Origin of the sequence: Halomonas urumqiensis (genome assembly GCF_003028575.1) — a bacterium.
GTDB lineage: Bacteria > Pseudomonadota > Gammaproteobacteria > Pseudomonadales > Halomonadaceae > Halomonas > Halomonas urumqiensis.
This window is the reverse complement of record NZ_PYUD01000002.1, coordinates 57,019-166,704: the sequence shown is the minus strand read 5'-3', so window position 1 is coordinate 166,704 and position 109,686 is coordinate 57,019. Positions and strand designations below refer to the sequence as shown.

Annotated in this window: 113 protein-coding genes, 1 other RNA gene and 1 pseudogene (2 of these 115 cut by a window edge); 52 read left to right on the top strand and 63 right to left on the bottom strand. The window is 63.9% G+C overall.

Going from position 1 to position 109,686, the window contains the following annotated elements; all coding sequences use genetic code 11:
- The 3 genes from ahpC to C6V82_RS08130 form a co-directional block, all read left to right on the top strand.
- Window positions 1–10, top strand: partial view of an alkyl hydroperoxide reductase subunit C gene (gene ahpC / locus C6V82_RS08140; protein ID WP_102586731.1) — the final stretch only. It extends 554 nt beyond the left edge of the window; 10 of the gene's 564 nt are visible here — the last part of the coding sequence; its start codon lies beyond the left edge, outside the window; its stop codon occupies window positions 8–10.
- 127 nt (window positions 11–137) lie between these two features.
- Window positions 138–1,694 carry an alkyl hydroperoxide reductase subunit F gene (gene ahpF / locus C6V82_RS08135; protein ID WP_102586732.1) on the top strand — a complete coding sequence of 519 codons (1,557 nt, stop codon included), beginning with the start codon at window positions 138–140 and terminating at the stop codon, window positions 1,692–1,694.
- 203 nt (window positions 1,695–1,897) lie between these two features.
- Window positions 1,898–3,604 carry an EAL domain-containing protein gene (locus C6V82_RS08130; RefSeq protein ID WP_102586733.1) on the top strand — a complete coding sequence of 569 codons (1,707 nt, stop codon included), beginning with the start codon at window positions 1,898–1,900 and terminating at the stop codon, window positions 3,602–3,604.
- Between the two features lie 195 nt (window positions 3,605–3,799).
- Here the strand turns inward: C6V82_RS08130 and C6V82_RS08125 are convergent, their stop codons facing one another.
- The 3 genes from C6V82_RS08125 to flgA form a co-directional block, all read right to left on the bottom strand.
- On the bottom strand, window positions 3,800–4,249 hold the full coding sequence (locus C6V82_RS08125; RefSeq protein ID WP_102586734.1) for a flagella synthesis protein FlgN: 450 nt from the start codon (window positions 4,247–4,249) through the stop codon (window positions 3,800–3,802).
- Window positions 4,246–4,533, bottom strand: coding sequence for a flagellar biosynthesis anti-sigma factor FlgM (gene flgM, locus C6V82_RS08120; protein ID WP_102586735.1), 288 nt, complete (start codon window positions 4,531–4,533; stop codon window positions 4,246–4,248). Before flgM ends, C6V82_RS08125 begins: the two co-directional genes overlap by 4 nt.
- Window positions 4,534–4,613: 80 nt before the next feature.
- Complete coding sequence (gene flgA / locus C6V82_RS08115) at window positions 4,614–5,342, bottom strand: flagellar basal body P-ring formation chaperone FlgA (RefSeq protein ID WP_229843133.1); 729 nt, start codon at window positions 5,340–5,342, stop codon at window positions 4,614–4,616.
- A gap of 173 nt (window positions 5,343–5,515) precedes the next feature.
- On the opposite strand from flgA, the gene flgB reads away from it, so the two are divergent.
- From flgB to flgL, 11 genes are all read left to right on the top strand, one after another.
- Window positions 5,516–5,926 carry a flagellar basal body rod protein FlgB gene (flgB, locus tag C6V82_RS08110; RefSeq protein ID WP_102586736.1) on the top strand — a complete coding sequence of 137 codons (411 nt, stop codon included), beginning with the start codon at window positions 5,516–5,518 and terminating at the stop codon, window positions 5,924–5,926.
- Between the two features lie 92 nt (window positions 5,927–6,018).
- Window positions 6,019–6,426 (top strand): flagellar basal body rod protein FlgC, encoded by a 408-nt coding sequence (gene flgC, locus C6V82_RS08105; protein ID WP_102586737.1) that lies wholly within the window; start codon window positions 6,019–6,021, stop codon window positions 6,424–6,426.
- A gap of 4 nt (window positions 6,427–6,430) precedes the next feature.
- Complete coding sequence (locus C6V82_RS08100) at window positions 6,431–7,123, top strand: flagellar hook assembly protein FlgD (RefSeq protein ID WP_102586738.1); 693 nt, start codon at window positions 6,431–6,433, stop codon at window positions 7,121–7,123.
- 13 nt (window positions 7,124–7,136) lie between these two features.
- Window positions 7,137–8,360, top strand: coding sequence for a flagellar hook protein FlgE (gene flgE, locus C6V82_RS08095; RefSeq protein WP_102586739.1), 1,224 nt, complete (start codon window positions 7,137–7,139; stop codon window positions 8,358–8,360).
- A gap of 25 nt (window positions 8,361–8,385) precedes the next feature.
- Window positions 8,386–9,141: a flagellar basal body rod protein FlgF gene (locus C6V82_RS08090; protein WP_102586740.1), complete on the top strand. Its 756-nt coding sequence runs from the start codon at window positions 8,386–8,388 to the stop codon at window positions 9,139–9,141.
- A gap of 23 nt (window positions 9,142–9,164) precedes the next feature.
- Entirely contained in the window at window positions 9,165–9,947 is a 783-nt protein-coding gene (gene flgG, locus C6V82_RS08085) for a flagellar basal-body rod protein FlgG (protein ID WP_102586741.1), read from the top strand.
- A gap of 214 nt (window positions 9,948–10,161) precedes the next feature.
- On the top strand, window positions 10,162–10,833 hold the full coding sequence (locus C6V82_RS08080) for a flagellar basal body L-ring protein FlgH (RefSeq protein WP_229843155.1): 672 nt from the start codon (window positions 10,162–10,164) through the stop codon (window positions 10,831–10,833).
- Between the two features lie 108 nt (window positions 10,834–10,941).
- The gene (locus C6V82_RS08075) at window positions 10,942–11,994 is read left to right on the top strand and encodes a flagellar basal body P-ring protein FlgI (protein ID WP_373297588.1); all 1,053 of its coding nucleotides are present in this window, start codon (window positions 10,942–10,944) and stop codon (window positions 11,992–11,994) included.
- Window positions 11,994–13,169 carry a flagellar assembly peptidoglycan hydrolase FlgJ gene (gene flgJ / locus C6V82_RS08070; protein WP_102586744.1) on the top strand — a complete coding sequence of 392 codons (1,176 nt, stop codon included), beginning with the start codon at window positions 11,994–11,996 and terminating at the stop codon, window positions 13,167–13,169. The genes C6V82_RS08075 and flgJ overlap by 1 nt, the downstream gene beginning before the upstream one ends.
- Before the next feature lie 114 nt (window positions 13,170–13,283).
- A complete protein-coding gene (flgK, locus tag C6V82_RS08065) occupies window positions 13,284–14,915 on the top strand; it encodes a flagellar hook-associated protein FlgK (RefSeq protein ID WP_102586745.1) in 1,632 nt (543 codons plus the stop codon).
- 20 nt (window positions 14,916–14,935) lie between these two features.
- The gene (gene flgL, locus C6V82_RS08060) at window positions 14,936–16,165 is read left to right on the top strand and encodes a flagellar hook-associated protein FlgL (RefSeq protein WP_102586746.1); all 1,230 of its coding nucleotides are present in this window, start codon (window positions 14,936–14,938) and stop codon (window positions 16,163–16,165) included.
- 240 nt (window positions 16,166–16,405) lie between these two features.
- Here the strand turns inward: flgL and fliR are convergent, their stop codons facing one another.
- The 13 genes from fliR to fliF form a co-directional block, all read right to left on the bottom strand.
- On the bottom strand, window positions 16,406–17,203 hold the full coding sequence (gene fliR / locus C6V82_RS08055) for a flagellar biosynthetic protein FliR (protein WP_102586747.1): 798 nt from the start codon (window positions 17,201–17,203) through the stop codon (window positions 16,406–16,408).
- Window positions 17,204–17,213: 10 nt separating this feature from the next.
- Complete coding sequence (gene fliQ / locus C6V82_RS08050; RefSeq protein WP_102586748.1) at window positions 17,214–17,483, bottom strand: flagellar biosynthesis protein FliQ; 270 nt, start codon at window positions 17,481–17,483, stop codon at window positions 17,214–17,216.
- A gap of 40 nt (window positions 17,484–17,523) precedes the next feature.
- Complete coding sequence (gene fliP, locus C6V82_RS08045) at window positions 17,524–18,261, bottom strand: flagellar type III secretion system pore protein FliP (RefSeq protein ID WP_102586749.1); 738 nt, start codon at window positions 18,259–18,261, stop codon at window positions 17,524–17,526.
- 14 nt (window positions 18,262–18,275) lie between these two features.
- Complete coding sequence (gene fliO / locus C6V82_RS08040; protein WP_102586750.1) at window positions 18,276–18,731, bottom strand: flagellar biosynthetic protein FliO; 456 nt, start codon at window positions 18,729–18,731, stop codon at window positions 18,276–18,278.
- Entirely contained in the window at window positions 18,728–19,249 is a 522-nt protein-coding gene (gene fliN / locus C6V82_RS08035) for a flagellar motor switch protein FliN (RefSeq protein WP_102586751.1), read from the bottom strand. The genes fliO and fliN overlap by 4 nt, the downstream gene beginning before the upstream one ends.
- Window positions 19,242–20,288 carry a flagellar motor switch protein FliM gene (fliM, locus tag C6V82_RS08030; protein WP_102586752.1) on the bottom strand — a complete coding sequence of 349 codons (1,047 nt, stop codon included), beginning with the start codon at window positions 20,286–20,288 and terminating at the stop codon, window positions 19,242–19,244. Before fliM ends, fliN begins: the two co-directional genes overlap by 8 nt.
- A 16-nt stretch (window positions 20,289–20,304) precedes the next feature.
- The gene (fliL, locus tag C6V82_RS08025) at window positions 20,305–20,790 is read right to left on the bottom strand and encodes a flagellar basal body-associated protein FliL (protein ID WP_102586753.1); all 486 of its coding nucleotides are present in this window, start codon (window positions 20,788–20,790) and stop codon (window positions 20,305–20,307) included.
- A gap of 214 nt (window positions 20,791–21,004) precedes the next feature.
- Window positions 21,005–22,459, bottom strand: a complete 1,455-nt coding sequence (locus C6V82_RS08020) for a flagellar hook-length control protein FliK (protein WP_102586754.1) — start codon at window positions 22,457–22,459, stop codon at window positions 21,005–21,007.
- A gap of 33 nt (window positions 22,460–22,492) precedes the next feature.
- Entirely contained in the window at window positions 22,493–22,954 is a 462-nt protein-coding gene (fliJ, locus tag C6V82_RS08015) for a flagellar export protein FliJ (protein WP_102586755.1), read from the bottom strand.
- Window positions 22,951–24,402, bottom strand: coding sequence for a flagellar protein export ATPase FliI (fliI, locus tag C6V82_RS08010; RefSeq protein WP_102586756.1), 1,452 nt, complete (start codon window positions 24,400–24,402; stop codon window positions 22,951–22,953). The genes fliJ and fliI overlap by 4 nt, the downstream gene beginning before the upstream one ends.
- Window positions 24,399–25,241 carry a flagellar assembly protein FliH gene (gene fliH / locus C6V82_RS08005; protein ID WP_102586757.1) on the bottom strand — a complete coding sequence of 281 codons (843 nt, stop codon included), beginning with the start codon at window positions 25,239–25,241 and terminating at the stop codon, window positions 24,399–24,401. Before fliH ends, fliI begins: the two co-directional genes overlap by 4 nt.
- On the bottom strand, window positions 25,234–26,238 hold the full coding sequence (gene fliG, locus C6V82_RS08000; protein ID WP_102586758.1) for a flagellar motor switch protein FliG: 1,005 nt from the start codon (window positions 26,236–26,238) through the stop codon (window positions 25,234–25,236). The genes fliH and fliG overlap by 8 nt, the downstream gene beginning before the upstream one ends.
- The gene (gene fliF, locus C6V82_RS07995; RefSeq protein WP_102586943.1) at window positions 26,235–27,974 is read right to left on the bottom strand and encodes a flagellar basal-body MS-ring/collar protein FliF; all 1,740 of its coding nucleotides are present in this window, start codon (window positions 27,972–27,974) and stop codon (window positions 26,235–26,237) included. Before fliF ends, fliG begins: the two co-directional genes overlap by 4 nt.
- Before the next feature lie 331 nt (window positions 27,975–28,305).
- Between fliF and fliE the strand changes: the two genes are divergently transcribed.
- A complete protein-coding gene (fliE, locus tag C6V82_RS07990; RefSeq protein WP_102586759.1) occupies window positions 28,306–28,635 on the top strand; it encodes a flagellar hook-basal body complex protein FliE in 330 nt (109 codons plus the stop codon).
- A gap of 19 nt (window positions 28,636–28,654) precedes the next feature.
- On the opposite strand, the gene C6V82_RS07985 is transcribed toward fliE, so the two are convergent.
- Window positions 28,655–29,023 carry a flagellar protein FlaG gene (locus tag C6V82_RS07985; protein ID WP_102586760.1) on the bottom strand — a complete coding sequence of 123 codons (369 nt, stop codon included), beginning with the start codon at window positions 29,021–29,023 and terminating at the stop codon, window positions 28,655–28,657.
- A gap of 142 nt (window positions 29,024–29,165) precedes the next feature.
- On the bottom strand, window positions 29,166–29,303 hold the full coding sequence (locus C6V82_RS18100) for a hypothetical protein (RefSeq protein WP_180978208.1): 138 nt from the start codon (window positions 29,301–29,303) through the stop codon (window positions 29,166–29,168).
- A gap of 412 nt (window positions 29,304–29,715) precedes the next feature.
- Between C6V82_RS18100 and C6V82_RS07980 the strand changes: the two genes are divergently transcribed.
- Entirely contained in the window at window positions 29,716–31,785 is a 2,070-nt protein-coding gene (locus tag C6V82_RS07980; RefSeq protein ID WP_102586761.1) for a sensor domain-containing diguanylate cyclase, read from the top strand.
- Window positions 31,786–31,799: 14 nt separating this feature from the next.
- On the opposite strand, the gene C6V82_RS07975 is transcribed toward C6V82_RS07980, so the two are convergent.
- Window positions 31,800–32,285 (bottom strand): hypothetical protein, encoded by a 486-nt coding sequence (locus C6V82_RS07975; protein WP_102586762.1) that lies wholly within the window; start codon window positions 32,283–32,285, stop codon window positions 31,800–31,802.
- A gap of 231 nt (window positions 32,286–32,516) precedes the next feature.
- Here C6V82_RS07975 and C6V82_RS07970 point away from each other — a divergent pair, with 231 nt between their 5' ends.
- From C6V82_RS07970 to C6V82_RS07960, 3 genes are all read left to right on the top strand, one after another.
- Window positions 32,517–34,262 carry a putative bifunctional diguanylate cyclase/phosphodiesterase gene (locus C6V82_RS07970; RefSeq protein WP_229843132.1) on the top strand — a complete coding sequence of 582 codons (1,746 nt, stop codon included), beginning with the start codon at window positions 32,517–32,519 and terminating at the stop codon, window positions 34,260–34,262.
- Window positions 34,263–34,371: 109 nt separating this feature from the next.
- Window positions 34,372–35,742, top strand: coding sequence for a flagellar filament capping protein FliD (fliD, locus tag C6V82_RS07965; RefSeq protein ID WP_102586764.1), 1,371 nt, complete (start codon window positions 34,372–34,374; stop codon window positions 35,740–35,742).
- A 260-nt stretch (window positions 35,743–36,002) separates the two neighbouring features.
- Window positions 36,003–36,818 (top strand): flagellin N-terminal helical domain-containing protein, encoded by an 816-nt coding sequence (locus C6V82_RS07960; protein ID WP_102586765.1) that lies wholly within the window; start codon window positions 36,003–36,005, stop codon window positions 36,816–36,818.
- A 78-nt stretch (window positions 36,819–36,896) separates the two neighbouring features.
- Here the strand turns inward: C6V82_RS07960 and ribA are convergent, their stop codons facing one another.
- Entirely contained in the window at window positions 36,897–37,532 is a 636-nt protein-coding gene (gene ribA, locus C6V82_RS07955; RefSeq protein ID WP_102586766.1) for a GTP cyclohydrolase II, read from the bottom strand.
- A 188-nt stretch (window positions 37,533–37,720) separates the two neighbouring features.
- On the opposite strand from ribA, the gene hemE reads away from it, so the two are divergent.
- The 11 genes from hemE to C6V82_RS07900 all read left to right on the top strand — a co-directional run bounded on the left by hemE (window position 37,721) and on the right by C6V82_RS07900 (window position 48,198).
- Window positions 37,721–38,797 carry a uroporphyrinogen decarboxylase gene (hemE, locus tag C6V82_RS07950; RefSeq protein ID WP_102586944.1) on the top strand — a complete coding sequence of 359 codons (1,077 nt, stop codon included), beginning with the start codon at window positions 37,721–37,723 and terminating at the stop codon, window positions 38,795–38,797.
- Between the two features lie 4 nt (window positions 38,798–38,801).
- Window positions 38,802–39,155, top strand: coding sequence for a VanZ family protein (locus C6V82_RS07945; protein WP_102586767.1), 354 nt, complete (start codon window positions 38,802–38,804; stop codon window positions 39,153–39,155).
- Between the two features lie 330 nt (window positions 39,156–39,485).
- Complete coding sequence (locus tag C6V82_RS07940; protein ID WP_102586768.1) at window positions 39,486–40,541, top strand: amino acid ABC transporter substrate-binding protein; 1,056 nt, start codon at window positions 39,486–39,488, stop codon at window positions 40,539–40,541.
- A 106-nt stretch (window positions 40,542–40,647) separates the two neighbouring features.
- Window positions 40,648–41,838 (top strand): amino acid ABC transporter permease, encoded by a 1,191-nt coding sequence (locus C6V82_RS07935; protein ID WP_102586769.1) that lies wholly within the window; start codon window positions 40,648–40,650, stop codon window positions 41,836–41,838.
- Between the two features lie 9 nt (window positions 41,839–41,847).
- Window positions 41,848–42,948 (top strand): amino acid ABC transporter permease, encoded by a 1,101-nt coding sequence (locus C6V82_RS07930; RefSeq protein ID WP_102586770.1) that lies wholly within the window; start codon window positions 41,848–41,850, stop codon window positions 42,946–42,948.
- Between the two features lie 73 nt (window positions 42,949–43,021).
- Complete coding sequence (locus tag C6V82_RS07925) at window positions 43,022–43,750, top strand: amino acid ABC transporter ATP-binding protein (protein ID WP_102586945.1); 729 nt, start codon at window positions 43,022–43,024, stop codon at window positions 43,748–43,750.
- Window positions 43,751–44,079: 329 nt separating this feature from the next.
- Complete coding sequence (gene phnD / locus C6V82_RS07920; RefSeq protein WP_102586771.1) at window positions 44,080–45,081, top strand: phosphate/phosphite/phosphonate ABC transporter substrate-binding protein; 1,002 nt, start codon at window positions 44,080–44,082, stop codon at window positions 45,079–45,081.
- 66 nt (window positions 45,082–45,147) lie between these two features.
- On the top strand, window positions 45,148–46,005 hold the full coding sequence (gene phnC, locus C6V82_RS07915) for a phosphonate ABC transporter ATP-binding protein (RefSeq protein ID WP_102586772.1): 858 nt from the start codon (window positions 45,148–45,150) through the stop codon (window positions 46,003–46,005).
- Window positions 45,992–46,801 (top strand): phosphonate ABC transporter, permease protein PhnE, encoded by an 810-nt coding sequence (gene phnE / locus C6V82_RS07910; protein ID WP_102586773.1) that lies wholly within the window; start codon window positions 45,992–45,994, stop codon window positions 46,799–46,801. Before phnC ends, phnE (C6V82_RS07910) begins: the two co-directional genes overlap by 14 nt.
- On the top strand, window positions 46,795–47,604 hold the full coding sequence (phnE, locus tag C6V82_RS07905) for a phosphonate ABC transporter, permease protein PhnE (RefSeq protein ID WP_102586774.1): 810 nt from the start codon (window positions 46,795–46,797) through the stop codon (window positions 47,602–47,604). Before phnE (C6V82_RS07910) ends, phnE (C6V82_RS07905) begins: the two co-directional genes overlap by 7 nt.
- A 165-nt stretch (window positions 47,605–47,769) precedes the next feature.
- Window positions 47,770–48,198, top strand: a complete 429-nt coding sequence (locus C6V82_RS07900; RefSeq protein ID WP_102586775.1) for a host attachment protein — start codon at window positions 47,770–47,772, stop codon at window positions 48,196–48,198.
- 92 nt (window positions 48,199–48,290) lie between these two features.
- Here C6V82_RS07900 and C6V82_RS07895 read toward each other — a convergent pair whose 3' ends face one another.
- Entirely contained in the window at window positions 48,291–49,217 is a 927-nt protein-coding gene (locus C6V82_RS07895) for a LysR family transcriptional regulator (RefSeq protein ID WP_102586776.1), read from the bottom strand.
- A gap of 181 nt (window positions 49,218–49,398) precedes the next feature.
- Here C6V82_RS07895 and C6V82_RS07890 point away from each other — a divergent pair, with 181 nt between their 5' ends.
- On the top strand, window positions 49,399–50,175 hold the full coding sequence (locus C6V82_RS07890; protein ID WP_102586777.1) for a ferredoxin--NADP reductase: 777 nt from the start codon (window positions 49,399–49,401) through the stop codon (window positions 50,173–50,175).
- Window positions 50,176–50,340: 165 nt separating this feature from the next.
- Here the strand turns inward: C6V82_RS07890 and glnK are convergent, their stop codons facing one another.
- From glnK to C6V82_RS07875, 3 genes are all read right to left on the bottom strand, one after another.
- Window positions 50,341–50,679: a P-II family nitrogen regulator gene (gene glnK / locus C6V82_RS07885; protein ID WP_102586778.1), complete on the bottom strand. Its 339-nt coding sequence runs from the start codon at window positions 50,677–50,679 to the stop codon at window positions 50,341–50,343.
- Between the two features lie 148 nt (window positions 50,680–50,827).
- Complete coding sequence (locus C6V82_RS07880; RefSeq protein WP_102586779.1) at window positions 50,828–52,078, bottom strand: ammonium transporter; 1,251 nt, start codon at window positions 52,076–52,078, stop codon at window positions 50,828–50,830.
- 36 nt (window positions 52,079–52,114) lie between these two features.
- The gene (locus tag C6V82_RS07875) at window positions 52,115–52,453 is read right to left on the bottom strand and encodes a P-II family nitrogen regulator (RefSeq protein WP_102586780.1); all 339 of its coding nucleotides are present in this window, start codon (window positions 52,451–52,453) and stop codon (window positions 52,115–52,117) included.
- Between the two features lie 331 nt (window positions 52,454–52,784).
- On the opposite strand from C6V82_RS07875, the gene C6V82_RS18285 reads away from it, so the two are divergent.
- Both C6V82_RS18285 and C6V82_RS07865 read left to right on the top strand, forming a co-directional pair.
- Complete coding sequence (locus C6V82_RS18285; protein ID WP_229843130.1) at window positions 52,785–53,153, top strand: accessory factor UbiK family protein; 369 nt, start codon at window positions 52,785–52,787, stop codon at window positions 53,151–53,153.
- 180 nt (window positions 53,154–53,333) lie between these two features.
- Window positions 53,334–54,836 carry a YifB family Mg chelatase-like AAA ATPase gene (locus tag C6V82_RS07865; protein ID WP_102586781.1) on the top strand — a complete coding sequence of 501 codons (1,503 nt, stop codon included), beginning with the start codon at window positions 53,334–53,336 and terminating at the stop codon, window positions 54,834–54,836.
- A gap of 37 nt (window positions 54,837–54,873) precedes the next feature.
- Here the strand turns inward: C6V82_RS07865 and C6V82_RS07860 are convergent, their stop codons facing one another.
- Both C6V82_RS07860 and C6V82_RS07855 read right to left on the bottom strand, forming a co-directional pair.
- Entirely contained in the window at window positions 54,874–55,362 is a 489-nt protein-coding gene (locus C6V82_RS07860; protein ID WP_102586782.1) for a hypothetical protein, read from the bottom strand.
- Window positions 55,359–56,375, bottom strand: a complete 1,017-nt coding sequence (locus C6V82_RS07855) for an alpha/beta hydrolase (protein WP_102586783.1) — start codon at window positions 56,373–56,375, stop codon at window positions 55,359–55,361. The genes C6V82_RS07860 and C6V82_RS07855 overlap by 4 nt, the downstream gene beginning before the upstream one ends.
- 277 nt (window positions 56,376–56,652) lie before the next feature.
- Here C6V82_RS07855 and C6V82_RS07850 point away from each other — a divergent pair, with 277 nt between their 5' ends.
- Window positions 56,653–58,839 (top strand): malate synthase G, encoded by a 2,187-nt coding sequence (locus tag C6V82_RS07850; RefSeq protein ID WP_102586784.1) that lies wholly within the window; start codon window positions 56,653–56,655, stop codon window positions 58,837–58,839.
- A gap of 114 nt (window positions 58,840–58,953) precedes the next feature.
- Window positions 58,954–59,367 carry a PaaI family thioesterase gene (locus tag C6V82_RS07845; RefSeq protein ID WP_102586785.1) on the top strand — a complete coding sequence of 138 codons (414 nt, stop codon included), beginning with the start codon at window positions 58,954–58,956 and terminating at the stop codon, window positions 59,365–59,367.
- 88 nt (window positions 59,368–59,455) lie between these two features.
- On the opposite strand, the gene C6V82_RS07840 is transcribed toward C6V82_RS07845, so the two are convergent.
- Complete coding sequence (locus tag C6V82_RS07840; protein WP_102586786.1) at window positions 59,456–59,839, bottom strand: DUF423 domain-containing protein; 384 nt, start codon at window positions 59,837–59,839, stop codon at window positions 59,456–59,458.
- 120 nt (window positions 59,840–59,959) lie between these two features.
- On the opposite strand from C6V82_RS07840, the gene thiS reads away from it, so the two are divergent.
- The 3 genes from thiS to trmB all read left to right on the top strand — a co-directional run bounded on the left by thiS (window position 59,960) and on the right by trmB (window position 61,805).
- Window positions 59,960–60,160 (top strand): sulfur carrier protein ThiS, encoded by a 201-nt coding sequence (gene thiS, locus C6V82_RS07835; RefSeq protein ID WP_102586787.1) that lies wholly within the window; start codon window positions 59,960–59,962, stop codon window positions 60,158–60,160.
- A 25-nt stretch (window positions 60,161–60,185) separates the two neighbouring features.
- Entirely contained in the window at window positions 60,186–60,983 is a 798-nt protein-coding gene (locus tag C6V82_RS07830; RefSeq protein ID WP_102586788.1) for a thiazole synthase, read from the top strand.
- Window positions 60,984–61,058: 75 nt separating this feature from the next.
- The gene (trmB, locus tag C6V82_RS07825; RefSeq protein WP_102586789.1) at window positions 61,059–61,805 is read left to right on the top strand and encodes a tRNA (guanosine(46)-N7)-methyltransferase TrmB; all 747 of its coding nucleotides are present in this window, start codon (window positions 61,059–61,061) and stop codon (window positions 61,803–61,805) included.
- Between the two features lie 356 nt (window positions 61,806–62,161).
- On the opposite strand, the gene C6V82_RS07820 is transcribed toward trmB, so the two are convergent.
- A complete protein-coding gene (locus tag C6V82_RS07820) occupies window positions 62,162–63,076 on the bottom strand; it encodes an AEC family transporter (protein WP_102586790.1) in 915 nt (304 codons plus the stop codon).
- A 195-nt stretch (window positions 63,077–63,271) separates the two neighbouring features.
- Here C6V82_RS07820 and C6V82_RS07815 point away from each other — a divergent pair, with 195 nt between their 5' ends.
- Together C6V82_RS07815 and C6V82_RS07810 are read left to right on the top strand one after the other, a co-directional pair.
- On the top strand, window positions 63,272–63,721 hold the full coding sequence (locus C6V82_RS07815) for a hypothetical protein (RefSeq protein WP_229843129.1): 450 nt from the start codon (window positions 63,272–63,274) through the stop codon (window positions 63,719–63,721).
- Window positions 63,718–64,314, top strand: coding sequence for an SCO family protein (locus tag C6V82_RS07810; RefSeq protein WP_102586791.1), 597 nt, complete (start codon window positions 63,718–63,720; stop codon window positions 64,312–64,314). The genes C6V82_RS07815 and C6V82_RS07810 overlap by 4 nt, the downstream gene beginning before the upstream one ends.
- 18 nt (window positions 64,315–64,332) lie before the next feature.
- Here the strand turns inward: C6V82_RS07810 and C6V82_RS07805 are convergent, their stop codons facing one another.
- The 7 genes from C6V82_RS07805 to C6V82_RS07775 form a co-directional block, all read right to left on the bottom strand.
- Window positions 64,333–65,382 (bottom strand): alpha/beta hydrolase family protein, encoded by a 1,050-nt coding sequence (locus C6V82_RS07805; protein ID WP_102586792.1) that lies wholly within the window; start codon window positions 65,380–65,382, stop codon window positions 64,333–64,335.
- A gap of 9 nt (window positions 65,383–65,391) precedes the next feature.
- Entirely contained in the window at window positions 65,392–66,081 is a 690-nt protein-coding gene (locus C6V82_RS07800; RefSeq protein ID WP_102586793.1) for a BamJ family beta-barrel-assembly machinery protein, read from the bottom strand.
- Between the two features lie 217 nt (window positions 66,082–66,298).
- Window positions 66,299–66,742 (bottom strand): universal stress protein, encoded by a 444-nt coding sequence (locus C6V82_RS07795; protein WP_102586794.1) that lies wholly within the window; start codon window positions 66,740–66,742, stop codon window positions 66,299–66,301.
- A 26-nt stretch (window positions 66,743–66,768) separates the two neighbouring features.
- Window positions 66,769–68,052 (bottom strand): TRAP transporter large permease, encoded by a 1,284-nt coding sequence (locus C6V82_RS07790; protein ID WP_102586795.1) that lies wholly within the window; start codon window positions 68,050–68,052, stop codon window positions 66,769–66,771.
- A 30-nt stretch (window positions 68,053–68,082) separates the two neighbouring features.
- Window positions 68,083–68,661, bottom strand: a complete 579-nt coding sequence (locus C6V82_RS07785) for a TRAP transporter small permease (protein ID WP_102586796.1) — start codon at window positions 68,659–68,661, stop codon at window positions 68,083–68,085.
- A gap of 237 nt (window positions 68,662–68,898) precedes the next feature.
- Entirely contained in the window at window positions 68,899–69,915 is a 1,017-nt protein-coding gene (locus C6V82_RS07780; RefSeq protein WP_102586797.1) for a TRAP transporter substrate-binding protein, read from the bottom strand.
- 90 nt (window positions 69,916–70,005) lie between these two features.
- Window positions 70,006–70,539: a TIGR02444 family protein gene (locus C6V82_RS07775; RefSeq protein WP_102586798.1), complete on the bottom strand. Its 534-nt coding sequence runs from the start codon at window positions 70,537–70,539 to the stop codon at window positions 70,006–70,008.
- 54 nt (window positions 70,540–70,593) lie between these two features.
- On the opposite strand from C6V82_RS07775, the gene C6V82_RS07770 reads away from it, so the two are divergent.
- Window positions 70,594–72,543, top strand: coding sequence for an ATP-binding cassette domain-containing protein (locus tag C6V82_RS07770; protein WP_102586799.1), 1,950 nt, complete (start codon window positions 70,594–70,596; stop codon window positions 72,541–72,543).
- 80 nt (window positions 72,544–72,623) lie between these two features.
- Here the strand turns inward: C6V82_RS07770 and dtd are convergent, their stop codons facing one another.
- The 4 genes from dtd to thiD all read right to left on the bottom strand — a co-directional run bounded on the left by dtd (window position 72,624) and on the right by thiD (window position 75,606).
- Window positions 72,624–73,061, bottom strand: coding sequence for a D-aminoacyl-tRNA deacylase (dtd, locus tag C6V82_RS07765; protein WP_102586800.1), 438 nt, complete (start codon window positions 73,059–73,061; stop codon window positions 72,624–72,626).
- Window positions 73,062–73,141: 80 nt separating this feature from the next.
- Complete coding sequence (locus C6V82_RS07760; RefSeq protein ID WP_229843127.1) at window positions 73,142–73,729, bottom strand: chalcone isomerase family protein; 588 nt, start codon at window positions 73,727–73,729, stop codon at window positions 73,142–73,144.
- A gap of 102 nt (window positions 73,730–73,831) precedes the next feature.
- Window positions 73,832–74,677, bottom strand: a complete 846-nt coding sequence (locus C6V82_RS07755) for a universal stress protein (protein WP_102586801.1) — start codon at window positions 74,675–74,677, stop codon at window positions 73,832–73,834.
- Between the two features lie 98 nt (window positions 74,678–74,775).
- Window positions 74,776–75,606 (bottom strand): bifunctional hydroxymethylpyrimidine kinase/phosphomethylpyrimidine kinase, encoded by an 831-nt coding sequence (thiD, locus tag C6V82_RS07750; protein WP_102586802.1) that lies wholly within the window; start codon window positions 75,604–75,606, stop codon window positions 74,776–74,778.
- Window positions 75,607–75,648: 42 nt separating this feature from the next.
- On the opposite strand from thiD, the gene C6V82_RS07745 reads away from it, so the two are divergent.
- Window positions 75,649–76,080, top strand: coding sequence for a YqaA family protein (locus tag C6V82_RS07745; RefSeq protein WP_102586803.1), 432 nt, complete (start codon window positions 75,649–75,651; stop codon window positions 76,078–76,080).
- Window positions 76,081–76,120: 40 nt separating this feature from the next.
- Here C6V82_RS07745 and C6V82_RS07740 read toward each other — a convergent pair whose 3' ends face one another.
- From C6V82_RS07740 to C6V82_RS07720, 5 genes are all read right to left on the bottom strand, one after another.
- Window positions 76,121–77,536: a TRAP transporter large permease gene (locus C6V82_RS07740; RefSeq protein ID WP_102586804.1), complete on the bottom strand. Its 1,416-nt coding sequence runs from the start codon at window positions 77,534–77,536 to the stop codon at window positions 76,121–76,123.
- The gene (locus C6V82_RS07735; RefSeq protein ID WP_102586805.1) at window positions 77,536–78,084 is read right to left on the bottom strand and encodes a TRAP transporter small permease subunit; all 549 of its coding nucleotides are present in this window, start codon (window positions 78,082–78,084) and stop codon (window positions 77,536–77,538) included. Before C6V82_RS07735 ends, C6V82_RS07740 begins: the two co-directional genes overlap by 1 nt.
- Before the next feature lie 91 nt (window positions 78,085–78,175).
- Entirely contained in the window at window positions 78,176–79,000 is an 825-nt protein-coding gene (locus tag C6V82_RS07730) for an endonuclease/exonuclease/phosphatase family protein (protein WP_102586806.1), read from the bottom strand.
- 1 nt (window position 79,001) lies between these two features.
- Entirely contained in the window at window positions 79,002–79,634 is a 633-nt protein-coding gene (locus C6V82_RS07725) for a thiol:disulfide interchange protein DsbA/DsbL (protein WP_102586807.1), read from the bottom strand.
- Between the two features lie 171 nt (window positions 79,635–79,805).
- Window positions 79,806–80,426, bottom strand: a complete 621-nt coding sequence (locus tag C6V82_RS07720) for a c-type cytochrome (protein ID WP_102586808.1) — start codon at window positions 80,424–80,426, stop codon at window positions 79,806–79,808.
- 250 nt (window positions 80,427–80,676) lie between these two features.
- On the opposite strand from C6V82_RS07720, the gene yihA reads away from it, so the two are divergent.
- Window positions 80,677–81,309 carry a ribosome biogenesis GTP-binding protein YihA/YsxC gene (yihA, locus tag C6V82_RS07715; protein WP_102586809.1) on the top strand — a complete coding sequence of 211 codons (633 nt, stop codon included), beginning with the start codon at window positions 80,677–80,679 and terminating at the stop codon, window positions 81,307–81,309.
- 153 nt (window positions 81,310–81,462) lie between these two features.
- Here yihA and C6V82_RS07710 read toward each other — a convergent pair whose 3' ends face one another.
- The 7 genes and pseudogenes from C6V82_RS07710 to argH form a co-directional block, all read right to left on the bottom strand.
- Window positions 81,463–82,197 carry an HAD family hydrolase gene (locus C6V82_RS07710; RefSeq protein ID WP_102586810.1) on the bottom strand — a complete coding sequence of 245 codons (735 nt, stop codon included), beginning with the start codon at window positions 82,195–82,197 and terminating at the stop codon, window positions 81,463–81,465.
- Window positions 82,194–83,135, bottom strand: coding sequence for a tyrosine recombinase XerC (locus tag C6V82_RS07705; RefSeq protein WP_102586948.1), 942 nt, complete (start codon window positions 83,133–83,135; stop codon window positions 82,194–82,196). Before C6V82_RS07705 ends, C6V82_RS07710 begins: the two co-directional genes overlap by 4 nt.
- The gene (locus C6V82_RS07700) at window positions 83,128–83,850 is read right to left on the bottom strand and encodes a DUF484 family protein (RefSeq protein ID WP_102586811.1); all 723 of its coding nucleotides are present in this window, start codon (window positions 83,848–83,850) and stop codon (window positions 83,128–83,130) included. Before C6V82_RS07700 ends, C6V82_RS07705 begins: the two co-directional genes overlap by 8 nt.
- Window positions 83,851–83,877: 27 nt before the next feature.
- Window positions 83,878–84,711 (bottom strand): diaminopimelate epimerase, encoded by an 834-nt coding sequence (gene dapF / locus C6V82_RS07695; RefSeq protein ID WP_102586812.1) that lies wholly within the window; start codon window positions 84,709–84,711, stop codon window positions 83,878–83,880.
- A complete protein-coding gene (gene lysA, locus C6V82_RS07690; RefSeq protein WP_102586813.1) occupies window positions 84,711–85,991 on the bottom strand; it encodes a diaminopimelate decarboxylase in 1,281 nt (426 codons plus the stop codon). Before lysA ends, dapF begins: the two co-directional genes overlap by 1 nt.
- A gap of 104 nt (window positions 85,992–86,095) precedes the next feature.
- A pseudogene (lptM, locus tag C6V82_RS18280) lies at window positions 86,096–86,212 on the bottom strand (LPS translocon maturation chaperone LptM); the annotation flags it as partial.
- Complete coding sequence (gene argH, locus C6V82_RS07680; protein ID WP_102586814.1) at window positions 86,212–87,633, bottom strand: argininosuccinate lyase; 1,422 nt, start codon at window positions 87,631–87,633, stop codon at window positions 86,212–86,214. The pseudogene lptM and the gene argH, both read right to left, overlap by 1 nt.
- A 312-nt stretch (window positions 87,634–87,945) precedes the next feature.
- Here argH and hemC point away from each other — a divergent pair, with 312 nt between their 5' ends.
- From hemC to C6V82_RS07660, 4 genes are read left to right on the top strand one after another with little or no spacing between them, the layout of a single operon-like run.
- Window positions 87,946–88,887, top strand: coding sequence for a hydroxymethylbilane synthase (gene hemC, locus C6V82_RS07675; RefSeq protein ID WP_102586815.1), 942 nt, complete (start codon window positions 87,946–87,948; stop codon window positions 88,885–88,887).
- Window positions 88,887–89,681, top strand: coding sequence for a uroporphyrinogen-III synthase (locus tag C6V82_RS07670; protein WP_102586816.1), 795 nt, complete (start codon window positions 88,887–88,889; stop codon window positions 89,679–89,681). Before hemC ends, C6V82_RS07670 begins: the two co-directional genes overlap by 1 nt.
- Window positions 89,682–89,687: 6 nt before the next feature.
- Entirely contained in the window at window positions 89,688–91,247 is a 1,560-nt protein-coding gene (locus tag C6V82_RS07665) for a uroporphyrinogen-III C-methyltransferase (protein ID WP_102586817.1), read from the top strand.
- A complete protein-coding gene (locus C6V82_RS07660) occupies window positions 91,244–92,512 on the top strand; it encodes a heme biosynthesis HemY N-terminal domain-containing protein (RefSeq protein WP_102586818.1) in 1,269 nt (422 codons plus the stop codon). Before C6V82_RS07665 ends, C6V82_RS07660 begins: the two co-directional genes overlap by 4 nt.
- Before the next feature lie 197 nt (window positions 92,513–92,709).
- Here C6V82_RS07660 and ybiO read toward each other — a convergent pair whose 3' ends face one another.
- Entirely contained in the window at window positions 92,710–95,034 is a 2,325-nt protein-coding gene (gene ybiO, locus C6V82_RS07655; protein WP_102586819.1) for a mechanosensitive channel protein, read from the bottom strand.
- Window positions 95,035–95,250: 216 nt separating this feature from the next.
- Between ybiO and C6V82_RS07650 the strand changes: the two genes are divergently transcribed.
- Both C6V82_RS07650 and C6V82_RS07645 read left to right on the top strand, forming a co-directional pair.
- Window positions 95,251–95,694 (top strand): fluoride efflux transporter FluC, encoded by a 444-nt coding sequence (locus C6V82_RS07650; protein WP_229843125.1) that lies wholly within the window; start codon window positions 95,251–95,253, stop codon window positions 95,692–95,694.
- Window positions 95,691–96,089 carry a fluoride efflux transporter FluC gene (locus C6V82_RS07645; protein WP_102586821.1) on the top strand — a complete coding sequence of 133 codons (399 nt, stop codon included), beginning with the start codon at window positions 95,691–95,693 and terminating at the stop codon, window positions 96,087–96,089. The genes C6V82_RS07650 and C6V82_RS07645 overlap by 4 nt, the downstream gene beginning before the upstream one ends.
- 32 nt (window positions 96,090–96,121) lie before the next feature.
- Here the strand turns inward: C6V82_RS07645 and pgi are convergent, their stop codons facing one another.
- The 3 genes from pgi to pyk form a co-directional block, all read right to left on the bottom strand.
- Window positions 96,122–97,801: a glucose-6-phosphate isomerase gene (gene pgi, locus C6V82_RS07640; protein ID WP_102586822.1), complete on the bottom strand. Its 1,680-nt coding sequence runs from the start codon at window positions 97,799–97,801 to the stop codon at window positions 96,122–96,124.
- 95 nt (window positions 97,802–97,896) lie between these two features.
- Window positions 97,897–98,376 (bottom strand): methylglyoxal synthase, encoded by a 480-nt coding sequence (locus C6V82_RS07635; RefSeq protein ID WP_102586823.1) that lies wholly within the window; start codon window positions 98,374–98,376, stop codon window positions 97,897–97,899.
- A gap of 47 nt (window positions 98,377–98,423) precedes the next feature.
- The gene (gene pyk, locus C6V82_RS07630; protein ID WP_107164727.1) at window positions 98,424–99,890 is read right to left on the bottom strand and encodes a pyruvate kinase; all 1,467 of its coding nucleotides are present in this window, start codon (window positions 99,888–99,890) and stop codon (window positions 98,424–98,426) included.
- 352 nt (window positions 99,891–100,242) lie between these two features.
- On the opposite strand from pyk, the gene gap reads away from it, so the two are divergent.
- Window positions 100,243–101,247, top strand: a complete 1,005-nt coding sequence (gap, locus tag C6V82_RS07625) for a type I glyceraldehyde-3-phosphate dehydrogenase (protein ID WP_102587451.1) — start codon at window positions 100,243–100,245, stop codon at window positions 101,245–101,247.
- 103 nt (window positions 101,248–101,350) lie between these two features.
- Here gap and C6V82_RS07620 read toward each other — a convergent pair whose 3' ends face one another.
- The 7 genes from C6V82_RS07620 to smpB all read right to left on the bottom strand — a co-directional run bounded on the left by C6V82_RS07620 (window position 101,351) and on the right by smpB (window position 108,521).
- Window positions 101,351–102,313, bottom strand: a complete 963-nt coding sequence (locus C6V82_RS07620; RefSeq protein WP_102587452.1) for an alpha/beta hydrolase family protein — start codon at window positions 102,311–102,313, stop codon at window positions 101,351–101,353.
- Between the two features lie 110 nt (window positions 102,314–102,423).
- Window positions 102,424–103,587, bottom strand: a complete 1,164-nt coding sequence (nspC, locus tag C6V82_RS07615) for a carboxynorspermidine decarboxylase (protein WP_229843124.1) — start codon at window positions 103,585–103,587, stop codon at window positions 102,424–102,426.
- Entirely contained in the window at window positions 103,584–104,783 is a 1,200-nt protein-coding gene (locus tag C6V82_RS07610) for a saccharopine dehydrogenase family protein (RefSeq protein WP_102587453.1), read from the bottom strand. Before C6V82_RS07610 ends, nspC begins: the two co-directional genes overlap by 4 nt.
- Before the next feature lie 214 nt (window positions 104,784–104,997).
- Entirely contained in the window at window positions 104,998–106,446 is a 1,449-nt protein-coding gene (locus C6V82_RS07605; protein ID WP_102587454.1) for a GntP family permease, read from the bottom strand.
- The gene (locus tag C6V82_RS07600; protein WP_102587455.1) at window positions 106,446–107,531 is read right to left on the bottom strand and encodes a patatin-like phospholipase family protein; all 1,086 of its coding nucleotides are present in this window, start codon (window positions 107,529–107,531) and stop codon (window positions 106,446–106,448) included. The genes C6V82_RS07605 and C6V82_RS07600 overlap by 1 nt, the downstream gene beginning before the upstream one ends.
- Window positions 107,532–107,607: 76 nt before the next feature.
- Window positions 107,608–107,989: a transfer-messenger RNA gene (gene ssrA, locus C6V82_RS07595) on the bottom strand.
- Between the two features lie 40 nt (window positions 107,990–108,029).
- On the bottom strand, window positions 108,030–108,521 hold the full coding sequence (gene smpB / locus C6V82_RS07590; protein WP_102587456.1) for an SsrA-binding protein SmpB: 492 nt from the start codon (window positions 108,519–108,521) through the stop codon (window positions 108,030–108,032).
- A 275-nt stretch (window positions 108,522–108,796) separates the two neighbouring features.
- On the opposite strand from smpB, the gene C6V82_RS07585 reads away from it, so the two are divergent.
- A complete protein-coding gene (locus tag C6V82_RS07585) occupies window positions 108,797–109,231 on the top strand; it encodes a type II toxin-antitoxin system RatA family toxin (RefSeq protein WP_102587457.1) in 435 nt (144 codons plus the stop codon).
- A gap of 4 nt (window positions 109,232–109,235) precedes the next feature.
- Entirely contained in the window at window positions 109,236–109,535 is a 300-nt protein-coding gene (locus tag C6V82_RS07580) for an RnfH family protein (RefSeq protein WP_102587458.1), read from the top strand.
- Window positions 109,536–109,595: 60 nt separating this feature from the next.
- On the opposite strand, the gene C6V82_RS07575 is transcribed toward C6V82_RS07580, so the two are convergent.
- On the bottom strand, window positions 109,596–109,686 hold the 3' portion of the coding sequence (locus tag C6V82_RS07575) for an outer membrane protein assembly factor BamE (RefSeq protein WP_219724486.1). 317 nt of this gene lie beyond the right edge of the window; only the last 91 of its 408 coding nucleotides appear in the window; the start codon falls outside the window, past its right edge; it ends in the stop codon at window positions 109,596–109,598.

Here is a 109,686-nt window from a genome sequence, read left to right as displayed (position 1 = left end):
CAAGATCTAAGATAAGGTCCCAACCCCGGGCATTCCTGCCCGGGGCTTTCTTTCTGTATCACGCCCTCCTGGCGATGCCGCATGGCAATCGCGCGGTGCCCGTGATCCTGAAACCGAACATGAAGGAACCCGCTGTCATGTTGGACGACACTCTGAAAAGCCAGCTCAACGCCTACCTGCAGAAGGTCACCCAGCCGTTCGAGATCGTCGCGTCCCTCGATGACGGCGCCAAGTCGCAGGAATTGCATCGGTTGCTGACCGAGATCGCCGGCCTGTGCGACAAGATCACCCTGCGCACCGACGGCCAGGATGCCCGTACGCCGTCGTTCGCACTCAACCGCCCCGATGAGGACACCGGCCTGGCCTTCGCCGGTATCCCCATGGGCCACGAGTTCACCTCGCTGGTGCTGGCCCTGCTGCAGGTGGGCGGCCATCCGCCGAAGACCAGCGACGAGGTGCTCGAGCAGATTCGTGGCCTCGAAGGCGAGCTGCATTTCGAGACCTACTATTCGCTGTCGTGCCAGAACTGCCCGGATGTCGTGCAGGCGCTGAACCTGATGGCGCTGTTCAACCCGAATGTGCGCCACGTGGCCATCGACGGCGCACTGTTCCAGGACGAGGTCGAGCAGCGCCAGGTGATGTCGGTACCCAGCATCTACCTGAATGGCGAGCCCTTCGACCAGGGCCGCATGAGCCTCGAGCAGATTCTGGCCAAGGTGGATACCGGTGCGGCAAGGCGTGAAGCCGCCAAGCTCAACGACAAGTCGGCCTTTGACGTGCTGGTGGTCGGCGGTGGCCCGGCCGGAGCCGCGGCGGCGGTGTATGCCGCGCGCAAGGGCATTCGCACCGGCGTTGCCGCCGAGCGGTTCGGCGGCCAGGTGCTGGACACCATGGCCATCGAAAACTTCATCTCGGTACCCGAGACAGAAGGGCCCAAGCTGGCTGCGGCGCTCGAGGAGCACGTCAAGCAGTACGACGTCGATATCATGAACCTGCAGCGGGCCGTCAAGCTGAAGCCGGCCACAGCCCCAGGCGCTGAGCACCAGGTCGAGTTCGAGTCCGGCGCCACCCTCAAGAGCCGCACCCTGGTGCTGGCCACCGGCGCGCGCTGGCGCGAGATGGGCGTGCCGGGCGAAGCGGAGTACCGCAACAAGGGCGTAGCCTACTGCCCGCACTGCGATGGCCCACTGTTCAAGGGCAAGCGTGTCGCGGTGATCGGCGGCGGCAACTCCGGGGTCGAGGCGGCCATCGACTTGGCCGGCCTGGTGGCCGAGGTCACCTTGATCGAGTTCATGGACGAGTTGCGCGCCGATGCGGTGCTGCAGAAGAAGCTCGCCAGCCTGACCAATGTCACGGTCATCAAGGGCGCCCGCACCACCGAGGTCAATGGCGACGGTACCCGCGTCAATGGGCTGACCTACGAGGAACGGGCCAGCGGCGAGGTGCGCTGGGTCGACCTGGAAGGCGTCTTCGTGCAGATTGGCCTGGTACCCAACACCGAGTGGCTCGAGGGCTCGCCGGTCGAGCTGTCGGAGCGTGGCGAGATCATCACCGATGCACGCGGCATGACCTCGATACCCGGTATCTTCGCCGCCGGTGATGTCACCACGGTGCCTTACAAGCAGATCGTCATTGCCATGGGCGAGGGCTCCAAGGCGGCGCTTGGCGCCTTCGATCACCTGATTCGCTCATGACCGGCGGCTGAGCTCACCGCAAGCCTCCTACATCACCTTGCTAGCCATATAACCCCCGCGGGCGCGAGCCTGCGGGGGTTATATGGTGTGGGGGAGTATATTGTCAGGGAGCGTGCAAAAAGCACACGATGTGTGTCAAGTTCCTCTTAGGGTGGCCGACATTACCTTGACTTGCCAATGGCCAGCTGGCCCAGGAGAACACCATGGCTGTTGACGCTTCCGGCCCACCCAAGGGAACCGCTTCTTCAGGGAGTGCCAGCGCCCCGGCGACGCACCCCTCAGTATGGGCGGCGATGGCCTTCGAGTTCGCCCCGGTGGGACTTGCGGTAGTCGACGAAAATGGCTGCTTCGAGGTGGCCAACCGGCGATTCTGCCAGCTCAGCGGCCTGGTGGCCGAGTCACTGCGTGGAAGCAAGGTCTGTGATCATCTGCCGGTCAGGGAACTGATCGACGAGGAGGTGGATGACATACCGCCGGTGGAGTGGCAGGAGCTGGAAATAGCCGATGGCGCTTGCTCGCTGCTCATGACGGTGAGTTCGCTGCGCCAGCCAGAAGCCCGCCTGCTGACCCTGTTGGCGCGTGATGAAGAGCATGCCTTGATGGCCGGACAGGATGCGCTGACTGGCCTTGCCAATGCCTGGCTGTTCCATGACCGGCTCTATCATGCCGCGGAGCGCGCCGACCGCCTCGGCCAGCAACTGGCTCTGCTGTTGATCGAACTGGATGACATCGAGGCCTTGCGCAAGCGGCTCGGGCCGGCGGCGATCTGGAGCCTGTTGCATCAGGTGTCACGACGTATCGACCATACCTTTCGTGGCGAGGACAGCCTGGCGCGGCTCGACCAGGCCAGGTGGGGGGTGCTGATCGAGCACCCGGTGACCGCGGAGAGCCTGCAGTCGGCTGCACTGCGCTTCCAGGAGGCCATGGACGCCCCCTTCGATGCTGGCAGCCGCCCACAATTGCTGACCACCTCCATCGGCATCGCCCGTTATCCCGTGGATAGCGACCAGCATGATGCGTTGTTGGGGCTTGCCGAGGCGGCACTCGCCAACGCGCGCAAGGCGGGCCCCGCCAACCATGCCTTCCATGACACCCGTCTGCGGCGGCAAATCGAGGAGCAGGCGAGCTTCCGCCTGCAGCTGCATGAGGCGTTGATGGCACCCAGCCAGCATTTTCGCGTCGTCTACCAGCCACAGCTCGACCCGGCAACGCTTCGCTGCATGGGATTCGAGGCGCTTGTCAGGTGGCAGCATCCCCGTCGAGGGCTGCTTCACCCCCGCGATTTTCTGCCCGTGGCGGCCGAGATGGGGCAACTGATTCGGCTCGACCGCTGGGTACTGGAGCAGGTGATCAAGCTGCACCAGCACTGGAGGGCAACGGGTGACCGTCTGGCCTTGCTCGGGGTGTCGGTGAATCTCGCGGCGCCAACCCTCGAGCAGGATGTCTTCGATGGCAGGCCGCTGGATCATTTCCTGCGCCAGCAGGGCGTAGAGCTCGGTTGGCTGGCGCTGGAAATCGAGGTGCAGAGTCTGCTGCGCGTCGGTGAATCCCAAGGGCACCTGCTCAAGCGCTTGGTACAACTCGATGTCAGCCTGGTGGTGGATGAGTTGGGGGTGACGCCGCTCGATCTCTACCAGCTCGCCACCCTGCCGGTGACGCGAGCCAAGATCAGCCGCGAACTGGTCAGCCGGCTGGGGCGCAAGCGGCCCGCCGACCTGACCCTGGAGGCGCTGGCCAGAAGCTTTGAGATCATCGGGCTTGCCGCGACCGTAGTGGGGGTCGAGACCGAGTCGCAGTTGAAGGCAGTGCGCAAGCAGGGGTTCGACCGCTTCCAGGGCAACCTGGTATCCCCGCCCATGGACGGCGATGTCGTGTCGGCCTGGTGTGCCGCCCGTAGCGAGGATAACTGAAGAGACAATCCCTCAGGGCATGGGCCTCAAGGCATGGGGCCTGAAGGAATGCGGTCAGATGGAATGAGGTCAGATGGAATGAGGTCAGATGGGCCGGGCTTGATAGAACGGAACGGATAGAACGGAACGGACAGAACGGAACGGATGGTAAGGAGAGGATGGAAAGGAGACTGAAGGGGTGGCCGTTGCGGGCGGTCAGGCCGAGGCGTTGAGTCGCCCTGGCTGGCGGCCAGCGCGGCCGCTTGGGTCGTAGAGGGTCTTTTCCGCGACCTGTGAAATGAAATCGAGCATGCGCTGGTTGTGGGTCAGGCGAACGTCCAGCATCTGGCCGGCGAGCTCGTTGAGCCGGGCGGTGCGTTCGGTGGCGTCGAGACAGGCCTCCCACGCCGCAAGGCAGCCCGCATCCATGGCCGCGGCACGTGCACCCTGGTGGCCGGCCGGGTAGCCCAGCCGCTGCTGTACCTGGCGGCGCAGACTTTCCATGCGCTCGAGCTCTTCCAGCAGCGACTGCTTTTCCCCGGCCACTGCCGAGAGGCGCTGGCCATCGATCTGGCCAGCGGTCAGCACCTCAAGCTCCGCCTCGAGCAATGTGGCAAGGGCGGCCAGGCGTTCGCTCTGGTCACCAAGCAGTCTCGCCAGGCTCATTCGCCGTCTTTCCTCAGCATTTCCCTTACATTGTCGATCAGGCCATCGGCGATACGCTCGGCGTGGATCTCTAGGCGACCTTCACGAATCGCTTCGCGAATTTCCGCGACTCGCGCGGTATCGATGTCCTGGCCTGTATCGCTCGCTCGCTGGCTCAGATGCGTCATCGCCGCTGGGCCAGCATCCTTGCCCGCGGGCTGGTCAGCGCCCTGGGCCTTGCGAGCGTCGTCACGCTGCTGTGTCTGACCGGGGCGGATCAGCGGGTTCTGGTTGTCAATCTTCAAGATGTTTGCCTCATGGCCGGTGCGCTTGTCCGGAGTATCGGCCAGCGTAGGGATAACTTTAGCAAATCGGCAGCGCTGATTCAGAAGTCCACGGCGAGCCTCGCCTCGCCGACGACCGTCGCGGTGACCAGTTGGCGATTGGCGAATCGCACCCTGACCCGCTCGCCCTGGCCTCCCGGCTCCAGGGCCTCGCCTTCACGTGTCACTTGAAAGCTCGACCCACGGGCTTCGACCGTGACCGTCTGGCCGCGTTCCACCAGTGCCCTGGCAGCAAGTTGATGTTCCTCCAGGGTCGAGCCAGCTGCCAGCGGGCGTTGCGCCACCTGGCCGATGATTCGCTGCGAATCCACGACGGCCTGGCGGGGAAGGCGTGCGAGGTCGCCGTGGCGGGTCTCGAGCATCCCGGCGTCGATCACGCTGCCCGCGGCGATGTCACGCGCCGCCACGGGGTAGCCTCCGATGATGCCGATCTCGGCCTGAAGGTAGCGCACCTGTCGGCCATCCGACCCGCAGCGCACACCCACCGATATCCGCCCGACAAGTGGTTGGCCGGCACGCGGCAGGAAAGGCTCGGGGTGTTCGCAATCGGGCAGCCGCGCGGAAGGCGGGCGGACCTCGATGACCACCTCGTCACCCAGGCCGCTGGCCTGTTCATACAGGAACGCATGCACTTCGTCGATCAAGGTGTCATCGGCGGCGACGGGCGCGATGGCCAGCGGCATTGTCAGCACAGCCACCATGGTCAGCACGGCCACCATGGCGCAACGCCGGACGCGATGAATGAAAGTGGCTGGCGGGCTGGCGGTCATCGGGTACTCGCTCGGAACAGGGTCGCCGGACCATTCTAGCCAGCCTTCTCTGGGCGAAAGAGTCGAAATGAGCCATGAAAGCGGGGCTGTTCGTGCCTTTGGGCTGACGCAAGGCTGGCTATTCTTCATCGTCAACAAATGCCATCCAACACGTGCCATCCAGGGAGCGCGGAATGATCGACCAGCTCGGTGCCGCCTTAGATTTTCACCAGCAGGCGCTGTCGCTTCGACAGCAGCGCCACAAGGTGCTGGCCAGCAATATCGCCAATGCCGACACGCCGAACTACAAGGCGCGCGACATGGATTTTGCCAGTGAGCTGCAAAAGGCCGTGTCGACGAGTTCCTCGAAGGGACTGGCGCTGTCGCGCTCCTCCGAGCGGCATATTGCCGGGCAGGGGCTTTCCAGTGCGCTCGATCATGGCCTCAAGTATCGCGTGCCGGACCAGCCGAGCCTCGATGGCAATACCGTGGACATGGATCGCGAACGTACGGCCTTTGCCGACAATTCGGTGCGCTACCAGGCGGCGCTGACCATCATCAATAGCCGCATTCAGGGCCTCAAGTCGGCGATGCAGTCCGAATGACCCCTGAACGCATTATACGAGCTGAATCAGGGCACAGCAGCTGAATCAAGTGCTGCCGTTGATCAAGACACCGCCATAAGGAGCGTCACGTCATGTCGATGTTTTCCGTGTTCGACATCGCGGGGTCGGCCATGAGCGCCCAGTCCCAGCGCATGAATGTCACCGCCAGCAACCTGGCCAACGCCGACAGCGTGGCCGGGCCCGATGGCGAAGCCTACCGCGCCAAGCAGGTCATGTTCGAAAGCCGGGCCGATGCGGCGCATGGCATCGGCGGCGTGGGCGTGCGCGAGGTGGTCGAAGACCCCTCGCCGATGCGCATGGAGTATCGCCCCGAGCACCCGCTTTCCAACGAGGAGGGCTACGTGACGATGCCCAACGTCGAGCCGGTACACGAGATGGTCAACATGATCTCGGCGTCGCGCTCCTACCAGGCCAACATCGAAGTGCTGAATACCAGCAAGCAGATGATGCTCAAGACACTGACGCTGGGTGAGGGTTGATGCCATGACCTCGCCTATCGGTAGCAACGTGCTCAACACCATCAATGCCAACCCGGCCTCCGCGTCCAATGCGCAGCAGTCCGACGAGTTGCGCAACAACTTCATGACCTTGCTGATCACCCAGATGCAGAACCAGGACCCGCTCAAGCCCATGGAAAACCATGAGATGACGAGCCAGCTGGCGCAGATCAACACGGTCAGTGGTATCGAGAATCTCAACCAGTCGCTTGGCGACATCACCGGACAGATCAACGCCGGCCAGACCCTTCAGGCCTCCGGCTTGATCGGGCAGGGCGTGCTGGTGCCGGGGAGCCGCGTGCTGCTCGACGAGGGCGCCGAGGGCGAGATGCATGCCACGCCATTCGGTATCGAGCTCGGCCAGTCGGCCGACAACGTGACGGTGACCATCACCAACGACGCGGGCCAGGTGGTCAATCGCTACGACATCGGCCCGGTCAGCGCCGGCGTAGAGTCCTTCACCTGGGATGGCCTGACCAGCGAAGGCGAGCGTGCCGTTTCCGGGGCTTACCGGGTGGGTATCGAGGCCACCAGTGGCGAGGATGCCGTGGAGGTTGAATCACTCAACTATGCGGTGGTGAGCGGTGTGACGCCGCCGGACGACAACGGAGGCGTGCGGCTCGATCTGGGCGCCATCTATGGCCAGGTCGGCCTTGGCCAGGTCAAGCAAATTCTTTGATGAGGAATCCGACATGAGCTTTTCACAAGCCCTGAGTGGCCTTAACGCCCAGTCATCCAAGCTGGGCACCATCGGCAACAACATCTCGAACTCCCAGACCGTGGGCTTCAAGAGCTCCAGCGCCCAGTTCGCGGATGTCTTCGCCAACTCCAAGGTCGGCCTGGGGACGCGGGTCTCGGCGGTACTGCAGAACTTCAGCGAGGGCAACCTGGAGTCCACCAACCGCAATCTCGACCTGGCCGTGGCTGGCCAGGGCTTCTTCCGCCTTCAGCAGCCCAGCGGCGAGGTGGTCTACTCGCGCAATGGCCAGTTGACCATGACCTCGGATGGCGACCTGGTGAATGCCCAGGGCGCGCAGATCATGGGCTATGGCCTGAATGCCGAGGGTCAGGTGCAGGTTGGCGGCCAGCCGGTACCGCTGAATGTGGAAGCCGAGGAGATGCCGGCTAGCGCCACCACCAATGTCGCCACCACGATCAACCTGGACGCCCGCTCACAACCGGGTGAGGGGCTCAATTCGGTGGATGTGAACGGTGGCGCCGATACGCTCGACTACCACTTCTCCAACAACTTCACGGCCTACGATTCGCTGGGCAATCCGCGCAACTTCAACATCTATTACGAGAAGACCGGCAACAACACCTGGACCGGTAGAGCGGTAATGGATGGCAGCTACACCGCGGCCAATGATTTCACTACCCAGTTCAGCGCCAATGGCGTGCTGGCGACGCCTGCGCCCAACGCCATGCCCGAGATCACCTTCGACCAGGCCATGCTGGGAGGCGAGCCCGCCGACTTGGCGTTTACCCTGGATCTCGCCGGCTCCACCCAGTTCGGCAACAACTCCACCACCAGCCAGTTGAGCCAGAACGGCTACACCTCGGGCTCTCTCGTCGGCATCGAGATCGAGGATGACGGCACCGTGATGCGCAACTATGCCAACGAGCAGTCGCGTCCTTCGGGTCAGATCGCGCTTGCCAGCTTCCGTAACCCGGAAGGCCTGAACCCCTCCGGCGATAACGTCTGGTCGGCGACAGAAGCCTCCGGTGCGGAACTGGTCGGCGAGCCGGGTACCGGCCTGCTGGGCCTGCTGCAATCAGGTGCCATCGAGACGTCCAATGTGGACATGGCTCGTGAACTGGTCGACATGATCGTCACCCAGCGCGCCTACCAGGCCAACTCGCAGACCATCAAGACCCAGGATGAGCTGTTGCAGACCGCCATCAACCTGCGCTGAGGCGTCTGAATCGGGAGCCTGAACCATGGATCGCATTCTCTACACCGCGATGAGCGGCGCCAAGCAGAGCATGGACCAGCAGTCGGTGGTCAGCCACAACCTGGCCAATGTCGATACCGCCGGGTTTCGTGCCCAGCTCAACGCCATGCGCGCGGTGCCGGTCGAGGGAGAGGCGGCGCTTGCCACGCGCACCTCGGTTGCCGCCAGCACCCCCGGCGCCGATTTCTCACAGGGGCCGGTGATGCGTACCGGCCGCGAGCTCGATGTGGCGTTGGAGGGTGATGCCTGGCTCGCCGTGCAGACCCCGGACGGCGGTGAGGCCTACACCCGGCGTGGCGATCTCCAGGTGGATGGCGATGGCCTGGTCACCCTGGTCGACCGCCCGGTGATGGGTGAGGGCGGGCCGATCATCGTGCCACTGGGCGCGAATGTCTCGGTAGGCGCCGATGGCACGCTGAGCGCCATCGGGCCGGGCGAGAATCCCGACGCTCTGGTGGATGTCGGTCGCCTCAAGCTCGTGACCCCCGACCAGCCACTGGCCCGCGGTGAAGATGGCCTGTTCCGCCCGCCGGCGAATGCCGAGGGCGAAGTGGTGGCCCTGGCCGCCGATGAGAACGCGCGTGTCGCCAGCGGTGCGCTGGAGGGCAGTAACGTCAACGCCATCGAGTCGATGGTGGCGATGATCGACGTGGCGCGCCGCTACGAAATGCAGATGAAGGTCATCAGCACCACCGACGAAAACGCCCAGCGTGCCAACAACCTGCTGTCGATTCAGGGCTGACGGCACCCGCAACAGGAATCCCCATGATCAAGTCACTGTGGACGGCCAAGACTGGCCTTGAATCGCAACAGGTCAAGCTGGACGTCATCTCCAACAACCTGGCCAACGTCAGCACCAACGGCTTCAAGCGCTCGCGGGCAGTGTTCGAGGACCTGCTCTATCAGAACCTGCGCCAGCCCGGCGCCCAGAACGACGTGCAGAACCGCCTGCCTTCCGGCATGCAGGTGGGCACGGGGGTGCGCCCGGTGGCCACCGAGCGCCTGCACAACCAGGGCGGGCTCGAGAACACCGAGAACTCGCGCGATCTGGCGATCAACGGGCAGGGGTTCTTCCAGGTGCTGATGCCCGATGGCGCCACCGCCTACACCCGCGACGGCAGCTTCCAGCTCGACGAGAACGGCCAGATGGTCACCGCCAACGGCTATCCGCTGGAACCGGCGATCATCCTGCCCCCCAATGCGCTGTCGGTATCGATCGGCGAGGATGGCATTGTGTCGGTGACCCAGCCGGGCACCACCCAGACCCAGCAGGTCGGCCAGATCACCGTCTCTACCTTCGTCAACCCGACCGGACTCGAGAGCATCGGCGGCAACCTCTACATGGAGACCACCTCCTCGGGTCCCCGCAACGAGGCGATGCCCGGCATGAACGGCGCTGGCCGGTTGTTCCAGGGCTTCGTCGAGACCTCCAACGTCAACGTGGTGGAAGAGATGGTCAGCATGATCCAGACCCAGCGCGCCTATGAGATCAACAGCAAGGCGGTTCAGACCAGCGACGAAATGCTGGCACGCCTGGCACAGCTGTAAGGCCCATGGGCCGGGAGAGATGGGCATGAAGCCTCGCACGTTGTCGCGTATGACCACCCTGCTGCTGGGGCTGGCGCACTTGAAGACACCAAGGGGCGCTGGGGACAAGCCGGAAAGGAGGTCCTACGCCATGGATGGCGTCGGTAGCGCCCAGGGAGGGGTCCAAAGCGCCTCCTTGCAGGCTTGTCGCCAGATCAGCCCCGAGCAAGGCAACGTGTATCCGAGGTCCCTGACCCTGCTGCTGGGGATTGCCGTGTTGGCACTCGCTGGCTGTGCGCAGATTCCACGCGCCTCGGTGGTCGGCGAGCAGGAGCAGATCGCGATCACCGAGCCACCACCTCGCGAGGCCAACGGCTCGATCTACCAGCCGCAGCGTGGTTATCAGCCGCTGTTCGAGGATCGTCGGCCGCGCATGATCGGCGATATCCTGACCATCGTCCTCGACGAGGAGGTCAGCGCCAGCAAGAACGCCCAGTCCAATGCCAATCGCAATGGCTCCTCCGAGCTGTCGCTTGCCGAGCTTCCGGACGCGCTGGAGACCCTGGCCGAATACGGCTTCGACCTGTCGGGTGCCAGCGACTTCAGCGGCGGCGGTGGCTCCCAGGCCAACAACAGCTTCACCGGCACCATCACCGTCTCGGTGCTCGAGGTCATGCATAACGGCAATCTCAGGGTGCGTGGCGAGAAGCAGATCGCCATCAACCAGGGCGTGGAGTTCATCCGCTTCTCCGGGGTGGTCAACCCGCGCACCATCACTGGCCAGAACACCGTTCCCTCCACGTCGGTGGCCGATGCGCGCATCGAGTACGTCGGGGATGGCTATATCAATGAGGCCCAGCACATGGGATGGCTGCAGCGCTTCTTCCTCAATGTCTCGCCCTTCTGACGGCGTGCGACCATGGACACACGACGCCACATGAGCAGACTCGCCAAGACCTCGTTTCGCCCCGCTGCCTGGCGGCTCGCCTGCCTGCTGCTGGTGTGGCTGATCGCCATGCCGGCCCAGGCCGAGCGAATTCGTGAACTGGCCGGATTCGCCGGCGTGCGCGACAACGTGCTGGTCGGCTACGGCCTGGTGGTGGGCCTCGACGGTACCGGTGACCAGACCATGCAGGCGCCGTTCACCGGCCAGAGCCTGACCAACATGCTGTCGCAGCTCGGCATCACCGTGCCGCCGGGCACCAACATGCAGTTGCGTAACGTCGCGGCGGTGATGATCACCGCCGACCTGCCGCCGTTCGCCCGGCCCGGCCAGCGCCTCGACATCAATGTCTCCTCGGTCGGCAACGCGCGAAGCCTGCGCGGCGGCACCCTGCTGATGACCCCGCTCAAGGGCGCCGATGGCGACACCTACGCGATTGCCCAGGGCAACCTGCTAGTGGCTGGCGCGGGTGCCGAAGCGGGTGGCAGCAGCGTGCAGATCAACCAGCAGGCCGGTGGGCGAATCGCCGGCGGCGCGATGGTCGAACGCGAGGTGCCGCTGGAGCTGGGCGCCAATGGTGGCCTTCTCGAGCTTGAGCTGTTCGAAAGCGATTTCGGCACCGCCCAGCGGGTGGTCACCGCCATCAATGACGAGTTCGGCCGCCCGGTGGCCGCGGCCCGCAATGGCCGGGTGATCGCCCTCGATGGCCCAGCCAACGCCAACTCGCGGGTCAACTTCATGGCGCGTATCGAAAACATAAACGTCACGCCAACCGAAGCCGCCGCCAAGGTGGTATTCAACGCGCGCACCGGCTCGGTGGTGATGAACAGCGCCGTGACCCTGCGGCGTGCCGCCGTTGCCCATGGCAACCTGTCGATCGTCATCGACACGCGCTTCGGGGTCAGCCAGCCGTCGCCATTCGGCGAGGGCGAGACGGTAGTGGTGCCGGATGCGGACATCGATATCGAGCAGCAGGAAGCCTATTTGCGCGTGGTGGAAGGTGCCGACCTGGTCGACGTGGTCAATGCGCTCAATGCGCTGGGCGCCACGCCCCAGGATCTGATGGCGATTCTCGAGGCCCTCAAGGCTTCGGGCTCGCTGCGTGCCGAACTGGAGATCATCTGATGAGTGTGCAGGACATGGGTAGCCAGTTCGCCCTCGACATGAATGGCCTGCAGCGTCTCAAGCATACCGCTGCCCGCGACCCCTCCTCGGGGGTCAAGGGTGCCGCGCAGCAGTTCGAGGCGCTGTTCGTGCAGACGATGCTCAAGAGCATGCGTGATGCGATTCCCACTACCGGGTTGATCGACAGCCAGCAGACCCAGTTCTACCAATCGCTGCTCGACCAGCAGTGGTCGCAGACCATCGCCTCGCGCGGCATCGGCCTGGCCGATAGCCTGGTGTCGCAGATGCAGGCCAGCGGCATGGTGCCTTCGGGCAGCCAGCCACGCGGCAGCGAGATCGATGAGCTGATCGCCGGGATTCCACGCGGTGCGCCGCGTGTGCTGGAAAATGCCCTGAGACCCGACGAAGGCGGCGATGAGGATGCTCGCGTTGCTGACGGCGACGCCGCCGAGGAGGGCGTCACTGCCAATGCAGGCGTCGCCGCCCCCGCCCCCGAAAGCTTCATGGATGAACTCGCCACCGCCTCCCAAGGGTTCATGGGAAGCGTGGCGGCCGTGCCCGCCGAGACATCAAATGACGCGCGCCCGGCGGAGGAAGGCCGTGCCGAGCGGGATGATCGATCCCGGGCCAAGCCCGCGGGGGTAAGTGCCGCAGCCACCCCTGAGCGTGATGCCACGCCACCGGACCATGTCCAGGCCTTTCTCGACCGGCTTGCCAGTCCGGCCCAGTCCGCCAGCCGCAAGACCGGCGTGCCGGCCGAGCTGATCCTTGCCCAGGCGGCGCTCGAGACGGGGTGGGGGCGTCACGAGATCGCCACCGCCAGTGGCGGCAACAGCCACAACCTGTTCGGTATCAAGGCCGGCAGTAGCTGGCGTGGGCCCACCACCGACATCACCACCCACGAATACCTCAACGGCCAGCGCACGCGGGTCAACGACAGCTTCAGGGTCTATGACTCCTTCGAGGCCGCCTTCACCGACTATGCGCGCTTGATAGGCGACAACCCGCGCTACGCCAAGGTGCTTGATGCCCCCGACGCGAAGCAGGCGGCACACGAGCTGCAGGCGGGTGGCTATGCCACCGACCCGGCCTACGCCGACAAGCTGATCGCGGTGATGGATTCCCTCGGCCCGGTGGCACCAGGCAACGAGTCGCTGGTGTTCCTGCGCTACTGAAGAGCGCGAATGAAGGAACCTGAGCCCTTCATCGTCCGGCTGATGACTGATATTGCCCTAAAGGCCTGGACTTACCTGCCGATACTCTTCCTATCGGCCTAAGGAAACGACAGCATGAGCATCTTCTCCATCGGGGTCAGTGGTCTCAACGCGGCCCAGAACGCGCTGGCCACCACCAGCAACAACATCAGCAACGTCTACACCCCCGGATACAACCGGGAACTGGTGATCCTGGGAGAGGGCGCCGGCAGCGGCGGTGTGCAGGTCAACGACATCCAGCGCCAGTTCAATCAGTTCGTGGCCGAGCAGCTCAACTCGGCTACCAGCAGTTCCAGTGCGCTTGCCACCTACCAGGGCCAGGTCAGCCAGATCGACAACCTGCTGGCCGATCGTGATGCGGGCCTGGCACCGCTGATGCAGAATTTCTTCTCCTCGCTGGAGGACCTGGCCAGTGCGCCCTCCGACCCTGCGGCCCGCCAGGGCCTGCTGGGTACCGCCGATACCCTGACCGCCCAGTTTCGCGCCTTCGATGGCTACCTGCAGGACATGCAGCGAGGCATCAACGGCCAGATCAGCGACGAGGTCACCCAGATCAACAATGCCACCGAGCAGCTGGCGACACTGAACCGCGAGATCACCCTGGCGCGAGCACGTACCGGTGAAGCACCCAATGGTCTGCAAAACCAGCGTGACCAGCTGGTCAGCGAGCTCAGCGAGCGGATGAACGTCACCCTGGATGTCCAGGATGGCAAGACCTACAACATCAGCCTGCCCAATGGCCAGCCGCTGGTGTCCGGCACCAACCACTACCGGCTCGAGGCGATGGACTCTCCCGCCGACCCGCAGCGCACGGTGCTGGGCTACCGCGACTCATCCGGTGGCCTGGTGGCCCTGCCCGAGAACACCGTGGACGGTGGCACCCTGGGTGGGCTGATGCAGTTTCGCGCCGAGACCCTCGACAAGACCCAGAACCAGATCGGTCAACTGGCCGTGTCGCTTGCCACGCGCTTCAATGAGGTGCATCGCGAGGGCACCGATCTGAATGGCGACCCGGGCCAGGATGTCTTCTCCATCGGCGAGCCGCGCGCCTATTCCGATGAGCGCAACCCGAGCGGTGCCGAGATCGCAAGCGCTACCCTCGATACGGACAACCTCGCCGCGCTTAGCGCCACCGACTACAGCATCCGCTTCAATGGCGCCGGTGAGCCGGAGATCACCCGCAAGGATTCCGGCCAGCGGTTGGCCGCCGCCGAGTTCGACTGGGACCCCGCCGCACGCACGCTGGATGTCGGTGGTGTATCGCTCGAGTTCGATATCGCCCCGAGCGAAGGGGATCGCTTCGAGATCCAGCCGGTGCGCCGTGCCGCCGCCGACATGCGTAGCGAGATCAGCGACCTGGACCAGATCGCTGCCGGCACCAGCGCTGGTTCCGGCGACAACACCAATGCCCTGGCCCTGCAGGAGCTGCAGAACGAGGGGATGGTCGGCGGCAAGGCGACCCTCAACCAGGCCTACGCCGGCATGGTCAGCGACGTCGGCAACCGCAGCAACATCGTCAAGGTCAATCTCGATGCCCGCCAGGGCCTCACCGACCAGCTCGAGGCCGTGCAGCAGTCGGAATCCGGCGTGAACCTCGATGAGGAAGCCGCCAACCTGCTGCGTTACCAGCAGTTCTATTCCGCCAATGCCCGGGTCATCGATACCGCCTCCACGGTGTTCGATACCATTCTTGGCCTGCGTAACTGATTCGAAGGACGTCCATCATCATGCGTATCAGTACCGTCACCATGTTCGACCAGAGCGTCTCCTCGATGAATCGCCAGCAGGGCGATTTCATGAAGGTGGGCCAGCAGATCGCCACCGGCCGCCGAGTGGTCAACCCCTCGGACGACCCCCAGGCCGCATCACGCGCGGTGGGCGTCTCCCAGTCCAAGGCGCTCACCGAGCAGTACGCCGACTCCCGGGTCAGTGCGCGCAACTCGCTATCCCAGTCGGAAAGCGTGTTGAACAGCGTCAGCGACGCCATCACCAGTGCCAAGACGCTGATGGTGCAGGCCTCTAGCGACACCCTGAGCGATGCCGACCGGCAGTCGGTGGCAAGCGAGCTGCGTGGCATCTACGAGACGGTGATCGGCCAGGCCAATGCCACCGACGGCAATGGCCGCTACCTGTTCGGCGGCTACCAGGACGCAAGCCCGCCCTTTCAGCGCAACGGCGACGGCACCGTGGACTATGTAGGCGATGCCAATACCCGCGAGCAGCGTATCGATGCCTCACGGCTGATGCCGGTCGCCGACAATGGCGAAAAGATCTTCCAGAGCGTGGCCAGCGGCGCGGGCTACCTGGCCGAGGCCGCGCCCGGCAATGCCGGCAACGTGACCTTCAGTGGCCCGCGCATCGGCGATCCCGCCGACCCCGGCTACGGCGATACCTACACCCTCACCTTCGGTGGCGATGCCGACAACCCCACCTACAGTATCGAAGGCGTGGCTGCCGATGGCACGGTGACCAACGTGGCGAATGACGAGCCCTATACCCCGGGCCAGTCACTCAGTTTCGGCGGTATCACGCTGACCCTTGCGGGCGACCCCGAAGCCGGTGACGAGCTGACGATCGGCCAGGCCGAGCAGATGAACACAGACCTGTTCAAGACCTTCGAGAAGGCCCTTGCGGTACTCGAGGAACCAGCCGACACGCCCGCCAAGAAAGCCGCGCTGCGCAACACGCTCAACACCTCGATGCGCGAGCTCGACAACGGTCTCGACAACGTGCTGACCACCCGCGCCTCGGTAGGCGCAAGGCTCAACGAGCTCGATGTGGTGGACGCCGTGGGCGGCAACCGCATGCTCAATTACGAGCAGACGCTGTCGGACCTGATCGACCTCGACTACGCCGAGGCGATCTCCGAATACAGCCTGCGCCAGGTCGGGCTGCAAGCCTCCCAGCGCGCCTTCGTCGATATCAAGGGGATGTCGCTGTTCGACTACCTCCGCTGAGAGGATGTCTACAAACTACTGCGCTTGGCCATACGGCGTTGAAATCACCTTCAAAATGCTCATTTACACCCTCGTAAACTGCGCTTTTTCAGCTGATTTCGCCTTGTCTGGCCATCGCTCGTTGCATTTGTAAACACCCTCTTAGGCTCATCAACCCTGTTGGCCGTGGTTTGGTTACCTCCCGCCATGGCCCCTTGCCGCCCTCGGATCCCCGTCAGGGCGGTTTTTTTTGGGCGTCATTCAGCCCGCGGGTGGAAGCGGGGCGAGGGCGTCGAGCAGTTGGCGCATGAAGTCGAGGGAGCCTGCGAACAGTCGCTCGAGGAAGCGGCCGATGTCGGTCATCAATACCATCATCAGGATCAGGCCGACGGTCAACGAGGCCGGGAAGCCGATATTGAACACCGTGAGCTGGGGCGCGGAGCGATTGAGGATGCCCAGCGCCAGGTTGATGATCAGAAGCGGCCCGACCAGCGGCAGCGCCAGCAGCATGCCGGCCATGAAGATGGTGCCGCCGTAGCGCGCCAGCATATCGAAGGCGCCGGCGTTGAAGCCGCCAAGGCCGATCGGCAGGGTATCGAAGCTGGTGGCGAGAATCTCCAGCACGATGAGGTGGCCGTTGAAGGCCAGGAACATCAGCAGCGTGATCATGTACAGGTAGCGCGACAGCACCACCATGTTGGTGCCGCTGCTGGGATCGAAGAACGTGGCGAAGGCCAGGCCCATCTGCAGGCCGATGAAGTCACCGGTGGCCTGTACCACGGCGAAGGTGATGTGCATCACCAGCCCCATGGCCACGCCGATCAGCATCTGTTCGGCCATGATGCCGACACCCGCCCAGGAGATCACCGGCACATCGGGGGTGGCCACCGTGGGCGCGATGATAAATGCTACCAGCGCGGCAAGCCCGATCTTGGCCTGGCGGGGCACGCTCGAGTGCCCCCACAGTGGCGAGGCGGCAAGGAAGGCGGTGATCCGTGTGAAGGGCCACAGGAAGGCCACGAGCCAGGCCTGGAGTTGCGCGAAAGTCACCTCGACCATGGCCGGTTCCTCAAGACACCAGCGTGGGTATGTTCATGAACAGCTCGCGGGTGAAGCCGGTAATCAGCTTGAGCAGCCAAGGGCCGGCCAGTACCAGCACCAGGAACACGCCGAGGATCTTGGGAATGAACGACAGGGTCATCTCGTTGATCTGGGTAGCGGCCTGGAACAGGCTGACCAGAAGCCCCGTGACCAGCGCGGTGATCAGCAGCGGCCCGGCCAGCAGCAGGGTCACGCGCATGCCCTGGTAGGCCAGGCCCATCACCATTTCCGGGGTCATGTTTGTCTCCTGGTTTTACTATAAAAGCTAGACATAAAAGCTATACATAAAAGCTTTGCGCGAGTGAGCCGACGATCAGCTGCCAGCCATCCACCAGCACGAACAGCATCAGCTTGAAGGGCAGCGAGATGGTGATCGGTGGCACCATCATCATGCCCAGCGACATCAGCACGCTTGCCACCACCAGGTCGATGATCAGGAACGGAATGAACACCATGAAGCCGATCTGGAAGGCGGTCTTGAGCTCGCTGGTCACGAAGGAGGGCACCAGAATCCGCAGCGGTACGTCCTCGGGGCCCTGCATCTCGCCGACATCCGCCAGGCGGGCGAACAGCGCCAGGTCAGGCTCGCGGGTCTGGGCCAGCATGAATTCCCGGAACGGCGCCTGGGCCAGCCGCAGGAACTCCTCGAAATTGATCTCTTCCGCCGTCAACGGCAGCCAGGCCGTCTCGTACACCAGGTCGAGCACCGGGGCCATGATGAAGAAGGTCAGAAACAGTGCCAGGCCGAGCAACACCTGGTTGGGTGGCGTGGCCTGGGTGCCCATGGCGGTCCGCAGCAGGCTCAGCACGATGATGATGCGCGTGAAGCTGGTCATCATCAGCAAAAGCGCCGGCAGGAAGGCCAGCGAGCTGAGCAGCAGCAGGGTCTGCAGCGACAATGACCATTGCTGGCCGCCATCTTCCAGCGGTTGGCTGGTGATGCCGGGCAATTGCTGGGCAAGGACCTCGGCGGGCGACAGCAGCAGGGCCAGGGCCGCCAGCAGCACCGCCAGCATCGGGAACGTGCGACTCACGACTTGCCCCGCCCCAGGCCCGCATTGTGTTTCAGTGCCTTGGCGAAGCGCGCGGCGAAGCTGTCGCCGTCGGCGAAGGAGGGGCCGTGGCCATTGGAATGAGCGCCGGTGGCGTGAGGCGTGGCATCCGCTGGTGGTGCCGGCAGCTCGTGCAGCTTATTGACGTTGCCGCTACCCACGCCGAGTACCAGCCAGGTCTGTTCGACCTGCACGATCACCACCCGCTCGCGATTGCCGACGCCGACGGCGCCCACCACGCGCAGGCGGTCACCATGGCGGGCCTGGCCGAGCCCCGCGCGCTTGAGCACAACTCGTGCGATCAACAGGATCGCGACGATAAGCGCCAGTACGGCGGCGGTCTTGCCGAACGTGGCAAGGCCGATCAACTCGCCGCCGGCGGCCAGGCCATCCAGGCCGCCGGACGAGGCATCGGGGGTAGGGATGTCGCTCATCGGTTCAGCTTCTGCACGCGCTCGGAGGGAGTGATGATCTCGGTGATGCGGATGCCGTACTTGTCGTCGACCACCACCACTTCACCCTGCGCGATCAGGTAGCCGTTGATCAGGATGTCCATTGGCTCGCCGGCCAGGCCATCGAGCTCGATCACCGAGCCCTGGGCCAGTTCCAGCAGCTGCTTGATGGTGATGCGCGTGCGGCCCAGCTCTACGGCGAGCTTGACCGGGATGTCCATGATCATCTCGAGGTCGCGGGAGGCGCCGCCACCAGCCGACTGCGCAAGCGGGCGGAACACGCTGTCGCTTGCCGACTGGGCGTTTGGCTCGGCGTCGGGCTCGCTGGGCGTTTCGGCCTGGGCTTCAGCCTCGGCCTGTTCGGCCATGGCCGCCGCCCAAGGGTCGTCGTCGCCGGTACCCTGTTGCTCGGCTTGTTCCTGCTCCGACTGTTCCTGCTCCGACATGGCCGCGGCCCAGTCGTCGTCGATGTTCTGATCGGGCTTCTTGGGATCAGTCATGCTTGGATTCCTTGGATGACGGTGTCGACCCCTTGACGAAGGTGTCGGGTGATGCGGTGGCGTTGGCGTGATCGATCATGCGGATGACCCGCAAGGCGCGTTGCTGGTGCTGGCTGCCATATTCGCACTCCATGACCGGCACGCCGTCGACCTTGGCGGTGACGCTTTCAGGAAGCTCCAGCGGCAGGATGTCACCGACCTTGAGTGCCATGACATGGGCGATACGCGATGAAATGGAAGCAAAGTCGGCCACCAGCTCGACTTCCGAGCGGCGGATTTCACCGGCCATGCGCCGACTCCAGCTGCCATCCTGATTCTGGTGGCCATCGTTGAGCGGGTTGGAGAGCAGGTCGCGCAGCGGCTCGATCATCGAGAACGGCATGCAGATCTGGAAACTGCTGGAGAGGTTGCCCACCTCGATGTTGAACGAGGTGTTGACCACGATCTCGTTGGGCGAGTTGGTGATGTTGGCGAACTTCGACTGCATCTCCGAGCGCACGAAGCTGATCTCGAGTGGATAGACCGACTTCCACGACTCGCTGTAGGCGTCGATGGCCAGGTTGAGCAGGCGCATGATGATGCGCTGCTCGGTATTGGTGAACTCGCGGCCCTCGGAGCGGGTCAGAAAGCGCCCGTCGCCGCCGAACAGGTTGTCCACCACCATGAACACCAGGCTCGGCGGAAAGACGATCAAGGCCGAGCCGCGCAGCGGTTTCATGGCGATGATGTTGATGTTGGTGGGCACCGGCACGTTGCGCGAGAAGTCGCTGTAGCTCTGGTAGCGCACGCTTTCCACGGTGATGTCGGCACTGCGCCTGAGCAGGTTGAACATGCCCATGCGGAAATGCCGCGCGAAGCGCTCATTGATGATGTCCAGGGCATGCAGGCGCTCGCGAATGATCCGGTGCTGGGTGGCCGGATCATAGGGGCGAATGCGCGAATCTTCGCCGCTGGCGGAAGCGCTGGTTTCCTCTTCGCCGCTGACGCCCTTGAGCAGCGCATCGATCTCTTCCTGCGACAGCAGATCATCTTGGGACATGGGGCTCGGGATCCGCTTATTGCACGATGAATTCAGTGAACAGCACGTCGTCGATGGCCAATTCGGGCTGGTTCTCGGTCATCGGCGCATCGAGGGTCGCAAGCACCTCCTCGGCGAGCGTCCGTTTGCCTTCGGGGCCGGTCAGCTCACGCGCCTGCTGACCGGAAAACAACATCAGCAGGCGGCTGCGCACCTGAGGCATGTGCTCGGTGAGAACCTCGCGGGTGTGCTGATCGGCCACCTTGAGCGTCATGCCGGCATAGAGCAGCCGCGTGCCGTACTGATCGTCGGCAAGATTGACCGTGAAGGGTTCGATGGTGACGAAGATCGGCGCCACACGCTCTGCCACGACCTCTTCCTGAATTTGACTCTGAGCCTGGGCACCGTCATTGCGCTGGTCGAACACCATGTAGAGTGCCGCCGCCGCTGCGGAGGAGGAGAGGATCACGACGATCCCCATGAGCCAGAGCAGCTTTCGGGAGCCACCTGTCGATTTCGCCATTGCTGGATATCCTTGGGCCCTGTCGGAGCACGCTGGTCTTGCCACTGGCGTCAGTATGCGGGCTCGGTGACAAGTACGAAGAAGTGAACAGGCCACGCTATGGGGCCTATCTCGGCATTTTGCCCGGCGCCCAGTGACAGCGCCGGGTGCCGGCTGTGTATCGGGTGTCGACTGTGTACTGGGTGTCGACTGTGTATCGGGTGTCGACTAGGTATCAGGCGTAGAGATCCACCCGCCCGTCGAGTGATATATCGGCTGTCATCGGCGCGGCTGTAGCGGCGGCTCCCGATGCATCTTCCGCCCCCTCGCCCATGGCGCCGCTGCCGGGGCGGCCGCGCCTGGCCAGCTCACCTTCCGGCGATTGTTGCCCGCGCTGCTCGCCCACCGAGGTGTCGCCCAGGCTGATACCTTGCTCGGCAAGCGCCTCGCGAAGCTGCGGAAGGGCCTGTTCCACCGCGCTTCTGACCGGCGCATGGGCCGACAGGAACTGCGCCTGGGCGGCCTGCTCGCTGACCTTCAGCGACACTGTGAGCGGACCCAGCTCGGCGGGGTTCAAGTGCAGCTCGATGCGCTGTTCACCGCCGCGCTGGCCAAGCAGGTGCATCTGCTGGCCGAACTGATGAGAGAGCTGCTGAGTGAACTGCTGCGGCCAGGCCTGGCTGCCCAGCGGCGCGCTGAGGCTCACCTGGCCATTGGTAGCGGCAGTGCCCTGGGCGCTGGGGTGGGTGGTACTGGCAAACGTGGCATCGGCGCTATTGGCCGAGCCGTTGGCCTGGCTTGCCAGCAGTGTCGAGAAACTCTCGCGGCTGGACTCCCCGGAGCGCAGGGCGCCGTCGGGTAGAGTAGTGGCCTTGGGGGCGCTGTCGGCAAGCTGAGGTTCGCCCTGCTGGGCGGCGGCACGCTCACCGGCGGCGCGGATCATCTCCAGTCCGTCACGGCCTGCCTGCAAGGCGGGGTTGGCTTGCCTGGCCTCGGCTGACCTGGCCCGCTCGGCGAGATCATTGGCCTGGTGCTGTCCTGCCAGTCGTTGCTCTGCCGACGCCTGGCCCGCCAGCACTTGCGTGCTGGGCAGCATCTGTCCATTCAGATTCGCATCGCTCTGCGGCTTGTCGGCCAGCACCTGAGCGGCCAGCTCGGTCTCGCGCGCTGTCTGGTCGAGCGCTTCCTGGCCCAGGTCTTCGCTGATCGCGTTGCTCGGCGGCTCGCCCGGTGTTCCGGTCGGGGCCCCGTGACTGCCAGCCGCGTTCAGTGGCAAGGTGAGTTGGACCCCTTGCAACGCTGCCAGACCATCGATCGCTTCGGCGTTGGTGATCGAGTGGTGCCCACCTTGCGGGCCCTGGCCGCCAGCGGTGTTTCCGGCCGAGAGGATCAACGCCATGCGCTCGGCGATCTCGGCAAGCGCGGGATTGCCCGGCAGCACCTGTGCGTTGCCCGCTGTGCCTGCCGTGGCGGGTACCGCCCTGGCAGGCGGGGTATCCGGGGTTGGCGAAGTGCCGAAAGAAGTGCCGGGATACGTGCCGGGTGAGGCGACTGGGCGCTTGGCCTGGGCGGCGGTCGCGCCGGCACCGGCGAGATCCAGGCTGAATCCGCCGTTGCCACCCTTACCGGCACGTTCCGCCGGCGCCTGGGTCTGGCCGTGAGAGGTCGCGAGAAGCAGCGGAATGGTCATGTCGATTCTCCGGCGAAATCAGCTGTCAAGAGGTCAGCTGTCATGATGGTTGTGGCGCTGGCGTAGCAGGCGGGTGTTGACCAGGTCATCGCTGGCGCGAAGTTCCTGGCGCTCGGCCTTCAGGCTCTGCTGCATGGCGCGTCTCGAGACCAGGGTGTCGTAGGACGACAGCTTGCGCTGCTGTTGTTGCCAGTGGGATTGGCTTTGGCCGACCCGTTGCTGCTGTGCTCCCAGGGCCTGGCGGGCACGCGCCAGCGCATCATCCAGCGAGTCGAGAAAACGCTGGTAGTTGCGCATGGTGGCCGGGTCGATGCCATCTCGCATCGCCTGCTGCAAGCGCTGGGCATATTCGAGGCGGTAGCGACCCAGCGATTCGAGCTGGCCCGCCACCTGCCGTTCGTTGAGGCGTTCGCTGGCGAGCGTCTGCCCAGCCTGGTCGCGGGCATCGCGGGCCAGGTCGGTGAGGGTATCGAGAGGCGTCGGCGTATGGCTCATCGGTTGCCCTTCCGGGTGGTCGGCTGGGTGGATGACTGAGTGTTCGTCCCTGGCGCGCCGATGACATCGGCAAGCTGATCCAGGGCGGTATCCAATGGTGCACTGTCGTCGATACCCTGCTGCAGGAATGCCTCCAAGTCCGGGTAGCGTTGCACGGCCTCGTCGAGTTGCGGATCGTGCCCCGGGCTGTAGGCGCCGACGCTGATCAGGTCACGGTTGCGCTGGTAGCGCGAGAACATTCGCTTGAAACGCTGGGCGAGCTGCTGCTGGTCGGGTTCGACGATGGACGTCATGGCGCGACTGATCGAGGCCTCGATATCGATGGCGGGATAGTGGCCCGCCTCGGCGAGCTCTCGCGACAACACGATATGGCCGTCGAGGATCGCCCTGGCCGAATCGGCGATCGGGTCCTGCTGGTCGTCGCCCTCGGTGAGTACCGTATAGAAGGCGGTGATCGAGCCACCCCCCGGTTTGCCGTTGCCGGCGCGTTCCACCAGCCCCGGCAGCTTGGCGAACACCGAGGGCGGATAGCCCTTGGTGGCCGGGGGCTCACCGATGGCCAGGGCGATCTCGCGCTGGGCCATGGCGTAGCGGGTCAGCGAATCCATGATCAACAGCACGTTCTTGCCCTCGTCGCGGAAGCCCTCGGCCAGGCGCGTGGCATAGGCGGCGCCCTGCAGGCGCTGCAGCGGCGAGGTGTCGGCGGGGGCGGCCACCACCACGGCGCGGCGACGCCCTTGTGGGCCGAGGATGTCGTTGATGAAGTCCTGAACCTCGCGGCCCCGCTCGCCGATCAGCCCGACCACGATCACATCGGCACGGGTAAAGCGCGCCATCATGCCCAGCAGCACCGATTTACCGACCCCGGAGCCGGCGAACAGGCCCATGCGCTGGCCGCGGCCGACACTCAGCAGGGCGTTGATGGCGCGGATGCCGACATCGATCTGCTGCTTGATCGGGGCACGTGAAAGTGGGTTGAGCGGTGGAGTCTGCAGGGGGCCGCGCGGCACTTCGTCGAGCGGGCCAAGCCCGTCGAGTGGCTCGCCGTTGCCATCCAGGACGCGGCCAAGCAAGGCCTCGCCGAGCGGAAAACGCCGCGTGCCGTTACCGCCGATATCGCTCAGCGCGAAGACGCGCGCACCGGGCACCAGCCCGGTGATCTCGGCAAGCGGCATCAGGTAGAGCTTCTCGCCCGAAAAGCCGACGACCTGGGCCTCGGCATGACGCGGGGGCTCGTGGCTGTAAGGGGCCGGCAGTTCGATGCGACAGGCGCTGCCCAGAGGGGCCGCCAGGCCCACAGCCTCGATCACCATGCCTGTGGCGCGCACTACCCGGCCGCTGGCGCGAAAGGGTGGCACCTTCTCGACACGCCGGCGCACGCGTTCGAGCGACTGCTGCCAGCGCTGATGGTGGTCGGTGACATGCTGGTGGGCGGCAGCGGTGCTCATGGTGTGTCGCTCCCCGAACCTGAACCCGAGTCCGAGCGTGACGCGTTGTCCCCGTCGCCCGTGGCCGCTGGCCGGCGATGACGCACCTGGCGCTTGACGGTCTCCCAGCGGCTTTCCCAGGTGGCATCCAGCTCGCCACTGGCACTCGCGACCCGGCAGCCGCCACGGGTCATGGCATCGTCCGGTTGCAACGTCCAACCCGCCGCGTCCATCTCCTGGCCGAGATGTTGCTGCACCAGCTTATGATCGAGCGGGTGAAGCCACAGCCGTGGCTTGCCGGCCATCGCAGGCTCGCTGTGCAGCAGGCCGCGAACGATCTCGAGTACTTGCCGGGGGCGTGACTTGAGCGCTTCGCCGGCCAGCTGGCGGCCAGTGGCCAGCGCCAGTTCGACCAGTTCGTTGGCGACATCCTCGTCGAGTTGCGAAAGTGCCTCGCTGAATGCCATGGCCAGCGGGGCCATCGGCGCCAGGGTCTCGCGTGCCTCGCGCTCGAACGCCTGGCGTGCTTGCTCGTGGCCCTCCTCGAACCCCTTGGCGAGTCCTTCGGCATGCCCTTCGGCGTGGCCGGCATCGAACCCTTCGCGGTGCCCTTGTGCACGGGCCTGCTCGATTACCTTTTCACGCAGCGCGCGCTGTTCGGCCTGGCGCTGGAAGGCGGCCTTGCGGCGCGCGGTTTCGCTTGGCGAGGGTCCGCCATCGCTTTCGGGCTGGCGGGTCGTGCTCAGCTCGTCCATCTGCCAGCGGCGCCAGCTCGCCTCGCTGTCGTGCAGCGGCAGGCTCTGGCTGCCGGGCCGGCTCGTGTCAGACCGGCTCGTGTCAGACCGGTTCGTGTCAGACATAGGTGTCGTCTCCACCGCTCAGCACGATCTCGCCGCTGTCGGCCAGGCGGCGCACGATCTGCAGGATCGCCTTCTGCTCGGCCTCGACCTGCGAGATGCGAATCGGGCCACGGGCCTCCATGTCCTCGCGCACCAGGTCGGCGGCGCGCTGCGACATGTTGCGCAGGAACTTGTCCATGAGCACATCGGGAGCGCCCTTGAGGGCCACCACCAGCGAGTTGGTATCGATCTCCTTGAGCACCATCTGGATGCTGCGGTCGTCCAGGTCGAGCAGGTTCTCGAACAGGAACATCTCGTCGATGATCTTCTGGGCGAGGTCCTCGCTGTGGGCGCGTACCGTCTCGATCACCGCCTCTTCCTGGCTGGTATTCATCAGGTTGAGGATCTCGGCGGCGGTTCTCACGCCGCCCATCTTGCTGCGCTTGAGGTTCTGGCCATCGAGCATGCCGGAGAGCACTTCGGTGAGCTCCTGCAGTGCCGCCGGCTGCACGCCGCTGAAGGTGGCGATACGCAGTACCACGTCGTTGCGCAGCTTGTCGTCGAACAGCTCCAGCACGTCGGCGGCCTGGTGGCGCTCGAGATGGATCAGTACGGTGGCGATGATCTGTGGATGCTCGTCGCGGATCAGCTCGGCGACCATGGTGGCTTCCATCAGGTTCAGCGCATCGATGCCCGAGGTGGCACCGGAGGTCTCGAGCACGTCCTCGATCAGGCTCGACGCACGCTCGCTGCCCAGCGCCTTGGTGAGCACCGAGCGGATGTGGTCGCTGGAGTTGAGGTTGAGGGCGATGAACTCCTCGGTCTCGGCGTGGAAGTCGGCCAGCACCTTTTGCATCTCCTCATGGGAGACCTGGTCGAGCTTGGCCATTTCGCTGCTGATCTGCTGGATTTCGGTTGCCGAGAGGTATTTGAAGACCTCCGCCGCACTGTCTTCGTCCAGGGCCAGCAGCAGGATGGCGCTGCGGCGCGCGCCACTGATGTTCGCAGGCTTGTTCATTCCTTGTTCATCCAACTGCGCACGATCATGGCCACCATGCGGGGGTCTTCCTGGGCCAGTTCGCGCAGGTCACTGAGGTTCTCTTCGTAGGCCGACGACTTGCGACGGCGCTTGCGTGGCGCATCAAAGGTCTCCGGCTCATCGTCCGCCGCCGCCGATGCCGGTTGCGGTTCGTCGTCATCGCCGACCTGAACGCGCAGGGTCGGTCCGGCCTGCGGCTGGGGCATTGGGGCCTGGGTATGGCGCTTGATCAGCGGGCGCAGGATCAGCAGGTAGATCAGCAGTGCGGCCAGTGCCACCAGCAGGTAGCGCCCAGCACTTGCGGCCATGTCGAGGATGTCGGGCGACTGCCACCATTCGCGGCTGTCGTCGGCCTGCTCGGTGCGCGAGAAGGCGCTGTTGACCACCTCGACCTCATCGCCACGCGCCGTCGAGAAGCCCATGGCCTGGCGCACCAGGCGTTCGATCTGGGCGATCTCCTCGGCGCTCAGTGGCACGCGGGTCGGCTCGCCCTCGGCGTTCACCTCGTCACGGAAGTTAACCACCACCGCGGCGGACAGGCGCTCCACCTGGCCGCGCCGATGCAGCACATGCTCGACGCTGCGATCCACCTCGAAGTTGGTGACCTCGTCGCGACGCAGGTTATTGGTGGCCTCGAAGCTGGCTTCAGTGTTTTCCGGGTTCTCGCCATCCTCATCGGCTTCGCCCTCGGCAAGCTCGATGGGCGAGGGCGCAACGCCTGGCGGGGTGTTGCTGAGTGCCCCGGGAATGCCTTGCGCCAGGTCGTCGCCGCCGTTGTAGGAAACACTCGCCTGGCGGCTGCGAACCGCGGCCTCGTTGGGCGGCTGGTTGGGGCCATAGCGCTCGGAGGTCTGCTCGCGGCTGGCGAAGTCGACCTGCGCGGCCACCTGGGCACGCACGTTGTCGCGGCCCAGCAGCGGCACCAGAATGCTTTCGATACGACGCTGATAGGAGCGCTCCACCTCGGCGATGTAGTCGAGCTGGGTGCCATCGAGGTCGCGGGAGCCGGCCGTTTCGGCGGAGAGCAGGCGGCCGTCCTGGTCGACCACCGTGACGTCGTCAGCGGCCAGTTCCGGCACGCTGCTCGATACCATGTGGACGATGGCGCGCACCTGACCTTCGGCTAGAGTGCGGCCAGGATGCAGGGTCAGGATCACCGAGCCCTTGGCTGGCTCGCGGTCACGCACGAACACCGACTGCTGGGCCAGGGCCAGGTGGACCCGGGCGCGCGAGATCGGCCCGAGCGATTCCATGGAGCGCGACAGCTCGCCCTCCAGGCCACGCTGGTAGTTGACCTGTTCGGCGAACTGGCTGATGCCGAAGGCCTGATCATCCATCAGCTCGAGGCCAACGTTGCCACCCTGCGGCAGGCCCTGCTCGGCCAATTGCAGGCGCAGCGAGTGGACGTTGTCGCCGGGCACCATCAGCGCCTGGCCGCCCGCGCTGAAACGGTAGGGAATGCCCCGCGTCTCGAGCTCGTTGACGATCTTTCCGCCATCGGCATCACCGAGGTTGCTGTAGAGCACGCGATATTCCGGGGCACTCGCCCACATCAGCAGCGCCACGAGGATGGCGATCGACGCGGCACCGGCCACCATCACGACAATCAACGGATTGCCGCGCAATTGGCCCTTGAGACGTGAAAGCCCCCCTGACGGGGTGCTGTCAGGCTGTCGGGGAGCCTGGCCGCCAGTCGCCGAAGCACCCTGGCTCATGCGTGGCACCCTGCCCGGCGTGGGGCGATTGCGGCGTGCACGGTCATTGAAACGTTCATCCAAACGGTCATCGAATAAGGGAGCATGTGCTGCGTCCGTCCATCGCGGTTGGCCGCCTGCGAGGTAGGCGGAACTCTGATGGACGCCATTATCCCGAGCCGCGTCCACCGCGAATCACGGAAAAGCCCCTGTTTTCATGTCCAATTGGACGCATGGCACTGGCCAGCCGGCTGCTAGTCTGTGCCCAGTTCGGTGGTACCGCGCGTTACGCCGCCCCAATCGACTCAAGCGCCAATCTTGGCGTCCCACTCATCTTTGGAGGCTTTCTGCCATGAGCACACCCGCGATTCAGTCGGCACTGTCCCAGATGCAGTCACTGGCGAGCCAGGCCGCCGGTCAGCCGGTCAAGGGCCAGCAGGTCACCACTGCCGTGGGCGCCGGTGGCTTCGCCGGAGAGCTGCAGGCTTCTATCCAGCGCATCAATAGCCTGAAACTGGAGGCTGCCGCCAAGGCCGAGGCCTTTCAAGCCGGCGACCCCAGCGTGGAACTCAACGACCTGATGGTGGATATGCAGAAAGCCAGCGTAGCCTCGGAGATGGGCACGCAGCTGCGTAACCGCCTGGTGACGGCCTATAAGGACGTGATGAACATGCAGGTTTGAAGGGTGCTAGCCGGCGCTCTCATGCCTCGAGGTTGACCAGGCGCCCCTGAACCTCCGCCAGCCGTTCGGCCACCGCCAGCACCTCCTCGGCGGGAATCTGGCGAATCACCTCGCCACTGTCGCGGTCGACGATGCGCGTCACCACCCGCTTTTCGAACTCGGAAAGCTCGAACTGCAACCCGTAGGGCCGCATCACCTCGTTGATGCGCTGCACCGGCTCGATCAGTTCCCCCCGCCCCGTGTTGTCGCGGCCGCTGGCCGTCTCGGACAGGACGCCGCCTGCGACCGGCAGGGTGTCGAGCACCCGCTCGGCGCGCTGGCGGGATGTCAGGCTATTGAAGGCGGATGATGGGGTGGCATGGGTGGCATCGGTCAGTGGAGAGCTCATGGCCAGCTTCCTTTTTTCTATTTTTCAATTTTTCGCGGCGTGACACAGCCGCGTTTCAAGCGGCCACTGTCGTGGAGTATCCCTCGTCTACTTGGTGTTATCGGCAGGGAAGCGGGCGGCTTTAGAAGAGCCGCCCGCGAGTTCATGCCGGCACTGCGCGTGACGAGTCGCGCTCGGTGGCATGGCCCGGAGATGCCAGGGCCGGTTGCCAGTCGGTATTGCTGACCAGCAGCTCTCCTGCGTCGATACGTGCCACGTTGGTATCGATCAGCCGACGCATTCAAGGCCAGCAACTTGGTCTGGAAGGCGATGTTGTCGATGACCGTGACGATGAATGTCTCTCCATGGGTATTGCGGTCGTGAATGACATGACAGTGTTCGCAAGTGGAACGACCGGGAAGGTTCCATTGGCACTTGTGTGCGGCATGGCGATGCTTCCCGTACTGACGTCAACTGGCGCGTATCTGGAGACATTGTTGTGTTGCTGGCATCGGCTTCACTGAGCCAAAAAGCCCTCCGCCTCCTGGGGCTCGCTGAACACTATCGGTGGATCGTGCCGCGAGTTTAGCCAAACCATAATGAAGTTGACTCCAGCCCGCCGATGCTTGAAAACAAGTTGCGCCAACCCCTCGCCGGCCTGGGTCTGCCCGAGCCTGATGCCGCCTCTCGCCCAACTTCGGAGTCACGTTCCAATGCCCATCGGGACTCGTGATACATCGACCACTGCCCTTTCCAGCTCGATTCAGCCCTGCGGCGCGCTGTTGATTCTCGATGCTGATGTCGGCCGGGTGCTTCAGGCCAGTGCCAACCTGGCATCGATCATCGGCATTCCGGTCGAACAGGCGCTGGAGGAGGGGCCCCAGGCGGTATTCGGCCATGAGCTGGCACGCCGCTTGCGGCGTGAGCTGACCGGTCGCCAGCGTTTGTCGGGGGCGCTGTCGGTAAAGCGCCGCGTGGCGGGCAAGTTGACCAGTCTGCAGATCGATGCACGGCGCAGTGGCGAGCAGGTAATCGTCGAGATCGAGCCGCTGATCCGCAATGGCAGTCGTCGCTTGCTTGCCACGGTCAATACCTGGCTTGCCCGTATCGCCGAAGCCGCCAACCCCGATGACCTGCTGGACGCGCTGGTGTCCGGCGTCCGCGATCTCACCGGCCATGACCGGGTGCTTGTCTGCGGGTTCGATGCCGATGGGCATGGCACCGTGCTCGCCGAACAGCGAGGTGCCGGAGTCATGTCCTTGCTGCACATGCGTTTTCCGGCCAGCGACTTTCCCCCGCGTACCCGCGAACTCTACGACCTCGTGCCGTTGCGCAATGTGCCTGACATCTCGGCGCCCGCGGTGGAACTGATGCCGGCGCGTGATCCGAAGGCCGGCGCGCACCCCGATCTATCGAGCAGCCTGTTGCGCTCGATTTCTCCAGGTCAGCGGGACTATTTGGAGCGTCTGGAGGTCGCGGCGCTGTTGTCGATCGCCATGCACGCCGATAACGGATTGTGGGGATTGGTGCTTTGCCATGGCATGTCGCCTCACCCGCTTTCTCCCGCAGTGCGGGATGCCGCGTTGAGCCTGACGCACATGGCGACCCAGCGCTTGTTTCTGCTCAAGGCCCGCTCCGAGGCGCGTTACCTGCAGCGCGTGCAGGACAGCCGCCAGTTGCTGGGCAGTGAGCGTGGGGAGTTGGTGACACCGGCTACCCTGCTGCAGCGGCATGGCGAATCTTGGCTGGCCCTGTTCCGTGCCCACGGCGTGGCGCTGGTGATGCCAGGCCACGAGGGGGCCTTCGGCGAGGTGCCGACATCGCAGGTGCTGCAGGCGCTGGTGGCAAGGCTGGAAGACACGCACCACCATCCCGGCCCCTGGTCGAGCCACGCCCTGGGTGAAGCGCCGCAGCTGGCCGGGCTCGATCTGCGCCACGCGACAGGATTGATGGCGGTGTCCTTTCCTCTGGGCGAAACGCTGCGTGGCTGGCTGTTGCTGTTTCGCGCCGAACAGCGCGAGGTGCGGCTGTGGGCCGGCCTGCCGGGGAGCATGCGTTCGGCGGGGCCGCCAAGGGCGCTGGCGCCGGGCGATGGCAGCCTGCTCGTCAAGCTGTTCAGCGAGTGGCGGCAGGAGATCCAGGGACAGAGCCTGCCGTGGGAACGTGTCGAGCGCCTGGCCGCCATGGATCTCGCCGAGGACCTGGCGGTGATCGCCTCGGCCCAGGAGATCCAACGCCTCAACGAACGTCTGCGCAGTGAGCAGCAGGCCCTGGCCGAGGCCAATCGGCGCCTGGAACACCTGGCCCTTTTCGACCCGCTTACCCAGGTCTGGAACCGCTATCGTATCGAGCAGTCCATGGACATCGAGCTCAGCGCCGCCGAACGCTATGCCCGCCCGCTGGCCCTGCTGCTGTTCGATGTCGATCACTTCAAGGAAGTCAACGATACCCACGGCCACGAACTGGGCGATCGGGTGCTGTCGTCGCTGGCGCGGGAGGTGGAACAGGTGCTGCGTGAAAGCGACTTTCTCGGCCGCTGGGGCGGCGAGGAGTTCGTGGTGCTGGCCACCAACAGTGACCTGGAGGCGGGCCTGGGGCTGGCCGAGCGCCTGCGCCAGCGGATTGCCGAGCTTGAGATCGGTGGCCTGCCCGAGGGGGTGACGATCAGCATCGGGGTCGCCGCCTGGCGGCCGGGTGACACCCGCAAGCGCCTGTTGGCGCGTGCCGATGAGGCCATGTATCGCGCCAAGGCGGCGGGGCGCGACAGGGTCGAAGCCGAGTAGCGCAAGGCAAGCCGTCAAGGCCGGTCGAGCACTTCCAGTTGGTGCTCGCCACGGCTCTCGTCGACCCCAAGCTCCAGCAGCAGCGCGAGTTGGCAGTTCAGCCGCTCCTGGCATAGCTTGAGCTTCTTGCGGGCCAGGTGGCGTGCCCGACCATGGGATGAGGTGTGGAGCTCCAGCACCGCGAGGCGCTCGCCATGTTCGCGGCGGTGAATCAACAGGTCGGGGAAGATGGTGCAGGCTTCGGTGGCGGCACTGGTGGTGCCGACGACTAGGTGGCCCTTTTGCTGGCCGGGGGCGGCCCAGCAGTTGAACTCGCAATCCACGTCCCAGTCGGGAAACAGGGGCTGCAGATGGCAGGCCAGGCGGCAGGCGATGCTGCGTTCGCTGGCGGTGGCGTCGAGCAATGCCGCGTCGCGCTCCTGCAGCCGTGCCAGCGCCTTGTTCAAACGCTCGATGACCTGCGTTGCCGATGCCGTGGGGAAAGTTTCCATACGGGTCATCGCGGGTCTCCCTTCTATTTGTTGTTGCCCGTAGTTTTTTACGCGTCGATCACACACTCATATCGGCCACCCTGCCGAATTCTTTAGCCGGACCGGCGGTTGCCGCTGCCAGCGCATTGGCGCTGCTAACGGCCCTAAGCAAATTGTGCCAAATCGCGCTAGACTGCCCGGTCAGGCTCGCGGCTTCGTCGAGACACCAACGCAACACGCCAGGGTTCAATGCGCCACAACATGCCTGCTTCACCTCACTCTACTCCCACCCATGCGTTCCTGGATTCCCGCGAGGGCCTGCAGTTGGCCGAGCGGGTGATCGAGGCCTCGATGGAAGGCATCATCGTCACCGATGCCGACACCCGCATCGAGTTCGTCAATGCCTCGTTCACCGAACTGACCGGCTACACGCGGGAGGAGGCGCTTGGCCAGACCCCCGCACTGCTCTCCTCGGGGCGCCACGATGCGGCCTTCTACCGGGCGATGTGGCAGGAAATCCGCGCCACGGGCTTCTGGCGTGGCGAGATATGGAACCGGCGCAAGAGTGGCCAGCTCTATCTCGAGCAGCTGACCATCACCGCGATACTCGGCGACGACGGCAAGCCGAGCCATTACGCGGCGCTGTTTTCCGACATCACCCGGGTGCGGGAGAATGAGCAGCGCGTGCGCCGGCTCGATGACTACGATGCGCTGACCGGCCTGCCCAGTCGCCGCCTGCTGGAGGACCGCCTGGCGCTGGCCATTCGGCACGTTCAGCGGGAAAAGTCCCACCTGGCGGTGATCGTCATCGACCTGGACCACTTCAAGCAGGTCAATGACAGCCTGGGCCATGCGCAGGGCGATGAGTTGCTCAAGCGGGTCGCCGAACGCCTGGAGCACCGCCTGCGCGAGGATGACACCCTGGCGCGTCTGGGTGGCGACAAGTTCCTGGTACTGTTGCCGATGTGTGCCGCCATCGAGGAAGCGACCCGCGTGGCGCGGCGCTTGATCGAGGCGATCGGCGAGCCTTTCCTGGTGGCGGGCCAGGCCTTCCGCATCGGCTGCAGCCTGGGCATCAGCGTGCATCCCGAGGATGGCGATAGCGCCGATGAGCTGCTGCGCAACGCGGATGCGGCGATGTACCGGGCCAAGCACGAGGGGCGAAACACCTACCGCCTGTACCGTGCCGACATGAACCAGCAGGACATCCGCCAGCTGGCGCTGGAAACCGCGCTGCGCGATAGCGTGGAAAGCGGCGAGGGGCTGGCGGTGCACTACCAGCCGCTGGTCGAGCGCGACAGCGGCGAACTGCACGGCGCCGAGGCATTGGTACGCTGGCACCACCCGGACTTCGGCGATGTCTCGCCGGGCATTTTCGTGCCCCTGGCGGAGCGCGCCGGGCTGATCATTACCCTGGGGCGCCAGGTCATGCGGCAGGTAGCCGCCCAGCTTCAGGCGTGGCGGGCCGCCGGGCTCAACCCGCCACAGGTGGCGGTGAACCTCTCGGCCAGCCAGTTCTGGCAGGAGGGGCTGGTCGAGGAAGTGCGCGAGCTGTTCGCCGAATTCGACCTGCCCCGGGGGCAGGTCGGATTCGAGCTGACCGAGAGCGTGCTGCTCGACGGCGAGCAACGGGCCGTCACGGTGATCCAGGGGTTGCGCGATCTTGGCTGCCGCATCGCCATCGATGACTTCGGAACCGGCTACTCGTCACTCTCCTACCTGCAAGACCTGCCGCTGACCACGCTGAAGATTGACCGGCGCTTCGTGCAGCGCCTGGTGGGCGAGAACAACCGCGGCAGTGCCGCCATCGTCGCGGCGGTCACCGGCCTTGCCAGGGAGCTGGGCCTGCGGGTCGTGGCCGAGGGGGTCGAGACCGAGGCGCAGCTTGACGCCATCAGCCGCTACCCCGTCGCCCTGATCCAGGGCTACCTCACCGGGCGGCCGCTTGCCACGGATGCCTTCGCCGAGCGGTGGTTGACGCGGCCGGCCGGCACGGCCCTGAATTGACCAGAACGGGCACGCCGGAAAAATAACCCGCGCCGCCGGCTAAAGATTTTCTTGGCATGACCGATATAACGGGGTAACCCCGGTTTACACGGATTAGGGAGTCATCCATATGGCAAGCATTTCATCACTCGGTGTGGGTTCTGGCCTTGACCTATCAGGTCTGCTGGATCAGTTGCGCTCAGCCGAAAGGGAGAAACTCCAGCCAATCGTCACTCAGCAAAGTGATGAAAAGGCGAAGATATCAGCCTTTGGCCGGCTACAGACGGCACTGGATGGCTTTCAGGATGCCGTGGCAAAGCTCAACGACGCCTCGCTCTACTCAAGCCTCTCGACCAGCGTTCAGGGCGAAGGGGTGATGGCCACCGCTGGTGCCGACGCAAGCCCGGGTCGTTATGAGGTGTCGGTGACGCAGTCGGCTCGGGGCGGCAGCCTTGCGACGTCGCGTATCGATGACATCAACCTCGAAGACCCGCTGACCGATGCCGGCGCCCAGCTGACGCTCACCTTCGGTGATGGCAGCACCATGCCGATCGACCTGGCTGCTGACAGCACTCTTGGTGATATTCGCGATACTATCAATGCTACCCCCGATACCGGTGTGACGGCCTCCATCATCAATGACGGCACGGGCAACCGACTGGTGCTGGCTTCCAGCGAGACCGGTGAAGCCGCCGCCATCACCGATATGACCTTCACGGGCCTGTCCGTCGGAGCAACCCTTGCCAAGGACGCAGACACACTGCGGGCGGGTCGCGATGCCGAGCTCGAGATCAATGGCATTGCCATTACCAGCCCGTCGAACCGCGTGGAGGGGGCCATCCAGGGCATCACTCTGGATCTCGATGACAGTGCCTCTGGCCAGACCTCTACGGTGGTGGTCGAGCGGGATAGCGATTCGCTTCGTGAGGCCGTTACAGGGTTCGTTTCCGCCTACAACGAGATGAAATCCACCGTCGGGCGTATGACCGCTGTGACAGGCGATGCCGACACGGCCGGTGAGCTGGTCGGGGATCGCACCGTGCGAACCATCCAGACCCGGTTGAGTCGAGACCTCGGCGAAAGCGTGCTCGGTGGCGAGCTGGAACTGATGTCGCAGGTTGGCATATCTCTGACGCCCAATGGCCGTCTGGAGCTTGACCAAGCCAAGCTCGATGAGGCGATTGCCGGCAATCCACAGGGGGTTGCAGGGTTCTTCGCCGGTGACAGCGAAGCGGCCGGCATGGCCGGTCGGCTGAGTGGCACTCTCGAGCAGGTGCTGGGCGATAGTGGCATGCTGAAGCGCTCCATCGAAAGCTCGGAGACCCGCATCGATAACCTGGGTGATCGTTACGCGCGCACGGAACGCAGCATCGAGAGCACCATCGACCGCTACCGCACCCAGTTCGGCCAACTCGACAGCATGCTCGCCCAGATGAACTCCATGAGCGACTACCTGACCCAGCAGTTCAGCGCCCTGGACGCCCAGCTCGGCCGCAAGTGATCATTCCGCAATCGCATCGTGCCAGAAACGGCAGCCCCCGGGCTGCCGTTTCTGCATCTGACGCCTGACAGGCCGTGGATGCCCTATCCATCAAGGCCTGCGAAAAAATCATCGCCCTTTCCTAAAGTCCACCCCACATTGGCCGTTATTCATAGTAACGGCCAACGGCGCCGTTGCGGCAGGCCCGGAGCGCCGGGCCATGTGAACCTGGTGCAGCGGGCTCGCCAATGGAGCCCTCGACAAATAGGAAGGACATCACCATGTCAGTGATCAATACCAACATCACCGCCCTGATCGGCCAGAACAACCTGAACAAGTCGCAGTCCAGCCTGCAGACTTCCATGGAGCGTCTCTCTTCCGGCCTACGTATCAACAGCGCCAAGGACGATGCCGCAGGTCAGGCAATCGCCAACCGCATGTCTTCTCAGGTCAATGGTCTGAATCAGGCGGCGCGTAATGCCAACGACGGTATCTCTCTAGCTCAGACCGCTGAAGGCGCGCTGAACCAGGTTAATGATAACCTGCAGCGTATTCGCGAGCTGGCCGTTCAAGCAGCGAATGATACCAATACCGCTGATGATATTGCTTCTATTCAGGAAGAAGTTGACCAGCGTATCGAAGAAATTGACCGTATCCGTGATGAAGTAAAATTTAACGGCCAAGATTTATTTGATGCAGCAGCAGCAACTGAATTTAGCATTCAGGTTGGATCTGACGACGGTCAAACTATTGATATTTCGATAGCCCAAGCTGATGGATGGGATAGTGCATCTCTTGCGACTGTCGCTGGTGACATAAGTGCTGCGGGCGCCATGGCAGAAGTCGATGCCTCCATTGCTGCAGTTGATGGTACCCGCGGCGAGCTTGGTGCTAAGCAGAACCGTTTGGAATCAGCTATTGACAATATTTCAACTACTTCTACCAACCTCTCTGCTGCACGCTCGCGTATCGAAGATGCTGACTATGCGGTGGAAGTGTCCAACATGACCCGTGCCAATATCCTGCAGCAGGCCGGTACTTCGGTTCTGGCGCAGGCCAACCAGACACCGCAATCCGTGCTGTCTCTGCTAGGTTAATTGGCTGGCTGATCGGGTGGGGCGCTGGCTTCACCCTTCGGAAATGGAACAGGCGCCCTGGTGGCGCCTGTTCTTTATTTACCCCTTTCTCTCGATATCCACATCGGATGCATGGGTGAAATCCCCCAGCGCCATCATATGGCCGAGCTTGCCGGCCTTGGTGGTGAGGTACTGCTCGTTGTGGGGGTTCAGGCCGGTGGTGATCGGCACGCGTTCGGCGATATTGACGCCGGCCTGTGTAAGGGCGTCGACCTTGCGCGGGTTGTTGGTCATCAGCCGCAGGGCGGCGATGCCGAGGTGGTCGAGCATCGGCACGCAGAGGTCGTAGCGGCGCATGTCGGCGCCGAAGCCGAGGCGTTCGTTGGCTTCCACGGTGTCGGCGCCCTGGTCCTGCAGGTGGTAGGCGCGGATCTTGTTGAGCAGGCCGATGCCACGCCCTTCCTGGCGCAGGTAGAAAAGCACCCCACGGCCTTCGTCGGCGATGCGCTTGAGCGCTTCCTGAAGCTGGTAGCCGCAGTCGCAGCGCATCGAGAACAGCGCGTCGCCGGTCAGGCACTCGGAGTGCACCCGGCCAAGCACGGGTTGGCCGTCGGCCACGTCACCCAGGGTCAGGGCGATATGATCCTTGCCGGTGGCTTCGTCCTCGAAGCCATGCATGGTGAAGGTGGCCCAGGGAGTGGGCAGCCGGGAGGCGGCGATGAAACGAATCGTCACGGGAAACCTCAGTGTCGGGCCACGGCCCTGCCGTGGGGTGGTGCGCCATTCTAGCAGGAAGCCGCGCCGGGCTCACGGTGGGTCGCCTTTTCGCGGCGATGTGTGTCCTGCGGCCATGCCCCGGCGGCAGCCCGTCTCGACAGGATCGGGTACACTGTGGCGCACACTTCCCGTGGATGACCGCCTGCATGGAACTCAAGAACGACCGCTTTCTGCGCGCCCTGGCGCGTCAACCCGTGGACCGCACCCCGGTCTGGATGATGCGTCAGGCGGGTCGCTACCTGCCGGAGTATCGCGCCAGCCGCAGTGTGGCGGGCAACTTCATGGACCTGTGCCGCAACCAGGAGCTGGCCTGCGAGGTCACGCTGCAGCCGCTGGAGCGCTACCCGCTGGATGCGGCGATCCTGTTCTCGGACATTCTGACCATTCCCGATGCCATGGGGCTGGGGCTCTACTTCGAGACCGGCGAGGGGCCGAAATTCCGCAAGCCGGTACGCACCGCCAAGGAGGTCGCCGCACTGAAGGCGCCGGACGCCGAGCGCGACCTCGACTACGTGATGCGCGCCGTGTCCACCATTCGCCGCGAGCTGAATGGCCGGGTGCCGCTGATTGGCTTTTCCGGCAGCCCCTGGACGCTTGCCACCTACATGGTGGAAGGCAGCTCGAGCAAGGATTTCCGCCATGTGAAGACCATGCTCTACGACACGCCCAGCGTGATGCATGAGCTGCTCGACACCCTGGCCACCGCCGTCACCGACTATCTCAACGCGCAGATTCGCGCGGGGGCTCAGGTGGTGCAGATCTTCGATACCTGGGGTGGGGCGCTCTCCACGCCGGCCTATCTGGAGTTCTCGCTGCGCTACATGGAGCAGATCGTCGCCGGGTTGATCCGCGAGCACGAGGGGCGCCATGTGCCGGTGATCCTGTTCACCAAGAATGGCGGGCAGTGGCTCGAGGAGCTGGCGCTGGCCGGCGCCGATGCGCTGGGCCTGGACTGGACCACCGAGCTTTCCGATGCGCGGGCCAGGGTCGGCCACAAGGTGGCGCTGCAGGGCAACCTGGACCCCAACGTGCTGTTCGCCCGGCCACCGGCGATTCGCGCCGAGGTGGGGCGCATTCTCGACAGTTACGGTGAGGGCCCTGGCCATATCTTCAACCTCGGCCACGGCATCAGCCAGTTCACCGACCCGGATAACGTCACCGCCTTCATGGAGGCGCTGCACGAGCTGAGCCCGGCCTACCATCGGCGCATCCAGCAGGGCTGAACCCATGACCGAGCGCGTGAAGCGCTGCCGACAGCACCGCCCCTGGGCGGTGCTGTCGTTTGTGGTGGCCGTATTGATTGCATGGGGCAGCTTGACCCCGGGCAGCGGCATGCCATCGCAGCTGCCGTGGGACAAGGCCAGTCACTTCATCGGCTATTTCGTGCTGGCGGGCCTTGTCGGCCTGGCCGGGGTTCGCCTGCGCTGGGCGCTGGCCACGGCGGTGCTGTACGGCATCGCCATCGAGTTCGCCCAGTTGCCGGTGCCCGGTCGCCTGGGCGGCGATTGGGCGGATATCCTGGCCAATGCGTTGGGTGCGGCGTGCGCGGTGTTGATACTCGCCGCGATTCGCCGTCGTTGAGGCTGCGTCCTGTTCTCCCTTCAACCAGCGCGGCTGGCACGCGCCGCCGTGGTGCAGTGCTCAGGGGAGCGCATCCCGCCTGGTGCATGGCGCGGATGCTGGCATGCCGCCGCACCCTTCCTTGGCTCATTGAATCTGCGTTGAATGAGAGTGATGTGGGGCTTGTGCCTGATATGGAACGATCCTTGCTATGGTCACACTGCATGCAAACGCATGTTTCAAATCATGACGATGAGCGTCGGTGCCGGATCTCGGTATCGTTCCATGAAAACGGTTGATGGCAGCGGTTCATGATAGCGGTTCGTCATCACCACGCGAGGGAAGATCCCCATGCTGAACAACAACAAACTCAATACCCATAAGCTCAACCCCCACAAGTTGGCAGTGATGGCCTCCGCAGGGGCCCTGATGATTGGTGCCGCGGGCGTGGCCCAGGCGGAGACACTTGAAGATACGCTCGAGCGTGGCACCGTGCAGTGCGGTGTCAGCGATGGCCTGCCGGGCTTCTCCGCGCCGGATGACGATGGCGAGTGGCAGGGGCTGGATGCCGATGTGTGCCGCGCCGTGGCCGCCGCGGTGTTCGGCGATGCCGAGGCCGTGCGCTTTACCTCGCTGAATGCCGTGGAGCGCTTCACCGCGCTGCAGTCCGGCGAAGTGGACGTGCTGTCGCGCAACACCACCTGGACCACCACCCGCGACACCACCCTGGGCCTCAACTTCACCGGCGTGACCTTCTACGATGGCCAAGGGTTCCTGGTCTCGCGCGATCTGGAAATCGAGAGCGCCGAGCAACTGGACGGCGCGGCGATCTGCATTCAGTCGGGCACCACCACCGAACTCAACCTGGCCGACTACTTCCGTGCCAATGACATGGAATTCGACCCGATCGTCTTCGATACCTCCGAACAGACCGTGGGTGGCTTCGAGACCGGGCGTTGCGACGTGCTGACCTCCGACACCTCGCAGCTGGCGGCGCTGCGTATTCAGCTCTCCGAGCCCGACAACGCGATGATTCTCTCGGACGTCATCTCCAAGGAGCCGCTCGGCCCGGTGGTGCGTCAGGGCGACGACCAGTGGTTCAACATCGTCAAGTGGTCGCTGTTCGCCATGCTCAATGCCGAGGAGCTGGGCATCACCAGCGAGAACGTCGATGAGATGCTCGAATCCGAAAACCCCAACATCGCGCGCCTGCTGGGTCAGGATGGCAACTATGGCGAGGGCATGGGCCTCGAGGCCGACTGGGCCTACAACATCATCAAGCAAGTGGGTAACTACGCGGAAGCCTACGACCGCAACGTCGGCATGGATTCTCCGCTGGAGATCGAGCGTGGCGTGAACGCGCTGTGGACCGATGGCGGCCTGCAGTACGCGCCGCCGATTCGCTGAGTCTCCGCCCGGGCGCCACAGGTTGGCGCCCTTTTCCTTCCACAGGCTTGGCAATCCCGAGCTGTGCATCTCGTTTCCAGCTTGAAGGATCCAGGCGGAGAACCCCATGGCTGCTCGATCCCCTGCCCGTTCCGCGGGCCCTAAACCGCCTTTCTGGCGTGATCGCGCCAAGCGTGCGCTGATCTTTCAGACCGTGCTGATTGCCGCCGTGGCGGCCTTTCTGATTTATATCGTCGGCAATACCCAGGACAACCTGGCCGCCCGTGGCATCACCACCGGCTTCGGTTTCCTGACCAACACAGCGGGCTTCGGCATCGGCCAGAGCCTCATCGAGTACTCCTCGCAGAGCACCTACGGTCGCACCTTCCTTGTCGGGCTGCTCAACACGCTGCTGGTTTCGGGGTTTGGCGTGCTGGCCGCGACCCTGGTGGGCTTCACCGTGGGTATCGCCAGGCTCTCGCCGAACTGGCTGATCGCCCGGCTGGCCAACGCCTATATCGAGATCTTCCGCAACATCCCGCTGCTGCTGCAGATCTTCTTCTGGTATTTCGCCGTGTTGCGCACGCTGCCAAGCCCGCGTGACAGTATCTCGCTTGGCGAGGCGATCTTCATCAACGTGCGCGGGCTGTTCCTGCCCGAGCCGCTGTTCGAATCCGGCTTCGGCCTGATTCCGATCGCCATCGGCGCGGCGCTGGTGGCCAGCATCGCCCTGATCATCTGGAACCGGCGTCGCCACGAGGCCACCGGCAAGCGTATCCCGGCCTACTGGATCAGCCTGGCCTTGATGATTGGTGTGCCGATGCTGGTGCTGGTGGGAACCGGCGTGCCGGTCACCTGGGAAATGCCCGAGCTGCGGGGCTTCAACTTCCGTGGCGGCATCACGGTGATTCCCGAGTTCCTGGCGCTGTGGCTGGCGCTGTCGATCTACACGGCGTCGTTCATCGCCGAGATCGTGCGTTCCGGCATCCAGGCCATTCCCCACGGCCAGACCGAGGCGGCTCAGGCGCTTAGCCTGCCGCGTGGGCTGGTGCTGCGGCTGGTGGTCATTCCGCAGGCGCTGCGGGTGATCATTCCTCCCTTGACCAGTCAGTACCTCAACCTGATCAAGAACTCGTCGCTGGCCACCGCCATCGGCTATCCGGACCTGGTCTCGGTATTCGCCGGCACCACCCTCAACCAGACCGGCCAGGCCATCGAGGTGATCGCCATGACCATGGCGGTATACCTCACCATCAGCCTGCTGGTCTCGATGTTCATGAACTGGTTCAACGCCCGCGTGGCGCTGGTGGAACGCTAGGAGGGTGTGATGACCATTCGAACGGAAATGATTGCCCAGCGGCCGGCACCCGACCAGACCATCGGCGCGCTTGCCTGGCTGCGTGCCAACCTGTTCAGCGGGCCGGTGAACTCGGTGTTCACGCTGCTGGGGCTCTATCTGCTCTACCTGCTGGTGGCGCCCACGGTTCAGTGGGCGATCATCGATGCCGACTGGGTCGGCACCAGCCGCGACGATTGCTCGCGGGAGGGCGCCTGCTGGGTGTTCGTCAAGATGCGCTTCACCCAGTTCATCTACGGGCTCTACCCGCGCGAGGAGCTGTGGCGGGTGAATATCGTGTTCGCGAGCTTCGCGGTGCTGGTGGCGTGGCTTGCCATTCCCAGGCTGCCCTTCAAGCGCTGGGTCGCCGTGGTGACGCTGTTGCCGTTCCCGGTGTGCGCCTTCTTCGTTCTTTATGGAGGTGTACTCGGCCTGCCCCTGGTGGAAACCCACCAGTGGGGCGGCTTGATGCTGACCCTGATACTCGCCGTGGTGGGCATGGTGGCGGCCTTGCCGATCGGTATCCTGCTGGCGCTGGGACGCCGCTCGCAGATGCCCATCGTCAAGAGCTTCTGCGTGGTGTTCATCGAGTTCTGGCGTGGCGTGCCGCTGATCACCGTGCTGTTCATGGCCTCGGTGATGTTGCCGCTGTTCCTGCCTTCCGGGTTCGGTGTCGACCGCCTGGTGCGGGCGCTGATCGGCATCACGCTGTTCCAGAGCGCCTACATGGCCGAAGTGATCCGTGGCGGGCTGCAGGCGATTCCCAAGGGCCAGGAGGAAGCGGCGGCGGCGCTGGGCATGAACTACTGGATGCGCATGGGGCTGATCGTGCTGCCCCAGGCCTTGAAGATGATGATCCCCGGCATCGTGAACACCTTCATTTCGCTGTTCAAGGACACCACCCTGGTGATGATCATCGGGCTGTTCGACCTGCTCGGCATCGTGCAGGCGGCGTTGTCGGATTCACGCTGGCTCGGTTTCTCGCTGGAGGGCTATGTGTTCGCCGGCATGATGTTCTGGATCTTCTGTTTCAGCATGTCGCGCTACAGCCAGTACCTCGAAAGAAAGCTGAATACCGGCCACAAGAACTAGTTGCTTACGCACAGGAATGACAATCATGAGTGAACAGGCTGCTTCCACCCCTCGTGCCGACAGCGATGGCTTGATGGTCGAGATGCGTGGCGTCAATAAATGGTATGGCGATTTTCACGTGTTGCGTGATATCGACCTGGAGGTCAAGCGCGGCGAGAGGATCGTCATCTGCGGGCCTTCCGGGTCCGGCAAGTCGACGCTGATCCGTTGCATCAACCACCTCGAGGAGCATCAAGAGGGCGAGATCGTGGTCGGCGGGGTGCCGCTGACCCAGGACGTCAAACGCATCGAGCAGATCCGTCGCAGCGTCGGCATGGTGTTCCAGCACTTCAATCTCTTTCCTCACCTTTCGGTGCTGGAGAATTGCTGCCTGGCGCCGATGTGGGTGCAGAAGAAACCACGCCGTGAGGCCGAGGCGCTGGCCATGCAGTACCTGGAGCGTGTACGCATCGCCGAACAGGCGCTGAAATACCCAGGCCAGCTCTCCGGTGGCCAGCAGCAGCGCGTGGCCATCGCCCGCTCGCTGTGCATGCACCCCGACGTCATGCTGTTCGACGAGCCGACCTCGGCGCTGGACCCCGAGATGATCAAGGAGGTGCTCGATGTGATGGTCGAACTCGCCCACGAAGGCATGACCATGCTCTGCGTGACCCATGAAATGGGCTTCGCCAAGACGGTGGCCGACCGGGTGATTTTCATGGACCAGGGCCAGATCATCGAGGAGAACGCGCCGGAGCCGTTCTTCAACGACCCCCAGTCGGAACGCACCCAGCTGTTCCTGAGCCAGATACTCGGCCACTGACGCCTCTCGAACCTCACCTACAGGCGGCCATCCGGCCGCCTTCTTCGTCTAGGCGTCGTCTCCACCACCACGCTTGCTCTTGCTGTTTTCTGGCCTGGTTCATTTCGTCTGGTTCGTTTCGTCTGGTTCGTTTCGCTGCGGTTTTCGTATCGATTTGCGCCTGACGGTTTACGGCATCACACCCTGGGCAAGGGATCATGGCGAGGTGGCATTCGGTGCGTTGAGCCTTCGCCATGTAAAGAAATTGACATGCAATTGTCATCACTCCTAGATTGAAACGGTAAGGTTTCAACTCTGCGATTTACAAAAAAAATTCCAAGAGGCACGCCATGCAACAACCGATATCCGCTCCCACCCTTCCCTTCGCTCGGCTTGCGCTGTGTTCGCTGCTGCCGCTTGCCATGTTCGTTTCCGCACATGCTCAGGCTCAGGATGACTGCGAGCGCGGTGCACTCGATGCCAATTACTGCGACGCGAACGGCGATATGGTGGCCGACCGTCCCGCAGACGAGTCCGAGTGGGCCAACCCCGATACGCTGATCTTTGCCTATACGCCGGTCGAAGACCCGGCCATCTACTCCGACATCTGGCAGCCGTTCATCGACCACCTCGCCGAGGTCACCGAACGCGACGTGCGTTTCTTCGCCGTGCAGTCCAACGCCGCCCAGGTCGAGGCGATGCGCAGCGGACGCCTGCATATCGCCGGCTTCTCCACCGGGCCGACGCCCTTCGCGGTCAACCTGGCCGGTGCGGTGCCCTTCGCCCTGATGGGCTCCGACGATGGGCAGTTCGGCTACACCCTGCAGGTGTATACCCATGTCGACTCCGGCATCAACGAGATGGAGGATCTGAAGGGCAAGCGCGTGGCGCACACCTCGCCAACTTCCAACTCCGGTAACCAGGCGCCGCGTGCGCTGTTCCCGGAGCTTGGCGTGGTGCCGGACGAGGACTACGAGGTGGTCTATTCCGGCAGCCATGACCAGTCGATGCTGGGGGTGGTGGCCCAGGATTACGATGCTGCCCCGGTGGCCTCCGAAGTGGTCGATCGCATGGCCGCGCGTGGGCTCTACGACGAGGAGGACGTCAAGATCATCTTCGAGTCGGATCGTTTCCCGACCACGTCCTACAACTACGCCCATAACCTTCACCCGGACCTGGTCGAGAAGATCGAGGAGGCCTTCTTCAGCTTCGATTTCGCCGGCACCGAGCTAGGCGAGGAGTTCGAGGGCGTGGAGAAGTTCATCCCCATCAACTATCAGGACAACTGGAAGGTCATCCGCACCATCCAGGCCGCCAATGGCGTGAGCTACACCCAGGAAGACCTGGAGTGACACCAGTGCCCCCGGTCAGCTGGCCGGGGGCAGTCGCTGGTTCTTCACGTCTTGCGAGGTGGGTGAATGCTCGAGATTTCCAAGCTGGTCAAACGCTATGGCCACGATGAAGCGGTATTGAAGGGCCTCGACCTGGTGGTCGAGGACAACAGCGTGGTGGCGATCGTCGGGGCCTCGGGTGCCGGCAAGAGCACCATGCTGCGCTGTATCAACCGCCTGGTGGAGCCGAGTTCCGGCTCGATCAGGCTCAACGGCAACGAGCTGGTCAACCTGCGCGGCGCGGCGCTGCGCCGGGCCCGGCGCAAGATCGGCATGGTCTTTCAGGGCTTCAACCTGATCGATCGCCTGACGGTGATGGAGAACGTGCTGGCGGGAAGGCTCGGGTATGTCAGCCTCTACCAGGCGATCTCGCGGCGCTACCCCCAGGCGGACATCGAACGCGCCTTCCAATTGATGGAGCGCGTGGGTATCGCCCAGTACGCCAACAAGCGCGCCGATGAGCTCTCCGGCGGCGAGCGCCAGCGGGTAGGGGTGGTGCGCGCCTTGATGCAGGAGCCGGAACTGCTGCTCGCCGACGAGCCCACCGCGTCGCTGGACCCGCGGACCTCCGAGCAGATCATGATGCTGCTGCAGAGCCTGGCCAGCGAGCTGTCGTTGCCGGTGTTGATCAACATCCACAACGTCGCCCAGGCCAAGACCTACACCGAGCGCATCGTCGGGCTGCGCCACGGCAAGATGATCTTCGATGGCAAGCCGGCGGAGTTCGACAAGGACGCCCTGGACGCCATCTACGGCGGCATCGAGGCCCCGGACGAGACGGTCAGTGACCCCCAGGCAACCGAGCAGCAAACCGACAAGCAACACGCCGACAAGCCAAGGCAGCGCGACAAGGGCCTCGACGAGGTGAAACATGACCAGGCCTGAGTCTGGCGCTGCCGCGCGCCTCTGGCGCAAGCCACCGTTCATCGCCAACCCGGTGTTGCGCTATGGCCTGTGGCTGGTGCTGGCGGTGTATCTCGTTTGGGCGCTGGGCAGCCTGCCCTTCAATTGGGAGCGCATCGCCGAAGGCTTGCCGCGCGCCGCGCGTATCTTCGGCGGTGGCTTTCCGCCGAGCTTCGAGCGTGCCGAACTGATGCTCACCGGCTTCAAGGAGAGTTTCCAGATCGCCATCCTGGCGACCCTGCTCGGGGTGTTGCTGTCGATTCCCTTCGCGGTAATGGCGGCGCGCAATATCGCGCCGATGCCGGTCTACCTGCTCGGGCGGGCGGTGATCATCATCTCGCGCAGTTTCCATCCGGTGATCGTCGCGATCCTGTTCGTCGCCGCGGTGGGCTTTGGGCCGCTGGCCGGCATCCTGACCCTGACCCTCTACTCCATCGGCTTCGTCGGCAAGCTGCTGGCCGAGGAGATCGAGGAGATCGACTGGGGCCAGGTGGAGGCCATGCGCGCCACCGGGGCGGGGTTTCTGGCCACGCTGTTCTACGCGGTGTTCCCGCAGATTCTGCCACGCCAGGTGGGGCTTTCGATGTACCAGCTCGACAGCAACCTGCGCGCCTCGGCGGTGGTCGGCATCGTCGGCGCCGGGGGCATCGGCGGCACTCTGATGAACGCCTTCGGGCGCTATGACTATGACTTCGCGTTCGCCATCCTGCTGATCATCATCGCGGTGATCCTGATCAGCGAAGGCATCAGCGGTTGGGTAAGGAAGAAAATATGGTAGATCGAGCCGGAGCCCTGGCGGAGCGTGTCTGGCAACGCTACGACCGTCGCGAGCGCCTGATCCGCTACGCCGTGTTGCTGGCCACGATGATGCTGGTCTACTGGGCGGTGCGCGACATCGACATCTTCTGGCCGTGGGTGTGGGATGCGCCCAACCAGATATCGAGCCTGGGTGCGCGCATGTGGCCGCCCGACCCGAGCCGTCTCGCGGCCATCGTCAATGCCATGCTCGAGACCGTGCATATCGCCACGCTCGCCACCCTGCTGACCATCTTCGTGGCCCTGCCGGTGTCGTATATCGCCGCCCAGAACACTACGCCCAATCGCGCCTGTCTGTGGCTCGGGCGCTTCATCCTGGTGTCGAGCCGTTCGGTGAACACCATCATCTGGGCGCTGCTGTTCGTGGCGATCTTCGGGCCTGGGGTGCTGGCCGGGATACTCGCGATCATGTGCCGATCGGTCGGCTTTATCGGCAAGCTGATGGGCGAGGCCATCGAGGAGATCGACCGCAGGCCGGTGGAGGCGATGCAGGCCACCGGCGCTTCCAAGGCCAAGGTGATCGCCTACGCCGTCGTGCCCCAGGTGATGCCGGCGTTCTTCGCCATTGTCATCCTGCGCTGGGACATCAACATCCGCGAGTCCACGGTGCTGGGGCTGGTGGGTGCCGGAGGCATCGGGGTGATCCTGCAGGGTTCCATCGACACCTTCGCCTGGCCGACCGTGGCGACCATCCTGCTTTCGATCATCGTGCTGGTGCTGATCGGCGAGGCAATCACCAGCCTGTTGCGCCGCCGAGTGATCTGACTGGTTGACCAAGCGCCGGCCGCTTGCCAATGTTGAACAGGTAACAGGACGCGTGTGCCGGCTTGCTGGCGCACGCTGGTCAGCCAGTCGCTTTCACCGGCCACTGACTACCCAGGACTGTCTACCTATTGTCTACCTACTGTGTACCTTCAACAGGGAGCGGCTATGACAACATATATCGTGGTGGCGGATGCGGCACGGGCACGGATATTCACCCGTGATGCACTCAAGCTTGAGGAGCAGGACAGCCTCGTTCATGCCGCGAACCGGCTGCATGAAGGTGACCTGGTCACGGATCGTGGGGCCGATGTGCATGAATCGAACTCGCACACGGCGCGCTCGTCGGGTGGCGAGAATGCCGCGCGTACCCATGAGGAGCAGATATTCGCCAAGGAGGTCGCCGAACGGCTCTACCGCGCCAGGATCGATAATCGCATGGAGAAGCTCATTCTGGTGGCGCCGCCACGTTTCCTGGGGCAGTTGCGCGACAAGCTGGACGGCCCTACCACCAAGCTGGTCATTCACTCCCTCTCCAAGGATCTCTCCAAGGCCGGGGTGGGCGATATACAGGAGGCCGTCAGCGAGATGCGCTGACGCCACCTGGGTGCACCCAGCCTGAATCGACAAGCCGATTCGACAAGAACGGGCCCGGCCACTGCGCCGGGCTCGTGCGTTCTGGATGTGCGTCAGGGTACCGTGGGCAGGTCGATCTGGTCGCTGCGCGAGATGCCTTCGGTCATCTGTCGGCACAGCCTCAAGAACTCGCGCATGCCGGTGGCCAGGTACTTGTGGCGGTGCCAGATGAAGGTGAACTGGCGACTAAGGTCCAGCTCGGGGGTGGCGATCGGCACCAGGCTACCGCGCCGAAACGCGTCGCGCAGCGCCAGCTTGGAGACGCAGCCGATGCCGAGCCCTGATTCCACCGCGCGCTTGATGCCTTCGGTATGCTCGAGCTCGAGCAGGATGTTGAAGCGCCCGCGACGGTGACGGGCGGCCTGTTCCAGGGTCAGCCGGGTGCCGGAGCCTTCCTCGCGCATGATCCAGGCCTCGCGCAGCAAGCGTTCGAATTCCACCGGCCCGCTGTTGGCCAGTGGATGGCGGGGCGAGCAGAACACCGCCAGTTCGTCTTCCACCCAGGTCTGGGTGATCACGTCGTCCTCTTCGCACTGGCCCTCGATCAGCCCGAGGTCCAGCTCGTGGTGGCGCACACTATCGATGATGGCGCGGGTATTGCGCACCGCCAGGCGAACCCGGCTCCCCGGGTAGCGCTGCATGAAGTCGCTGATCAGCAGGGTCGCCAGATAGTTACCGATGGTCAGGGTGGCGCCGACGTCCAGGGTGCCGATGCCCTGCTGACCGCGTAGCAGCTCCTCCACTTCCTCGGCGCGGTCGAGCAGGGCCACGGCCTTGGGCAGCAGTTGGAAGCCCAGCGCATTGAGCTTGAGCCGCTTGCCGATGCGGTCCAGCAACTGGCAGTCGAACTGGCGCTCGAGTTCGGCCAGCGCGGTGCTGGTGGCCGATTGCGACAGGGCCAGCGCCCGCGCGGCCCGCGAGACGCTTTCGTGCTGGGCCACGGCGACGAATACCTCCAGCTGGCGCAGGGTATAGCGCATGAGTGGCTCCTGTTCGGGGTCAACGGTTGGCGATCAGGGTGGTGCGGCGAAATGCCGTATATCCATAGTATAGATAAGTGTTATCCATACAATCCATTTAACAGATATCTGCGCGTCTCTTAGAATTACCAGCATAGAATTTTTAGCGCGTTTATACGCTTTTGGAATATGAGGAGACGGCATGAGCAAGTTCGCCTTGGAAGAGGTGCTCAGCGTTCACCACTGGAACGACACCCTGTTCAGCTTTCGCACCACACGCGAGCGTAGCCTGCGCTTCAAGAACGGCCAGTTCGTGATGATCGGCCTCGAGGTCAACGGCAAGCCGCTGATGCGCGCCTACTCCATCGCCAGCCCCAACTACGAGGATCACCTCGAGTTCTTCAGCATCAAGGTGCCTGATGGCCCGCTGACCTCGCGCCTGCAGCACCTCAAGGTGGGCGACCAGATCATGGTCAGCCGCAAGCCGACGGGCACGCTGGTCACCGACGACCTGCTGCCGGGCCGCAACCTCTACCTCCTCTCTACCGGCACGGGCCTGGCGCCGTTCATGAGCCTGATCCAGGACCCCGAGGTCTACGAGCGATTCGAGAAGATCGTGTTGATCCATGGGGTGCGCTCGGTCAGCGAACTGGCCTATGCCGATTTCATCCAGAAGGAACTGCCGGCCCATGAATACCTGGGCGAGGAGATCGCCGAGAAGCTGGTCTACTACCCCACGGTGACCCGTGAGGACTTTCACACCATGGGGCGTCTGACCGACCATATCCGCACCGGCAAGCTGTTCGAGGACACCGGCCTTGCGCCGATGGACCCCAAGCAGGACCGCGCGATGATCTGCGGAAGCCCGGCGATGCTCGACGAGACCAGCGCGATGCTCGATGACCTCGGCTTCAAGATCTCGCCGCGCATGGGCGAGCCCGGTGACTACGTGATCGAACGCGCCTTCGTCGAAAAGTGACCGGGCTGCGCCCGAAGCTGGAAGAACACCCGCTTCGCGGGCTTAAGCTGGAAGCTGGAAGAAAAACCGCCTCCGTGGTCTTCCCACGGAGGCGGTGCTATTGAAGCTGCCTTCCAGCTTCCAGCTTCCAGCTTCCAGCTTCCAGCTTCCAGCTTCCAGCTTTAGTCAGACCGCGTCCTTGCCGGTCTCGCCGGTACGGATGCGGATGACCTGCTCGAGCGGGGTGACGAAGATCTTGCCATCGCCGATCTTGCCGGTGTTGGCGACACTTGTGATCGCATCGATGACCTTTTCGGCCATGTCCTCATCCACCGCGACCTCGAGTTTCACCTTGGGCAGGAAGTCGACCACGTACTCGGCACCACGGTAGAGCTCGGTGTGGCCCTTCTGGCGGCCAAAGCCCTTCACTTCGGTCACGGTGATGCCCTGCACGCCGATTTCGGATAGCGACTCGCGCACGTCGTCGAGCTTGAAGGGTTTGATGATGGCGGTCACCAGTTTCATGGTCGGACTCCTCGTCTGTTCGGTGTGATGGCCACAGCCACCCGCATATGCCTGATCAACCTCTAGCATACACCCCCGCGGGGGGAATAAAAAAAGGCCCCCCGAAGGAGGCCAGGAGGAGCACGCCAGCTCACTCGGTTTGCGACGCTTACTTCTTGGCGACGCTGAACTCGGGGTAGGCTTCCAGGCCACATTCGGCCAGGTCGACACCTTCGTATTCTTCTTCTTCGCTGACACGGATACCCATCACCGCCTTGAGGATCAGCCACACGATCAGGCTGGCGATGAACACCCAGGCGAAGATACCGACGATGCCAAGGATCTGCGCACCGAAGGTGGCATCGGCGTTGGTCACAGGCACGACCAGCACGCCCCAGATACCGACCACACCGTGCACCGAGATGGCGCCGACCGGATCATCGATCTTCAGCTTGTCCAGGGTGACGATGGCGGCCACCACGATGGCACCACCCACGGCACCGATCAGGGTCGCACCCAGCGCCGAGGGCGCCAGCGGTTCGGCGGTGATCGCCACCAGGCCTGCCAGTGCGCCGTTCAGGGCCATGGTCAGGTCCGCCTTGCGGAACCACAGCTTGGCCAGTATCAGCGCCACGATCACGCCGCCGGCTGCTGCGGCATTGGTATTGACCATGACCTGTGCGACGTTATTGGCCGAATCCACGCCGGCTACCTTCAGCTCTGAACCGCCGTTGAAGCCGAACCAGCCCATCCACAGGATGAAGGTACCCAGGGTAGCCAGCGGCATGTTGGCGCCGGGGATGGCGTAGATGGCACCGTCCTTGCCGTACTTGCCCTTGCGCGGCCCGAGTACCAGCACACCCGCCAGGGCAGCGGCCGCACCGGCCATGTGCACGATGCCGGAACCGGCGAAGTCGGAGAAGCCGGCGGCGGAGAGCCAGCCACCACCCCAGGTCCAGTAGCCGGACACCGGATAGATGACACCGGTCATCACCACGGCGAAGGCCAGGAAGGCCCACAGCTTCATGCGTTCGGCCACGGCACCGGAGACGATCGACATGGCCGTCGCCACGAACACGACCTGGAAGAAGAAGTCGGAACGCATGGAGTAGTAGGGAGCATCGTCGCCACCGGCCAGCACGGCATCGGCGGTGTTCTCGCTACCGATCAGGAAGCCGAGATTGGGCAAAAAGCCGCCCTCGGGGCTGGAATACATGAGGTAGTAGCCCAGCAGCAGGTACATGGTACAGGCGATGGCGAACAGGGCGATGTTCTTGGTAAGGATTTCGGCGGTGTTCTTGGAGCGCACCAGGCCCGCTTCGAGCATCGAGAAGCCGGCGGCCATCCACATCACCAGGATGCCGCAAATCAGGAAGTAGAAAGTGTCGAGCGCGTAGCTCAGCTCAGTCAGTTCACTCATGGGTGTCTCTCCAGGACCAGTGTCAGGGGGAAGCGATCAAACGGCGTCGGCGCCGCGCTCACCGGTACGAATGCGGACCACGTCTTCAAGCGACGTGACGAAGACCTTGCCGTCGCCGATCTTGCCGCTGTTGGCGGCACTGCAGATGGCATCCAGAACGGTCTCGAGACGCGAATCGTCCACCGCGACTTCAACCTTGACCTTGGGCAGGAAGTCGACGACATATTCGGCGCCACGGTAGAGCTCGGTGTGGCCCTTCTGGCGGCCAAAGCCCTTTACCTCGGTGACGGTGATGCCCTGGACACCGTTGTCGGCCAGTGCCTCGCGGACGTCGTCGAGCTTGAATGGCTTGATGATGGCGGTGATGAGTTTCATCCCATGTCTCCACGGTTGGATTGAATGACGACGGAATCGTCTGCCGATCTCGGCATGCCGGAACTCATGCTCACGCCGTGCCAGTCGTGCACAAATATGTGAAATTTCAGTGAATTGGCGTGGAAGATTACCGTCGCCTGGCGTGGTTGCACCGAGAAGGCGCGTTGGCGTGCATTGAATTAGTGCATGGGTGGGTGGTCGGTGCGCTATTGCGGGGCAAGCGTCAATTGGGCGTGGGACAAACATCCGATTAGGGCTACCGGGGCATGCGTCGTCGGCACTGGTTGCGTATCCTGTACCCAACCCACTCAATATTGGCAGGAGAACACCCATGGTGAGCCATGACCGCATCAGCCGCCTGGCCCAGCAGATCGGCGAACGACTGCAGGGCGCTTCACAGGCACCCGAGGAGGTCCAGAAGGGCATCCAGCAGGTGGTGCGCGGCGCCTTCGACCGCCTGGAACTGGTGTCCCGCGAGGACTTCGACATCCTGATGGATGTGCTGCAGCGCACCCGTTCGCGAGTCGAAGCCCTGGAAACCCAGGTGGCGTCACTCGAGGCCATGCTGGCCAATCAACCGACCTCGGGAGGCGTCGCGGCCGAGGCTTCCCCACCCGCTAAGGTTGCCCCGAAAGAGGTCACGCCTCCCGAGAGCACTTCGCCCGAAGCGGATGCCAGCGGTGACGAGACCGACCGCTGAGTCCTGCCTGGCGTGAAAGGCCCCGCCAGGTTAGAAAGGCCCCGCCAGGTTAGAAAGGCCCCACCAGGCATGAAAGCGGTTGCCACCGGCCGCCACTCCCGCTTGGGCACACTTCTGCCGGGGCTCCCCTCGTTGACTGGACTAGCCTGAACCCAGGAGATCCATCGCGAGGGAACGCGGATGACGCTGGCGATCGTGCATACCCGGGCCGGGCTTGGCCTGGAAGCCCCTGAGGTTCAGGTCGAGGTTCACCTGGCCAATGGCCTGCCCGGCATGACCTTGGTGGGGTTGCCCGAGGCGGCGGTGAAGGAGAGTCGCGAACGGGTGCGAAGTGCACTGGTCAACGCCGGCTTCGATTACCCGCTGCGGCGAATCACCCTCAATCTGGCGCCCGCCGACCTGCCCAAGGAAGGCGGGCGTTTCGATTTGCCCATCGCGCTGGGCCTGCTGGTGGCATCGGGCCAGCTTCCCCCCGAGGCGCTCGAGGGAGTCGAAAGCGTGGGTGAGCTGGCGCTGGATGGCCGCTTGCGGCCGATCAGCGGGGTGCTGCCGCTGGCCATGGCCACGCGCCGCGCACGCCGGCGGTTGATCGTGCCGCTGGCCAATGCCGATGAGGCGGCACTGGCGGGGGAGCTTGAAGTGCTGCCCGCCGATCATCTGCTCGAGGTGGTGGCGCATCTGCTTGGCCAGCAGCCAATTGCGGCCCACTGCCTGGTGCGCCCACCCCACGCCGATGAACCCATGCCGGACCTTGCCGAGGTGCGTGGCCAGTATCAGGCCAGGCGTGCCCTGGAAGTGGCGGCTGCCGGCGGCCATAACCTGTTGTTCGCCGGTCCGCCGGGGACCGGCAAGACCATGCTGGCGAGCCGCTTGCCGGGGATTCTGCCGCCGCTGACCGAGGAAGAAGCGCTGGAGGTGGCGGCGGTGCGCTCGGTGAGCGGGCTGCCGCTGCAGGCGCAGTGGGGGCGCCGGCCGTTTCGTTCGCCCCACCACACCGCCAGCGCCGTGGCGCTTGTAGGCGGTGGTTCGAAGCCGCGACCCGGCGAGATTTCGCTTGCCCACCACGGCGTGCTGTTTCTCGATGAGCTGCCGGAATACTCCCGGCATGTGCTGGAGGTGATGCGCGAACCCATGGAGTCCGGGCAGATTCATATTGCCCGCGCCAGCCATGAGCGTCGCTTTCCCGCTCGATTTCAGCTGGTGGCGGCGATGAATCCCTGCCCGTGCGGGCATCTTGGCGATCCTCGCACGCGTTGTCAGTGCACCGCCGCCCAGATCCAGCGCTACCAGGCACGGCTATCGGGGCCGCTGCTCGATCGTATCGACCTGCAGGTGGAAGTGCCTGCGCTGTCGCCGGAGCAGCTCACCGCCGGTGAGCCAGGCGAGGCGTCGGCAAGCGTGCGTGAAAGAGTGATGGCGGCTCGCGAGCGCCAGTGGCGGCGGGGTGCGTTGAACGCTCACCTGGCCGGGCGTGAGCTGGAGGCGGCCTGCGCACTTTCGGCGGATGACCGGGCCTGGCTTGCCGGGGTACTGGAGCGCCTGAAGCTCTCGGCGCGTGCCTATCACCGGGTGCTCAAGGTTGCCCTGACCCTTGCCGACCTGGCCGGGTTGGCTCACCCCGCTCGCGACCAGTTGATCGAGGCGATCGGCTATCGCCAGCTGGATCGGCTGCTGCGCGGGTGAGTCGGGGGCGAGCGATCGGCAGTCGAGCTGCGTGGCATCACAACGCGGTGGCATCGAAGGCGCCGCTGAGGGTCTCTTCCCAGAGCACCTCGTCGTTGCCGGCGCGTCGCAGTGCCAGTCGCAACCGGTAGGGCAGCAGCACGCGGTCGGAAAGTGCGAGCTCCGGACCGTCGGCGCTCAGCTCGCTCTCCAGCCGCCATTGGTTATCACTGGCATCCTCGCTGAGTGCGTCATTCCAATCGAGTACCTGGGGGCCATCGGAGACGCCTAGCAGCGCGCGGGTCAGGCTCTCGTGGAAGCGCGCCTGGTGGACTCGCAGTCCACCATCCACCAGGGGGGCAGCCAGCAACAGCACCTGATCAGTGGGTGGTTGCGGCAGGGTTGTCGATTCCATGACGCGCAGCGCAGCTTGCTCACCCAGGCCAAACAGCGCCTGGCGCTGGGTCTCGGGGCGTTCCGGGCTGCCCGCACAGCCAGCCAGCAGCAGGACGAGCAGGACATTGGCGGTACGAAAGATCCGTTTCATTGGCGCTCCTCGGGGGTGGCATCATCCTGGTGGGGTGGGTCGGCCTGGGGGTCCAGGGAATCGATGAAGCGGTCGAGTACCTCGAACAGCATGCGGCGGATCGGCTCCGCCTCGTTGACCAGGTGATGGCGTGCTTCGGGGTGTCTGTGGATCTCCGCATTCGGGAACTTGTGCTCGAGTACGCCAAGGTTCCATTCCCAGTCGACCGTGAGATCCTGCTCCCCTTGCAAGATCAGGGTCGGTACGGGATTGGGTGGCATGGCGAGCAGTTTCGGCATCCAGCGGCGCATGGCACTGACCCAGTCGATCGCCACTCGGTCGGCCTGCAACGGGTCCCCTTCGCGCAGGAAATCGGCGAATGCACTGTCGGTGGAGTTGTCCCGAAACTTGCGGGGTATCGAACGCACGAAGGGGCCCACCAGAAGATGCAGCCAGCTCGACTGGTTCCAGCCCCAGGGGCGCACCAGCGGGGCCAGCAAGGCAAGGCCCGCCCAGCGACCATTGTCGCCATGGGTCAGCGCGTCGGTGGCGAGTATCGCTGCACCGGTACTCTGGCCGACTCCCAGCCAGGGCCGCTGGGCCAAGCCTTCCTCTTCGAGGTGGCGCTGCAGGTCGAGCAGGCAATTGCCATAGTCGTCGAAGTCATTGATTGAGGCACGGGCGCCGCTGGAGAGGCCGTGACCGGGTAGATCCCACAACACGACCCGCCAGTTGCGGTCCAGCAAGCGTTCGAGCAGATGGCGGTAGAGCCCCAGGTGGTCGAAGTAGCCATGTACCACGAAGGCGGTTCCCACCGGCTCGGCGGGGCTCCAGACCTGGGTCCACAGCTGGAAGTCACCGGCTTGTACATAGCCCGCGTGCAGCCCAACATGATCGGCGACCAGCGGTGAGAGGCCGTAATGCGTCAGATAGTTGTCAAGGTAGCGCTCCAGGTCCTCGGCACCGCTGGCGGCACCACCCGGATTGACCAGGCGCATGGGGCCGAGGGCCTGCAGTGGGGTGAAATCACTCATCGAATCCTCCGCTCGGCCTGATCATGCTAGCTTCATGTGAGTGGTCCGGCCACCGACTGGCGCGCCAGAGGAGTCATTTCGCACCTGTCCATCCGGTCAGACCAGTGAGACCCGGATTCGGTGTTATCTTTTGGTCTAGCTCACGCCCCTTGATGCCCTTTGCGGGTTTACATGTGGAACTAATTTCCACAAAATTGTCCCTACGCAGTCATCCCCCAACCAGTTTCCGGCGGCCCGGCACGCGAGGCAGCCGGTTGCCAAGCACGAGGAGTACACCATGACCCAACGTGTCACTCGCCACCGCCTCCAGGTGGCCGCTGAACTCGACCGTTTCATCAATGAGCAGGCACTTCCGGGAACCGGCGTCGATGCCGAAGCCTTCTGGACTGGCGTCGATGCACTGTTTCATGATTTGACCCCGAAAAACCGCGAACTACTCGCCGAGCGTGATCGCCTGCAGGAAAAGCTCGATGCCTGGCACCGCGAAAACCCAGGCCCGGTGGGTGACATGGCGGGCTACCGAGCGTTTCTGAAGGAGATCGGCTACCTGGTCGAGGCGCCAGCCAAGGTCGAGGTAACCACCGCCAATGTCGATCGTGAGATCGCCGCACAAGCCGGCCCGCAGCTGGTGGTGCCGGTCAGCAACGCGCGGTATGCGCTGAACGCCGCCAATGCCCGTTGGGGCAGCCTGTACGATGCCCTCTATGGCACCGACGCGATCTCGGAGGAAGGCGGTGCCGAGAAAGGGTCCAGCTTCAACCCCAAGCGTGGCCAGAAGGTCATCGCCTATGCGCGGGGCGTGCTCGACCGTGCCGCGCCGCTGGCCACCGGCTCGCACCGCGATGCAGTGAAATACGCGCTGCGTGATGGCCATCTGGTGGTGACTCTCGAAGGTGGCCGAGAGACTGGCCTCAAGGACCCGGGCAAGCTGGTCGGCTTCAATGGCGACGCCGCCAAGCCCGATTCCATCCTGCTGGTCAATCATGGCCTGCATCTGGACATTCAGCTCGATCCGAGCCACCCGATCGGCAAGACCGACCCGGCCGGCGTCAAGGACGTGGTGGTCGAGGCGGCGGTGACCACAATCATGGATTGCGAAGATTCGGTGGCCGCGGTGGATGCCGAGGACAAGATCGGTGTCTACCGCAACTGGCTTGGCTTGATGAAAGGCGACCTGGAAGAGCAGGTGGCTAAGGGCGACAAGACCATCACGCGCCGCCTGAATGCCGACCGCACCTGGACCAACAGCGATGGCGAGACCGTCACCCTGCCGGGCCGTTCGCTGATGTTCGTGCGTAACGTCGGTCACCTGATGACCACCCCGGCGGTGCTCGATGCCGATGGCAACGAACTGCCGGAAGGTATTCTCGATGGCATCGTCACTGGCCTGATCGCCTTGCACGACCTCAACAAGGGCAAGGGTGAGCCGCGCAATTCGCGCAGCGGCTCCATGTACATCGTCAAGCCCAAGATGCATGGCCCCAGGGAAGTGGCGTTCGCCAACGAGCTGTTCGGGCGCGTCGAGGATGTTCTCGGCATGACTCGCGATACCCTCAAGATGGGCATCATGGACGAGGAGCGTCGTACCTCGATCAACCTCAAGGCGTGCATCAACGAGGCGACCTCGCGTGTGGTGTTCATCAACACCGGCTTCCTCGACCGCACCGGCGATGAGATGCACACCGCCATGGAAGCAGGCCCGATGATTCGCAAGGGCGACATGAAGAACGCCGCCTGGATCACCGCCTACGAGCGCAGCAACGTTCAGGTCGGCCTGGCCTGTGGCCTGCGCGGTCGCGCCCAGATCGGCAAGGGCATGTGGGCGATGCCGGACCTGATGGCGGCGATGCTCGAGCAGAAGATCGGCCACCCCAAGGCCGGCGCCAACACCGCCTGGGTGCCGTCACCCACGGCGGCTGCGTTGCATGCGTTGCACTACCACCAGGTGGATGTCGATGCCATCCAACGGGAGCTGGAGGCCCAGGGTGAGCAGGCGCAGCGCGAGAAGCTGCTGGATGACCTGCTGAGCGTGCCTGTGGCCGCCGAGGCCAACTGGTCCGATGAGGAGATCCAGCAGGAGCTCGATAACAACTGCCAGGGCATCCTCGGTTACGTGGTGCGCTGGGTCGAACACGGCGTGGGGTGTTCCAAGGTGCCGGATATCCACAACGTGGGCCTGATGGAAGACCGCGCTACCCTGAGGATTTCCAGCCAGCACATCGCCAACTGGCTGCACCATGGTGTCGTGGATGCCGAGCGTGTGCAGAAGACGCTCGAGCGCATGGCCGAGGTGGTCGACGGGCAGAATGCCGGTGACCCCGAGTACACCGCGATGAGTGCCGACTTCGAGGCCTCGACGGCCTTCAAGGCCGCCTGCGACCTGGTGTTCAAGGGCCGCGTGCAGCCCGCCGGTTACACTGAGCCGCTGCTGCACCATTGGCGTGCAGTGCACAAGGCGAGTTAAACCTCGCCGCCCACGACGCAACGCTGCGCCCCGGCTATCTGCCCGGGGCGCTTTGCGTTATGTTGGCGTCAACTGACCAGCTCGAGACCTAGACTTGCGACAGGGAGCGCGCCCATGACCGTGATGACCGCCGCCGCCATCGAGGATTTTCTCGATGAGGTCTTTCCCCAGCGCACCGGCACCATCGAAGGCGTCGACGAGATGCGGGCGACCATGAGCCTGGCCATCGACGACGAGCACCTGCGCCCTGGCGCCAGTGTCTCCGGCCCGACATTGATGGGGCTTGCCGATGTCTGCTTGTATGTGGCGATTCTGGCGCAGATCGGCCCCGAGCCGATGGCGGTGACGAGCGATCTTCACTGCCGCTTTCTGCGTCGGCCGAGAGGCGACCGCGATGTAATCGCCAACGCGCGCATTCTGAAGCTGGGCAGCCGGCTGGCGGTGGGCGAGGTCCAGTTGTTCTCGTCTGGCGATGACCGGCCGGTTGCGTTGGTCACCGCCACCTATGTATTACCGGATCGAGATTAAGTATTACCGGACCGAGATTGAGTATTGCCGGACTGGGATTGAATGCTGCCAGAACGGGATCGAGTCTCTTCAGAATGGAATCGCTGGCTTAGCGAGAGCGTTGCGCGCACAGCACACAGACCGCCAGTGCCAGCCAACCGGCGATCATCAGCACACCACCGAGGGGGGTGATCATTCCCAGTGCGCCGATGCCGCTCAACGCCAGGGCAATCAGCGAACCTGTGAACAGCAGGGTACCGGTCACCCATAGCCCCATGGCCAGCCGTTGCCAGGGCAGTGGGGTGCTGGCCCGCCAGGCGAGTACCGCCAGCAGGGCCAGGGTATGCCATGCCTGGTAGCGCACCCCGGTCTCGAAGGCCGCAGCAAGCCGTGGGGCCAGTTGGCCTTCAAGCGCATGGGCGCCAAAGGCACCGGCGATGACCACCAGCGCGCCGGACATCGCCGCCGTCAACCACCAGCCTCGATCCTGCATGTCACGTCTCCCGGTGTTTGAATCGCTGCACACCGTACCCTGGCAAGCTCGACTCGGCTACAATTGTCGGCCCGAATCATCCACTGATCACCGTCACGATCCGAGCGTAGAGAGGACGCCATGCATATCACGCTGAATGGCGAGGCCCACACCCTGGCGCCCGACCTCACGATCGCCCAACTGGTCGAGTCCCTGGGGCTGACCGGTCGGCGTATCGCCGTGGAGGTCAATGAAGAGATCGTTCCCAGAAGCGAGCATGCCGCGACTCCCCTCGGCGAGGGCGACAGGGTCGAAGTCGTGCACGCCATCGGGGGCGGTTAGACGTCAATCAGAAGAGGCTCACGCCATGACAGATTTCATCCAGGACCAGCCCCTGCGCATCGCCGGGCGCGAGTTCTCGTCCCGCCTGCTGGTTGGCACCGGCAAGTACCGCGATTTCGACGAAACCGGCGAGGCCATCGCGGCCAGCGGCGCCAACGTGGTGACCTTCGCCGTGCGCCGCACCAACCTTGGTCAGCAGGCCGGCGAGCCCAACCTGCTCGACGTGGTGCCGCCGGAGCGGTTCACCCTGTTGCCCAATACCGCCGGTTGTTACACCGCCCGCGATGCGGTGCGCACCTGCAAGCTGGCGCGCGAACTGCTCGACGGTCACCGGCTGGTGAAGCTCGAGGTGCTGGGCGACGACAGCACGCTTTACCCGAACGTGGTGGAGACCCTGGCCGCTGCCGAGGAGTTGATCAACGACGGCTTCGACGTGATGGTCTACACCAGCGACGACCCGATCGTTGCCCGTGAGCTGGAGCGTCTGGGCTGCTGCGCGATCATGCCCTTGGGCTCGTTGATCGGCTCCGGCCACGGTATCCAGAACCCGCACAACATCCGGCTGATCATCGAGCACGCCAATGTGCCGGTGCTGGTGGATGCCGGGATCGGCACTGCCTCCGACGCTGCCATGGCCATGGAGCTTGGTTGCGACGGCGTATTGATGAACTCCGCCATCGCCAACGCCCGCCAGCCCGTATTGATGGCAAGCGCCATGAAGAAGGCCGTCGAGGCAGGGCGCGAAGCGTTCCTGGCCGGCCGCATGCCGCGTCGCCAGACTGCCGACCCTTCCTCGCCGTTCGCCGGACGTATCAACGGTTGAATGTCTCGTTCGACGTCTGAATGTCCTGTCTAGCCGAATGGCCCTGTACCGCCCAAAGAGAGCCCGTATCGCCCCATGAATGACCAGCCACGCGACGACATTGCCCCGACCACAGGCCCCGAAGGTCCGGATGCCCCCTTGCATCGCCGCGGCATCAAGAGCTACGTGCTGCGTGCCGGGCGCATGACCCAGGCCCAGACCCGTGGGCTCGAGGAGGTATGGCCACGCCTGGGGCTGACCCTTGCCGAGCGTCGCCAGGACCTCGACGCACTGTTCGGGCGCCGGGCACCACGCGTGGTGGAGATCGGTTTCGGCATGGGCGCCTCACTGGTCGAGCAGGCCGAGCGTCACCCCGAGACCGATTTCATCGGGATCGAGGTGCATGCGCCGGGCGTCGGCAAGCTGCTGGACGAAGCCGACAAGCGCGGGCTTGCCAACGTGCGGGTGTATCGCGAGGACGCCTTGGCGGTGCTGGAGCAGGGCCTGCCCGAGGGCAGCATCGACACCCTGCAGCTGTTCTTTCCCGACCCCTGGCCGAAGAAGAAGCACCACAAGCGGCGTATCGTTCAGCCGGCCTTCGTCGAGTTGATCCGCACCCGGCTCAAGCCCGGCGGTACCTTCCACCTGGCCACCGACTGGCAGGCCTACGCCGAGTGGATGGCGGAAGTGATGGATGGCGCCCCGGGTTACGCCAACACCGCCACGCCGGACACGGCCCCCTATGTGCCGCGCCCCGAGTTTCGCCCGCTGACCAAGTTCGAGGCGCGCGGCGAAAAGCTTGGCCACGGCGTCTGGGACCTGATCTACCGCCGCGAAGACTGAGTCTCCGTCCATGCACTCCAGGTTTTCGCCTGGCCGGGCGGAAGCCTTGGCTGTGTGAGTGGCGTCCTGCCAAGCCAGCAGGATGGCAGGCAATCGCATGAAAAGTCGTCGCACAAAAAAACCGCCCCTCGGAGGGGGCGGGCAAGACCGTGACTAGCTAATGAGAGGGAGAAACCACGGCAGGAGACTGGCGGGCCCTGCCCTGGCAGTGGCGCCTCATCAACGCCACTGGATTAAAGGTAATCATTCTCATTTAACCTGTCAACACAAATGAGACGCTTTTTTATTGGCAGTCTGTTGTGAACCCGGCATCGTGAACCGAACATCGTGAACCCAGTATCGTTAAGCAGATGTCGTTAACCGGCTAACTTTAGCCATAGGGGCAGGGTCAGCATCGCCAACAGCGTCTGGCCGGTGATCAATGCGGCCATCAACTCGGCATCCCCACCCATCTGCCGGGCCAGGATATAGGCGGAGGTAGCAGTGGGCAGGGCGGCGAACAGCAGCGCCACATCGCGGCTGATGGGGTCGAGCTGCAACAACAGGGCAAGCCCGAGTACCAGCGCCGGCATCAGCACCAGCTTGACCAGGTTGGTCAACCACACGCCACGGTCCAGCCGCAGCAACGCGGTGGGGCGCAACGCTACCCCCACCGCGACCAGGCCCAGCGGCAAGGCGGCACGCCCCAGTAGCTCCATACTGGCCTGGCTCCAGCCGGGCAGCCCGATGCCGCTGAGATTCAGGCCGATGCCGATCAGACAGGCCAGAATCAGCGGATTGCGCGCCAGCGCTACCAGGCTTGCGGTCAGGCTCGAGGCGCCCAACGTGCCGGCGGCGATGAAACTGATCACGCACAGCACGTTGACCAACGGCACCATCAGCGCCACCGCCACGGCTGCCACCGTGGCACCTGGGCCACCGTGCAGCGCTGCGGCAGCCGCCACGCCGACATAGGTATTGAAGCGCAACGAGCCCTGGAAGGCCGAGGTGAAGGCCGCCGGTTCCAGGTGAAACCAGCCACGCAACGCCCAGAGCGCGATCGCCAACAGCATCATTGCTCCAAGCAGCACGATAGCGACGCGAACCAGCGGCACCTGGCTGACATCGGCGCTTGCCAGGGTAGCGATCAGCATGGCGGGGAACAGCAGGAAGTAGATCAGTCGTTCCAGGCGTGGCCAGAAGTCGCCGCCCGGCTGGCGAGTGACCCCCAGTGCCGCTCCCAGCAGGATCAACATAAACAGCGGTCCCAATGCATTAGCCACCCCTTCCATGTTGCTAGCTCCTGGTGTGTTAACAGTGAATGGCGAACGGTGAATGGCCTGCGACATCCTTGCACAGTCGGCCATGGGCAAATGCTGGTAAGCTTACCGACATTCGGCCCCTAGTGAAGTGCCTCTTTGGTCATCATGCCTCCATCCGACTCCTCCTCGTCTCCTGTTATCCACCCCCCGTTGTTGAGGGTGCTGATGTTGTTGACGCTGGCCGCCGCGGTCGTGGCACTCTGGTACCTGACCAGTTACAGTCTGCGCGGCGGGGGAGATATGAGCTGGCTCGCTGTCGAGACGCCTTGTGATCTGCACGTGGGTCCCTGCACGGCGACGGCGGAAGAGCGGCTTGTCACCTTCGAGATGGGCTCGGACGGTGCGATACATGCACTCGAAAGAGTGCCGCTCAGCGTCAGCCTGGCGTCTGTGGAGGCCGAGTCGGTGATGGTCGAGTTCGTCGGCCGCGACATGGACATGGGGCTGCACCGTTTCCCTCTTGCCCGCGATGCTGACGGTGTGTTTCGTGGCCATGGCCAGGTGTCGCTGTGTACCGAATCCGTGATGCCCTGGCAGGCCAGGGTGGTGGCGACCACTGCCAACGGTAGAGTGGGCGGCCAATTCGATTTCGATGTGGAGAGACAGGCACCATGAAGCGACAGGCAATCTGGTTTGGGCTTGCGGCCATCGTGTTGATGGTGGGTGCGGGAGGCTACTTCTGGTACCAGCAGCAAGTGGTGGCGGCGAGCGGCAGCGAGATCCAGGGAGGACCAGTCGAACTGCCTTCCACCGACGGTGACTTCTCGCTTAGCCAGCTCGATGACGATCAACTCGCGGTGCTGTTCTTCGGGTACACCTACTGCCCGGATGTCTGCCCGATGAGCATGTCGGTGGTACGCCAGGCCATGGCGGAACTGAACGAGGATCAGCGGGATCGTGTGGTGCCGCTGCTGATATCGGTCGACCCCGAGCGTGATACGCTCGAGCGGTTGGACGAATACATCGCCTACTTCGGCGACCGGTTCATCGGCGCCACCGGCAGCCAGCAGCAGCTCGAGGAACTTGCCGAACGCTACGGCGTGGTATGGCGCAAGGTACAGACACCGGATTCGGCGATGGATTACACGGTCGATCACAGCTCATCGCTCTATCTTGTCGACCGAGATGGCGTGGTGCAAAAGCGGGTGCTCTACTCGCCCACTCCCCACGCCTTGCTGTCGGCGCTTCAGACTGAGCTTGGCAGCTAAAGCGCTGGGGGAGAGGCCTCAGTCGCCTGGCGACTCCTCGAGGCGCTCAAGCATCGCCATCAAGGCGCTGACCTGAGTGCCTTGGCGGCTGTCATGCAGGGGGTCGAGCTGCCAGGTGCTCTCCGCGTATCCCCACCAGTCGAAGCAACCCTGGGGATTGGCCATGCTGGTCTCCACCTGTGGATAGATCACTACGCGGCGGTTGGTGTCCGCCCACTCGTTGAGCCCGTTATAGCGCACGAAGGTGTCGTCGATCTGCTCCGCGCCCATGCCACAGCCGTGCAGCGCCATGGTCAGGCCGCAGCCGCCTTCATCACATACTTCCGGTATGTACAGGTAGCCGCTATCGGCTAGCCCCTTGGCATCGGCAACCTCGCCCTGGTCGAAGCTGATCAAGCGGCCACTCGCCTCGTCGGCCGGTGGTTCGAGTTCACCATGCACAAACTCCAATGCCTGGCCGGCGATATCCAGGTCGCAGGCCAGCAGGTGGCTACCTTCACCCACGTGACAATCGGCAAGTTCAGTGGCTGGAACAGGCTTGGCACGCAGGCCGATAGGCCAGCCGTGGCCGACCTCCTCGCTCTTCAGCAGCAGGAGCTGATCGTCCGGATCAGCAAGCCAGCCCCGGAACTGCTCTGCCAGGGCCTCGCTCAATCCCGGGGCCATGACCTCATCTTCACCGCCATGCCAGATGAACAACCGTAGCCTTGCCAGGTCTTCCGGCTGCCCCACCAGGTCACGCCTCAGGTAGCCTGCGTGTCGCGTGGCCAGCTCGTCGAGATCGGGTTCGCCAAGGCGGTCTGTCATGCACTGGCCAAGTGCCAGGCGTAGAGCCCCTCGCGCACATGACCAGGGCCCTGCCGCCAACACGCCAAGCCCCTGGAAACGCTCTGGCCAGGCAACCGCAAGCTGGGTCGCCATATAACCACCCGAGGAGACCCCTATGACACTGATATCGGAGGGGTCGATGGCCAGGCGAGGGAGGTCCGGCGGGGTCTGAGCCGACGCAGGCAAGGCCGCCAGCCCTGCAAGGGCAAGGCTGGCGGCAAGCGTGTTGGAAGGTGTCATGAAGGCTCGTCAGTCGTTGGCAACGTCGAGCAGCTCGACCTTGAAGATCAATGTTTCATGGGGGCCGATGGGGCCTTGCCCTTGTTCGCCATAGGCGAGCTCGGCGGGAATCACGATCTCCCAGGTGTCACCGACGCTCATCATCTGCAGGGCTTCCTGCCAACCTTCGATGACCTGGTCGACCTGGAACGTGACGGATTCGCCGCGCTCGTAGGAGCTGTCGAACACGCTGCCGTCGGTCATGGTGCCTTCGTAATGTACCTCGACGCTGTCCTCGGCACCGGGGGTCGCGCCATCACCGGATTCCAGCACGCGATACTGCAGGCCAGAGTCGGTAATCTCGACACCTTCCTGCTCGGCATGGCTGGCCAGGTAGGCTTCCGCCTCGGCGCGGTTGGTTTCTGCCTGTTCCTGCGCTTCAGCTTCACGGGCGGCCATCGCTTCCTGCTGGAAGCTCATCAGCGCCTCGGCCATCTCCTCATCGCTCATGGCCAGCTCGCCACCGTCGAAGACATCCCGAATCGCTTGGGTGAAGGCATCCACGTCGAGCTCGTCGACATCCTGCTGGATGCTCTGGCCCAAGGTCACCCCGAGGCTGTAGCCAAGGCGTTCCTCGTCGGACTCGGGTGCCTGGGCCATCACCAGGGGTGCACTGGCAAGCAGGGCGGTAAGGGAAGCGGTGGTGAGCAGTCGTTTCATGAATACGTCTCGTGACATGGGTGAGCCTTGTGGTTCGGCGCGACTCGCCATCGGTGGTTGGGAATTCATGGGACTCTAACAGGGCCGGGCCAGTTCCGCATTCGCTTCAACGAATGCCGAACCGGCCCGGCAGGAGTGGTGATGTCGTCAAGCTGTAGTCGTCAACCAGCAGTGGCTGTTCTTCCCTCCAGCACCAATGGCTGAAGCATGCCCCGGATCACACCACCATCACGGGGCAGTGCGCGGAACCGGCAACCCGCTGGGCCACGCTGCCAAGCAGCAGGCTCTTGTCGCCATTGGTGCCCTGGGCGCCGATCATGATGAGATCGCATTCCCGCTTGCGGGCAAAGCGCACGATGGTGCGCGAGGGCCGTCCTCCCTTGACGAAGGCACGCAGCTTCTCGGCCGGCACGCCAAGTTCCATGGCATGGGACTTGGCCTGGACCGCGATCTCGGTGGCATAGGCCTTGAGGGCGTCATCGGGGATCTCGAGCCGGTCCGGGCGCACCATGGACAGTGACGCCTCGAGCAGGCTGTGGTGCTTGAACACACACAGCACATAGAGCTCCGCACCGGTCAGCAACTGCAGGGCAGCACTCTTTTCCAGCGCCTTGAGGGCACCTTTGGACCCATCCACCGGTACCAGTATTCGATTGAACATCGTCAATCTCCTCGTGATTCAGTGGATCAGCGGAACGCCAGGTCGCGCAGGAACAGCGCAATCTGCGGGAACATGATGATCAACGCGGCGGCGCTCACCAGCATCAGCACGAAAGGGGGTGTGCCCTTGATCACATCCCAGTAAGGACGCTTGAAGATGGCGATGGCGGTGAAGATGTCGCACCCGAAGGGGGGGGTCGCCGACCCTATCGCCACCTGCAGCGTGATCAGGATGCCGACCAGCACGGGGTCCAGCCCGGTGGCCGCGACGGCCGGGGCGAAGATCGGCGTCAGCACCAGGATGACCACGATCGGGTCGACGAACATGCAGGCCACGAAGAAGGCGATACAGATCGCGATCAGCACCCCGACCGGCCCGGCCTCGTTGATCCCCACCGCCTCGAGGATGGTTTGTGGAATCTGGGCGAAGGAGATGATCCACGAGAAGCCGTTGCCAACGGCCACAAGGATGAATACCACCGCGGTGATCAGGCCGGTGGATTTGGCGATGGCGTAGATGTGGTTCAACTGCAATGAGCGGAATACCACGAACTCCAGCAGAATGGCATACAGAACACAGGCGGCGGCCGCCTCGGTGGGGCTGAAAATGCCCCCGTAGATGCCGCCAACGATGATCACCGGGAAGCCAAGCGGCCACAGTGCCATGCGCACGGCCGACAGGCGCTCGCCCCAGGAGGCCTTCTGCTCGGTGGGCACCTTGCGCACCGTGGCATAGATCACGCAGTAGATGGAGAACATCAACAGGATCAGAAGGCCTGGCCCGATACCGGCGATGAACAGCTCGCCGATGGACGTTCCCGAGATCACACCGTAGATGATCATGCCAATACTTGGCGGGATCAGGAAGGCGATATCACTGGAGTTGATGATCAGCGCCAGCGAGAAGGAGTCGGAGTACCCCGCCTTGAGCAGCTTGGGGCGTAGCGGGGAGCCTACCGCCACCACTGTGGCCTGGGTGGAACCGGATACCGCCCCGAACAGCGTGCAGGATGCCGCGGTACTGACCGCAAGGCCGCCTTTCACATGGCCGATGAAGGACATCACCATGTTGATCAGGCGCTCGGCCGACTGGCCGCGTGTCATGATGTCGGCGGCCAGGATGAACATCGGCACGGCAATCAGCGACGCCGGGCGGATGCCCGCCATCATCTGCTGGATTAGCGTATCCATGTTGCCCAGACCATTGAACATCATGTAGAAGCCGATGACCGCTGCGGATATCAGCGGGATCATCATCGGAAAGCCCAGCAACAGCAGGGCGATCATGGTGGTAACCATTATTGTCGTCATGGTGCATTCCCCTGAGCGTTTCGCCCTGCGTCAAACTTCCGTTTCCGTATCCTTGTAACCATCGACGACCCCGGTCGATAGATAGACATCTTTTGACGTCAGGTTCTTGATCGCGGTCAGCAGATATTGGATACCGGTGATCAGAAAGCCCATGGGCACCCAGACGTAGATGATCCAGATCGGGAAGCCCAGCGCTGGCAGGATCCTGCCTTTCGACTGAAGATCGAGGATGTAAACGATCGAGTAGTAGAGCAGGAAGAACATCACCAGCGAGGTGAAGAATGAAATGCAGATCATCAGTACCTTGCGTCCACCCACCGGTAGCGCATCGTAGATCGCCGACATACGAATGTGTCGACCGTGCCGGGCGGCATAGCCGATACCGGCGAAGGTGATCATGATGATCAGAATGCGATTTATCTCGCCGGAAAAGAAAATACTGTTGCCGAAAACGAATCGGGCAATGACGTTGGTGACGGTGTTGAGCGCCATCAACAGTACACCGAGTGCCAGGATCACCGCCTCCACCTTGCTGATGAAGGTATCGATGGTCCCAAGAAAACCCGGCAGGCTCGAGCTGTAGTTTTTTTCGGACTCTTCGTCAGTCATGACCGCACTCCCTCCAGCGTGTGACGAGAGAACATCGGGTTCCCCACGATCAGCATACGCGCCAATATCCGGTCACTTCGCCCCAGACATCAACGCTGGGTGGACGCTGCCGTGTAGGTGAAACCTGACGGGATGAAGGCGACGTGAGCGATTCGCTGCATAGTCACCTGGCTAACAACGCACAGGGGGGTGGCCCGGGTGGGCCACCCCCCTGCTGGTCTCATCGTGTCGGGAGGGTCACTCGCCGGTCACGGCTTCGAGGTCGGCCTTGAACTGGTCGAGCAGTTCCTGGCCACGCTCGCCGGTCATGTCGATGAACTCTTCCTCGACTTGCGGGGCGCGTTCACGGAAGGCCTGGATCTGCTCCTCGTTGAGGCGCGTGACGGTGACCTCGTCCGACGCTGCCTGGATCTTCTCCAGAGACTCCTCGGCCAGGCCCTGGATGTGCTCGATGGTGTGGTCGTAGGCCGCATCGGCCGCATCGCGCACCAGCTGCTTGTCCTCGTCGGACAGGCCTTCGAAGAAGTCCTGGTTGGCCATCATGGCGGTGGTGAACCAGCCGTGGCCGGTGAAGATCAGGTTCGGAGACACTTCATACAGGCCGCCGGACTCGATCCAGAAGATCGGGTTTTCCTGGCCATCGATGATACCGGTCTGCAGGCCACCATAGACCTCGCCCCAGGGCAGCGGGGTAGGCGTTGCGCCGAAGGCATTGTAAGTCTCCGCCAGCAGCGGGTTGGTCATGGTGCGGATCTTCTTGTTCTCGAAGCCTTCCGGCGAGGTGACCGGCTCATCGGCGGTCACGACCATCTCACCCTCAGGGTACATCTTGAGTAGCTCGAGACCCTGCTCGGCGTAGAGCTCGGGGAACATCTCATTGATGGCCTTGCTCTCGTCGAAGAACTCGAGAACGGTCTCTTCATCGGTGGGCAGCAGATAGGGAATGAAGAAGATCTGTGCCTCAGGAATCAATGAACCGGTAAAGCCGGGCGACTGGTTGACGAACTGCAGGATGCCGTTCTGGGTCTGCTCCATGATGTCGTCGGACTCACCCAGTTCACCGAAGCGGTATACTTGGATGGTGTGGTCGGAATTCTCTTCGATGTAATCCTTGAAGGCATAGGCAAAGACATCCTGCACATCACCTTCATACTCCTCGTGGGCATAGCGCCAGTTGTCGGAGTGTGCGGCGGCTGACATGCCGAATACCAGGGCGCCAATGGTTGCCGTGGTCAACAGCTTGGTTGCTTTCATTCTTGTCTTCCCCTCGCAGGTTGGCTGGTCAAGATCCAAGGAAATTGCCAGACATAACGCAGGCCGAATGCCTGCATGCCTATTTTCAGGCTAGCGTGGGCTTGTGGGAGGGTCAAGGCGGGCAATCAGCGTCTGAAGCGTTGAAAGATGAGATTTTTTCTGTAGTTGCAGCATTTGCGCAAGATGTTTTCCGGCACCTTGAGCCTCGCACGACAACACCCTGAGGTCGCTTTGCAGCGCCAGATTTTCCAGCCGTGCCAGGGTTTCACGTTCGGCCTGAAGCTCGGCCTGCTTGAGGGTTTCGCGCAACTTCGCCACCCGATCATTGGTGTTTGCCTGGGCTTTCAATTGGCGCCGCAGCTGGCGTAACGGCACAGTTACCTCCCGCTGCCAGGTCCCGATGCTCGAGAGCGCCTCAGTGCTTGTGGTCAGGGTCAGGCCATGCCACATGAGCCAGCAGTGCCATAGCAGTTCGCAGACATCGACTCCCGCTTCGTCCTGAAGCGTGAGACAAGCGGCTTCGATGTCCGGCTGGCCGTAAAACGCCACGGCGAAGTCCCACAGCGGGTTTTGGGTGAGCCGAGCCCGCAGAACGCTTGGCAATTCGGTAGAATCGGTATCCATCTTTCGGCTGTCGCAGCGATAGCGACGGTCTCATGTATTGCCCGTGGAGCCAGCATGATCGCACTGCGCCAAGTTTCCCTGCAACGCGGCACCGAGCGCCTGCTCGAAGAGACCGACCTGACCCTGCACGCTGGCCACAAGGCGGGCATCGTTGGCGCCAACGGCGCCGGCAAGTCCAGCCTGTTCGGCCTGCTGCTGGGCACTTTCGCGCCCGATCAGGGCGCGGTGGAAATGAGCGGTGGGCAGCGCATCGCCCATATGGCCCAGGAGATCGACTCGCTTGACCGTCCGATCGTCGAGTACGTGCTGGATGGCGATCTTGAGCTTCGCCAGACACAAGCGGCCCTTGCCACTGCACAGACGAGCAACGACGCTCACCGTGAGGCCGAGCTGCATGGGGCGATCGAGGCACTGGATGGTTACAGCGCCCCGGCGCGCGCCGCCCAACTGTTGGTGGGCCTGGGCTTTGCCCAGACGGATCTCGAGCGGCCGTTATCCGATTTTTCCGGCGGTTGGCGTATGCGTGTCAATCTCGCGCGTACGCTGTTCATGCCGTCGGATCTGTTGTTGCTGGACGAGCCCACCAACCATCTGGATCTCGATGCCCTGTTATGGCTGGAACAGTGGCTCGTGCGTTATCCCGGTACCCTGCTGTTGATCTCCCACGACCGCGATTTCCTCGATGCGGTGTGTGACCACATCGTGCATTTCGACCGCCGCAAGCTGGTGATCTACCGCGGCAATTACTCCACCTTCGAACGCACCCGAGCCGAGAAGCTGGCGCTGCAGCAGGCCGAGGCCGCCAAGCAGCAGGCGCGTCGCGAGGAGATCGAGCGCTTCGTGGCACGTTTTCGCTATCAGGCCAACAAGGCACGCCAGGCCCAGAGCCGCTTGAAAACGCTCGAACGCATGGGCGACATCGCCGTGGCTCATGCCGACTCGCCTTTTCACTTCACCCTGCCCTCGGCCGACAAGACTTCCCACCCCTTGCTGGTGCTGGATGAGGCGCGACTTGGCTACCGTGATGAGGCCGGCGAGGAGACAGCCCAGCTCGACAAGGTGAAGGTGACCCTTTTGCCGGGGCAGCGCATTGGCCTGCTTGGCCCCAACGGGGCCGGCAAGTCGACACTGATCAAGTCGTTGACCGGAGAGTTGCCATTGCTGGCCGGCAAGCGGGTGCCGGGCGAGCACCTGGCGATCGGCTACTTCGCCCAGCACCAGCTCGAAAGCCTGGATCTTGCCTCGACACCTTTCATGCACGTGCAGCGCCTCTCGCCACGGGCCAGCGATCAGGAAATTCGTAATTTCCTAGGGGGTTTCGGCTTTCAGGGCGACGATGCCTTCGGTGAAGTGGGGCGTTTCTCGGGCGGCGAGAAGGCGCGCCTGGCGCTCTCGCTGGTGGCCTGGAAAAAGCCCAACCTGCTGCTGCTCGATGAGCCCACCAACCATCTGGATCTGGAGATGCGCGAAGCGCTGACCGAGGCGCTGGCGAGTTTCGAGGGGACGGTGATCATCGTCTCCCACGACCGCCACCTGTTGCGTGCCACGGTAGACGAGTTCTGGCGGGTCGCCGACCATCGTGTGGCGCCCTTCGATGGTGACCTGGAGGACTACCGTGCATGGCTGAAGGCGCGCCTCGAGGGCGAGCGCCGCGATGCCCGCGCCGACAAGGCCGAGCGCCAGGAGGAGAGCACGGCGCCCAAGGAGGACCGCAAGGCCGCCCGGCGCGCCGCCGCCGAGTTGCGCGAGTCGCTGCGCCCGCTCAAACGCAAGCGCGATCAGGCGGAGAAGGCCATGGAGAAGGTGCAGTCCGAGCTGACCGAGGTGGAGGACGCGCTTGGCGACCCCGAGCTCTACACCGACCCGGCCCGCAAGGAGGAGCTGACCGCGACGCTGTCCCGCCAGGGCGAGCTCAAGTCACGCCTGGACGACCTGGAGGCCGCATGGCTGGATGCCGAGGAGGCACTGGAAAGTGCCGAGCGCCAAGCTGCGAGTGCGGGATGACTCTGTGGCTTGTCCTTGGGTGTGCGGCGCCGGGCAAGCCGCGGGCCAGTTGCAATGAGCCGACCGGGCTGGCAGCCGGCTCAGCTCTCGAGCAGGAAGGTCACCGGCCCGTCGTTGACCAGTGCCACCTGCATGTCGGCGGCGAATTCGCCACTGGCGACATTCGGCCAGGCGGCGTGGGCACTGTCGAGCAGGTAGTGGAACAGCCGTTCGCCCTGGGCCGGCGGCGCGGCGCTGGAAAAGCTCGGCCGCAGCCCTTTGCGGGTATCGGCGGCGAGTGTGAACTGGGAGACCAGCAGCAGGCCACCCTCGACCTGGCGTAGATCGAGATTCATCTTGTCGTCGGCATCGGCGAAGACTCGGTAATGCAGGAGTTTGTGCAGCAGTTTCTCGGCGGCGGCCTCATCGTCACCCTTCTCGACGCCAACCAGCGCCAGCAGGCCATGGCCGATGGCCCCCACCTCTCGCCCATCGACCTCGACACTTGCTCGCCTGACGCGCTGAATCAGTGCTTTCATCTTCCGCTCTCTGCAATCCGCTGCTCACCCTCTTGCGAACCAGCCTATCACGCCCCACGTGTTGGCCTGGGGGGCCGAGATCAACGCCTGCCCAGCAGGTCGTTGCGAAAACTCTCCTTCAACGGCTGGTCACCCAGCCAGATGGCGAACAGCGCACGCGCCAGTTGCGGGTCGTCGCCCTCGTAAACTCGCTGGCCATTGAGCGCAAGCGTCAGGGCGTCGCCGTTCCAGGTCAGTGCGTAGCGGTCGCCGGGCTCGACGCTTTGGTAGGCGCGCGTGAAGGCGTTGAGGGTTGGCAGTAATTCCCGGTAGGCCGCGTCACCAAGGCGTTCACGCACGCTGTCGCGTGTCACCCCGGCAAAGTCATCGGCCTCGATAGCGTGGAAATATTCGAGTTCCAATCGACGTGGTACATCGGATAAAGGGGCCGCCTCGGGCTGGTCGCTGGGCTGATAATAGGCGCCAGCATAGGCATTCCATATCATGTAGCGAAACAGGCCGTGGCCGATCATCTGGTAGGCTTGCCCCTCTGACTCGAGCTGCGTTTCGAAACGCGCTCCTTTGACGTCTACCGTGTCAGCGGCGTAGGCCGTGGGGGCGAGCGCTACCCAGCTGGCCAGTGCCAGCGCCAGCGGGACCAGCATATGGCGACAAAGCAAGGGCATCATGTCGAAGGCTCCTGTCAGGATTGGCTGTCTTGTGCAGACAGCAAAACCATGTACAAGTTCTGTATCGCTTCGTGCGATGCCAAACGCTGCACGTTCCAAGGTTCACCAGGCGCGGCACAACATGATGTCGCAGTGTGGCTCGGCCAGCAGGTGCTCGGTGATCTGGCTTGCACGGCCCAACTGCCCACGGCTGCCCAGTGCCAGGAGGTCCGGTGGCTGGCGGCGCAGGCGGTTCATCAGCACCTCCAGGGGGTCACCCTGTTCCAGCACCAGTTCCAGATCGGGTACGTCATCGAGCTCGCTCATCAACGCCTCGGTCTCGCGCTCGAGCTGGTTGCGCAGGCGTGCCACTTCACGGTCTCGCCAACGGGCATAGTCGCCATTCGAGCCAAGCTCCCGTTCACCAGGAACGTCCCAGGCGTGGAGCAGGGTCAGGTGTGCCTCGGGGAAACGCTTGAGGGTTTCGCGCAGGGTATGGCGTGAAGTCAGCGAGAAGTCCACGGGCACCAGGATGTTTTGCCAATCCTGACTTGCCAGGTGACTCACCGAGAGTACCGGGCAGGGCGCACTGCGCAGCACCCTGGCAAGCGTGGTGCCAGCGACCAGGTCGGGTTGGCCGCGCTTGCGATGACCGCCCAGCACGATCATGTCCACCTCGCGCTCATGGGCCTCGCGAATGATCTCGGCGTAAGGGGCACCGGTGACTGTCTGCAGCAGCATCTCGGGCTCGGACAGTGCGTAGTCCTCACGAATATCGGTCAGCATGCTCTGCATGTCGGCGACCACGGCTTCCTCGAGGTCGTGGAGCACCCGCCTGGGAAGGTACGGGTCCAGCACATGGATGACATCGAGGCGGGCGCCGGATTCCAGCGCCAGGCGCACGGCACGGGCGAAGGCGGCACGATTCTCGGCAGAGAGGTCACAGGCGAACAGCAGGGTCCGGGTCATGGGGCATCCCTCCAGATCACGCGGCAAGCGGGAGTGACATCCCGCGGGTGTGGATCTTCAGGATGGGAGGCAAGCGGCGACCCTGCAAGGGAAACGCGTTACCACCAGGCATGGAAGTGGTGTACCGGGCCATGCCCCTGGCCCACATCGAGCCGATGGCTGGCTGACAGGGCGTCGGCCAGCCAGGCTTTTGCGGTTGCCACGGCGGTGGGTAGATCATCACCACGCGCCAACCGGGCGGTGATCGCCGACGACAGGCTGCAGCCGGTCCCGTGCAGGTTGCGGGTGTCAATGCGCGGGCCTTCCAGCCAGTCGGCGGTTGGTGCGCGAATCAGCAGGTCCGGGCATTGCGCATCGTCCAGGTGGCCGCCCTTGAGCAGCACCCCACCCGCGCCCAGGTCACGCAGCGCTGGTACCATGGCCATCATCTCCGCTCGACTGCGGGGCGTGGGCTTGTCGAGCAGCACCGCGGCCTCGGGCAGGTTGGGAGTGATCAGGTCGGCTAGCGGCACCAGGATCTCGCGTACCGCGCGAATACCGGCATCGTCTACCAGCACGTCGCCGCTCTTGGCTACCATCACGGGGTCGAGCACGATCCAGCGCGGACGTCGCCGGGTCAGGAGATCGGCAATCACGTCGGCTACCTCGCGACTGGCGACCATGCCGATCTTTACTGCATCGAGCCGCACATCGTCGAGCAGTGTCTCGAGCTGGGTGGCGATGAACGCGGCCGGTACCGGATGCACACCTCGCACCCCCTGGGTGTTCTGTGCGGTGAGCGCGGTGATCACGCTGGTAGCATAGGTGCCAAGCGCCGAGAAGGTCTTTAGGTCGGCCTGGATACCGGCGCCGCCGCTTGGGTCGGAGCCGGCAATGGTCAGCACGTTGGGAATGCTGGAGGTGCCCGTGTGGGGAGAAGTGTGCGTCATGGTGTCATCGTATCGCGGTTGCGTGGCTGAGTGCCCGGCGACATGCTGAGCCTGTTTCTGGTCGCCTTTGCCAGTGCCACCCTGCTGCCAGGGGGCTCCGAGGTCTGGTTGGCGCGCTTGTGGTGTCTGGGTGAATCCCCCGCCGCGCTATGGGCGGTGGCCACCCTGGGCAATACGTTGGGCAGCCTGGTCAACGTTTGGCTTGGCCGTTACGCAAGGCGTTTCCAGGAACGTCGCTGGTTTCCCGCATCGCCCACCCAGCTTGCTCGCGCCGAGCGCTGGTACCTGCGTTTCGGCGAGTGGAGCCTGCTTGCCAGCTGGGTACCGCTGATCGGTGATCCGCTCACGGTGCTGGCCGGGGTGCTGCGTTTGCCCTGGTGGCGGGCCATCGTATTGATCGCCCTGGCCAAGGGGGCGCGCTATGCGGTGGTGCTCGTGCTCGCCCGACAGTGGCTGGCGCCCTTGTGCGTTTGAATGCCCCGAAGGAGTGCGCTTGAATGCCCCTGACGGAAGGCTACAGCACCGAAGGCAGCCAGGTGGCAAGTCCCGGGAACAGTGCCAGTGCCAGCAGCATGCCAAGCTGCAGAATGATGAACGGTATCACCCCGCGATAGATGGCCGAAGTGGGCACGGACGGTGGCGTGACGCCGCGCAGGTAGAACAATGCGAAACCGAACGGAGGTGTCAGGAAGGAGGTCTGCAGGTTCACCGCGATCATGATGCCAAGCCAGATGGGGTCGATGCCCATTGCCAGCAGGACTGGCCCGACAATGGGCACCACCACGAAGGTGATCTCGATGAAGTCGAGGATGAAGCCGAGCAGGAAGATCACCAGCATCACCACCAGGGTGGCGCCGATCACGCCGCCCGGCAGTGACTCGAACAGCTCGATGACCAGCTCCTCGCCGCCGAAGGCGCGGAATACCAGTGAAAACAGCGCCGCGCCGATCAGGATCAGGAACACCATGCTGGTGACCTGTGTCGTCGAGTGCACCACCTGTCGCAGGATGCCAAGGGTGAGCTGCCGGTTGGCGAGCGCCAGCAGGAAGGCCCCGAAGGCGCCCACCGCCGAGGCTTCGGTCGGGGTCGCAAATCCGCCCAGGATCGAGCCGAGCACGGCGACGATCAGCAGTACCGGCGGCAGCAGCCCCTTGAGCAGCAACGGCCAGAGGCTACCGCTATGGCCAAGTTCTTCCATCAGGCTTTGCCGGTCGGATGCCGGCGCCACCTCGGGCTTCAGCCAGGCAATCACCAGCAGGTAGATGATGTAGGCGACGACCAGCAGCAGCCCCGGGATCAGCGCACCGATGAACAGATCGCCCACCGAGAGGGTCTTGGGGCTCCACACGCCCATCGCCAGTTGGGCCTGCTGATAGGCATTGGAGAGCACATCGCCAAGCAGTACCAGGGCGATGGAGGGTGGGATGATCTGGCCCAGGGTGCCGGTGGCGCAGATGCTGCCGGTGGCAAGCGCCGGCGAGTAGCCGCGCTTGAGCATGGTGGGCAGCGACAGCAGGCCCATGGTGACCACCGTGGCGCCGACGATGCCGGTGGAGGCGGCCAGCAGCATGCCGACCAGTACCACGGCGATCCCCAGACCCCCACGCAATGCACCGAAGGCCAGCGCCATGGCGTCGAGCAGGGTTTCGGCCACCCGTGACTTCTCCAGCAATACGCCCATCAGCACGAACAGCGGCACGGCCAGCAGCGTCTGGTTGGTCATGATGCCGTAGAGGCGATTGGGCATTGCACTGAGGTAGCGTGTCTCGAAGGGCACCGGCATGCCGGACTGCATCATCAAGTAACCGATACCGGCGAAGATCAGAGAGGTACCGGCAAGCGTCAGGGCCACCGGGTAGCCCAGCATCAACACGCCGCACACCGAGGCGAAGAGCATCAGCGGCATCAATTCGAACAGACTCTCGACCATCACAGTAGCTCCTCATGGTCGGGGGTCTGGTTCGGCATGCGATGGCGAATGATCATCACCTGGCGCATCACCTGGGCCACGCCCTGAATCAGCATCAATGCCATCATCACCAGTATCAGGCTCTTGAGCAGGAAGACGCCGGGAATACCGCCATCGGGGGACCGCTCCAGTATTGACCAGCTGCTGCTGACATACCCAAGGCTCGAGATGGCGATGAACAGCACCACCGGGATCAGCAGGAACAGGGTGCCGGCAAGATCGATCCAGGCACGTCCTCGCGCCGAGAGCCGACGGTAGAAGATATCCACCCTCACGTGTCCCTCTTCGCGCAGTGTCCAGGCGGCACCCAGCATGAAGACCATGGCGTGCATGTACATCACCGATTCCTGCAGCACGATGCTGTGGATACCGATGACATAGCGCATTACCACGATGATGAATTGCACCAGCATCATGACGACGACCAGCCAGGCGATACTGCGCCCGACCAGGTCGGTGAAGGCGTCGAGCCCTGCGAGAAGGGCCGGCTCGCGATTCGGGGAATTCATTGGGTCGCTCGCACTGAGGAAAACCGGATGCGCATCATCGCCGATTAGCGTGCAATCGTCATCCCCGAGACGCAAACCAGGGGGATCGCCTTCAGCGTGAGCTGAGTTTAGCCGAGGGCTTCAGAGTGGCCAGGCAGGCGGCCGGCAAGCTGACATCCACGGCGATCGGCAAGTGATCGGAAAACAGGTGGTCCAGCACCCGTACCTCGCCGGCTTCCAGGGACTCGGACAGCAGGATGTGGTCCAGCGCCCGGCGGGGTTGCCAGGAGGGGTAGCTGAGCAGCGGACGCACAGGGTGCAGGGGCAGCGAGCTACGGAAGCGATCATGGGTATGCAACTGCTCGGGTGTGCAGTTGAGGTCACCCATCACCACTACGTGGCGTAAGGGCTGGATGATCTCGCTCAAGTAGTCGAGCTGGCGCACGCGACCTCGATGGCTAAGCGCCAGGTGTGCCACGAACAGGTGCAGGGCGTCTGGTCCTTCGCCGAACCGCGCATGAATGGCACCGCGCCCAGGCAGCGTGCCAGGCAGGCGATGTTCCTCCACCCGGCTTGGCGTTAGCCGCGACAGCAGCCCGTTGCTATGTTGGGCGATACGCCCGAGGTTGCGATTGAGCTGCTGGAAATGGTGGGGGAATCCTGCCTGAGTGGCCAGATACTCCACTTGGTTGATATGGCTTGAGCGAAAGCTGCCGCCGTCCACTTCCTGCAGGCCGACGATGTCGAACCGGCCCAGCACCTCGCCCATCATGTCCAGCCGCCGCATCCGCTTGGGATGCGGCAGCAGGTGCTGCCAGCTACGCGTGAGGTAGTGATGGTAGGCCGAGGTCTGAATGCCCACCTGCAGATTGAAGGTGAGTAACTTCAGGTGGCCACCGTCGAGCGACGGCAACCGGGCATCGGCAAGGGGTGGCATGTCAGTTGGCACGTTCCTCACGGACTTTCTCGACCAGCGCATCGGCGATCTGCGGCATGTTGGCAAGGCTGCCGGCAGAGCTTGGGGATACCAGGTAGCGGCCATCCACCACCAGCGCGGGAACCCCCATCAGGCGCATGGCGCGCATCCGGGCATTGGCCTGGTTGACCTGGCTCTTTACGGCAAACGAGCCCAGCGCATTGGTCGCCTCCTCTTCACTGACGCCGTAGTCGCTGAAGAATGCGGCGACATCATCGGTCTCGGTGAGCTGGCGGCCATCCTGATGAATGGCGTCGAAGAAGTCGGCATGCAGTTGCTCTCGGATGCCCAGCTCTTCGGCGGCATAGAAGGCCGTGGCGTGCTTGTTCCAGTCGCCGCCCATGGTCGCCGGCATATGCACGACCGTGACGTCGTCGTCGAGGGTTTCGTACCACTCGCTGACCGAGCCCTGCAGGTTGTAGCAGTGTGGGCAGCCGTACCAGAACGCCTCGGTGATCTCGATCTGACCATCGTCGACGCGGGTTTCCACCGCCTCGGGAAGCACTTCGTAGTGTTCACCTTCCACCAGGGTGGTGGCCGTGGCGGCGGTGGACAGGCCGAGGCCGACGAGGGCGGTGAGCAGGGTCTTGAACATGGAATGATCTCTCCTTGAGTCTGCCGGTATCCGCAATGGTGGCGGGTCGTTGCCTTTGAGCCTTGCCCACGCCTGGGGTTCCCGGATAGCGGTGATGAATGCGACCGAATACGACAAGGGCGGCCACGAGGCCGCCCAGTCAGAGTCTGCCGAATGGCGGTAGTGCTGGCGTCAGTGCAGGCCCAGCACGTAATTGGCCACGGCCTCCATGTCGTCATCGCTCATCTTGCTGGCGATGTCACGCATGATGTTGGCCGGGTCGTTGGCACGCTCTCCTGCAGCGAAGTCTTGCAGGGTGGAAACGGTGTAGTCGGCAAACTGGCCGGACAGGGCCGGGTAAACGGCGCTGCCGATGCCTTCGCCGGTGGGCATATGGCAGGCGGTGCACGCCGGAATGCCCTTGGCGGTATCGCCGGCACGATAGAGCTCCTCACCACGCGCCAGGAGTGCTTCGTCGGGGTCGGCTTCACCGATCGCGGCATCCTTTTCGGCGTAGAACATGGCGACGTCCCAGGCATCCTGGTCGGAGAAATCGTCGACTTGACCGGCCATCTGCGCGACCTCACGGTTGCCATCACGGATATCCATGATCTGCTTGGCCAGGTAGGAGGCTTGCTGGCCCGCCAGGTGTGGGAAGTTTGCTGATGGACTGATGCCTTCCTGCCCATGGCAGGCGGCGCAGCTTTGCGCCTTTTCGCGGCCCGCCGCAGCGTCCGCATCGGCTTCGAGATCCGCGTGGGCGGCGCCAACGGCGCCGATGGTAATTGCCAGGCTTGCCAGTAACTTTCTCATCGCTGTTCCACTATGCCGTTACGTTGTTGACCGATACGTACCCTGGGTGCCGCACGGATCGCGAAGCCTGCCAGGGCCGGGCCATGCCGCGACTCGATAGCCTGGTGGTTCGCTGACGTCGAGGGCGCGGTGGTACACTTGAGTGCCCCGGGTCGCAGACAAATGACACTGCATTATACCGAATCACCCCGGCGGCGGGAATGCAAGCCGCGCGCCCCAGCCTATCGACCATTGTCAGGACCTGCTCGCCATGTCGCGACCGACTACCAACTTGAATTACCAGAGTGCCCGATTCCTCATCAGCGCACCGACCCTTGCCAGTTGCCCCACCGATAGTGGTGCTGAAGTCGCCTTCGCAGGGCGTTCGAACGCTGGAAAATCCAGTGCCATCAACACCCTGACCCGCCAGAAGGCGCTCGCCAGAACCTCCAAGACGCCGGGGCGCACCCAACTGATCAATTTCTTCTCGCTGGGCGACGATACCTCGCGGCGGCTGGTTGACCTGCCGGGCTATGGCTTCGCCAAGGTGCCGGAGAAGGTCAAGCTGGAGTGGCAACGCCATCTCTCCGATTATCTGCAGCGGCGTGCCTCGTTGCGTGGTCTGGTGGTGGTGATGGACGTGCGCCATCCGCTCTCGGAGTTCGACCAGACCTTGCTGGGCTGGGCCGACGACAAGCACATGCCAGTGCACATACTGCTCACCAAGGCCGACAAACTCAAGCAGGGCGCCGCCAAGGCCGCGCTGCAGCAGGTCAAGAATCGCCTGCGTGAGTGGGAGGATCTGGTCAGCCTGCAGCTGTTCTCGTCGCTCAAGGGCCAAGGGGTCGAGGAAGCCCACCAGCGCCTCGACGGCTGGCTGCTGGATAACCACGAGACCTTGTAGCAAGTGACGTAGTAGAGAGCGCCACGCCAGGTCGGGGCTATTCTGGCGGCATGCCTCAGCGCGGGCGCAGTGAATACCTCCCTGTACGCTACCTTTTCCTTCCCTGGCAAAGGACCCTCGCTGCGACCTGCCCCCAGCGCCCCTCGCAGGGCATCAGTGCTGCCCCTCAAGCCAGGCAATCAGCTCAGGCAGTTCGCGCACATGGGCCAGGCGGTGGATACCCGCCGGCAGGCGCGTGGCCTCATCGCCGATCCACGCCACCTGCATGCCCAGCCGTTGTGCCGGCAGCGCATCCTCCTGCCATGAGTCGCCGACATGCAGCGCCTGTGATGGCGGGCAGCCCAGGCGTGCCAGGGCGGCGAGAAACGGACGTGGGTCGGGCTTGGGGGCGTACAGTTCCCCGGCGGCGATGGCCACCGGGAAGTGGCGGCCCAGCGGCAATCGCCGTATATCCACATTGCCATTGGTGATGCTGGCCAATCGGTAGTGTTCTCCCAGGGCGGTAAGGAGATCGTCGGCCTCGGCGTACGGGGTGACTTCATGGCGCAGCGCCATGAAGCGCTGCATGGCGGCCTGCGCCCATTGCCCGGCATCGTCGAGCTCGAGTCCATAATCCTTCAGCAGCCCCATCAGGGAGCGTTCACGCAGCCAGGTGAAATCCCCCCGGCGCAGGGGGTGCGCCGCCGCCAGGGCCTGGCGACGAGCCACGAAAGCTGACAGCGGGAAGTGCGTGGCGAACCGCACGGTCTGGCTTTCGCCGCGCTCGGCCAGCCAGTCGGCGAGTGCCGCATCGAGCCAGTCGTAGTGGCCGGTCTCGGTGCGCTGCATCACGCCGTGGTTATCCCACAGCGTATCGTCGAGGTCGAAGGTGATCGCCTTGAGGATCATGACGACTCCTCCTCGTCGTGCCTGGACCTTTGCGTGCGCCGGTGGGCTCGGGGGTGGGCGGCATCGTAGCTGGTGGCCAGGCTCTGCCAGTCCAGCCGGGTGTACACCTGGGTGGTCGACAGGTTGGCGTGGCCAAGCAGCTCCTGCACCGCGCGCAGGTCCTGGCTCGATTCCAGCAGATGACTGGCGAACGAATGGCGCAGGCGGTGCGGATGCAGATGCTCGGCCAGACCGCGCCGGCGGGCGAGGTTGGCCAGGCGCTGCTGGATGGCGCGGTGGCCTAGTCGCTTGCCGTGCTGACCTACGAACAGTGCGGCCTGGTCGTCTTCGGCCAACACACCGCGCACGGCGAGCCACTCGGCCAGCGCCTGGCGGGCGCGCGCGCCCACGGGAACCTGTCGCGGCTTGCCGCCCTTGCCGACAACCCGAACCCGCTGCGTTTGCAAATCGCCGATCTCGAGCCCGGCCAGCTCCGCCAGGCGCAGGCCGCTGGAGTAGAACAGCTCCAGCATCGCCTGGTCGCGGTAGCCCAGCGGCGTGCCGTCATGCGGGGTGTCGAGAAATTGCGCCAGCTGATCGACATCCAGGGGGCGTGGCAGGTGGCGGGGTTGGCGGGGCGCCTGGGTCAGGTCCACCGGGTTGTGGGTCAGCTGGCCTTCGGCAACCAGGTGGTCGGCTAGCCGCGAGATGGCGCTGCGGCGGCGTGCCAGGCTTCGTGAGGCAAGGCCTCGGGCGCGCTCGCCCCCGAGAAAGCGCCGCAGCAGGGCGACATCCAGGCATGTCCAGTCAGCCAGCCCGGCGTCGCCCATGAAGCCGATCAGCGCCTTCAGGTCGCGGCGGTAGGCATCCACGGTGGCGGGGCTCGCGGTGCGTGAAAGCCTGGCCAGGAAGGCGTCGACTTGCCGCTCCAGCGGGCTATCGTGCGCTTGGTTAGCCATGCGGGTGGCGGGCCAGGCGTACCAGCAGCCGGGCGACCACATCACCGACGTATTCGGTGAACAGGGTATCCATGCTGGCGCGGAAGTGGTCCGGGTCCGGGCTTGCCAGCACCAGGTAGCCCAGCGGCTCGCCAAGGGTCAGGCGCGACAGTGCGCAGGAGCCTGACTTGCGCGGTGCACTGGCGTGCGGCAGCAGGCGTTTCCAGTCGGTGGGCGTCAACCGCGTGCAGCGGCTCGCCCGGCCATCGAGCAGGGCGGACAGGCGCTGCCCGGCATGGTCGTCGAGCACGTGACGCGGAGGCTGAGGCGGCTCGGGCTCGAGGTCGGTGAGGCTCGCTGGGCACCATAGCGCCACGGCGGGCGTCTGGAAGTGTTCGCTGAGCTGGGCGGCCAGCGCCTGGCCCAGAGCATCGTTGTTCTCGGCCTCGACCAGCGCCAGTACCAGCTCTCTAGTGCGACGGTACTGGGCTTCGTTGTGGCGCGCGGACTCCAGCAGTTGCTCGAGGCGCCACTCGGCCTGTTCAGCGCGGCCGCGCAGGTCGTGAACCAGGCGTTCGAGCAGCGAAGTGGCGCCACCGCGGGCCTCGGGGTGGGGGATGCGCAACTGCTGCAGCAACCCCTCGCGACCGACGAAGAAGTCCGGATGGCGGGCCAGCCATTCGGCGACCCGGTCCGGGTCCAGGGTCTTGCGTGGTTCGGGGGCGGCTCGGGTCATGGTCGACTCCTGAGTGAATGGCGGCTCTCAATTGAGGGCGATGCGCCCATCGAAGACGCGCTCGGCGGGGCCGGTCATGATCAGTGGTGAACCGGGGCCCGGCCAGTCGATGTCCAGGTCGCCCCCCGGCAGGTGCACGGTGACGGGGCTTTCCAGCAGCCCCTGGCGGATGCCGGTGGCCACCGCCGCGCAGGCGCCGGTGCCGCAGGCCAGGGTCTCGCCACTGCCACGCTCAAACACCCTCAGGCGAATTTCGCCCGGTCCTACCACCTGCATGAAGCCAGCGTTGACCCGCCGGGGGAAGCGTGGGTGCGCCTCGATCGCAGGCCCCAGCGTTGCCACCGGGGCGCTGTCGACATCGGCGACACGCAGTACCGCATGGGGGTTGCCCATGGACACCACGCCGACCTCTAGTGTCTCGCCGTTGACTTCCAGGGGGTGCCGCAAGTGATCGTCGGCGGCATCGAACGGCAAGGCGGCTGGGTCGAAGCGCGGCTCGCCCATGTCCACCCGCACACGGCCATCGTCCTGCACCAGCAGGGTCAGCGGGCCGCCGGCGGTCTCGACGTGGATTTCATGCTTGTGGGTCAGCCGCTGATCACGCACGAATCGCGCGAAGCAGCGCGCGCCGTTGCCGCAGTTTTCCACCTCGCTGCCATCGGCATTGTAGATGCGATAGCGGAAGTCCATGTCCGGGTCGCGGGGCGGTTCGACGACCAGCAACTGGTCGAAGCCGATGCCGAAGCGTCGGTCGGCCAGCTGGCGGATCTGGTCATCCGTCAGGCGCGAGCGCTGGGTGACCAGGTCGACCACCATGAAGTCGTTGCCGAGTCCGTGCATCTTGGTGAAGTGCAACAGCATCAGCGTGAGCCTCCCTCATCATCCGGCAGCAGCGCTTCGCCTGCCCAAAGGTCCTCCAGTCGTTCGCGGCGGCGCACCAGGTGTGCCGCGGCACCATCGACCATCACTTCGGCGGGGCGTGGGCGGCTGTTGTAGTTGGAGGCCATCACGAAGCCATAGGCGCCGGCCGAGCGTACGGCCAGCAGGTCGTCCGGGGCGATGGCGAGTTCTCGCTGCTTGCCGAGGAAGTCGCCGGTCTCGCACACCGGGCCAACCACGTCGTAGCTGGCGGTGTCGCGAGGCTGGCGAGTGTCCACCGGCAGAATGGCCTGCCAGGCCTGGTAGAGTGCGGGGCGGATCAAATCGTTCATGCCGGCATCGACGATGGCAAAGTTCTTCGTCTCGCCGGGCTTGAGGAATTCCACCCGAGTGAGCAGGATGCCGGCATTGGCGGCGATCGAGCGGCCCGGCTCGAACAGCAGGGTCAGCCGCTCGTTGCCTTCCCAGCGCGACAGCCGTTCGAGCAGTGCGCTGGCGTAGTCGAAGGGTGCCGGAGGCCGTTCCGTGTGGTAGGGCACGCCGAGCCCGCCACCCAGGTCGAGATGGTCGATCTCGATGCCCCGCTCGCGGAGCTGTGCCAGCAAGGCCAGCAGTCGGTCGAGGGCATCAAGGAAAGGGGAGAGTTCGGTGAGCTGTGAGCCGATATGGCAATCCAGCCCCGCCACGCGCACGTTGGGCAGGCGCGCCGCCAGTTCGTAGACCTCGAGCGCCTCGCTCACCGGAATGCCGAACTTGTTGTCCTTGAGCCCGGTGGAAATGTAGGGGTGCGTGCCGGCATCGACATCCGGGTTGACGCGTAACGAGACCGGCGCAATCTTGCCGAGCCGGCCGGCCACGGCGTCGAGGCGCTCGAGCTCCGGGCGCGATTCGACATTGAAGCACTTGATGCCCACTTCCAGGGCGCGGGCCATCTCGGCTGGCTGCTTGGCGACGCCCGAGAACACCACCTTGGCGGGGTCGCCACCGGCGACCAGCACGCGCTCCAGTTCACCGAGCGACACGATATCGAAGCCGGCTCCCAGGCGTGCCAGCAGGCCGAGCACCGCCAGGTTGGAATTGGCCTTGACCGCGTAGCAGATCAGGTGGGGGTGGCCGCCCAGCGCTTCGGTGTAGGCGCGAAAGTGACGCGCCAGGGTAGCCTTGGAATAGACGTAACAGGGCGTGCCGAACTGCTCGGCGATGCGGGTCAGTGGAACGTCTTCGGCATGCATCACGCCGTCGCGGTATTCGAAATGATCCATGCCTAGCTCTCGTCGTCCTGGGGAACGTCTTCGGGTTCCTGTGTGGCATCTTCGGATGCTGGTGCGTCGTCCTCGGCGGTACCTTCGGCATCCTGGGGGGCGTACTGCTCGGCGGCCTGTTCATCATCCGGCATATACAGCGGGCCTTTCTGGCCGCAACCGGCAAGGCCCAGCGCCAAGGCCAGCGCCAGGCCCAGGGTGGCGACAGCAGTGCGGCCCATCATGCCGGTTGCCCCGCCAGCGCCGCCAGTGCGTCGCGGGCGCGTTGGGCGGCGGCGCGCACCTGGTCGGGTGCGGTGCCACCGATGTGGTTGCGGGCGGCCACCGAGCCTTCCAGGGTCAGCACGTCGAAGACATCGGCGTCGATCACGCTGGAGAATTGCTGAAGCTCCTCGAGGCTCATCTCCGAGAGATCCTTCTTCTCGCGCAGGCCGAAGGCCACGGACAGGCCAACGATCTCGTGGGCGTCACGGAAGGCGACGCCACGGCGTACCAGGTAGTCGGCCAGGTCCGTGGCGGTGGAGAAGCCGCGGCGTGCCGCTTCGCGCATGCTGTCGGCCTTGGCCTCGATGGCCGGCACCATGTCGGCGAACGCCTTCAGGCAATCCTTGACGGTGTCCACGGCATCGAACAGCGGCTCCTTGTCTTCCTGGTTGTCCTTGTTGTAGGCCAGCGGCTGGGACTTCATCAGCGTCAAAAGGCCCATCAGGTGGCCGTAGACCCGGCCGGTCTTGCCGCGCACCAGCTCGGGCACGTCGGGGTTCTTCTTCTGCGGCATGATCGAGGAGCCGGTGCAGAAGCGGTCGGGCAGGTCGATGAAGTCGAACTGGGCGCTGGTCCACAGCACCAGCTCTTCGCTCATGCGTGACAAGTGCAACAACAGGATGCTGGCGAAGCTGGTGAATTCGATGGCGAAGTCGCGGTCGCTGACGGCGTCCAGCGAGTTCTCCGCCGGACGCTCGAAGCCCAGCAGTTCGGCCGTGACATGGCGGTCGATGGGGTAGGTGGTGCCGGCCAGGGCGGCGGCGCCGAGCGGCAATACATTGACCCGCCGACGGCAGTCGAGCAGCCGCTCGTGGTCACGGGCGAGCATCTCGTGCCACGCCAGCAGGTGGTGGCCGAAGGTCACCGGTTGTGCGGTCTGCAGGTGGGTGAAGCCCGGCATGATGGTGTCCGCTTCGCGGTCGGCAAGCTCGATCAGGCCAGCCCGCAGCCGGCTCAGTTCAGCGGCTACCAGGTCGATCTCGTCACGCATGAACAGGCGGATGTCGGTGGCGACCTGGTCGTTGCGTGATCGCCCGGTGTGCAGCTTCTTGCCGGTGATGCCGATCTTCTCGGTCAGCCGCGCCTCGATGTTCATGTGCACGTCTTCAAGCGCCACCGACCAGGCGAATTCACCGCGCTCGATCTCGCCGTGAATCTCATCGAGCCCGGCGATGATGGTATCGCGCTCCTCATCGGTCAGCACGCCGACCCGCGCCAGCATGGTGGCATGGGCGACGGAGCCCTGAATGTCGTGAAACGCGAGGCGTTGGTCGAAATTCACCGAGGCCGTGAAGCGCGCGACGAAGGCATCGGTGGGTTCGTTGAAGCGGCCACCCCAGGATTGGTTGGTGCCTGGGGTCGTCGGACTTGAGCTCATCGGGCTTGGCATCCTGCGTTTAGGGTTACGGGAAAAGGATTACGTGAAAATGGTTGCGTCAAAAGGGTTGCGTGAAAAGTGTTGATTGAAAGGTGCTGTGGCGGTGCGCCTTGGCATGTCGAGCAGTGTACCAGAGTCCGCTCGGCTGGCGAGGATGGTGGGGTGCAGCCGGTGCCCGGTTAACCGGTGATTTTTCCTGCCATGCCGGGTGCTTTATGATGGTGATATTCAATATGCTGATAATGACACCACTTCATCCGGGCGTTGGCGCCATCGTCGTCGCCACCAGCGAACCGGGATCGGGAGAACCACGTGCAAGCCATCACCAAGCTGCGAATCGCCACGCGCAAGAGCCAATTGGCCATGTGGCAGGCCGAACATGTCCGCGATCGACTCATCGCCGCCAATCCCGGGCTCGAGGTCGAGCTGGTGGCGATTGTCACCCGTGGTGACAAGATTCTCGACACGCCGCTGGCCAAGGTGGGTGGCAAGGGCCTGTTCGTCAAGGAGCTCGAGGAAGCGATGCTCGATGGGCGTGCCGACATCGCCGTGCATTCCATGAAAGACGTGCCCATGCACTTTCCCGAGGGGCTTGGGCTGTCGGTGATTCTGGAGGGCGCCGAGCCAACCGATGCGTTTGTCTCGAATCGCTATGCGCGCTTCGATGAACTGCCCGAGGGGGCGAAAATCGGCACATCGAGCCTGCGTCGCGGGCTGCAGATGAGCGAGTCACGTCCCGACCTGCAGATCCTGACACTGCGTGGCAATGTGCAGACCCGACTTTCCAAGCTGGACGATGGCGAATTCGATGCGATCATCCTCGCCACCTCTGGCCTCAAACGGCTGGGATTGGGCGCGCGGATTGCCCAGGAACTGCCTCCCGAAGTCTGCCTGCCGGCCTGCGGCCAGGGTGCGCTGGGTATCGAGTGCCGTCTGCATGACCCGGAACTGATTTCCCTGCTGGCGCCGCTGGACGATGCGGCTACCGCGACACGGGTGCGGGCGGAGCGCGCCATGAACACGCGTCTGGAAGGTGGCTGCCAGGTGCCGATTGGCGGTCATGCGATATTCGAGAACGATGGCCAGACCCTTTGGCTGCGCGCGCTGGTAGGAACTCCCGACGGTACCCGCGTGCTACGCGCAGAGGGCCGTGGTTCGATTCATGAGCCCGAGGCACTGGGTATTCGCGTGGCCGAGGAGTTGTTGGACCTGGGGGCCGGCGAGATTCTCGCCGAGGTCTACGGCGCCGGCTGATGAGCGGTTCACCGGTACTGATCACGCGGCCAGGCAGCCGGGGCGAGGCGCTCGCCTCGGCCATCGAGTCTCACGGCTATGCAGTGCAACGTCTGGAAGTGATGCGGCTCGAGAGGCTACCGGAAAGCGCCGAGCAGCGTGCGGTGTGGCTTGATTACGACCACTTCAGGCGGGTGGTGGTGATCAGTCCGTTTGCCGCAGAGTGCCTGGCGGATGCGCTGGATCGCTACTGGCCGCAATTGCCGGTGGGTATCGACTATTACGCGGTGGGTGGCGCGACGGCGGCTACCCTGAACGAGACGCTTGGCGTAAAGGTACACCTGCCGCCAGAGGCTGCCGGTGAAGAGTCCAGCGAAGCGTTGCTGCGCCTCGCCTCCCTGAGCGCCCTCGACCAGCAGCGCGTGCTGCTGGTGGCGGGCGAAGGCGGCAGGCCGTTGCTTGCCGACACACTGGCCGAGCGAGGCGCGAACCTTACCCGGCTGGCGGTCTATCGACGCCAGCCATTGGACCCCGAGCCGGCGATGCAACAGCGCCTGGCGCAAGGAGAATATCGTGCGCTGGTCGCCAGCAGCGGAGAAATTCTCGAACATCTGGCAAGATGGTGTACAGAAGCCGCGTTGAACCAACCGCTAATCGTTTCCAGCGCCCGGTTGGCTACACTGGCCGGCAAACTGGGGTTTCGTGCCCCCGTCGTGGCGTCGGGCGCCACTCCCGCCGCACTCGCGGCGGCTGTGGTCCGCGTCTGTGACCCGCAGGAAGCCGATGTCGACCAAGACGATCTCGAAAAGGGCTAGCGACAGATGAGCAAGCAACCACACGATCAGGATGAACAGCAGACGCCTTCCGGCACGGACTCGGCGACCTCCGGCAGTAGCGGCAAGGGGAATGCTTCCAGCCGCCGCCGTTCGCGCCGCTACGACAAGGCCGGTGGCACGGCGAAGGGCGATGCCGTCGCCAGCCAGAGCGGTTCAGGCCAGAGCAGCCCTGGCGAGAGTCGCGTCAGCGAAGATAAGCCGACAACGGGTAGCACTCCGGGCGGGTCGCCAGGTCGCGCCGATGCGGCCAAGCCGTCGACCTCTCAGTCATCTGGTGCGTCAACCGATGCGGCCAAGCCTACGACTGGCACGGCAACTGACACCTCTGTTGGCAAATCGTCCAGCCAGTCTTCTCCGTCCGACAAGCCATCCGCGAGCGGTAGCGACAAGTCAGCCGCCAACTCCCCGGGGAAAGCATCTTCTGGCAGCGCTGACAGGCCCGCACCGAAAGCTGCTTCGGGCGGTGTCGGCAAGGCGACCACAACGCCCGCGGGGGGCGGTGATGGCAAGGGCGGCGGCAAGGCGGGCATCGTCGCCCTGGTACTGGTGATCCTGCTGGCGGTTGGTGTATTGGTATTCGGTTGGCAGGCCTGGCAGAAGTTCGACGCACAGCAGGCCAGATTGTCCGAGCTAGAGGCGCGCACCAGCGAGGCCGCCACCGCAAGCCAGCTCAGTGAACTGGAAACCCGTCTGGACGAGGGCGAGAGTGAACGCGATGCCGAGCTCGAAGGTGCGCTTGGCGAGTTGCGCGATGAATTCTCGAGCTATCGTAGCGAGGTCGATGACGCCCTCGACCGGGTGCTCGCCGAGCTTTCAAGCGAACAGGAAACCGACGAGCGCGACTGGCTGCACGCCGAGGCCGCCTACCTGCTGCGCCTGGCCAATCAGCGTCTGCAACTGGAAGGCGACGTGATGGGCTCGGCCGCCTTGCTGCGTACCGCCGATCAGCGACTGCGCGAGGCAGACAACCCGGCACTGGTGCCGGTGCGTCGTGAAATCGCCGCCGATCTCGCTGCCCTCGATGCCGTGCCGCAGATCGATCGCACTGGGCTGTGGCTCACGCTGAATGCCCAGCAGGAGCAGATCGCCGGTCAACCGCTGTCCCAGGATATCGAGGAAATTACCGTACGCTCCAGCATGGAGGAAGCGCCCGAGGGCGCCTGGCAGCAGCAGCTGTCTCGCTTCGGCCAGGAACTCAAGGATCTGGTGACCGTGCGCCAGCACAACGCCGAGCTCGAGGCGCTGATCACCCCGGAGCAGGAATCCTATCTGCGCCAGAGTGTTCGCCTGGTGATCGAGCAGGCCCAATTGGCACTGCTGAAAGAGGAGCAGGAGCTTTTTGAAGCCAGCATCGACAAGGCCTTGACCCTGATCGATGGCTACTACGATACCGACGCCAGCGGCGTGCAGTCGGTGGTCGAGCGCCTGCAGGCACTGAAAAGCGAAGCCATCAGCCCCGAGCTGCCAGACATCAGCGGCTCCCAGCAAGCGCTGGCCGCCTTCATCGAGCGCCGCTTCGAATCGCGCCAGGGAGATGACGCATGAGAAAGCTGATCCTGATCGTCGTCCTGGGCCTGGCGCTCGGCGCGCTGTTCGGCCAGCTGATGATGTCCGTGCCGGGTTACTGGCTGATTCGTGTCGGTGAGACCTCGGTGCAGACCTCCTTCTGGTTCGGCCTGGTGATCCTGCTCGCGGTGTTCCTGGTGCTGCATTTCGGCCTGCGCGTGCTGATGCGGCTCACGCATCCGGTTAGCCGTTTCAAGGTGTGGAACAGCCGTACCCGCAATCGCAATGCCATGAAGCGCACCGTGCGCGGCCTGGTGGCGCTGGCCGAAGGTCGCTGGAAGAAGGCCGAAAAATCGTTGGTCAAGGCCGCCGATGACTCCAGCACCCCATTGGTCAACTACCTGTCGGCGGCGCTCGCGGCACATTACCAGGGCCACTTCGACCAGGCCGACACCCTGTTGAAACGGGCGCACTTGAGTACCGAAGGGGCCGATACCGCGGTGGGCATGATGCAGGCGCAACTGATGCTCGATCGTCAGCAGTACGAGGAAGCCCTGGCGATTCTCACTCGCCTGGATCGCCAGTTGCCCAATCACCCGCAAGTGCTCAAGCAGCTCAAGCAGGCCTACCTTAGTGTCAGTGACTGGGATGGCCTGCGCCGCTTGATGCCGCGCCTGGGAGCCCAGCAGTTGATCTCGCCCGATGAGCGCGAGCAGCTCGAGCAGCGAGCCTATCGGGAACTGATCGTCCGCGAGGCTCGCGATGGTGGCGACATCGAGCAGGTGCGTGGCCTGTGGGCCGATATGCCCGACCACCTGCGCGGCAACATCGAGCTGATCGTGCTGTATGCCGAGGCATTGGTGCGCGGTGGCCAGGAGCCCATTGCCGAGCGTCTGCTGCGCCACTCCCTCAAGGAGCACTGGGACAGCCGCCTGGTGCTGCGTTACGGCCTGCTCGATGTCGATGCCTCGCGCCAGCTGGTGGTCGCCGAGAAGTGGCTTCAGGAACGCCCCAACGACCCCGACCTGCTGCTGACGCTGGGCCGGCTCTCTCTGCGCAACGCCTACTGGGGCAAGGCGCAGGAGTACTTCGAGACCAGCCAGCGACAGCGTCCCAGCGGCGTGGTATGTGCCGAACTGGCACGCCTGTACGCCAACCTGGGCGAGCACAACAAGAGCCAGCTCTACTATCGCCAGAGTGTCGAACTGCTCGACAAGTCACTGCCTTCGCTGCCCCAACCGAGTGAGGACAAGGACGTGCTGGGCGATGGCAAGAAGGGCAAGGGTAAGGCGAAGGCAGGCTAGGCCTTTACCATCGGTATTGCGTTTCGGCGCCGTATAAGCAGCATCCGTATCAGTAACATCCGTATCAGCAACAATAGTGCGGTGATTCGTGGCAGGCTGTGGCAAGTACGTCCTTTGCTATCTCGTTTCGAAACGTCAGCGGGGCTGCCCATATTGGGCAGCCCCGCTGACGTTAGAGGGGAGGTTGATCTTCTGGCTCAGTTCTCGTCTCCCTCCTCGTCAAAGTCACCCTTGAACTGCGGGTTGGGCTTGGCGCGTGGGTCGTCCTCGCCCACCCGGCTCTGTTCGCCGGAACGCGGTTGCCCGCCGGGTCGACCGTTGATATCGAACTTCTCTTGCATGACCCGCAGGTTGGCGGGCGGTGCCTCGCCCTCCTTGCCGACGCCGAAGTAGAGTGTGGTATGCGGGAAGGGAATTTCGATGCCACGCGCGTCGAAGTGCAGCTTGACCAGCCGGTTGAAGGCACGACCCACCGCCCACTGGTTGCCTGGCGTGGTCTTGATGCGCACGCGAATGTTGACCGAGCTGTCGGCCAGGGCGATTACCCCGGCAACCTCGAGCGGGGCGAGGATGCTCATCTTGTGATCCTCGTCCTCGGCCAGTTCGTCGAAGGCTTCGCGCAGTGCCACGATGGCATCATCGATGCTCTCGCGGTAGGCGATGCCATATTCGCCCACGTGGTAGCCGAATTCGCGCATGTAGTTCGATACCGTGTCGACGCTGGAGAACGGGATCAAGTGATAGGTGCCGTTGAGGTCGCGGATGCCCACCGAACGGATGTTCAGGCGCTCCGCGGTGCCGGTGATGCCGCCCACGGTGACCACATCACCGGTATTCATGGCGTTCTCCACCTGGATGAAGATACCGGTGATGATGTCCTGCACCAGCTTCTGGGCACCAAAACCGATGGCCAGGCCCAGCACACCGGCACCGGCGATCAGCGGCCCGATGTTGATGCCGATCTCGGCCAGTACGATCATCGCCGTCATGGTGATCAAGGCGATGGCCAGGGCGTTGCGGAACAGCGAGAGCAGCGTCTTGGCACGGGCGGTGGGTTCACCGGTGCCCGTTTCGGGGTTGAGCTTGTGCTCGATAAGGCTGGCGAGGCCCAGCCATACCCCCAGGGCAATCACCAGGATCATCGCCACGCTGAACAGTTTGGCGACCAGGCCGCGTCCCGCCTCGGAGGCGTACCAGGCCGCGAGGTCGAACGCACCCCAGGCGTACAGCACTACCATCGCCACCACGATCAGGATGAGCGTGCGGATCACGCGCAGTGCATTGGGCACGTAGCTGTTCAGGCGTGGTTCGAGCTGGGGTAGCTTGCGACGCAGATCATCGGACAAACGGATGCGGCGGCCGATGGTCTGGGTCAACAGGCTGGATACCAGCATGCCTGCCACCACGGCGGCCAGCGTCTTCAGGGTGGCGAACATCACGAAGGGCAAGGCATCTTCGGGACGTGTCAGGGTCAGCACCAGCACCATGGTGAAATAGGCGAGTGCGAGCAGGTGCCAAGTGCGCGCGAACAGCTGCAGCGAGACGCGGGTAGCCGCCATGCTGCTCTGGCGCGCCTTGGCGTTGATGGCGTCGCGAATCCGTGCGCGATTCCTGAGCACCACGATGACCGCATACAGGTAGGCACCGAACATGATCAGCGTGCCGACGCTTTGCCCCAGGGCGGGTGCGATATAGACATTGACCAGCGGCACCACCACCATCAGACCGTAGCCAACGAGGCCAATCAGCCGGGCAAGCCAGCGGTTCCAGTAGGAAGCCTCTTCTGCGGTGATCGGCAACAGGCGAAGCCCCTCGTAGCGCGACGAAAACAGCATGCGCACGGCAGCCTTGAGCAGCTCGATCACCAGGAAGGCATTGAGGAACAGCGATGCACGTGTGGAGAGCTCGCCGGTCTCACCGACGGCAAAGGTGGCGATCAGGTTACCCCCGACATAGGCCAGTCCCACGATCAGCACATCGATCAGCGCGGCCACCGCCACACAGATCACCAGCCTGAGTACCGGGGTCAGTCCCTCGCCATTGAGCGACCATTGGCTGATCCTGGTGAATAGCGACTTGGCCAGGCGGCGAACGGCGATGAACAGTACGAACGTCGCCAGGATCACCAGCCCAAGGTTGATGGCCGCACTGAGGAATGCCTGGGTGTCGAAGGTGCTGTCCAGGTCACCGGTGAACATGCCACTGAACACCTGGACCACGTTGTCGAACTGGCTGCTCATGTCGCCCACCACACGACTGGTCACATCAGCCAACTGGCGCGGTAGCGAGCGCTCATCCTCGGCGGGTTGCGTGGCCTCGGGAGCCACTTCCGCCGCCGTGCCGCGCAACTGGTCGATCAGTTGCTGGCGGGTCTCCTCGTTCTCGAGCAGGCTGGCAAGGGTTGCGTTGGCGGGGGGCTCACTGCTGCTGTCCTGCTGCTGGGCCTGTGCAGGGCCAGCGAAAGTGATCAGGGCGATCAGCAGCCAGCCGAGTATCAGGGGTAGGGCTCGCATGGGGTTCACGCGTTGACCTCCATCTCTTGGCGTGTTGATGATGTGTGACTCGAATATGATCCGGCATGATACGGATTTTGTTGATCATCCACGACCCGGGCCACGTGTGCGGTCATGATCATATACAAACATTGTACGTAATATCTGTATAGAGGCCGTACTCGTACACCTTGTCCGAACACCTCTTACATAGCGCGCAGGCTACCAGCCTGGACATCGCACGCCATGCTAGGCTCGCCGGACACCGGCAACGGGATTGAAAGGGTGGAAGCGCGAATGCTGGGAATATTGCTTGTCGCCGTGGGGGGCGCGTTGGGTGGTATGGGCCGCCTGGCGGTGGGACATCGGGTCAGCCGCCATCTTGGCTCGAGATTCCCCTGGGGGACGCTTTTCGTCAACCTGAGCGGCACGCTGCTCGTCGGGTGGCTGGCTGGAAGCCTGCTCGCCGGTCAGCCGCTGACCGGCGAGCGCCTGGCAGGGCCTGGATGGGAGCTGCTGGGCATTGGGCTCTTGGGAGGCTACACCACGGTATCGACGTTCAGCCTGCAGACGCTCTCCCTTTGGCAGCAGGGGCGTAGCCTTGCCGCCCTGGCCAATATCGCGGCAACCCTGATGGGCGGGGGCATGGCGCTGTTGGTTGGCTGGTGGCTGGCTGAGGTGGTGACATGACGGTGTGGCGAGCCTATGCCGCCGTGGGGGCTGGCAGTGCGCTTGGGGCGTCGCTGCGCTACCAAGTGGCGCTCACCCTGATGACATCGCACCACGCGTTTCCCTGGGCCACTCTGCTGGTGAACGTGCTCGGCTCGTGGCTGATTGGTGCCTTTGCCGGGTTCGCTTCACGCAGCGAGCGTGGCCGCGTGGCACGTTGGCAGCCCTTCTTGATGGCCGGGTTGTGCGGTGGTTTCACCACCTTCTCGCTGTTCGGCCTGGAAACCTGGCAATTGCTGAGCCTGGGCCGGCCTTGGCTGGCGCTTGGCTATGTGACGCTGAGCCTGGCGTTGTGGCTTTGCGGCGTCTGGCTTGGCCAGCGGGCGGGGCAGCATGCGGCCACCCGCTGGGGTTGAGCGCCTGGCACGGACTGTGGCAAGAACTGTGGCTAGCCCTTTGACTTGGTGCGTGACTTGCCTGCTTCCTTGCCAGGCTTGTGATCGGCAGCCTTCGGTTGCGAGCCCTGGCCACCATCGAAATGCTGCCGGACGAACGCCAGCAGCCCTTGGGTGGAGCCATCGAAGTCCTGGCTGCGCTCATCGATGCGCTCGCTGATCTCACCGGCGATACGCTTGCCCAGTTGCACGCCCCACTGGTCGAAGGAGTTGATGTTCCAGATCACCCCCTGCACGAACACCTTGTGCTCGTAGAGCGCGATCAGCGCGCCGAGGTTCTTTGGCGTCAGTTCATCGAGCAGCAGCACGCTGGATGGGCGGTTCCCCGGGCAGCTGTAGGGGTCGAGCTGGCTGAGCTCCTTGCTGTCTCCCTGGCTGCCTACCATGAAGGCGTTGGCCTGGGCCAGCATGTTGGTGAGCAGCGCGAAGTGGTGGTCCTCCACGCCGGGCTCTGGCTTCAAGGAGGCGATAAAGTCGATCGGCACATAGCGGGTGCCCTGGTGCAGTAGCTGGAAGAAGGCGTGCTGGCCGTTGGAGCCTGTCTGCCCCCAGACGATCGGGCCGGTCTTGTAGTCCACCGGGTGGCCGAAGATGTCCACCGACTTGCCGTTGGACTCCATGTCGAGCTGCTGCAGGAACGAGGGTAGCTGATGCAGGGCCTGGTCGTAGGGCACGATGGCCTGGGTCTCGGCGCCAGCGAAGTTGATGTACCAGATGCCGATCAACGCCATCAGCACCGGCATGTTGTCGTGGAACGGTGCGTTGAGGAAGTGCTGGTCCATCTCGTAGGCGCCTTCGAGCATGGCGATGAAGCCGTCGTAGCCGATCGACAGCGCGATCGGCAGGCCGATGGACGACCACATCGAGTAGCGCCCGCCCACCCAGGCCCAGAACTCGAAGACGTTCTCCTCGCGAATGCCGAATTCCATGGCCGCCTTGAGGTTGGTGGATGCGGCCACGAAATGCGCCCCCACATCGGCGTCGTCACCGGCATTCTCGAGGAACCAGCGGCGTGCGGTATGGGCGTTGAGCAGGGTTTCCTGGGTGGAGAACGTCTTGGTGGAGACGATGAACAGCGTGGTGGCGGGATCGAGGCGCTTCAGCACCTTCTGGATATGCGTGCCGTCGACGTTGGAGACGAAGTGGAAGCTGAGGTCCGGATGGCGGTACTTGAGCAGGGCGCGGCAGGCCATGTTGGGGCCCAGGTCCGAGCCGCCGATGCCGATGTTGACCACGTCCTTGATGCGCTCGCCACTGTAGCCCTTCCATTCGCCGCTGCGCACCGCCTCGGAGAACTGCTTGATCTGCTCGCGGGTGCGCTGGATCTCGGGCATCACGTCCTGGCCGTCGACCATCAGCGGGCCTTCGCCAAGGTTGCGCAGGGCGGTGTGCAGTACCGGGCGATTCTCGGTGACGTTGATGATGTCGCCGGAGAACATCTGGGCACGCCGCTGAACCAGCGCCGAGTGATTGGCCAATTCGAGCAGCTTGTCGAGCACGTCGCTGGATATCTGATGCTTTGAGTAGTCGAGGAACAAGCCTCCGACGCGCAGGCTCATCTTCTCGAAGCGCTGCGGGTCAGCGTTGAAATAGTCACGGATACGGTCGTTGGCGGTCTCGTCGTACAAGCGCTTGAGCGCTTGCCAGGTCACGCTGCGGGTAAGCTGGAACATGGAAACCTCGCTGTGTGTTATGGCTGTTGTCACAAGGGGGATCGTTGAGGGGAGATCAGGTCATTCAGAGTGGCCGGATGGGTCGACTGAATCGGTCAGTCGGCCACGCGCTCCGAGATCCAGGCGCCGGCATCGGGAATCGACATCTGGTAGTCCTCGCCAAGCAAGGGGGAGCTGATCAGGAAGTCGGCGCTTGCCGCATTGCAGGCCACCGGCACATTCCACAGCGCCGCCAGACGCAGCAGCGCCTTGACGTCGGGGTCATGGGGTTGTGGCGAGAAGGGATCCCAGAAGAAGATCAGTAGGTCGAGGTTTTGCTCGGTGATCAGCGCGCCTATCTGCTGGTCGCCACCCAGTGGGCCGCTCATCAGCCCCTGAATTGGCAGTGACAGCCGCTTGGCAACACGCTTGGCGGTGGTGCCGGTGCCCGTCAGCTCATGCTGTGCCAGGGTGTCGCGCCAGCGTTCGGCCCACTCCAGCAGCTCCTCTTTCTTGCCGTCGTGGGCGATCAGCGCGATGCGTTTGCGTGCTGGCAATGTGCGCTGCACGTTGCGCCGCGGGCGAATGTCGGTCATGTCTCACCTCTGCTGGTTACATCACTCATGTCGCTTGTCGGGCGGTGTCAGGCTTTTTCCACCTTGAGGATCTTCAGGGTGTTGGTGCCGCCATGGGCGTTCATGTGGTCGCCTCGGGTCAGCATGACGTGGTCGCCCACCTCGGCAATGCCCTGCTCCACCAGCAGCGCCATGGCCTGGTCATTGAGCTCTTCCGCCGCCATCTCGCTGGTATCGAAGGGCAACGATACCACGCCACGATAGAGCGCCATGCGCCGCTGGGCGATGGCGCTGTGGGCCAGCCCGACGATCGGCAGGCCCGAGCGAATGCGTGAGGCGATCAGCGGCGTGTAGCCGGTCGAGGTCATGCAGGCGATCGCCGCCACCCCAGAGAGGTGGTTGGCGGCATACATGGCGGACAGCGCGATGGTCTCGTCGATCTTGGTGAAGCCTTCGTGAATGCGGTGACCGGATTCCTGGGCGATGCGCTCGCGCTCGGCGCCCAGGCAGACACGGTCCATGGCCTCGATGGTTTCCACCGGGAAGTCGCCGGCGGCGGTCTCAGCGGAGAGCATCACCGCATCGGTGCCATCGAGCACGGCGTTGGCCACGTCGAACACCTCGGCGCGGGTCGGCAGGGGTGATTCGATCATCGACTCCATCATCTGGGTGGCGGTGATCACCGCCCGGTTGAGCTGACGGGCGCGCTTGATGATGCGCTTCTGGGTGCCGATCAGGCGCGCGTCGCCGATCTCCACGCCAAGATCGCCGCGCGCCACCATCACCGCCTCGCAGGCCTCGATGATGCCATCGAGGGTGGCGTCGTCGGCCACCGCCTCGGCGCGCTCGAGCTTGGCGACCAGGCCGATCTCTTTACCCGCCTCGCCCAATAACTCCCGAGCCTCGCGCATGTCGGCGGCGGTGCGCGGGAAGGAGACGGCCAGGTAGTCGACGCCGATGTCGATGGCGGTCATGAGGTCGGCGCGGTCCTTGTCGGTGAGCGCCGGCGCCGAGAGCCCGCCGCCCTGCTTGTTGATGCCCTTGTTGTTGGAGAGCTTGCCGCCGACCACCACGCGGGTGTGAATGGCCTGCCCTTCGATGCGCTCGACGTCGAGCACCAAGCGGCCGTCATCGAGCAGCAGGCGGTCGCCGGCGTCGACGTCCTCGATCAACTGCTTGTAGTCGCAGCCCACCCGTTCAGCGTCGCCGGCCGCGCCATCGAGCGCCATGTCGAGCACGAAGGGCGCGCCCTCGGCCAGCGTCACGGCGCCGTTGGCAAAGCGCGCGATGCGGATCTTCGGGCCCTGCAGGTCGCCAAGCGCCGCGACACTGCGGCCCAGGCGCGAGGCAATCTCGCGCACCTCGGTGAGGCGGCGGCGGTGATCCTCCGGCGAGCCGTGGGAGAAGTTCAGGCGCACCACGTCGACACCGGCTGAGATCATCGCCTCGAGCACGCCCTCGCGGTCACTGGCCGGCCCCAGGGTGGCAACGATCTTGGTGCGGCGGATGGGCGTGTGCAGCGGTTGAGTCGACATGGTGGGCCTCCTTCAGGGAAGTGATGGTTGTCGAGCCACCACGATAGCGGTTTTATGGTAATTTTACTACATCGCATCAAACAGTCTTTTGGCGCTCCACGCTCTGCCATATGGCGCTTTCGCTAGCCTGAAAACGAAAATCGTCGCGCCGATGATCGAGATGGAATCACGGATTGTGGCACCTTATGTTGTAAAGTTACTAAAAAAATCTTGAGTCCCTGGCAACTTTGCGCCACATTGTTGTCCACACAAACAAGAGCCGTGGGCGTATACGCCAGCATCAACGATGCCTGACCTCTGCCAACCGGCTCCACCGCCATCATCAACAAGACATTACTGGAGGATAGAGGACATGGCGCTGAAGATTGCTATCAACGGATTCGGTCGTATCGGTCGCAACGTACTGCGTGCCCTTTACGAGAACGGTTATCGTGACAAGGTGAAGGTCGTCGCCATCAACGACCTGGGTGATCCTGCATTGAACGCCCACCTGCTGCGCCACGACACCGTGCACGGGCATTTTCCCTTCTCCGTGGAGCACGATGACGAGAGCCTGAGTGTCGACGGCGACCGCATCGCCATCCTGTCCGAGCGTGACCCCGCCGCGTTGCCCTGGAAGTCACTGGGGGTCGACCTGGTGATGGAGTGCACGGGCCTGTTCACCAAGCGTGACGACGCAGCCAAGCACATCAGCGCCGGTGCCAAGCGCGTGCTGATCTCGGCACCCAGCCCGGATGCCGATGCCACCGTGGTGTATGGGGTCAACGAAGACGTGCTGACCGCCGAGCACACGGTGGTGTCCAATGCCTCCTGCACCACCAACTGCCTGGCACCGGTGGCCAAGGCGCTCAATGATACGGTCGGCATCGAGAATGGCCTGATGACCACGGTGCATGCCTACACCAATGACCAGAATCTTTCCGACGTCTATCACAAGGACCCCTACCGGGCCCGGAGTGCGACCCATTCGATGATTCCGACCAAGACCGGCGCCGCCGCCGCCGTGGGTCTGGTGTTGCCGGAACTCGCCGGCAAGTTCGATGGGCTGGCGGTTCGCGTGCCGGTGATCAACGTCTCGCTGGTCGACCTGGTGTTCAATGCCGGCCGTGACACCACCAAGGAAGAGATCAACGAGATCGTCGCCAAGGCCGCCGAGGGCTCAAAGGTGCTGGCGGTCAACGCCCAGCCACTGGTCTCCATCGATTTCAACCACGACGCCAACTCCTCGACCTTCGATGCCAACCACACGCGGGTGAATGGCCGTCTGGTCAAGGTGATGGCCTGGTATGACAACGAATGGGGTTTCTCCAACCGCATGCTGGACACCGCGCTGGCGATGCATGCGGCTGCCAAGTAAGGCGGTATGTCAGCGGCGCACTGACGCGCCGCTGCGGTAAAACGGCTAGACACGACAACGCCGGGGCGACGATCCGCTCCGGCGTTGTCGTGTCCATGGTTTTTCAAAGGCAGGCGCGGGCATGTTGCTGTAAGGGGCTCTCCTGCGGTCGACGCACTCGTCTGCCGGGTGCGTCGGCGGGCAGTTCGCCGCTGTCTAGCCATGCCAGGGCGAGCGGCCACAGAGTGTGACGAAAGCGCTCATGGAAGAAGGCGAAATGACCGATCTGGGCGGCGTCGATGTCTTGCGGGGAGAGGCGCAGGTGCGTTCGCGGGCTTGCCGTGAAGTAGTCGAGCAGGCGTTCAATGGCGACTTCGGTGCCAAACGGGTCGTCGGTAACGCTCAGCGCCAGCAGGGGGGCGCGCAATCCGGTGAAGCAGGCGAGTCGCTGGCGGGCGAGCCGGGCGCCGTGCGATGAGCGATGGCGAAAGCTACGCTCGAAGCCAGGTCGCATGGTGGCCCAGTCGAGTGCCACCCCGCGTGGTGTGTCTTCCATCCAGCCCAGCCGTTTGGCGGGCACGTAGCCCAGTGCCACGGCCAGCAGCGGCATGGCAAGGTGCCACTTCAATAGCATGCCGCGCCGCAGTTCCGGGGGGTAATCACGCCAGTAGGCGAACTGAGACCCCATGCTGAAGACCCGGCGCACCATGGCATTGGAGGGCGCCAAGCCCAGAGCGAACCCGCCGACGGAGTGAGCGACCACATCCACAGGCTGCCCGGGAAACGCGTCTTTAACGTAGCCCAGCACACCCTCGCAATCCTGCTCGCCCCACACGAACCAATTGGCCTTGCAGCGACGCAACGAGGCGGAAGGGCGCGATGCCCCGATGCCCCGGTAATCATAGGTCACCACGTCCCTGCCGTGCTCGTGCAGGTAGGCGGCGAAGCGGTGGTAGTAACGGCTGGCCACCGAGGTGGCCGGGTTGATCACGACCACCGGGCGGGCCGGGTCCGCGGGTGCATGACGCCATTCACTGCCATGCAGGTGGAAGCCGTCGGTGGCCGTGAGGGTGATGGGTTTGGGCATGTGGGCTTCCTTGCGGCGCGACACTCACCACAGGGGTGACGTTGCCTGCCAGAAACGCCACAGGCCTCTATCGAGGCCTATGGACCAAGTGACGTGCACGTTCAGGCTATCTAGCTCAGCCGCTGCATGTAGTCCACGTAGCCGAAGGTCCTGACCGTGCGCACCTGGCGGCTTGCTTCGTCGACACGGCAGATCGACGGCAGGCGGATGCCATTGAAGGTGGTGGTCTTGACCATGGTGTAGTGGGCCATGTCGGTGAACACCAGGCGGTCGCCGATCGCGAGCGGCGCATCGAACGAGTAGTCACCGATCACGTCGCCGGCGAGGCAGGTCATTCCGCCCAGGCGATAGGTGTGAGCCTTCTCGCCGGGTTCGCCGCCGTCGATGATCTCGGGGCGGTAGGGCATCTCCAGCACATCCGGCATGTGCGCGGTGGCCGAGGTGTCGAGGATGGCGATGGGGCCATCATTGTCGACGATATCGAGCACCGTGCAGACCAGGTAGCCGGTGTTCAGCGCGATGGCTTCGCCGGGCTCCAGGTACACCGTCAGGTGCGGGTGGCGCTCCCGGAAGCCGCGGACCACCCGTACCAGTCGCTCCACGTCATAGTCGGCGCGGGTGATATGGTGGCCACCGCCGAAATTGACCCACTTCAGGCCGGCGAGGTAATGACCGAAGCGCTCCTCGAAGGCCGCCAGGGTCGATTCCAGGTCGTCGCTGTTCTGCTCGCACAGGGTATGGAAGTGCAGCCCCTCGAGGCCTTCCAGCACCTCGGGGGAGAGGTCGCGCGCCCGAGTGCCGAGCCGCGAGCCCGGCGCGCAGGGGTCATACAGCGGCACCGCCCCGGTGGAGTGCTCCGGGTTGACCCGCAGGCCGCAGGAGACTCTCCTTGGCGCTGCCGCGACCTGGCCACGAAAGTGTCGCCACTGGCCCGGCGAGTTGAAGCTAAGGTGGTCCGCGTAGCGCAGTACCACCGCCAGCTCCTGCTCGGTGAAGGCCGGCGAGTAGCAGTGCACCTCGCCACCGAAGGTTTCCGCGCCCAGGCGCGCCTCGTCCTGGCCGCTGGCGGTGGTGCCCACCAGGTACTGGCTGACCAGTGGGAAGGTGTCCCACATGGCAAAGCCCTTCAGTGCCAGCAGGACACGCGCGCCACTGCGTGCCTGGACCTGCCCGAGCAGCTCCAGGTTGCGGTGTAGCAGCGCGTCGTCCACCACATAGGCCGGTGACGGACAGGCGTGGATGTCAAAATCAGGCCGCTTCATCCTGGTGGTCATGCCAGCGGGTCGTGGTCGGGGTCGAGCTCGACCACCTGCCAGGGCAGGCCCATCTCGCCGATGCGCGCCATGAAGGGGTCGGGATCGAGTTGCTCGACGTTGAACACGCCCGCCCCCTTCCAGATGCCTTCCAGCATCAGCATGGCGCCGGTCACCGCTGGCACGCCGGTGGTGTAGGAGATGGCCTGGGACTTCACTTCCGCGTAGCACTGCTCGTGGTCGCAGATGTTGTAGATGTGCACCTTGCGCCGCTTACCGTCCTTGATGCCGTCGGCGATGATGCCGATATTGGTCTTGCCCTTGGTACGCGGGCCCAGCGAGGCCGGGTCGGGCAGCACCGCCTTGAGGAACTCCAGCGGGGAAATCTCGGTATCGCCTACCTTGATCGGCTCGATGCTGGTCATGCCGACGTTTTCAAGCACCTTGAGGTGGGTGATGTACTTGTCGGAGAAGGTCATCCAGAAGCGGATGCGCTCCAGTCCCTTGATGTTCTGGCACAGGGATTCCATCTCCTCGTGATAGAGGAGGTAGATGTCCTTCTCGCCGATACCATCGAAGTCGAACTGGCGCTTCACCGCCAGCGGGTCGGTCTCCTTCCACTCGCCCTTCTCCCAGTAGCGACCCTTCGCGGTGATCTCGCGAATATTGATCTCCGGGTTGAAGTTGGTGGCGAAGGGGTAGCCGTGATCGCCGCCATTTGCATCCAGGATGTCGATGCGGTGGATCTCGTCGAACAGGTTCTTCTGGGCGTAGGCGCAGTAGATGTTGGTCATGCCCGGGTCGAAACCACAGCCCAGGGTGGCCATGTTGCCGGCGTCCTTGTAGCGGTCCTGGAAGGCCCACTGCTCCTTGTACTCGAACTTCGCCTCGTCCGGGTGCTCGTAGTTGGCGGTGTCCAGGTAGGGCACGCCAGTACGCAGGCACGCTTCCATGATGGTCAGGTCCTGGTAGGGAAGAGCCACATGGATCAGCACGTCCGGCTTGAACGACTCGATCAGCGCGACCAGGTCCTCGACATTGTCGGCATCCACCTGGGCGGTCTGAATCGGACGATCAAGCTGGCCGGCGATGGCCTGGCACTTCGCCTCGGTGCGGCTGGCCAGCATGATCTCGGAAAACACCTCGGGATGCTGCGCGCACTTGTGGGTGACGACGCCGCCGACGCCACCGGCGCCGATAATCAGGACTTTGCTCATGGGGTTCGAATCCAGATCAGGAAATGATGAACAATGCTGGGGTGTTGCCGGTCGTTGGCAGTGAATGCTTGCCCCGACGCCAGGCTACCCCGGCCTCGCACTCGTCCAGGCCCTGGAGGGTGGACGCCTGGGCGCGATGATGGCTGCCTGTGAGGCCGGTATCAAGTGCTTTTGACGGTGGGGTATGGAGCCCTGGGGGCTAGACCGGTACCGTTCAGAACGTGCCTGCCAGGCTACCCACCGAGATCAGCAGTACCAGCGCGAGGATGGGAGCCACGACAGCGACCATCGCGATATCCAGGTACGCCTGTCGGTGAGTCAGGCCACAGATGGCAAGCAGGGTGATGACTGCTCCATTATGCGGTAGGGCATCCAGCCCACCGGTCGCCACCGCCGTGACCCGGTGCAGCAGCTCGGGTGAGATGCCAGCTGCCTGCCCCATGGTCAGGTAGGTGTCTCCCAGGGTGGCCAGGGCGATGCTCATGCCGCCGGAGGCGGATCCTGTCATTCCCGCCAGCAGGTTGACCGCAATGGCAAGCGAGATCAGGGGATTGTCTCCACCCACCGAGGTCACCCAACGGCTGATCGAGTCGAAGGCCGCCAGTGACGCGATCACCGAACCGAAGCCGACCAGGCTTGCTGTATTGAAGATTGGCACCAGCGAGGCATTGGCGCCGCTTTCGAGGGTGGAAGTGAGGGGAGCGAGGCGCTTCAGATTGGTGCCGATGATGACCAATATAGCGATGACCAAGGCAGCGATTACCGACCAGACCCCGCGTACCGATTCGATGCTCGTGGTCCCATAGAGCGGCTCGGCGAGATAGTCTGTGTCCATGGTTGGTATCACCACAGCCGTGAACAGCAGGTTGAACAAGATAACCAGAACGATCGGCATCATCGCCAGGGGCAGGGAGGGGCGTGACTGGTCGGGCTTGCGGAGCGCAGTCTCGGCCAGGTCGGAACTTTCTCCCGCTGCGTGTTCGCGCAGGTGGTTGGCAGGTGGCGCTTCATCCTGATGGTCACCATAGCCTTCGCAGGCAAGGCGCGCCTGCCGCGCACGATAATTCAGCCAGGCTTGTCCCAGACCAAGCATGACCAGACCCGTGAGGATGCCAAGCCCGGGTGCGGCAAACGGTGAGGTGCCGAAATAGGGCATGGGAATGGCATTCTGGATGGCCGGAGTGCCCGGCAGCGCCGTCATGGTAAAAGTGAAGGCTCCCAGGGCGATGGTGCCGGGAATCAGTCGCTTGGGCAGGTCGGCCTGGCGAAACAGTGCCGCGGCAATCGGATAAACCGCAAAGGCCACCACGAACAGCGAGACACCACCATAGGTCATCACCGCACAGGAGAGCACCACCGCCAGGATGGCGCGGGTGTCACCGAGACGCTGGATGATCGCACTCGCCAGTACCTCGGCGCTCCCCGATTTTTCCATCAACTTGCCGAATATCGCGCCCAGCAGGAACAGCGGAAAGTAGCGGACGATGAAGTCGCCGGCGGCCCCCATGAAGACCTGGGTGTAGCTGGCCAACAGTGGCGTGTCCACAGAGACCAGTGCCACCAGCGTTGCCAGCACCGGGGCCAGGATCAACAGGCTGAGGCCGCGGTAGGCGAGATACATTAACCCCAGCAAGGCTGCCGCGATCGCCGTGATGCCAATCATCAGTGGGCCTTGTCGTCAGGTGCCTCGGTGGTTGCCTTGGGCGGCGAAACCGGACGGAAGGTGTCGTCGAAGATGGCATTCAGGTCGAAGGTCGAATGCTCGCCAAGGGCATCGAAGTGGGCTTCCAGCCACTGATCCGCCCAGCCACGCCCTTGGGCGTGCAGGCGGGAGAGGAAGTCCCAGTCAGCGTTCATCTTGCTGGAGGCGCTGAGCCGCTCGACGTCATGCTCCGCATGTATCAGGTGCAGCCGCATGGCGCGGAACGTCTCCATCTCCAACCCTTCGGCCTCGATCAGCTGTTGCAAGAGCTGGATACTGCGCAGCTCCTTGATCAGGCTGGAGTTGAAGGTGATCTCATTGATCCTGTTGAGAATGTCTCGAGCGCTCTCCGGTAGTGCTTGACGCAGCAGGGGATTGATCTGCACCACCACGAGGTCACGGCAGCCCTGGTCATCGACCAGTGGGTAGAGCGCCGGGTTGCCGCTGTATCCGCCATCCCAGTAGGCCTCGCCATCGATCTCCACGGCCGGAAACACGGAAGGCAGGCAGGCCGAGGCCATCACGGTGTCGACGCTAAGCTCGGGTTGGTGAAATATCTTCGCCCGGCCGGTACGCACATTGGTGGCGGTGACGAATACCTTGACCTTGCGGCAGGCATTGACCCGTTCGAAATCTACGCGCTCGAGGACCAGATCACGCAACGGATTGATGTCCAAGGGGTTGAGCTTGGCTGGCGGGATCAGTTGGGTGAGGCCTTCGAAGAATAGGTAGCTCGGCGAATGATCGAGGTTGTCGTTACCCATCAGCCGATCCCAGAAGGTGCGCTGGATAGGTGAGAAGCGCGCCGCATCACTGACCGCTTTCCAGAAAGCGTGCAACGCCTCACGGGCTCCCTCGCGGCCACCCCGCTGCAGTCCATCCGCCAGTACCACGGCATTCATGGCGCCCGCGCTGGTACCGCTGATTCCATCGATCTCAAGGCGCTCGTCCTCGAGCAGGCGATCCAGTACTCCCCACGTCAGCGCGCCGTGTGAACCGCCGCCCTGCAACGCAAGATCGATTCGCTTGGTGTCCTGTTTTCCCATATAGCCTCCCGAGACGGCTGTCGTTAGGTGAGGCAAAGAAAAAGGCGCTCGTAAGCGCCTGATTCTATTACTTGAGTGGTGGAGGCGGCGGGGATCGAACCCGCGTCCGCCGGCACTCGCCCATTGGCTCTACATGCTTAGATTCCGTCGTTTGATTTAACGCCGCTGGCTCCGACGGTCAGGATCCAGAAGCGCGATTCCTCGTCAAGTTTAGCGATTGGCGAGAGGACACCACCAGCCGCGATCCCATCAGTCTTGGCTCATATCCCGTCGGCGATGAATGGGCACATCGCGTTCGGGCCGGACAAGAAGCTAACAGCGTTTAAGCTGCCAGCGCGCCCTGAGCGTAGTTGTCGTCGTTTGCGACTATTTAGTCGTGATGTTGGATTTACGAGATACATCACGCTCTCGGCATGCACCGCAAGGTTTGTCACCGGCGTCGAAGCCATGTCGCCCCCATAAGCGCCATCATAACAGCATGGCCGATTCTGTGACACCTCAGCCCTTGTTTTGTTCGCGCATCACACGGCCTTTCTGGCGCTGCCAGTCGCGGTCCTTCTCGGTGGCCCGCTTGTCGTGCAGCTTCTTGCCGGTCACCAGCGCCAGTTCGCACTTCACCTTGTTGCGCTTCCAGTACAGCTTGAGCGGCACGCAGGTGTGCCCCTTGTCCTGGGTGCGCGAAAATATCCGCGCGATCTCCTTGCGATGCAGCAGCAGCTTGCGGGTGCGCGTGGGATCGGCGATCTCATGGGTACTGGCGGTGTTGAGCGGCATGATGTGGCTGCCGAGAAGCCAGGCCTCGCCATTCTTGATCAGGATGTAGGTGTCGGTGAGCTGCGCCTTGCCGGCACGCAGGCTCTTCACTTCCCAGCCCGCCAGTGCCAGCCCCGCCTCGAAGGTCTCGTCGATGTGGTATTCGAAGCGTGCCTTCTTGTTCAGGGCGATGGCGCTGCTGCCGGGTCCCTTTCCCTTGCCTTTCTTGTTGGCCATGAATCCTCGTATCGTGTTCTTGCCGGTAGCGGCTGCCCCCTTCGATATGAGGGGAAGCGTGGTACCATTCAAGGCTTGAAGGAAGCACTGCACAAATGCCTGCGCGGGCCAATCACCGCGTTGCGCGGTGCGCGGAATCCTCACCTATACCCCATAGGCTCCGGTTCCTGTGCTCCGTGCGCCTTGTGATTCGCACCGCTCGTCGATTTGCTCAGGCTTCCTGAAATAACGGCTCATGATACGCCCTGGGCACTGTGAAGTCAGCGGAGAGCTCAATGCCAACGGTCAATAGAACCGCCATGGTGCGGCATACCCCCCAGGACATGTTTGATCTGGTCAACGATTTTGAGCGTTATCCGGAGTTTTTGCCGGGTTGCCGGCGTGCTCGCCTGATCGAGCGCGATGAGGTGCACTTGATTGGCGAAATGACATTGGGGCGGGCGGGCATCGAGCAGAGCATCATGACCCGCAACGACCTGGTCGAGCCTGAGCGTATCGAGATGTCGCTGGTGCGCGGCCCCTTCAAGCGACTGCGTGGCCGCTGGTTGTTCATCCCGATGGGCGAAGATACCTGCAAGGTGTGCCTGGAGATGGAGTTCGAATTCGCCAATCGGCTGCTCGGCATGGCGTTCGGCAAGTTGTTCCAGCAGGTGGCGGGCCAACTTGTCGATTCCTTCACCCGCCGCGCCGATGATCTCTACGGGCGCTAGCCGAATGGCCGATATCGACGTGGAAGTGGCCTACGCCAGCCCCGAAAGGCAACAAATTGTCAGCTTGCATGTGCCAACCGGCACGACAGCGCGGCAAGCGGTGATGCTGGCAAGGCTTGAGCGGCACTTTTCCGAGCTGAAGCCCGATACCCTCGCGGATGCCCCATTGGGCATATTCGGCTCGCGGCTCAGTGAGCCCGATACCCACGTGCTGGCATCTGGGGACCGGGTCGAGGTCTATCGACCGTTACAGATCGACCCCAAGGCGGCGCGCATCGCGCGGGCCTCCCGGCCGAAGCGTTGATACCCCACAGGTTGGCCTGTGGGGTATCAAGAGTGCCTTGTCGGGGCGTCCAGGCAATGGTTACTCGCGCGGCAGAGCATCCATCGGGTCGGCACCTTCCACCTGCGGGCCTGCATCATCGACGCCTTCCAGCTCGATATCGCGGTCAAGC

What these genes read in the sequence shown, in the direction of transcription:
- C6V82_RS07925 (WP_102586945.1), top strand. Translation starts at nt 43,022, where the DNA reads ATGGTCGAGATGCGTGGCGTCAATAAATGGTATGGCGATTTTCACGTG.
- C6V82_RS07650 (WP_229843125.1), top strand. Translation starts at nt 95,251, where the DNA reads ATGCTAGGCTCGCCGGACACCGGCAACGGGATTGAAAGGGTGGAAGCG.
- glnK (WP_102586778.1), bottom strand. Translation starts at nt 50,679, where the DNA reads ATGAAACTGGTGACCGCCATCATCAAACCCTTCAAGCTCGACGACGTG.
- C6V82_RS07660 (WP_102586818.1), top strand. Translation starts at nt 91,244, where the DNA reads ATGAGAAAGCTGATCCTGATCGTCGTCCTGGGCCTGGCGCTCGGCGCG.
- phnE (WP_102586773.1), top strand. Translation starts at nt 45,992, where the DNA reads ATGACCAGGCCTGAGTCTGGCGCTGCCGCGCGCCTCTGGCGCAAGCCA.
- pyk (WP_107164727.1), bottom strand. Translation starts at nt 99,890, where the DNA reads ATGTCGACTCAACCGCTGCACACGCCCATCCGCCGCACCAAGATCGTT.
- C6V82_RS07770 (WP_102586799.1), top strand. Translation starts at nt 70,594, where the DNA reads ATGATCGCACTGCGCCAAGTTTCCCTGCAACGCGGCACCGAGCGCCTG.
- fliG (WP_102586758.1), bottom strand. Translation starts at nt 26,238, where the DNA reads ATGAACAAGCCTGCGAACATCAGTGGCGCGCGCCGCAGCGCCATCCTG.
- phnD (WP_102586771.1), top strand. Translation starts at nt 44,080, where the DNA reads ATGCAACAACCGATATCCGCTCCCACCCTTCCCTTCGCTCGGCTTGCG.
- trmB (WP_102586789.1), top strand. Translation starts at nt 61,059, where the DNA reads ATGAATGACCAGCCACGCGACGACATTGCCCCGACCACAGGCCCCGAA.
- C6V82_RS18285 (WP_229843130.1), top strand. Translation starts at nt 52,785, where the DNA reads ATGGTGAGCCATGACCGCATCAGCCGCCTGGCCCAGCAGATCGGCGAA.
- fliJ (WP_102586755.1), bottom strand. Translation starts at nt 22,954, where the DNA reads ATGAGCCATACGCCGACGCCTCTCGATACCCTCACCGACCTGGCCCGC.
- flgE (WP_102586739.1), top strand. Translation starts at nt 7,137, where the DNA reads ATGAGCTTTTCACAAGCCCTGAGTGGCCTTAACGCCCAGTCATCCAAG.
- C6V82_RS07855 (WP_102586783.1), bottom strand. Translation starts at nt 56,375, where the DNA reads ATGAGTGATTTCACCCCACTGCAGGCCCTCGGCCCCATGCGCCTGGTC.
- thiD (WP_102586802.1), bottom strand. Translation starts at nt 75,606, where the DNA reads ATGACGCACACTTCTCCCCACACGGGCACCTCCAGCATTCCCAACGTG.
- C6V82_RS07610 (WP_102587453.1), bottom strand. Translation starts at nt 104,783, where the DNA reads ATGAGCAAAGTCCTGATTATCGGCGCCGGTGGCGTCGGCGGCGTCGTC.
- C6V82_RS07760 (WP_229843127.1), bottom strand. Translation starts at nt 73,729, where the DNA reads ATGATGCCCTTGCTTTGTCGCCATATGCTGGTCCCGCTGGCGCTGGCA.
- C6V82_RS07845 (WP_102586785.1), top strand. Translation starts at nt 58,954, where the DNA reads ATGACCGTGATGACCGCCGCCGCCATCGAGGATTTTCTCGATGAGGTC.
- C6V82_RS07700 (WP_102586811.1), bottom strand. Translation starts at nt 83,850, where the DNA reads ATGACCCGAGCCGCCCCCGAACCACGCAAGACCCTGGACCCGGACCGG.
- C6V82_RS07830 (WP_102586788.1), top strand. Translation starts at nt 60,186, where the DNA reads ATGACAGATTTCATCCAGGACCAGCCCCTGCGCATCGCCGGGCGCGAG.
- C6V82_RS07980 (WP_102586761.1), top strand. Translation starts at nt 29,716, where the DNA reads ATGCCCATCGGGACTCGTGATACATCGACCACTGCCCTTTCCAGCTCG.
- flgB (WP_102586736.1), top strand. Translation starts at nt 5,516, where the DNA reads ATGATCGACCAGCTCGGTGCCGCCTTAGATTTTCACCAGCAGGCGCTG.
- C6V82_RS07810 (WP_102586791.1), top strand. Translation starts at nt 63,718, where the DNA reads ATGAAGCGACAGGCAATCTGGTTTGGGCTTGCGGCCATCGTGTTGATG.
- ahpF (WP_102586732.1), top strand. Translation starts at nt 138, where the DNA reads ATGTTGGACGACACTCTGAAAAGCCAGCTCAACGCCTACCTGCAGAAG.
- C6V82_RS07725 (WP_102586807.1), bottom strand. Translation starts at nt 79,634, where the DNA reads ATGTTCAAGACCCTGCTCACCGCCCTCGTCGGCCTCGGCCTGTCCACC.
- flgK (WP_102586745.1), top strand. Translation starts at nt 13,284, where the DNA reads ATGAGCATCTTCTCCATCGGGGTCAGTGGTCTCAACGCGGCCCAGAAC.
- C6V82_RS07880 (WP_102586779.1), bottom strand. Translation starts at nt 52,078, where the DNA reads ATGAGTGAACTGACTGAGCTGAGCTACGCGCTCGACACTTTCTACTTC.
- C6V82_RS07820 (WP_102586790.1), bottom strand. Translation starts at nt 63,076, where the DNA reads ATGGAAGGGGTGGCTAATGCATTGGGACCGCTGTTTATGTTGATCCTG.
- C6V82_RS07710 (WP_102586810.1), bottom strand. Translation starts at nt 82,197, where the DNA reads ATGATCCTCAAGGCGATCACCTTCGACCTCGACGATACGCTGTGGGAT.
- C6V82_RS08100 (WP_102586738.1), top strand. Translation starts at nt 6,431, where the DNA reads ATGACCTCGCCTATCGGTAGCAACGTGCTCAACACCATCAATGCCAAC.
- thiS (WP_102586787.1), top strand. Translation starts at nt 59,960, where the DNA reads ATGCATATCACGCTGAATGGCGAGGCCCACACCCTGGCGCCCGACCTC.
- C6V82_RS08130 (WP_102586733.1), top strand. Translation starts at nt 1,898, where the DNA reads ATGGCTGTTGACGCTTCCGGCCCACCCAAGGGAACCGCTTCTTCAGGG.
- fliI (WP_102586756.1), bottom strand. Translation starts at nt 24,402, where the DNA reads ATGAGCACCGCTGCCGCCCACCAGCATGTCACCGACCACCATCAGCGC.
- fliL (WP_102586753.1), bottom strand. Translation starts at nt 20,790, where the DNA reads ATGGCGAAATCGACAGGTGGCTCCCGAAAGCTGCTCTGGCTCATGGGG.
- C6V82_RS07800 (WP_102586793.1), bottom strand. Translation starts at nt 66,081, where the DNA reads ATGAAACGACTGCTCACCACCGCTTCCCTTACCGCCCTGCTTGCCAGT.
- argH (WP_102586814.1), bottom strand. Translation starts at nt 87,633, where the DNA reads ATGAGCTCAAGTCCGACGACCCCAGGCACCAACCAATCCTGGGGTGGC.
- fliR (WP_102586747.1), bottom strand. Translation starts at nt 17,203, where the DNA reads ATGGTCGAGGTGACTTTCGCGCAACTCCAGGCCTGGCTCGTGGCCTTC.
- C6V82_RS07850 (WP_102586784.1), top strand. Translation starts at nt 56,653, where the DNA reads ATGACCCAACGTGTCACTCGCCACCGCCTCCAGGTGGCCGCTGAACTC.
- C6V82_RS08090 (WP_102586740.1), top strand. Translation starts at nt 8,386, where the DNA reads ATGGATCGCATTCTCTACACCGCGATGAGCGGCGCCAAGCAGAGCATG.
- C6V82_RS08020 (WP_102586754.1), bottom strand. Translation starts at nt 22,459, where the DNA reads ATGACCATTCCGCTGCTTCTCGCGACCTCTCACGGCCAGACCCAGGCG.
- yihA (WP_102586809.1), top strand. Translation starts at nt 80,677, where the DNA reads ATGTCGCGACCGACTACCAACTTGAATTACCAGAGTGCCCGATTCCTC.
- C6V82_RS07645 (WP_102586821.1), top strand. Translation starts at nt 95,691, where the DNA reads ATGACGGTGTGGCGAGCCTATGCCGCCGTGGGGGCTGGCAGTGCGCTT.
- fliF (WP_102586943.1), bottom strand. Translation starts at nt 27,974, where the DNA reads ATGAGCCAGGGTGCTTCGGCGACTGGCGGCCAGGCTCCCCGACAGCCT.
- nspC (WP_229843124.1), bottom strand. Translation starts at nt 103,587, where the DNA reads ATGACCACCAGGATGAAGCGGCCTGATTTTGACATCCACGCCTGTCCG.
- C6V82_RS07840 (WP_102586786.1), bottom strand. Translation starts at nt 59,839, where the DNA reads ATGCAGGATCGAGGCTGGTGGTTGACGGCGGCGATGTCCGGCGCGCTG.
- C6V82_RS07730 (WP_102586806.1), bottom strand. Translation starts at nt 79,000, where the DNA reads ATGCCACCCCTTGCCGATGCCCGGTTGCCGTCGCTCGACGGTGGCCAC.
- C6V82_RS07890 (WP_102586777.1), top strand. Translation starts at nt 49,399, where the DNA reads ATGAGCAAGTTCGCCTTGGAAGAGGTGCTCAGCGTTCACCACTGGAAC.
- C6V82_RS07895 (WP_102586776.1), bottom strand. Translation starts at nt 49,217, where the DNA reads ATGCGCTATACCCTGCGCCAGCTGGAGGTATTCGTCGCCGTGGCCCAG.
- C6V82_RS07970 (WP_229843132.1), top strand. Translation starts at nt 32,517, where the DNA reads ATGCCTGCTTCACCTCACTCTACTCCCACCCATGCGTTCCTGGATTCC.
- C6V82_RS07780 (WP_102586797.1), bottom strand. Translation starts at nt 69,915, where the DNA reads ATGAAAGCAACCAAGCTGTTGACCACGGCAACCATTGGCGCCCTGGTA.
- C6V82_RS07755 (WP_102586801.1), bottom strand. Translation starts at nt 74,677, where the DNA reads ATGACCCGGACCCTGCTGTTCGCCTGTGACCTCTCTGCCGAGAATCGT.
- C6V82_RS07875 (WP_102586780.1), bottom strand. Translation starts at nt 52,453, where the DNA reads ATGAAACTCATCACCGCCATCATCAAGCCATTCAAGCTCGACGACGTC.
- flgC (WP_102586737.1), top strand. Translation starts at nt 6,019, where the DNA reads ATGTCGATGTTTTCCGTGTTCGACATCGCGGGGTCGGCCATGAGCGCC.
- pgi (WP_102586822.1), bottom strand. Translation starts at nt 97,801, where the DNA reads ATGTTCCAGCTTACCCGCAGCGTGACCTGGCAAGCGCTCAAGCGCTTG.
- C6V82_RS07605 (WP_102587454.1), bottom strand. Translation starts at nt 106,446, where the DNA reads ATGATTGGCATCACGGCGATCGCGGCAGCCTTGCTGGGGTTAATGTAT.
- C6V82_RS07790 (WP_102586795.1), bottom strand. Translation starts at nt 68,052, where the DNA reads ATGACGACAATAATGGTTACCACCATGATCGCCCTGCTGTTGCTGGGC.
- C6V82_RS07985 (WP_102586760.1), bottom strand. Translation starts at nt 29,023, where the DNA reads ATGAGCTCTCCACTGACCGATGCCACCCATGCCACCCCATCATCCGCC.
- fliH (WP_102586757.1), bottom strand. Translation starts at nt 25,241, where the DNA reads ATGTCTGACACGAACCGGTCTGACACGAGCCGGTCTGACACGAGCCGG.
- C6V82_RS07960 (WP_102586765.1), top strand. Translation starts at nt 36,003, where the DNA reads ATGTCAGTGATCAATACCAACATCACCGCCCTGATCGGCCAGAACAAC.
- C6V82_RS07775 (WP_102586798.1), bottom strand. Translation starts at nt 70,539, where the DNA reads ATGGATACCGATTCTACCGAATTGCCAAGCGTTCTGCGGGCTCGGCTC.
- fliE (WP_102586759.1), top strand. Translation starts at nt 28,306, where the DNA reads ATGAGCACACCCGCGATTCAGTCGGCACTGTCCCAGATGCAGTCACTG.
- dapF (WP_102586812.1), bottom strand. Translation starts at nt 84,711, where the DNA reads ATGCTGTTGCACTTCACCAAGATGCACGGACTCGGCAACGACTTCATG.
- fliM (WP_102586752.1), bottom strand. Translation starts at nt 20,288, where the DNA reads ATGTCCCAAGATGATCTGCTGTCGCAGGAAGAGATCGATGCGCTGCTC.
- fliO (WP_102586750.1), bottom strand. Translation starts at nt 18,731, where the DNA reads ATGAGCGACATCCCTACCCCCGATGCCTCGTCCGGCGGCCTGGATGGC.
- flgJ (WP_102586744.1), top strand. Translation starts at nt 11,994, where the DNA reads ATGAGTGTGCAGGACATGGGTAGCCAGTTCGCCCTCGACATGAATGGC.
- C6V82_RS07935 (WP_102586769.1), top strand. Translation starts at nt 40,648, where the DNA reads ATGGCTGCTCGATCCCCTGCCCGTTCCGCGGGCCCTAAACCGCCTTTC.
- hemE (WP_102586944.1), top strand. Translation starts at nt 37,721, where the DNA reads ATGGAACTCAAGAACGACCGCTTTCTGCGCGCCCTGGCGCGTCAACCC.
- fliQ (WP_102586748.1), bottom strand. Translation starts at nt 17,483, where the DNA reads ATGACCCCGGAAATGGTGATGGGCCTGGCCTACCAGGGCATGCGCGTG.
- C6V82_RS07585 (WP_102587457.1), top strand. Translation starts at nt 108,797, where the DNA reads ATGCCAACGGTCAATAGAACCGCCATGGTGCGGCATACCCCCCAGGAC.
- C6V82_RS07945 (WP_102586767.1), top strand. Translation starts at nt 38,802, where the DNA reads ATGACCGAGCGCGTGAAGCGCTGCCGACAGCACCGCCCCTGGGCGGTG.
- C6V82_RS07635 (WP_102586823.1), bottom strand. Translation starts at nt 98,376, where the DNA reads ATGACCGACATTCGCCCGCGGCGCAACGTGCAGCGCACATTGCCAGCA.
- C6V82_RS07580 (WP_102587458.1), top strand. Translation starts at nt 109,236, where the DNA reads ATGGCCGATATCGACGTGGAAGTGGCCTACGCCAGCCCCGAAAGGCAA.
- C6V82_RS07620 (WP_102587452.1), bottom strand. Translation starts at nt 102,313, where the DNA reads ATGCCCAAACCCATCACCCTCACGGCCACCGACGGCTTCCACCTGCAT.
- fliD (WP_102586764.1), top strand. Translation starts at nt 34,372, where the DNA reads ATGGCAAGCATTTCATCACTCGGTGTGGGTTCTGGCCTTGACCTATCA.
- flgA (WP_229843133.1), bottom strand. Translation starts at nt 5,342, where the DNA reads ATGACCGCCAGCCCGCCAGCCACTTTCATTCATCGCGTCCGGCGTTGC.
- C6V82_RS07930 (WP_102586770.1), top strand. Translation starts at nt 41,848, where the DNA reads ATGACCATTCGAACGGAAATGATTGCCCAGCGGCCGGCACCCGACCAG.
- C6V82_RS07865 (WP_102586781.1), top strand. Translation starts at nt 53,334, where the DNA reads ATGACGCTGGCGATCGTGCATACCCGGGCCGGGCTTGGCCTGGAAGCC.
- phnC (WP_102586772.1), top strand. Translation starts at nt 45,148, where the DNA reads ATGCTCGAGATTTCCAAGCTGGTCAAACGCTATGGCCACGATGAAGCG.
- C6V82_RS07745 (WP_102586803.1), top strand. Translation starts at nt 75,649, where the DNA reads ATGCTGAGCCTGTTTCTGGTCGCCTTTGCCAGTGCCACCCTGCTGCCA.
- lysA (WP_102586813.1), bottom strand. Translation starts at nt 85,991, where the DNA reads ATGGATCATTTCGAATACCGCGACGGCGTGATGCATGCCGAAGACGTT.
- C6V82_RS08075 (WP_373297588.1), top strand. Translation starts at nt 10,942, where the DNA reads ATGCCGGCCCAGGCCGAGCGAATTCGTGAACTGGCCGGATTCGCCGGC.
- C6V82_RS07805 (WP_102586792.1), bottom strand. Translation starts at nt 65,382, where the DNA reads ATGACACCTTCCAACACGCTTGCCGCCAGCCTTGCCCTTGCAGGGCTG.
- fliP (WP_102586749.1), bottom strand. Translation starts at nt 18,261, where the DNA reads ATGCTGGCGGTGCTGCTGGCGGCCCTGGCCCTGCTGCTGTCGCCCGCC.
- dtd (WP_102586800.1), bottom strand. Translation starts at nt 73,061, where the DNA reads ATGAAAGCACTGATTCAGCGCGTCAGGCGAGCAAGTGTCGAGGTCGAT.
- C6V82_RS07600 (WP_102587455.1), bottom strand. Translation starts at nt 107,531, where the DNA reads ATGGGAAAACAGGACACCAAGCGAATCGATCTTGCGTTGCAGGGCGGC.
- C6V82_RS07900 (WP_102586775.1), top strand. Translation starts at nt 47,770, where the DNA reads ATGACAACATATATCGTGGTGGCGGATGCGGCACGGGCACGGATATTC.
- C6V82_RS07815 (WP_229843129.1), top strand. Translation starts at nt 63,272, where the DNA reads ATGTTGTTGACGCTGGCCGCCGCGGTCGTGGCACTCTGGTACCTGACC.
- C6V82_RS07860 (WP_102586782.1), bottom strand. Translation starts at nt 55,362, where the DNA reads ATGAAACGGATCTTTCGTACCGCCAATGTCCTGCTCGTCCTGCTGCTG.
- C6V82_RS07740 (WP_102586804.1), bottom strand. Translation starts at nt 77,536, where the DNA reads ATGGTCGAGAGTCTGTTCGAATTGATGCCGCTGATGCTCTTCGCCTCG.
- C6V82_RS08125 (WP_102586734.1), bottom strand. Translation starts at nt 4,249, where the DNA reads ATGAGCCTGGCGAGACTGCTTGGTGACCAGAGCGAACGCCTGGCCGCC.
- flgG (WP_102586741.1), top strand. Translation starts at nt 9,165, where the DNA reads ATGATCAAGTCACTGTGGACGGCCAAGACTGGCCTTGAATCGCAACAG.
- C6V82_RS07720 (WP_102586808.1), bottom strand. Translation starts at nt 80,426, where the DNA reads ATGAGAAAGTTACTGGCAAGCCTGGCAATTACCATCGGCGCCGTTGGC.
- C6V82_RS07705 (WP_102586948.1), bottom strand. Translation starts at nt 83,135, where the DNA reads ATGGCTAACCAAGCGCACGATAGCCCGCTGGAGCGGCAAGTCGACGCC.
- C6V82_RS07735 (WP_102586805.1), bottom strand. Translation starts at nt 78,084, where the DNA reads ATGAATTCCCCGAATCGCGAGCCGGCCCTTCTCGCAGGGCTCGACGCC.
- C6V82_RS07785 (WP_102586796.1), bottom strand. Translation starts at nt 68,661, where the DNA reads ATGACTGACGAAGAGTCCGAAAAAAACTACAGCTCGAGCCTGCCGGGT.
- gap (WP_102587451.1), top strand. Translation starts at nt 100,243, where the DNA reads ATGGCGCTGAAGATTGCTATCAACGGATTCGGTCGTATCGGTCGCAAC.
- fliN (WP_102586751.1), bottom strand. Translation starts at nt 19,249, where the DNA reads ATGACTGATCCCAAGAAGCCCGATCAGAACATCGACGACGACTGGGCC.
- flgL (WP_102586746.1), top strand. Translation starts at nt 14,936, where the DNA reads ATGCGTATCAGTACCGTCACCATGTTCGACCAGAGCGTCTCCTCGATG.
- phnE (WP_102586774.1), top strand. Translation starts at nt 46,795, where the DNA reads ATGGTAGATCGAGCCGGAGCCCTGGCGGAGCGTGTCTGGCAACGCTAC.
- C6V82_RS07665 (WP_102586817.1), top strand. Translation starts at nt 89,688, where the DNA reads ATGAGCAAGCAACCACACGATCAGGATGAACAGCAGACGCCTTCCGGC.
- C6V82_RS18100 (WP_180978208.1), bottom strand. Translation starts at nt 29,303, where the DNA reads ATGCGTCGGCTGATCGATACCAACGTGGCACGTATCGACGCAGGAGAG.
- C6V82_RS07940 (WP_102586768.1), top strand. Translation starts at nt 39,486, where the DNA reads ATGCTGAACAACAACAAACTCAATACCCATAAGCTCAACCCCCACAAG.
- C6V82_RS07670 (WP_102586816.1), top strand. Translation starts at nt 88,887, where the DNA reads ATGAGCGGTTCACCGGTACTGATCACGCGGCCAGGCAGCCGGGGCGAG.
- C6V82_RS07975 (WP_102586762.1), bottom strand. Translation starts at nt 32,285, where the DNA reads ATGACCCGTATGGAAACTTTCCCCACGGCATCGGCAACGCAGGTCATC.
- C6V82_RS07795 (WP_102586794.1), bottom strand. Translation starts at nt 66,742, where the DNA reads ATGTTCAATCGAATACTGGTACCGGTGGATGGGTCCAAAGGTGCCCTC.
- smpB (WP_102587456.1), bottom strand. Translation starts at nt 108,521, where the DNA reads ATGGCCAACAAGAAAGGCAAGGGAAAGGGACCCGGCAGCAGCGCCATC.